This is a genomic window from Yoonia tamlensis (assembly GCF_900115105.1).
GTDB classification, from domain to species: domain Bacteria; phylum Pseudomonadota; class Alphaproteobacteria; order Rhodobacterales; family Rhodobacteraceae; genus Yoonia; species Yoonia tamlensis.
The window spans coordinates 1,262,058-1,377,400 of sequence record NZ_FOYP01000001.1; the positions used below are offsets into that span (position 1 = coordinate 1,262,058).

112 protein-coding genes and 1 tRNA gene (2 of these 113 cut by a window edge) are annotated in these 115,343 nt (G+C 56.6%); 60 read left to right on the forward strand and 53 right to left on the reverse strand.

Annotated features, from left to right (window positions below; translation table 11 throughout):
* A protein-coding gene (gene olsA / locus BM320_RS06540) for a lyso-ornithine lipid O-acyltransferase (protein ID WP_090197914.1) crosses the window boundary here: on the forward strand, positions 1 to 285 show its 3' end. It extends 546 nt beyond the left edge of the window; 285 of the gene's 831 nt are visible here — the last part of the coding sequence; its start codon lies off the left edge, out of view; it ends in the stop codon at positions 283 to 285.
* Here the strand turns inward: olsA and BM320_RS06545 are convergent.
* Positions 262 to 888, reverse strand: coding sequence for a thiamine phosphate synthase (locus tag BM320_RS06545; RefSeq protein ID WP_090197917.1), 627 nt, complete (start codon positions 886 to 888; stop codon positions 262 to 264). The genes olsA and BM320_RS06545 overlap by 24 nt on opposite strands.
* A gap of 62 nt (positions 889 to 950) precedes the next feature.
* A complete protein-coding gene (locus BM320_RS06550) occupies positions 951 to 1,283 on the reverse strand; it encodes a TfoX/Sxy family protein (RefSeq protein WP_090200427.1) in 333 nt (110 codons plus the stop codon).
* A gap of 64 nt (positions 1,284 to 1,347) precedes the next feature.
* Between BM320_RS06550 and BM320_RS06555 the strand changes: the two genes are divergently transcribed.
* From BM320_RS06555 to BM320_RS06565, 3 genes are all read left to right on the forward strand, one after another.
* Positions 1,348 to 2,088 carry an RNA methyltransferase gene (locus BM320_RS06555; protein ID WP_090197920.1) on the forward strand — a complete coding sequence of 247 codons (741 nt, stop codon included), beginning with the start codon at positions 1,348 to 1,350 and terminating at the stop codon, positions 2,086 to 2,088.
* A gap of 85 nt (positions 2,089 to 2,173) precedes the next feature.
* On the forward strand, positions 2,174 to 3,307 hold the full coding sequence (ctaA, locus tag BM320_RS06560) for a heme A synthase (RefSeq protein WP_090200429.1): 1,134 nt from the start codon (positions 2,174 to 2,176) through the stop codon (positions 3,305 to 3,307).
* Positions 3,308 to 3,311: 4 nt separating this feature from the next.
* Positions 3,312 to 4,781: a carboxypeptidase M32 gene (locus BM320_RS06565; RefSeq protein ID WP_090197923.1), complete on the forward strand. Its 1,470-nt coding sequence runs from the start codon at positions 3,312 to 3,314 to the stop codon at positions 4,779 to 4,781.
* A gap of 55 nt (positions 4,782 to 4,836) precedes the next feature.
* On the opposite strand, the gene BM320_RS06570 is transcribed toward BM320_RS06565, so the two are convergent.
* Positions 4,837 to 5,064, reverse strand: a complete 228-nt coding sequence (locus BM320_RS06570) for a DUF1127 domain-containing protein (RefSeq protein ID WP_090197926.1) — start codon at positions 5,062 to 5,064, stop codon at positions 4,837 to 4,839.
* Between the two features lie 86 nt (positions 5,065 to 5,150).
* Between BM320_RS06570 and BM320_RS06575 the strand changes: the two genes are divergently transcribed.
* From BM320_RS06575 to BM320_RS06605, 7 genes are all read left to right on the forward strand, one after another.
* Positions 5,151 to 6,575, forward strand: a complete 1,425-nt coding sequence (locus tag BM320_RS06575) for an aminotransferase-like domain-containing protein (RefSeq protein ID WP_090197929.1) — start codon at positions 5,151 to 5,153, stop codon at positions 6,573 to 6,575.
* Positions 6,576 to 6,719: 144 nt separating this feature from the next.
* Positions 6,720 to 7,181 carry a 50S ribosomal protein L13 gene (rplM, locus tag BM320_RS06580; protein ID WP_090197932.1) on the forward strand — a complete coding sequence of 154 codons (462 nt, stop codon included), beginning with the start codon at positions 6,720 to 6,722 and terminating at the stop codon, positions 7,179 to 7,181.
* Positions 7,181 to 7,669, forward strand: coding sequence for a 30S ribosomal protein S9 (gene rpsI / locus BM320_RS06585; RefSeq protein WP_090197935.1), 489 nt, complete (start codon positions 7,181 to 7,183; stop codon positions 7,667 to 7,669). Before rplM ends, rpsI begins: the two co-directional genes overlap by 1 nt.
* Positions 7,670 to 7,749: 80 nt before the next feature.
* Positions 7,750 to 8,376, forward strand: coding sequence for an FMN-binding negative transcriptional regulator (locus tag BM320_RS06590; RefSeq protein WP_090197938.1), 627 nt, complete (start codon positions 7,750 to 7,752; stop codon positions 8,374 to 8,376).
* Positions 8,377 to 8,435: 59 nt separating this feature from the next.
* Entirely contained in the window at positions 8,436 to 9,308 is an 873-nt protein-coding gene (locus BM320_RS06595; protein ID WP_090197941.1) for an ABC transporter permease, read from the forward strand.
* A complete protein-coding gene (locus BM320_RS06600; protein WP_090197944.1) occupies positions 9,305 to 10,105 on the forward strand; it encodes an ABC transporter permease in 801 nt (266 codons plus the stop codon). The genes BM320_RS06595 and BM320_RS06600 overlap by 4 nt, the downstream gene beginning before the upstream one ends.
* Positions 10,102 to 11,187, forward strand: coding sequence for an ABC transporter ATP-binding protein (locus tag BM320_RS06605; RefSeq protein ID WP_090197946.1), 1,086 nt, complete (start codon positions 10,102 to 10,104; stop codon positions 11,185 to 11,187). The genes BM320_RS06600 and BM320_RS06605 overlap by 4 nt, the downstream gene beginning before the upstream one ends.
* On the opposite strand, the gene BM320_RS06610 is transcribed toward BM320_RS06605, so the two are convergent.
* The 6 genes from BM320_RS06610 to BM320_RS06635 form a co-directional block, all read right to left on the reverse strand.
* Complete coding sequence (locus BM320_RS06610; RefSeq protein WP_090197949.1) at positions 11,184 to 11,702, reverse strand: acyloxyacyl hydrolase; 519 nt, start codon at positions 11,700 to 11,702, stop codon at positions 11,184 to 11,186. The two genes, BM320_RS06605 and BM320_RS06610, sit on opposite strands and share 4 nt — an antisense overlap.
* Positions 11,703 to 11,711: 9 nt before the next feature.
* Positions 11,712 to 12,329 (reverse strand): TetR/AcrR family transcriptional regulator, encoded by a 618-nt coding sequence (locus tag BM320_RS06615; protein WP_090197953.1) that lies wholly within the window; start codon positions 12,327 to 12,329, stop codon positions 11,712 to 11,714.
* Complete coding sequence (ppk2, locus tag BM320_RS06620; protein WP_090197955.1) at positions 12,322 to 13,191, reverse strand: polyphosphate kinase 2; 870 nt, start codon at positions 13,189 to 13,191, stop codon at positions 12,322 to 12,324. Before ppk2 ends, BM320_RS06615 begins: the two co-directional genes overlap by 8 nt.
* Positions 13,192 to 13,268: 77 nt before the next feature.
* On the reverse strand, positions 13,269 to 14,252 hold the full coding sequence (locus tag BM320_RS06625) for an alpha/beta fold hydrolase (RefSeq protein ID WP_090197957.1): 984 nt from the start codon (positions 14,250 to 14,252) through the stop codon (positions 13,269 to 13,271).
* Positions 14,236 to 15,153, reverse strand: a complete 918-nt coding sequence (gene metA / locus BM320_RS06630) for a homoserine O-acetyltransferase MetA (protein WP_090197960.1) — start codon at positions 15,151 to 15,153, stop codon at positions 14,236 to 14,238. The genes BM320_RS06625 and metA overlap by 17 nt, the downstream gene beginning before the upstream one ends.
* Positions 15,154 to 15,193: 40 nt before the next feature.
* Complete coding sequence (locus tag BM320_RS06635; protein WP_090197963.1) at positions 15,194 to 16,057, reverse strand: ATPase; 864 nt, start codon at positions 16,055 to 16,057, stop codon at positions 15,194 to 15,196.
* Positions 16,058 to 16,191: 134 nt separating this feature from the next.
* Here BM320_RS06635 and BM320_RS06640 point away from each other — a divergent pair, with 134 nt between their 5' ends.
* Positions 16,192 to 17,172: a zinc-binding dehydrogenase gene (locus tag BM320_RS06640; RefSeq protein ID WP_090197967.1), complete on the forward strand. Its 981-nt coding sequence runs from the start codon at positions 16,192 to 16,194 to the stop codon at positions 17,170 to 17,172.
* Positions 17,173 to 17,187: 15 nt separating this feature from the next.
* Here BM320_RS06640 and mnmA read toward each other — a convergent pair whose 3' ends face one another.
* Positions 17,188 to 18,327 carry a tRNA 2-thiouridine(34) synthase MnmA gene (mnmA, locus tag BM320_RS06645; RefSeq protein ID WP_090197970.1) on the reverse strand — a complete coding sequence of 380 codons (1,140 nt, stop codon included), beginning with the start codon at positions 18,325 to 18,327 and terminating at the stop codon, positions 17,188 to 17,190.
* A 130-nt stretch (positions 18,328 to 18,457) separates the two neighbouring features.
* Between mnmA and sciP the strand changes: the two genes are divergently transcribed.
* From sciP to BM320_RS16555, 5 genes are all read left to right on the forward strand, one after another.
* Positions 18,458 to 18,736, forward strand: a complete 279-nt coding sequence (gene sciP / locus BM320_RS06650) for a CtrA inhibitor SciP (protein WP_090197973.1) — start codon at positions 18,458 to 18,460, stop codon at positions 18,734 to 18,736.
* A 91-nt stretch (positions 18,737 to 18,827) separates the two neighbouring features.
* Complete coding sequence (ctrA, locus tag BM320_RS06655) at positions 18,828 to 19,541, forward strand: response regulator transcription factor CtrA (RefSeq protein WP_090197976.1); 714 nt, start codon at positions 18,828 to 18,830, stop codon at positions 19,539 to 19,541.
* Positions 19,542 to 19,679: 138 nt separating this feature from the next.
* On the forward strand, positions 19,680 to 21,815 hold the full coding sequence (ligA, locus tag BM320_RS06660; protein ID WP_207496859.1) for an NAD-dependent DNA ligase LigA: 2,136 nt from the start codon (positions 19,680 to 19,682) through the stop codon (positions 21,813 to 21,815).
* Positions 21,812 to 23,911 carry an ATP-dependent DNA helicase RecG gene (gene recG / locus BM320_RS06665; protein ID WP_090197979.1) on the forward strand — a complete coding sequence of 700 codons (2,100 nt, stop codon included), beginning with the start codon at positions 21,812 to 21,814 and terminating at the stop codon, positions 23,909 to 23,911. The genes ligA and recG overlap by 4 nt, the downstream gene beginning before the upstream one ends.
* 89 nt (positions 23,912 to 24,000) lie before the next feature.
* The gene (locus tag BM320_RS16555; protein WP_278246418.1) at positions 24,001 to 24,123 is read left to right on the forward strand and encodes a hypothetical protein; all 123 of its coding nucleotides are present in this window, start codon (positions 24,001 to 24,003) and stop codon (positions 24,121 to 24,123) included.
* 166 nt (positions 24,124 to 24,289) lie between these two features.
* Here BM320_RS16555 and BM320_RS06670 read toward each other — a convergent pair whose 3' ends face one another.
* The gene (locus BM320_RS06670; RefSeq protein ID WP_090197981.1) at positions 24,290 to 24,730 is read right to left on the reverse strand and encodes an iron-sulfur cluster assembly scaffold protein; all 441 of its coding nucleotides are present in this window, start codon (positions 24,728 to 24,730) and stop codon (positions 24,290 to 24,292) included.
* A gap of 66 nt (positions 24,731 to 24,796) precedes the next feature.
* Between BM320_RS06670 and hisI the strand changes: the two genes are divergently transcribed.
* Complete coding sequence (gene hisI, locus BM320_RS06675) at positions 24,797 to 25,159, forward strand: phosphoribosyl-AMP cyclohydrolase (RefSeq protein ID WP_090197984.1); 363 nt, start codon at positions 24,797 to 24,799, stop codon at positions 25,157 to 25,159.
* A 25-nt stretch (positions 25,160 to 25,184) separates the two neighbouring features.
* On the opposite strand, the gene gluQRS is transcribed toward hisI, so the two are convergent.
* The 7 genes from gluQRS to rocF all read right to left on the reverse strand — a co-directional run bounded on the left by gluQRS (position 25,185) and on the right by rocF (position 33,407).
* Positions 25,185 to 26,024, reverse strand: a complete 840-nt coding sequence (gene gluQRS, locus BM320_RS06680; protein WP_090197987.1) for a tRNA glutamyl-Q(34) synthetase GluQRS — start codon at positions 26,022 to 26,024, stop codon at positions 25,185 to 25,187.
* Complete coding sequence (trmFO, locus tag BM320_RS06685; protein WP_090200433.1) at positions 26,025 to 27,368, reverse strand: methylenetetrahydrofolate--tRNA-(uracil(54)-C(5))-methyltransferase (FADH(2)-oxidizing) TrmFO; 1,344 nt, start codon at positions 27,366 to 27,368, stop codon at positions 26,025 to 26,027.
* A 310-nt stretch (positions 27,369 to 27,678) separates the two neighbouring features.
* Positions 27,679 to 28,077 carry a hypothetical protein gene (locus BM320_RS06690; RefSeq protein WP_090197991.1) on the reverse strand — a complete coding sequence of 133 codons (399 nt, stop codon included), beginning with the start codon at positions 28,075 to 28,077 and terminating at the stop codon, positions 27,679 to 27,681.
* On the reverse strand, positions 28,049 to 28,402 hold the full coding sequence (locus tag BM320_RS06695; RefSeq protein WP_131802303.1) for a hypothetical protein: 354 nt from the start codon (positions 28,400 to 28,402) through the stop codon (positions 28,049 to 28,051). The genes BM320_RS06690 and BM320_RS06695 overlap by 29 nt, the downstream gene beginning before the upstream one ends.
* A 131-nt stretch (positions 28,403 to 28,533) precedes the next feature.
* Positions 28,534 to 31,272 carry a DNA gyrase subunit A gene (gyrA, locus tag BM320_RS06700; protein ID WP_090197996.1) on the reverse strand — a complete coding sequence of 913 codons (2,739 nt, stop codon included), beginning with the start codon at positions 31,270 to 31,272 and terminating at the stop codon, positions 28,534 to 28,536.
* A gap of 162 nt (positions 31,273 to 31,434) precedes the next feature.
* On the reverse strand, positions 31,435 to 32,481 hold the full coding sequence (gene ocd / locus BM320_RS06705) for an ornithine cyclodeaminase (RefSeq protein WP_090197998.1): 1,047 nt from the start codon (positions 32,479 to 32,481) through the stop codon (positions 31,435 to 31,437).
* Positions 32,478 to 33,407 carry an arginase gene (rocF, locus tag BM320_RS06710; protein WP_090198001.1) on the reverse strand — a complete coding sequence of 310 codons (930 nt, stop codon included), beginning with the start codon at positions 33,405 to 33,407 and terminating at the stop codon, positions 32,478 to 32,480. Before rocF ends, ocd begins: the two co-directional genes overlap by 4 nt.
* An 85-nt stretch (positions 33,408 to 33,492) precedes the next feature.
* Here rocF and BM320_RS06715 point away from each other — a divergent pair, with 85 nt between their 5' ends.
* Positions 33,493 to 33,918 carry an Lrp/AsnC family transcriptional regulator gene (locus BM320_RS06715; protein WP_090200436.1) on the forward strand — a complete coding sequence of 142 codons (426 nt, stop codon included), beginning with the start codon at positions 33,493 to 33,495 and terminating at the stop codon, positions 33,916 to 33,918.
* Here the strand turns inward: BM320_RS06715 and BM320_RS06720 are convergent.
* Positions 33,869 to 34,360, reverse strand: coding sequence for a disulfide bond formation protein B (locus tag BM320_RS06720; RefSeq protein WP_090198004.1), 492 nt, complete (start codon positions 34,358 to 34,360; stop codon positions 33,869 to 33,871). The two genes, BM320_RS06715 and BM320_RS06720, sit on opposite strands and share 50 nt — an antisense overlap.
* The gene (locus BM320_RS06725) at positions 34,357 to 34,935 is read right to left on the reverse strand and encodes a YqaA family protein (RefSeq protein WP_090198006.1); all 579 of its coding nucleotides are present in this window, start codon (positions 34,933 to 34,935) and stop codon (positions 34,357 to 34,359) included. Before BM320_RS06725 ends, BM320_RS06720 begins: the two co-directional genes overlap by 4 nt.
* Before the next feature lie 130 nt (positions 34,936 to 35,065).
* Here BM320_RS06725 and BM320_RS06730 point away from each other — a divergent pair.
* Both BM320_RS06730 and BM320_RS06735 read left to right on the forward strand, forming a co-directional pair.
* Positions 35,066 to 35,151 (forward strand) — tRNA-Leu (locus BM320_RS06730).
* 238 nt (positions 35,152 to 35,389) lie between these two features.
* Positions 35,390 to 36,058, forward strand: coding sequence for a Hint domain-containing protein (locus BM320_RS06735; protein WP_242650967.1), 669 nt, complete (start codon positions 35,390 to 35,392; stop codon positions 36,056 to 36,058).
* On the opposite strand, the gene BM320_RS06740 is transcribed toward BM320_RS06735, so the two are convergent.
* From BM320_RS06740 to hemB, 3 genes are all read right to left on the reverse strand, one after another.
* Complete coding sequence (locus BM320_RS06740; protein ID WP_242650968.1) at positions 36,048 to 36,674, reverse strand: nucleotidyltransferase family protein; 627 nt, start codon at positions 36,672 to 36,674, stop codon at positions 36,048 to 36,050. The two genes, BM320_RS06735 and BM320_RS06740, sit on opposite strands and share 11 nt — an antisense overlap.
* Entirely contained in the window at positions 36,640 to 37,200 is a 561-nt protein-coding gene (locus BM320_RS06745; protein WP_090198012.1) for a lipid-binding SYLF domain-containing protein, read from the reverse strand. The genes BM320_RS06740 and BM320_RS06745 overlap by 35 nt, the downstream gene beginning before the upstream one ends.
* 103 nt (positions 37,201 to 37,303) lie before the next feature.
* Positions 37,304 to 38,302 (reverse strand): porphobilinogen synthase, encoded by a 999-nt coding sequence (gene hemB / locus BM320_RS06750; RefSeq protein WP_090198014.1) that lies wholly within the window; start codon positions 38,300 to 38,302, stop codon positions 37,304 to 37,306.
* Positions 38,303 to 38,425: 123 nt separating this feature from the next.
* Here hemB and BM320_RS06755 point away from each other — a divergent pair, with 123 nt between their 5' ends.
* Positions 38,426 to 38,950, forward strand: coding sequence for a hypothetical protein (locus BM320_RS06755; RefSeq protein ID WP_090198017.1), 525 nt, complete (start codon positions 38,426 to 38,428; stop codon positions 38,948 to 38,950).
* Positions 38,951 to 38,988: 38 nt separating this feature from the next.
* The gene (gene mfd / locus BM320_RS06760; RefSeq protein ID WP_090198019.1) at positions 38,989 to 42,429 is read left to right on the forward strand and encodes a transcription-repair coupling factor; all 3,441 of its coding nucleotides are present in this window, start codon (positions 38,989 to 38,991) and stop codon (positions 42,427 to 42,429) included.
* A gap of 54 nt (positions 42,430 to 42,483) precedes the next feature.
* Here mfd and BM320_RS06765 read toward each other — a convergent pair whose 3' ends face one another.
* Together BM320_RS06765 and BM320_RS06770 are read right to left on the reverse strand one after the other, a co-directional pair.
* Positions 42,484 to 43,680 (reverse strand): multidrug effflux MFS transporter, encoded by a 1,197-nt coding sequence (locus BM320_RS06765; protein WP_090198022.1) that lies wholly within the window; start codon positions 43,678 to 43,680, stop codon positions 42,484 to 42,486.
* A 130-nt stretch (positions 43,681 to 43,810) separates the two neighbouring features.
* Positions 43,811 to 44,455 (reverse strand): DsbA family oxidoreductase, encoded by a 645-nt coding sequence (locus BM320_RS06770; protein ID WP_090198025.1) that lies wholly within the window; start codon positions 44,453 to 44,455, stop codon positions 43,811 to 43,813.
* Between the two features lie 165 nt (positions 44,456 to 44,620).
* On the opposite strand from BM320_RS06770, the gene BM320_RS06775 reads away from it, so the two are divergent.
* Entirely contained in the window at positions 44,621 to 45,244 is a 624-nt protein-coding gene (locus BM320_RS06775) for a helix-turn-helix domain-containing protein (protein ID WP_090198028.1), read from the forward strand.
* Between the two features lie 6 nt (positions 45,245 to 45,250).
* Here BM320_RS06775 and BM320_RS06780 read toward each other — a convergent pair whose 3' ends face one another.
* Positions 45,251 to 47,068, reverse strand: a complete 1,818-nt coding sequence (locus BM320_RS06780; RefSeq protein WP_090198031.1) for an extracellular solute-binding protein — start codon at positions 47,066 to 47,068, stop codon at positions 45,251 to 45,253.
* Positions 47,069 to 47,339: 271 nt separating this feature from the next.
* Here BM320_RS06780 and BM320_RS06785 point away from each other — a divergent pair, with 271 nt between their 5' ends.
* Together BM320_RS06785 and BM320_RS06790 are read left to right on the forward strand one after the other, a co-directional pair.
* A complete protein-coding gene (locus BM320_RS06785) occupies positions 47,340 to 48,113 on the forward strand; it encodes a 3-hydroxybutyrate dehydrogenase (protein WP_090198033.1) in 774 nt (257 codons plus the stop codon).
* Entirely contained in the window at positions 48,110 to 49,141 is a 1,032-nt protein-coding gene (locus BM320_RS06790) for a patatin-like phospholipase family protein (RefSeq protein WP_090198036.1), read from the forward strand. The genes BM320_RS06785 and BM320_RS06790 overlap by 4 nt, the downstream gene beginning before the upstream one ends.
* Here the strand turns inward: BM320_RS06790 and BM320_RS06795 are convergent.
* Genes BM320_RS06795 through BM320_RS06820 form a run of 6 tightly spaced genes read right to left on the reverse strand, consistent with a single transcriptional unit; the run spans position 49,134 to position 53,400 of the window.
* Positions 49,134 to 49,736, reverse strand: a complete 603-nt coding sequence (locus BM320_RS06795; RefSeq protein WP_090198039.1) for a LysE/ArgO family amino acid transporter — start codon at positions 49,734 to 49,736, stop codon at positions 49,134 to 49,136. The two genes, BM320_RS06790 and BM320_RS06795, sit on opposite strands and share 8 nt — an antisense overlap.
* Positions 49,737 to 50,465, reverse strand: a complete 729-nt coding sequence (locus BM320_RS06800; RefSeq protein ID WP_090198042.1) for a DUF502 domain-containing protein — start codon at positions 50,463 to 50,465, stop codon at positions 49,737 to 49,739.
* A gap of 57 nt (positions 50,466 to 50,522) precedes the next feature.
* Complete coding sequence (locus BM320_RS06805) at positions 50,523 to 51,452, reverse strand: pseudouridine-5'-phosphate glycosidase (RefSeq protein WP_090198043.1); 930 nt, start codon at positions 51,450 to 51,452, stop codon at positions 50,523 to 50,525.
* Positions 51,449 to 52,342, reverse strand: coding sequence for a PfkB family carbohydrate kinase (locus BM320_RS06810; protein ID WP_090198046.1), 894 nt, complete (start codon positions 52,340 to 52,342; stop codon positions 51,449 to 51,451). The genes BM320_RS06805 and BM320_RS06810 overlap by 4 nt, the downstream gene beginning before the upstream one ends.
* A 42-nt stretch (positions 52,343 to 52,384) precedes the next feature.
* Positions 52,385 to 52,603 (reverse strand): DUF6500 family protein, encoded by a 219-nt coding sequence (locus BM320_RS06815; RefSeq protein ID WP_090198049.1) that lies wholly within the window; start codon positions 52,601 to 52,603, stop codon positions 52,385 to 52,387.
* On the reverse strand, positions 52,600 to 53,400 hold the full coding sequence (locus BM320_RS06820; protein WP_090198052.1) for a DUF4198 domain-containing protein: 801 nt from the start codon (positions 53,398 to 53,400) through the stop codon (positions 52,600 to 52,602). The genes BM320_RS06815 and BM320_RS06820 overlap by 4 nt, the downstream gene beginning before the upstream one ends.
* Before the next feature lie 55 nt (positions 53,401 to 53,455).
* On the opposite strand from BM320_RS06820, the gene BM320_RS06825 reads away from it, so the two are divergent.
* The 3 genes from BM320_RS06825 (at position 53,456) to tsf (ending at position 56,655) form a co-directional block, all read left to right on the forward strand.
* Positions 53,456 to 54,775 carry a HupE/UreJ family protein gene (locus BM320_RS06825; protein WP_242650969.1) on the forward strand — a complete coding sequence of 440 codons (1,320 nt, stop codon included), beginning with the start codon at positions 53,456 to 53,458 and terminating at the stop codon, positions 54,773 to 54,775.
* Between the two features lie 165 nt (positions 54,776 to 54,940).
* Positions 54,941 to 55,708, forward strand: coding sequence for a 30S ribosomal protein S2 (rpsB, locus tag BM320_RS06830; RefSeq protein ID WP_090198057.1), 768 nt, complete (start codon positions 54,941 to 54,943; stop codon positions 55,706 to 55,708).
* Between the two features lie 74 nt (positions 55,709 to 55,782).
* The gene (gene tsf, locus BM320_RS06835; protein ID WP_090198060.1) at positions 55,783 to 56,655 is read left to right on the forward strand and encodes a translation elongation factor Ts; all 873 of its coding nucleotides are present in this window, start codon (positions 55,783 to 55,785) and stop codon (positions 56,653 to 56,655) included.
* A gap of 431 nt (positions 56,656 to 57,086) precedes the next feature.
* On the opposite strand, the gene BM320_RS06840 is transcribed toward tsf, so the two are convergent.
* From BM320_RS06840 to BM320_RS06855, 4 genes are read right to left on the reverse strand one after another with little or no spacing between them, the layout of a single operon-like run.
* The gene (locus tag BM320_RS06840; RefSeq protein ID WP_090198063.1) at positions 57,087 to 57,848 is read right to left on the reverse strand and encodes an autoinducer binding domain-containing protein; all 762 of its coding nucleotides are present in this window, start codon (positions 57,846 to 57,848) and stop codon (positions 57,087 to 57,089) included.
* Positions 57,845 to 58,291 (reverse strand): type II 3-dehydroquinate dehydratase, encoded by a 447-nt coding sequence (aroQ, locus tag BM320_RS06845; protein ID WP_090200439.1) that lies wholly within the window; start codon positions 58,289 to 58,291, stop codon positions 57,845 to 57,847. Before aroQ ends, BM320_RS06840 begins: the two co-directional genes overlap by 4 nt.
* A gap of 55 nt (positions 58,292 to 58,346) precedes the next feature.
* The gene (locus BM320_RS06850; protein ID WP_131802305.1) at positions 58,347 to 59,306 is read right to left on the reverse strand and encodes a hypothetical protein; all 960 of its coding nucleotides are present in this window, start codon (positions 59,304 to 59,306) and stop codon (positions 58,347 to 58,349) included.
* Positions 59,303 to 60,235: an alpha/beta hydrolase family protein gene (locus BM320_RS06855; RefSeq protein ID WP_090198069.1), complete on the reverse strand. Its 933-nt coding sequence runs from the start codon at positions 60,233 to 60,235 to the stop codon at positions 59,303 to 59,305. The genes BM320_RS06850 and BM320_RS06855 overlap by 4 nt, the downstream gene beginning before the upstream one ends.
* A gap of 138 nt (positions 60,236 to 60,373) precedes the next feature.
* Between BM320_RS06855 and BM320_RS06860 the strand changes: the two genes are divergently transcribed.
* The 21 genes from BM320_RS06860 to gnd all read left to right on the forward strand — a co-directional run bounded on the left by BM320_RS06860 (position 60,374) and on the right by gnd (position 87,812).
* Positions 60,374 to 61,540, forward strand: a complete 1,167-nt coding sequence (locus BM320_RS06860) for a nucleotide sugar dehydrogenase (protein WP_090198072.1) — start codon at positions 60,374 to 60,376, stop codon at positions 61,538 to 61,540.
* Complete coding sequence (locus BM320_RS06865) at positions 61,540 to 62,556, forward strand: SDR family NAD(P)-dependent oxidoreductase (RefSeq protein WP_090198075.1); 1,017 nt, start codon at positions 61,540 to 61,542, stop codon at positions 62,554 to 62,556. Before BM320_RS06860 ends, BM320_RS06865 begins: the two co-directional genes overlap by 1 nt.
* Positions 62,557 to 63,098: 542 nt before the next feature.
* Complete coding sequence (locus BM320_RS06870) at positions 63,099 to 63,689, forward strand: contractile injection system cap protein (protein ID WP_242650970.1); 591 nt, start codon at positions 63,099 to 63,101, stop codon at positions 63,687 to 63,689.
* Positions 63,686 to 64,423 carry a hypothetical protein gene (locus BM320_RS06875; RefSeq protein WP_090198078.1) on the forward strand — a complete coding sequence of 246 codons (738 nt, stop codon included), beginning with the start codon at positions 63,686 to 63,688 and terminating at the stop codon, positions 64,421 to 64,423. The genes BM320_RS06870 and BM320_RS06875 overlap by 4 nt, the downstream gene beginning before the upstream one ends.
* Before the next feature lie 13 nt (positions 64,424 to 64,436).
* A complete protein-coding gene (locus tag BM320_RS06880; protein ID WP_090198081.1) occupies positions 64,437 to 66,632 on the forward strand; it encodes a phage tail sheath C-terminal domain-containing protein in 2,196 nt (731 codons plus the stop codon).
* A 23-nt stretch (positions 66,633 to 66,655) separates the two neighbouring features.
* Positions 66,656 to 67,114 (forward strand): phage tail protein, encoded by a 459-nt coding sequence (locus BM320_RS06885; RefSeq protein ID WP_090198084.1) that lies wholly within the window; start codon positions 66,656 to 66,658, stop codon positions 67,112 to 67,114.
* A gap of 1 nt (position 67,115) precedes the next feature.
* Complete coding sequence (locus BM320_RS06890; protein WP_090198086.1) at positions 67,116 to 67,571, forward strand: phage tail protein; 456 nt, start codon at positions 67,116 to 67,118, stop codon at positions 67,569 to 67,571.
* The gene (locus BM320_RS06895; RefSeq protein ID WP_090198088.1) at positions 67,571 to 67,756 is read left to right on the forward strand and encodes a hypothetical protein; all 186 of its coding nucleotides are present in this window, start codon (positions 67,571 to 67,573) and stop codon (positions 67,754 to 67,756) included. The genes BM320_RS06890 and BM320_RS06895 overlap by 1 nt, the downstream gene beginning before the upstream one ends.
* Positions 67,753 to 68,439, forward strand: coding sequence for a CIS tube protein (locus BM320_RS06900; RefSeq protein WP_090198091.1), 687 nt, complete (start codon positions 67,753 to 67,755; stop codon positions 68,437 to 68,439). Before BM320_RS06895 ends, BM320_RS06900 begins: the two co-directional genes overlap by 4 nt.
* A 4-nt stretch (positions 68,440 to 68,443) precedes the next feature.
* Positions 68,444 to 70,225: a type VI secretion system tip protein VgrG gene (gene vgrG, locus BM320_RS06905; protein WP_090198094.1), complete on the forward strand. Its 1,782-nt coding sequence runs from the start codon at positions 68,444 to 68,446 to the stop codon at positions 70,223 to 70,225.
* Positions 70,226 to 70,237: 12 nt separating this feature from the next.
* Entirely contained in the window at positions 70,238 to 70,528 is a 291-nt protein-coding gene (locus BM320_RS06910; RefSeq protein ID WP_090198097.1) for a PAAR domain-containing contractile injection system baseplate protein, read from the forward strand.
* Positions 70,528 to 70,968 carry a gp25 family contractile injection system sheath assembly initiator gene (locus tag BM320_RS06915; RefSeq protein ID WP_242650971.1) on the forward strand — a complete coding sequence of 147 codons (441 nt, stop codon included), beginning with the start codon at positions 70,528 to 70,530 and terminating at the stop codon, positions 70,966 to 70,968. The genes BM320_RS06910 and BM320_RS06915 overlap by 1 nt, the downstream gene beginning before the upstream one ends.
* 3 nt (positions 70,969 to 70,971) lie before the next feature.
* The gene (locus BM320_RS06920) at positions 70,972 to 71,916 is read left to right on the forward strand and encodes a hypothetical protein (RefSeq protein ID WP_090198100.1); all 945 of its coding nucleotides are present in this window, start codon (positions 70,972 to 70,974) and stop codon (positions 71,914 to 71,916) included.
* 27 nt (positions 71,917 to 71,943) lie between these two features.
* Positions 71,944 to 75,816, forward strand: coding sequence for a baseplate J/gp47 family protein (locus BM320_RS06925; protein ID WP_131802307.1), 3,873 nt, complete (start codon positions 71,944 to 71,946; stop codon positions 75,814 to 75,816).
* Positions 75,813 to 76,625: a contractile injection system tail -fiber like adhesin gene (locus BM320_RS06930; RefSeq protein WP_090198105.1), complete on the forward strand. Its 813-nt coding sequence runs from the start codon at positions 75,813 to 75,815 to the stop codon at positions 76,623 to 76,625. Before BM320_RS06925 ends, BM320_RS06930 begins: the two co-directional genes overlap by 4 nt.
* A complete protein-coding gene (locus BM320_RS06935) occupies positions 76,622 to 78,754 on the forward strand; it encodes a hypothetical protein (RefSeq protein WP_090198108.1) in 2,133 nt (710 codons plus the stop codon). The genes BM320_RS06930 and BM320_RS06935 overlap by 4 nt, the downstream gene beginning before the upstream one ends.
* A complete protein-coding gene (locus BM320_RS06940) occupies positions 78,751 to 80,730 on the forward strand; it encodes a contractile injection system tape measure protein (RefSeq protein ID WP_090198111.1) in 1,980 nt (659 codons plus the stop codon). Before BM320_RS06935 ends, BM320_RS06940 begins: the two co-directional genes overlap by 4 nt.
* Positions 80,723 to 82,078 (forward strand): ATP-binding protein, encoded by a 1,356-nt coding sequence (locus tag BM320_RS06945; RefSeq protein ID WP_090198114.1) that lies wholly within the window; start codon positions 80,723 to 80,725, stop codon positions 82,076 to 82,078. The genes BM320_RS06940 and BM320_RS06945 overlap by 8 nt, the downstream gene beginning before the upstream one ends.
* The gene (locus BM320_RS16375) at positions 82,075 to 85,227 is read left to right on the forward strand and encodes a hypothetical protein (protein WP_090198117.1); all 3,153 of its coding nucleotides are present in this window, start codon (positions 82,075 to 82,077) and stop codon (positions 85,225 to 85,227) included. The genes BM320_RS06945 and BM320_RS16375 overlap by 4 nt, the downstream gene beginning before the upstream one ends.
* Before the next feature lie 108 nt (positions 85,228 to 85,335).
* Complete coding sequence (locus BM320_RS06955; protein ID WP_090198120.1) at positions 85,336 to 86,313, forward strand: calcium/sodium antiporter; 978 nt, start codon at positions 85,336 to 85,338, stop codon at positions 86,311 to 86,313.
* Between the two features lie 95 nt (positions 86,314 to 86,408).
* Positions 86,409 to 87,812, forward strand: coding sequence for an NADP-dependent phosphogluconate dehydrogenase (gene gnd, locus BM320_RS06960; protein WP_090198122.1), 1,404 nt, complete (start codon positions 86,409 to 86,411; stop codon positions 87,810 to 87,812).
* A 28-nt stretch (positions 87,813 to 87,840) separates the two neighbouring features.
* Here the strand turns inward: gnd and phoB are convergent, their stop codons facing one another.
* From phoB to BM320_RS06995, 7 genes are all read right to left on the reverse strand, one after another.
* Positions 87,841 to 88,527: a phosphate regulon transcriptional regulator PhoB gene (phoB, locus tag BM320_RS06965; RefSeq protein WP_090198125.1), complete on the reverse strand. Its 687-nt coding sequence runs from the start codon at positions 88,525 to 88,527 to the stop codon at positions 87,841 to 87,843.
* Positions 88,528 to 88,532: 5 nt separating this feature from the next.
* On the reverse strand, positions 88,533 to 89,240 hold the full coding sequence (phoU, locus tag BM320_RS06970; protein ID WP_090198128.1) for a phosphate signaling complex protein PhoU: 708 nt from the start codon (positions 89,238 to 89,240) through the stop codon (positions 88,533 to 88,535).
* Positions 89,241 to 89,252: 12 nt separating this feature from the next.
* A complete protein-coding gene (gene pstB, locus BM320_RS06975; protein ID WP_090200445.1) occupies positions 89,253 to 90,014 on the reverse strand; it encodes a phosphate ABC transporter ATP-binding protein PstB in 762 nt (253 codons plus the stop codon).
* A gap of 51 nt (positions 90,015 to 90,065) precedes the next feature.
* Positions 90,066 to 91,412 carry a phosphate ABC transporter permease PstA gene (pstA, locus tag BM320_RS06980; protein WP_090198130.1) on the reverse strand — a complete coding sequence of 449 codons (1,347 nt, stop codon included), beginning with the start codon at positions 91,410 to 91,412 and terminating at the stop codon, positions 90,066 to 90,068.
* A complete protein-coding gene (gene pstC, locus BM320_RS06985; RefSeq protein WP_090198135.1) occupies positions 91,409 to 92,890 on the reverse strand; it encodes a phosphate ABC transporter permease subunit PstC in 1,482 nt (493 codons plus the stop codon). Before pstC ends, pstA begins: the two co-directional genes overlap by 4 nt.
* A 114-nt stretch (positions 92,891 to 93,004) precedes the next feature.
* Positions 93,005 to 94,033 carry a substrate-binding domain-containing protein gene (locus tag BM320_RS06990; protein WP_090198138.1) on the reverse strand — a complete coding sequence of 343 codons (1,029 nt, stop codon included), beginning with the start codon at positions 94,031 to 94,033 and terminating at the stop codon, positions 93,005 to 93,007.
* A gap of 115 nt (positions 94,034 to 94,148) precedes the next feature.
* Positions 94,149 to 95,177 (reverse strand): sensor histidine kinase, encoded by a 1,029-nt coding sequence (locus BM320_RS06995; protein ID WP_090198141.1) that lies wholly within the window; start codon positions 95,175 to 95,177, stop codon positions 94,149 to 94,151.
* Positions 95,178 to 95,313: 136 nt separating this feature from the next.
* On the opposite strand from BM320_RS06995, the gene BM320_RS07000 reads away from it, so the two are divergent.
* A complete protein-coding gene (locus tag BM320_RS07000) occupies positions 95,314 to 95,697 on the forward strand; it encodes a hypothetical protein (protein ID WP_090198143.1) in 384 nt (127 codons plus the stop codon).
* Here the strand turns inward: BM320_RS07000 and BM320_RS07005 are convergent.
* From BM320_RS07005 to BM320_RS07015, 3 genes are read right to left on the reverse strand one after another with little or no spacing between them, the layout of a single operon-like run.
* Complete coding sequence (locus BM320_RS07005; RefSeq protein ID WP_090198145.1) at positions 95,694 to 96,215, reverse strand: gamma carbonic anhydrase family protein; 522 nt, start codon at positions 96,213 to 96,215, stop codon at positions 95,694 to 95,696. The genes BM320_RS07000 and BM320_RS07005 overlap by 4 nt on opposite strands.
* Positions 96,212 to 96,850, reverse strand: coding sequence for a guanylate kinase (gmk, locus tag BM320_RS07010; RefSeq protein ID WP_090198148.1), 639 nt, complete (start codon positions 96,848 to 96,850; stop codon positions 96,212 to 96,214). The genes BM320_RS07005 and gmk overlap by 4 nt, the downstream gene beginning before the upstream one ends.
* Before the next feature lie 3 nt (positions 96,851 to 96,853).
* Positions 96,854 to 97,744, reverse strand: coding sequence for a YicC/YloC family endoribonuclease (locus tag BM320_RS07015; RefSeq protein WP_090198151.1), 891 nt, complete (start codon positions 97,742 to 97,744; stop codon positions 96,854 to 96,856).
* Positions 97,745 to 97,931: 187 nt separating this feature from the next.
* Here BM320_RS07015 and BM320_RS07020 point away from each other — a divergent pair, with 187 nt between their 5' ends.
* The gene (locus tag BM320_RS07020; protein WP_090198154.1) at positions 97,932 to 98,573 is read left to right on the forward strand and encodes a PAS domain-containing protein; all 642 of its coding nucleotides are present in this window, start codon (positions 97,932 to 97,934) and stop codon (positions 98,571 to 98,573) included.
* On the opposite strand, the gene BM320_RS07025 is transcribed toward BM320_RS07020, so the two are convergent.
* Positions 98,574 to 99,944, reverse strand: coding sequence for a class II 3-deoxy-7-phosphoheptulonate synthase (locus BM320_RS07025; protein ID WP_090198157.1), 1,371 nt, complete (start codon positions 99,942 to 99,944; stop codon positions 98,574 to 98,576).
* A 179-nt stretch (positions 99,945 to 100,123) separates the two neighbouring features.
* Between BM320_RS07025 and BM320_RS07030 the strand changes: the two genes are divergently transcribed.
* From BM320_RS07030 to BM320_RS07060, 8 genes are all read left to right on the forward strand, one after another.
* On the forward strand, positions 100,124 to 101,122 hold the full coding sequence (locus tag BM320_RS07030; RefSeq protein ID WP_090198159.1) for a GlxA family transcriptional regulator: 999 nt from the start codon (positions 100,124 to 100,126) through the stop codon (positions 101,120 to 101,122).
* A gap of 125 nt (positions 101,123 to 101,247) precedes the next feature.
* Complete coding sequence (locus BM320_RS07035) at positions 101,248 to 102,432, forward strand: ABC transporter substrate-binding protein (RefSeq protein ID WP_090198162.1); 1,185 nt, start codon at positions 101,248 to 101,250, stop codon at positions 102,430 to 102,432.
* An 84-nt stretch (positions 102,433 to 102,516) separates the two neighbouring features.
* Entirely contained in the window at positions 102,517 to 103,299 is a 783-nt protein-coding gene (locus tag BM320_RS07040) for an ABC transporter ATP-binding protein (RefSeq protein ID WP_090198165.1), read from the forward strand.
* Positions 103,296 to 103,454: a hypothetical protein gene (locus BM320_RS16380; protein WP_165615003.1), complete on the forward strand. Its 159-nt coding sequence runs from the start codon at positions 103,296 to 103,298 to the stop codon at positions 103,452 to 103,454. Before BM320_RS07040 ends, BM320_RS16380 begins: the two co-directional genes overlap by 4 nt.
* Complete coding sequence (locus BM320_RS07045; protein ID WP_090198168.1) at positions 103,451 to 104,164, forward strand: ABC transporter ATP-binding protein; 714 nt, start codon at positions 103,451 to 103,453, stop codon at positions 104,162 to 104,164. Before BM320_RS16380 ends, BM320_RS07045 begins: the two co-directional genes overlap by 4 nt.
* A gap of 2 nt (positions 104,165 to 104,166) precedes the next feature.
* Complete coding sequence (locus BM320_RS07050) at positions 104,167 to 105,177, forward strand: branched-chain amino acid ABC transporter permease (protein WP_090198171.1); 1,011 nt, start codon at positions 104,167 to 104,169, stop codon at positions 105,175 to 105,177.
* On the forward strand, positions 105,174 to 106,520 hold the full coding sequence (locus BM320_RS07055; RefSeq protein ID WP_090198174.1) for a branched-chain amino acid ABC transporter permease: 1,347 nt from the start codon (positions 105,174 to 105,176) through the stop codon (positions 106,518 to 106,520). Before BM320_RS07050 ends, BM320_RS07055 begins: the two co-directional genes overlap by 4 nt.
* A gap of 57 nt (positions 106,521 to 106,577) precedes the next feature.
* Positions 106,578 to 109,040 carry a penicillin acylase family protein gene (locus BM320_RS07060; protein ID WP_090198177.1) on the forward strand — a complete coding sequence of 821 codons (2,463 nt, stop codon included), beginning with the start codon at positions 106,578 to 106,580 and terminating at the stop codon, positions 109,038 to 109,040.
* 7 nt (positions 109,041 to 109,047) lie between these two features.
* Here BM320_RS07060 and BM320_RS07065 read toward each other — a convergent pair whose 3' ends face one another.
* From BM320_RS07065 to ntrX, 6 genes are all read right to left on the reverse strand, one after another.
* A complete protein-coding gene (locus BM320_RS07065) occupies positions 109,048 to 109,428 on the reverse strand; it encodes a DUF7674 family protein (protein WP_090198180.1) in 381 nt (126 codons plus the stop codon).
* Between the two features lie 30 nt (positions 109,429 to 109,458).
* Positions 109,459 to 110,733, reverse strand: a complete 1,275-nt coding sequence (gene hflX / locus BM320_RS07070) for a GTPase HflX (RefSeq protein ID WP_090198183.1) — start codon at positions 110,731 to 110,733, stop codon at positions 109,459 to 109,461.
* A 2-nt stretch (positions 110,734 to 110,735) separates the two neighbouring features.
* Entirely contained in the window at positions 110,736 to 110,969 is a 234-nt protein-coding gene (gene hfq / locus BM320_RS07075; protein WP_090198185.1) for an RNA chaperone Hfq, read from the reverse strand.
* A 115-nt stretch (positions 110,970 to 111,084) separates the two neighbouring features.
* Positions 111,085 to 112,605 carry a TrkH family potassium uptake protein gene (locus tag BM320_RS07080; protein ID WP_090198187.1) on the reverse strand — a complete coding sequence of 507 codons (1,521 nt, stop codon included), beginning with the start codon at positions 112,603 to 112,605 and terminating at the stop codon, positions 111,085 to 111,087.
* Positions 112,605 to 113,981, reverse strand: a complete 1,377-nt coding sequence (gene trkA, locus BM320_RS07085; protein ID WP_090198190.1) for a Trk system potassium transporter TrkA — start codon at positions 113,979 to 113,981, stop codon at positions 112,605 to 112,607. Before trkA ends, BM320_RS07080 begins: the two co-directional genes overlap by 1 nt.
* A protein-coding gene (ntrX, locus tag BM320_RS07090) for a nitrogen assimilation response regulator NtrX (protein WP_090198193.1) crosses the window boundary here: on the reverse strand, positions 113,978 to 115,343 show its 3' portion. 41 nt of this gene lie beyond the right edge of the window; 1,366 of the gene's 1,407 nt are visible here — the last part of the coding sequence; the start codon falls outside the window, past its right edge; the stop codon is at positions 113,978 to 113,980. The genes trkA and ntrX overlap by 4 nt, the downstream gene beginning before the upstream one ends.

Genomic DNA, 115,343 nt, shown 5'->3' on the forward strand with positions numbered 1-115,343 from the left:
TTCGCGGCGTTCTTTGATCACGCACTGCGCGATGAATTGGCCGTTCAACCTGTCACAGTGATTTACCGCGCGCCCAAAGGTGCCGACCCGCGGTTTTACGGCTGGTGGGGCGATATGGAGTTTGGCACGCATCTGTTAACGACACTGGCCGCAAAACGGCAAGGCGGGGTCACAGTCGTGTATCACCCGCCTGTGCAATTGTCCGATTTTGCGGATCGCAAGGCGCTGGCAAAAGCGCTTGAGACCACGGTGCGCGCAGGGCTAGACAGCCATCGCGGCGCGTAGAACGGCAAGGGCTTTGGCCGGATCATCGCTGCGCCAGATTTCATCACCGATGCCAAAGAAATCCGTATGCGGCGCGAATGCGCGGATCAGCTCAGCGTCCAGCACGCCTTCGGCGACGACGGGGACTTCGATCATCATTGACCACCATTCGAACAGGTCCAGCCCCGCCTGTTCACCGTCGCCCAAAGGCGATTTGCCGATCGGACCAAAGCTGACATAATCCGCGCCCATCTCGCCCGCTGACATGCCTTCATGGCTCGATGTGCCGCAAAACGCGCCAACAATGGCGTCTTCGCCCAGTTCTTTGCGGGTTTTGATCACGGATTTGGCAGCATCAAGCAGATGCACACCATCAAGCCCCAAGCGTTCGACCATCAGAATATGGTTTTCAATCACCAGCGCCACATCGCGGGCATGGGTGACAACACGCAGCGCGTCGGCGGCTTTGGCGATACGGGTTTCGTCTTTGGTCCCAAGTGCAAGCCGGACACAAGCCACATCGGCGCTGTCCAGACAGGCGGCCAGCTGATCGGGGTAGGTCGAAAGATCAAATTCTGACGGGGTGACCAGATAGATCTGTGGCTGCTCTGGGGTGTCTGACATGGGGCGTTTTTCCGAAAATAAAGCTGTGTTGAGGGCGTTCTAGCGGGGAATGTGCGGCTTGGCTATGGTTTCGGCGGCAGGCTGCGCGCATATTCGAGCGCAAGCCCGACAATTTGCGCGCGCCTCGCGTCATCACCAAACACATCTTCGGCGACATCCACCATGCCGCCCATCTTGCGCCCTGTAAATGACAGCGGGGTAATGCCATCAATTTCAAGCGCTTGTGCTTCGGCTGCCTTGCCCACGCGGGCCATGCCGCCGCCTTGATGCACACCGCAAACCATATGGCCAAGGCGCATGAAACACAGGCCACCGAACATTTTGCGTTCTGTGATCCCCGGTTCGTCCCTCAGGTCTTCGCGCAGCATTTGCGCATGTCCATCATCATAAGCCATCGGGGTTTCCTTGCGTTGCGCTGACACCCAGCGTATCACGCCAGCCGATACCAAAGGAACCCCCATGCCAAGCCCTGATCCACAGCCCGCATTTGTCTTGATCCGCCCACAGATGGGCGAAAACATCGGTGCCGCCGCGCGCGCGATGTGGAATTTCGGGCTTGACCGGATGCGGATCGTGGACCCGCGCGATGGTTGGCCCAATCAAAAGGCCGTCGTGATGGCCAGCGGCGCAGGACGATTGCTGGACGAGGCGCAATTGTTTGACGACACCGCCGGCGCGATTGGCGATTGCGATTTTGTCTATGCGACCACCGCGCGCCCACGTGATCTGACCAAGCCCGTGTTCACGCCTGAGGCCGCGATGAAAGACGCGCGCGCGCGGATTGCGGCGGGCGGTAAGGTGGCAGTGATGTTTGGCCCTGAACGGTCGGGGATGGAAAACGACGATATCGCCCGTGCCAACGCGATTATTTCCGTGCCGGTAAACCCCGAATTTGCGTCACTGAACCTTGCGCAATGTGTTTTGCTGACCGGCTATGAATGGCGGCGCGAGGCCGTGCCAGCGGTTGATATGACTGTGGCCGCCGTGGCCGCTTGGGCCGAACAGATCGAGGTTGAAAAGCTGGGCGCGCATTTTGAAGAACGGCTGGATGAGGCGGGTTTCTTTTTCCCCGAACATAAGGCCGCAAATATGAAACTGAACCTGCGCAACCTTTGGTCACGTATGCCGCTGACCCGCGCGGATGTGCAGATGCTGCATGGTATCCTGCGGCAAATGGTGCGCTGGAAAGATCAGGGGTAGGTGGATCAAGATCCACCCTACGGGTGCTTGCACCGCCCCAACAGCCCACCTAGGTTCCACCTATTACAACCCGTTGGAGATCATCATGGCAACAAAACGGTCCATTTTCGAAGAGGTCGGCGATAGCCCCAAACAGGCCGCAGCCCCCGGCGCGATTAACCGCGCAGGCCAAGGCGCGCGCGGCGCGATCCGCGGTTGGCTGCTGGCGCTTTTGGCCATGGTGATGGTGATGATCGTCGTGGGCGGACTGACGCGGCTGACAGATAGCGGGCTTGCAATTACCGAATGGAAGCCTGTGACGGGCGCCATCCCGCCGGTAGGCGCGCAAGCTTGGGAGTCCGAGTTTGCGAAATATCAAGAGATCCCCGAATACCAGTTGCAAAACAAGGGGATGACCCTGTCCGAGTTCAAAACCATCTATTGGTGGGAGTGGGGGCACCGGCAATTGGGCCGCCTGATCGGGCTGGTCTGGGCTGTCGGGTTTTTGGGTTTTGTCGCCGCACGCAAGGTGCCGACAGGCTGGACCGGGCGCCTTTTCGGGATCGGTGCGCTGATTGGCGTGCAGGGTGCGATTGGCTGGTGGATGGTATCTTCGGGATTGGGCGATGGGATGCTTGATGTGGCATCCTACCGCTTGGCCACGCATCTTGGGCTGGCCTTTGTGATCCTTGGGCTTTTGGTGGTTTACGCCTTGCGGCTCGGGCGGGCGCAGGCGGATCTGATGCAGGCGCGGCGCAGCGCAAACACGGGGCTTGTACGTCTTTCCACGGTTCTGATCGGATTGGCTTTTGTGCAGATCATCCTCGGGGCGCTGGTTGCGGGTATTGACGCGGGGCGCGGTTACCCTGATTGGCCGCTGATGGCGGGGGGATTTCTGCCGCCCAACCCGCTTGATATTGAACCTATGTGGCGCAATTTCTTTGAAAATGACGGGCTGGTGCAATTCATGCACCGGATGGCGGGTTACACGCTGTTTGCCTACGGCATCTTTGTGTTCCTGCGCGCCCGTAGATCCGCCAACCGCAAAATCCGCGCAGCGTTTCACGGCGTCATCGGCATGATGTTTTTGCAGATGGTGCTGGGCGTCTTTACGGTACTTTATTCCGCGCCCTGGCACATCGCAATTGTGCATCAGATCGGCGCGATTGTGCTGTGGATGCTGATCTTGCGTGCGCGCAATCTGTCACAATATCCAATTTCCCAATCTGTCCGAGGCTAAATAAATGACCGCATATGACGCATTGATGCAGTTCCAACGCGAAACCGAAGCCCTCGGCCAGATTGCGGGTCGTCTTGGCTGGGACCAAGAAACCATGATGCCCGAAGGCGCCACGCCGCAGCGCGCCGAGGAACATGGCGCGATGGCCAATATTTTGCACGCGCGCCGGATTGATCCGCGTGTCGGCGAATGGCTGGCAAAGGCGGAACCGGCGGATGATGTCGCCGCCGCCAACCTGCGCCATATAGGGCGCAGCTTTGAACGCACGGCCAAAGTGCCTGCTGCAATTGCCGCAGAGCTGGCCAAAACCACATCACTGGCCCACCGGATCTGGGCGCAGTCCCGCGCGGATGAGGATGTCGCGAGCTTCCTGCCGATCCTGCAAAAGGTTGTTGATCTGCGCAAAGAGGAGGCGGCCGCAGTCGCAGGTGACGCCGATCCTTATGATGCGCTGCTGGATGATTACGAACCAGGCGCGACAGGTGCCAGCCTTGGCGCGATGTTCGATGCATTGCGCCCGCGGCTGGTCGCGCTGCGCGCCGCGATATTGGATCGGCCCGCGCCTGCGCAATTATCAGGTAGTTTTGATGAAGCAGCGCAGCTGAAGCTGTCCGAGAAGCTCGCGCTTGCCTTTGGCTACAACACCAACCACGGGCGCATTGATAAGGCCGTGCATCCGTTTTCATCGGGCTCCGGGCTTGATGTGCGGATCACAACGCGGACCAACCCGACCGATCCGTTCAATTGTTTTTATTCGACAATTCACGAGGTTGGCCATGCTGCATACGAGCAGGGGATAGACCCGCAACACCTGCTGACCCCGCTTGGCGCGGGCGTGTCGATGGGCGTGCATGAAAGCCAAAGCCGGATCTATGAAAACCAGCTGGGCCGCAGCCGCGCCTTTACCGGCTGGCTTTACGGGCAGATGCGCGATGCGTTTGGCGATTTCGGTATTGCGGATGAGGATGCGTTTTATGCCACCGTTAACCGCGTGAGCGACGGGTTTATCCGCACAGAGGCCGACGAGGTCCAATATAACCTGCATGTTTTGTTGCGCTTCGATCTTGAACGCGCATTGATCGCGGGTGATTTGGCCGTGAATGATCTAGAGGCCGCGTGGAACGACCGTTTCAAGGCTGATTTCGGCTATGCGGTTGATCGTCCGTCCAACGGCGTGTTGCAGGATGTGCATTGGTCCGAAGGGCTGTTCGGTTATTTCCCAACCTATACGTTGGGCAATGTCTATGCGGGGTGCCTACATACGGCGCTGCGCGACGCTGTGCCGGGACTGGATGCTGATCTGGCGCGCGGGGATACATCGGCAGCAACGGGTTGGCTGCGTGAAAACCTGCAACAATTTGGCGGATTGCGTACGCCGATTGATACAATTACCCATGCAACGGGTACAAAGCCAAGCGAAGGCCCGCTTTTGGATTATCTTGAGGATAAGTTCAGCAGTATCTACGGGCTGTAGTAACCTGAAAAAAGGGCCGGATTTAATCCGGCCCAGTCAGGAAGATGCAAACGTATCAGGCTTGCCAGAAAGGTTTGGCGATTTCTTCACGTGCAGTCGTCGGATCCAAACCAATGTCTTTTAACAGGTGCGGTGGCATTGAACGAAGGTGCCGCCGCGTCTTGCGGCGTTTGTCCCATGCGGTCACGGCCACTGCAAAGCGAACCGCAAGACGTGCCGCGAGCGGCATGTTTGATGGTGAACTTGGTGCGGCGATCTGCGCCGCTGAGAGCGCGTATGACATGGGAACATTCCTTTAATTGTATTGACACAATGGTGTGCCTTCTGGTAATTGAATTGATACAAAGTGTTTTGTGATAGGTCTAGAAAATGATTGTATCGGGTACAATATGGCAGCCAAATCTTGCTGATGGTGGACGCGCGAAATATCAGGCGCTGGCCAAGGCAATTCGTGACGGCATTGCATCGGGCCAATTGTCACCCGGTGAAAAGCTGCCGCCGGTGCGTGATCTGGCCTACCGCGTTAGTGTCACACCAGGCACGGTTGCGCGCGCCTATAAGATATTGATCGACGAATCCCTGCTTGAGGCGGGGGTCGGGCGCGGCACCTTTGTGGCGCAGCCCAAACCGGCGCCGGTGCGCAGTCTTCCTGCGGCGGACAGGTTTTTTGATCCGGCGCTGGATCGGGACGGGCAGGCGCATCTGCTAAGCCCGAAAATGCCCGATGTCGGACAGACCGCAATCATCCGCGAGGCGATGCACCAGCTGGCAGATAGCACCGCATCCGATATGCTGCTGCGCTATCCGACACGCAACACCGATCTGCCGGCGCGCGAAGCCTTTGCCGCAACGCTCGATCCGGTGCATCTGGGGCCGTTCGATATACATAACATCGTCACAAGCCATGGTGGCCAGAATGCAATTGTCATGATTTTGCAAAGCATTCTGACAGGTACAAACCCCGCCATCGCGGTGGATGAGCTTAGCTATGGCGGGTTTCGCTCGGCCGGGGTGCTATGCAGGGCCGATGTTGTCGGGATTGCATGGGATGATGATGGCCCGCTTGTTTCCGCATTGGAAGCCGCAATTCTGGATCATAATGTGCAGGCCTTTTGCACCTCGGCAGAGGTAAGCAACCCAACTGCCCGACAGACCACGCCCGCGCGACGGGTTGAAATCGCCGCACTTGCAAAGGCGCATGGCGTGCATATCATTGACGATGACTGTTATCGTTTGATGAATACGGATCGCATCGGGCCTAGCTACCGCGCGCTTTTGCCGGGGCTTGGCTGGTATCTGACATCGCCCTCCAAATCGATCACCGCATCCTTGCGGATCGGCTTTACCGTCGCGCCAAAAGGCTGGAGCAAAGCCCTGACCCGCACGGCAACATTTTCGTCCTTCGGGGTGACGCGGCTGGTCACGGATCTTTATGCGGCCATCATGCAGCACCCGCAGATTGATGCGGTCGTCGCGCGGGTCAAATCACGGATCGGCGCGGATATTGACGCGGCCCAGCGGATTCTGGCGGGTTATGACATGCGCGCGGCACCCACTGTGCCATTTCTATGGCTTGAATTACCTATCGGCTGGCGGGCAGGCGAGTTCTGCCAAGCCGCTGAATCTGCAGGCGTTTTGATCAAATCTGCGGATGATTTTGCGCTGCGCGAAAGCAGATCGGTCCATGCGGTACGGATTGCTGTGAACGGACTGGTGCCACACGCGCATTTTGTGCAAGCGATGGAATGCCTGCGGGATTTGCTGGATCATCCGCCGGAAAGAATAGCGATTTGATGGGGTAAAATAATACCTAATTTACAACCCATTGATTTTGCATTGTAAATTCAGAACTTACCCGCTTGACTGCTACTTGAACCTCTCTATAACACCCCAATCCGAATGACGTGGCTATGCGCCACCCCAAACTTCTGGTGAGATATGAAAACCTTTACCGCTACCCCAGCGGATATCGACAAGAAATGGATCCTGATCGACGCTGAAGGCGTTGTTCTGGGTCGTCTTGCGTCGATTATCGCTATGCGCTTGCGCGGCAAGCATAAACCATCCTTCACGCCGCACATGGATATGGGCGACAACGTGATTGTCATCAACGCTGAAAAAGTCCAGATGACTGGCAACAAGCGCGATGAAAAATACTACTGGCACACTGGCCATCCCGGCGGGATCAAAGAAAAGACCAAAGCCGAGATTCTTGAAGGCAAGCACCCAGAGCGCGTTGTCATGAAAGCTGTCCAGCGCATGCTGCCCGGTGGCAAACTGTCCCGTCAGCAAATGACTCACCTGCGCGTTTTCGCAGGCACAGAGCATGGCATGGAAGCCCAAAAGCCGGAAGTTCTGGACGTTAAGTCCATGAACAAAAAGAACACGAGGACTGCATAATGTCTGATCAAGTGAATTCACTCGAAGAGCTGGGCCAAGTCGCTGCATCTGCCGAAGTTGTTGTCGAAGTTGCTGCCCCGCGCGAGCCCGTCCGTGACGAGCTGGGCCGTTCGTACGCAACCGGCAAACGTAAAGATGCGGTTGCCCGCGTCTGGATCAAGCCAGGTTCTGGCAAGGTCACCGTGAACGGCAAAGACATGAACACCTATTTTGCGCGCCCTGTGCTGCAAATGATCCTTGCGCAGCCGTTTTCGGTTGCCGGTGTGACAGGTCAGTTTGACGTTGTTGCAACTGTAAAAGGTGGCGGTCTGTCTGGTCAGGCTGGTGCGGTAAAGCACGGCGTATCAAAAGCGCTGCAACTTTACGATCCAACCCTGCGTGCTGCATTGAAAGCAGCCGGCTTCCTCACACGCGACAGCCGCGTTGTTGAGCGTAAGAAATACGGTAAAGCCAAAGCCCGTAAGAGCTTCCAGTTCTCCAAGCGTTAATCGCGAAGGAAGAATTCTTTTGGAAAAGGGCAGTTTCACGACTGCCCTTTTTTGTGTTCAGACCAATGGGAAGGACAGACATGTATATTCCGGCAGATTTCGAAATGCGCGACCCTGCGGCAGTTGCGGCCTTTATTGCGGCGCACCCATTGGCGCAATTGGTTGCACATGGCGCGCAGGGGCTTGTCGCTAACCCGTTTCCATTGCTTGCCGTTGATGACGACACATTGATCGGACATATGGCGCTGGCCAATGATATGCACCGCATCGTGCCGGATGGGGCGGATGTTTTGGCGATATTTCAAGGCGATAGCGCCTATATTTCACCCAATTGGTATCCGTCGAAACGCGCGGATCACAAGGTGGTCCCGACATGGAATTACGCCTGTGTGCAGTTTCACGGGCGCATCACATTCCAACACGACGCGAAATCAAAAATCGCTGCGGTCGGCCGGCTGACGCAAAATCATGAAAGGGAAACTAACGGCGCGCAGGCGTGGAAAATGGCTGATGCGCCCAAGGATTACATGGCGCAGATGCTGGCAGAAATCGTCGCTTTCAGGATCGACGTCACACGTACATACGCCAAATCCAAGCTGAGCCAGAACAAGACGGCCGATGATGCGATGGGCGCAGTTGAAAACCTGCGTAAAAACGGGGCCGATGCAATTGCGGACAGTATGCAAGCGGCACAAAAGACAAGATAAATTCGTGCGAATGCGATTTGCGTATTGATCTTTGCGCGGGCGCAGTGAAATCATCGCATATGTGGCAGAAATTAACTTCAACTGAATCGGGTCGCGGGCTTCTTATGGTGGGCCCGCCGTTTCTTTATGCGTTGATTTTGATGGCTTTCCCATTGATTGCGATCTTCTTGTTCAGCTTCTGGACACAGGATTTCATGAATTTGGACATGACGTTTACGCTTAATAACTACCGCGAAATTATCGAAAAACCGATCTATGGCGCGCTTTTGCAGCGATCGCTGATGGTGTCGGGGGCTGTGACGGTTGTGACCGTGCTGCTTGCCTTTCCGGTTGCCTATTTCATTTCGTTCCATGTGCGCCCCGACCGCAAATCGCTTTGGCTGTTTTTGATTACTATCCCTTTCTGGACCTCCTATTTGATCCGCGTTTTCCTGTGGAAAGTAATTTTGGGTTATAATGGTGTAATCAACACGGGGCTGTTGAATATCGGTCTTATCGACGAGCCGTTGACGTTTATCTTGTATAACGTGAATGCGGTGATCATCACATTGGCACATGCGTTTGCGCCCTTTGCGATCCTGCCGATCTTTGTCGCGCTGGAAAAAATCGACCGTTCCTTGCTCGAAGCCTCGCAGGATCTGGGCGAAAGCAAATTCATGACATTCATCCGGATCACGCTGCCGCTTGCGATGCCGGGGGTTGTTGGTGCGGTCTTGATCGTCTTTATTCCGACAATCGGCGATTACGTAACGCCCGAATTGATGGGCGGCGCGGGCGGCAAGCTAATTGCAAATATGATCCAGACGCAATTTCTCGCGCTTAATAATGCGCCGTTGGGGGCGGCATTGGCGATTGTTGCCATGCTTTGCGTGACCGCGATCAGCCTTGTTTTTGTGCTTCTTAACCGCCGCTGGCTGAAGGGGCGCTCATGAGCCTGCGCATCTACGCGATTTGCTATCTAATATTTCTTTATGCGCCGATTGTTTTGCTGCCGTTGTTTGCGTTCAACGATGCGACGGTCATCGCCTTTCCGCTAAGCGGGTTTACGACCGATTGGTTTGCTGAACTGGCCACAAACAAATCACTTCACGCAGCGGTAAAGAACTCTTTGTTTATTGCCTTCACCTCGGCGTTGACCTCGACACTTTTGGGGATTTGCGCCGCGCGGGCAGGGGCGATGCACCGGTTTCCGCTCAAGGCGGGGATCATGGGGTTCATCATGTTGCCGCTTGTCCTTCCCGAGATCATCGTCGCCGTGTCGCTTCTGGTCGTGGTTGTGCAGATTTTCGACTGGGGCCTGTCAAACTGGACCATCATCGCCGCGCATGTGTTGATTTGTACGCCATTTTGCATCGCCATCCTGAATGGCGCTTTTCAAAACCTCGATCCTTCAATGGAGGAGGCCGCGATGGACCTCGGCGAAAGCCGCTTTGCCGCGTTTCGTCTGGTGACCTTGCCGCTGGTGATGCCAGGGATCATTTCGTCAATGCTGATCGCATTTACCATTTCGCTAGATGAATTCATTATCGCGTTCTTCCTTTCTGGGGCAAGCCCGACAATGCCGGTCTATATCTGGGGGCTTTTGCGCTTTCCTGCGTCCTTGCCCGTCGTCATGGCCTTGGGCACGATTCTGGTGACGCTCTCTATCATTCTTCTTACAATCGCAGAGCTTTTGCGCCGTCGCGGGATGGCCCGCGCAGGGGTAAAAGACAAAGGGGGGTTCTTGTGACCGCTTTGATCACACTGACGGGCGTTAATAAATATTACGCCGACTATCACGCATTGCGCGACATCAACCTTACCATCAATGCCGGTGAATTCTTTTCATTGCTGGGTCCGTCGGGCTGCGGGAAAACAACGTTGCTGCGCACCATTGCGGGGTTTGAACAGGTCACAGACGGTGTGGTGATGATCGGCGGCGCCGACATGGCCGCAGTGCCCGCGAACCTGCGCCCGACCAATATGGTGTTCCAATCCTATGCGATTTTCCCGCATCTGAGCGTTGCGGAAAACGTGGCCTTTGGTCTGCGTAAATCCAAAGATATCGACAAGCAAACCAAGGCGGAAATGGTCGAAGAAGCGCTGACAATGGTCGGGCTGGCAGGCTATGGCAAACGTGCCGCACATGCGCTTTCGGGGGGGCAGCGGCAACGTGTGGCGCTGGCGCGTGCGCTGATCCTCAAACCCAAGGTGCTGCTGCTCGACGAGCCGCTTTCCGCGCTTGACAAGAAGATGCGCGAACAAATGCAGGTGGAATTGATCCGGCTCCAGCGTCAGGTTGGTATTACCTTTATTCTGGTGACGCATGATCAGGAAGAAGCGCTGGTCATGTCCGACCGGATCGCCGTGATGTTCGAAGGCGAGATCGGGCAACTGGCGGATCCTGAAACGCTATACCGACGGCCAAATTCACGCCGTGTTGCAAGTTTTATCGGTAAAATGAACTTTTTAGAGGCTGAAGTTAATGCAGTTTCCGACGTCATCGCCATTGATGTCGAGGGGCTAGGCCCGTTGCAGGTATCACTCGAACAAGCGCCGGAACCGGTGAAACAAGGCCCAGCGGTTGTTGGTATCCGTCCGGAAACATTGGGTATTTTGTTCGAGGGTGAAACCACCGATCGCAAACTGATTGACGGTGTGGTTGATGAGGTCGTCTATTACGGCGATATGACCTATTACGACATCCGCATTAAAGGCATTTCGCAAGCTATTAATATTGCAATGAAAAACCTTATTGGCCGTCCGGTTCTCGAGGTTGGCGAAGCCGCGCAGGTCATCTGGGATGAACGCGCGCTGGTCGTGCTGAACTAGCGCAGCGCAATCGCATAGCGCAGGGCGATGGTTTCCAGACCGGGGTTCAGGTCCTGCGTATCGCCGTTTGAACGGTGATCATAGTGAACCGAAATTGTCGCCCCGTTATCAAAGGCATAGCCGATCCCAAAGGCAGACCGAAAATGCAGGTTGCCGCCCAGGTCAGGCCCGTCACCCGCGTCGTAATACCCCGGCATCAATGATGTCTCGACGAAAAACGGGCTGTCAAAGACGCCTGTGCTTGACCATTTGACGCCGGCCCCAACCCATGATGCGCCATTGGCCGCAACCGATACCCCGAAAGTCGGCTGAAACGGGCCATAGCGGCGCCCCATGTCATAGCCGACATAGATTTCTTCACTGATGATGGCCTCTTGGAATTCGACATCGGCAAGCTGCAATGACACCCGCGCCGTTGCGCTTTCACTGGCCAGACAGCCATCGTTGCGGCAATCATTAAACCCCATATCCGTAAGGCTGGTGATCAGAAATATTATTGCAAGTGTGCCGTCCATTGTGAAATCCTATTTGTCTGGGTCAATCAGCCCGAGGCCGCGTAAATAGATGCCGATCCCGCTTTCCAGCAGGTCTTCGGGTGAAAAGGGGCTTTTGGTGCCGGGATTGCCCCGCGCAAACAGTTCGACAACCCCGTGCGAAAGCGCCCAGATATGCGCGCTAAACATCTGCGGCGGCGGGCGGCGGTCTGCGGGAATATGCTGGCCCAGCTCTTCGGCGGCTTTTTCCAGAACGCCCATCGCGCGGGTGGCCGCCGCGTGCAGTTCCGGCGAGCGGTGCATCGAAATACCCGATTCAAACATCGCGATATAGTAACCCGGATGGTCACGCGCAAAGGTCAGATAGGCGCGGCCCGTGCGTTCAAATGCGGCCAGATCAGAGGGCGCACCATTGCGATACGCGTCCTCCATCGCATCGCCGAACATCTCGTAGCCTTGTTGGGCTGCGGCAGCGATTAGGTCTTCGCGCCCGTCAAAATGGCGGTACACGGCGGCGGGGGTCACGCCTGCCTCGCGCGCGGCCTCTGACAGGGTAAACCCTGTCGGGCCGCGTTTCTCGATCAGCGTCAGACAGCCTGTTATCAGGGCCTTGCGCAGATTGCCATGATGATACCCGCGTTTAGACATGCCAGAGATCAGGCCCCCCGACGATTTTTGGATCAAGCGCTCCCAGCGCGTTTGTGTCTTTGCCCGCATAGTCAAGCTGGTGCAGAATGTGGCGAATGGTCTGCACGCGTGTGCGCCGCTTGTCATCGGATCGCACAATCGTCCAAGGCGCGGTGTCTGTATGGGTGCGTGTGAAGGTTTCAAAAATTGCGGCGCTATATGCATCCCATTTGTGCAGGCCCTTGACGTCGATACTGCTGAGCTTCCACTGCTTGAGCGGGTCTTTCTCGCGGTCCAAGAACCGTTTCAATTGCGTGGCTTGCCCGACATTGAGCCAGATTTTGATCAACGTGATGCCTTCGTCGACCAGCATTTGTTCAAAGGCGGGCACCTGTCCGAACCAGCGGTCGCGCTGCTGTGGGGTGCAAAAACCGAACACATGTTCGACAACGCCGCGATTATACCAGCTACGATCAAAAATGGTGATTTGGCCCTGATGGGGCAGATGCGCGATATAGCGTTGGAAGTACCATTGCGCGGCTTCAACATCCGTAGGCTTTGACAGGGCCACAACATTGGCCACGCGCGGGTTCAGGTTTTCACGCAACCGTTTGATTGTGCCACCTTTTCCGGCTGCATCGCGCCCTTCGAACACAATCGCAACCCGCTGGCCCGTGTCACGCACCCAAGCCTGCATGCGTACCAGTTGCACCTGAAGCGCGGCAAGTTCTGCCTCGTACTCATCTTTGTCCCAGCGCGTATCATAGGGGTAATTGCTGTTGAGTATACCGGATTTCTTGGCGGATTTGATTGCGGCTTTGACGGCATCGGGGGCTTGATCACGGTAAAACGCGCTAATACCCCCATCAAATGGCAGATCCATGAAAACTCTCCCGATACTCACTTGTTTATATATGGAGATTTCTGCGCCCAAGCGCAATTCGCGCCGCAAAATAAACGCTAGTGTCCGGTCCGGCTTGCCGCGCGGTCAATTGCTGCGATCACGCTATCGGCGTTGGTGTGATGCGGCATATGCCCGACGCCATCCAGCCGCACCAAATTCGCCGAAGGCACAATTTTGATAAATTCATCCGCATGAATATGGATCGGCACGGTCGTATCTGCGGTGCCATGTACAATTTCGATCGGGAGCGTCAGCCCTGCATAGTGCTGCGACAGGGTCACCACATGCGGGCGCAGGGAATTCACCTGCCGCACATTCTCGCGAAAACTATCTGGGCGCAGCGTCAGACCTGCACCGATATAATTGGCATAACCGACAGGCGCGGATTGCGGTGCAAATGTCGCGGCGATCCGGCCATTGACCACGCTGCGCGGCACTAGCGCCGATATCAGCGGCACTGTGACAGCCCCCCCGATGGCGCTGGCATTCACAGTGTAATAGGGATCAAGCTTGCCGGGCCAAGGCAATGTAACCCCTGCGATGGACACAATTGCAGATGCGTTTACGGGGTTAGCCTCTTGCAGTCCTTCAACGCCCCACGCATAGGACACGATCCCGCCAAAGCTGTGGCCTGCAACAATGGGCGCGCTTATCCCCAGTTGTGCTGCGGCCGCCCGTAAAACGCGGGCTTGGTCTTGGGGGCTGGCGCCATCAGTCAGGTTTTGCTGCGCAATAGGGTCCGAATAGCCAAGCCCGGGACGATCAAACGCCGTTACCCGATAACGGTCCGACAGTTGATCCATCAGCGCAAAGGTGAAGTCGCGCAAATTCCCGCCCGCCCCATGCAGCAAGATCAGGTCGGGCCCTTGGCCTTCTTGCACATAATGGACTTGCAGCCCGTCAACGGTGACAAAATTTCCCAAAGGCGGGAAGTCAGCCATGGCGCGTGCGGCGCGTTGCTGCGCGCCAACACCCGCGACCAAGGCCCCAAGACCCAGTGCCAGAACCGCGCGTTTCAACCGCCTAGGTCCCAATATCATTCAGATCATAATGCGTGGTTTGATAGATCTGGTTGATCCAATTGCCATACAAAAGATGCCCGTGGCTTTTCCAGCGGTTCAGCGGCTTTCGTGTAGGGTCATCATTTGGGTAGTAGTTCGCAGGCACGTTTATCGGCGTGCCTGCCGCAACATCGCGGTCATATTCCTGCTTGAGCGTCTCGCTGTCATATTCAAAGTGGTTAAAGATATATAGCGCGCGGTGGGCCGGATCTTCGACCAGACAGGGGCCGGTTTGATCGCTGGTGATCAATGTGTTCAAACCGTTTGCCGCGTCGATTTCATCTTGGCGCATTTCTGTCCAACGGCTGACAGGGATCACACAATCGTCAGAAAACCCTTGCAAATAGGGGGATGTCATTTCGGTCAGGTGATGCCGGAAACAGCCAAACAGCTTGTGATCCAGAATATGTTTTTTGACCCCGTGGAAGTGATTGATCATCGCCATGCCGCCCCAGCAGACCCCAAATGTCGAATGCACATTGGTCTGGGTCCATTCAAAGACCTGCTTTAGCTCGTCCCAATAGGTCACGTCGGTAAAAGGCAAATGTTCAATCGGCGCGCCGGTAATGATCAGCCCGTCGAATTTCTGATCCAGGACTGCGCTGAAGGGCAGATAGAATTCTGCCATATGTTCGGCGGCAGTGTTTTTGGTTTCATGCTCGGACATCCGCAAAAGTGTCAGTTCGATTTGCAATGGTGTCGCCCCGATCAACCGCGCGAACTGGTTCTCGGTCTGGATTTTCTTGGGCATCAGGTTAAGCAATGCGATCCGCAGCGGGCGGATATCCTGACGGGCAGCTTGTTCTTCGGCCATGACGCTCACACCTTCGCGCGACAGAATGTCAAAGGCGGGCAGGGCAGAGGGGAGTTTGATCGGCATAATGGTCGTCCTAAAGCAGCAGGGTTAAGAAATAGGGCTCTTACCCGCGCATCTCAAGTGCGTCAGCGATCATGCTAACAAAACCCTCCGCGTCTTTGACCCGTGCGACAGCATCCATCGGCACGGTGATCCCCCATTTATCAGCCATCGCGCGGTAACGCGGCTGGCGATGCGCCAAAGCCTTGGCAAAGGCCCAGCGAATGAAATCATCCGGGTTTACCTTGTCCGGGGCCACGCCAAATTCATCCAAATAGGCGTTCCATGTCTTTAGCAAAAATACGGGATCATAGGACATCGGTTTGGGTTCGCGGTCAAACCGGCGCACCAGTTCGGCAGTATGCGCGTCCGACCCTTCGATCCAGACCATTAGCGTTTTGGACGCAAGGTCGGTCATGATCGGATCATCAGGGTTGTTGGTGTCCACCCATTCGCAGATGGAACCGCCTGTGTCGCAAATGAAATGCGGGTACTGGTACAGATCATGCGAGCGTTCAATAAAATGCCCCGTATCATGCAGCGCCGCAATTTCCGCGCGCTGGAACTGGTCTTGGCGGCGGGTGTATTCATCCCACGGCAAACCGCCCAGTTCCGGATCACCCGGTTTGCCCAGATAGGATGACATCGGCTTGAGATCGTTGAACGAGATATTCGAGCCGATATAAATACTGTCTGACCGCAAAAGGTCCCGCAAGAACGGCACTTTCATCGCTTCGCGCTTGGCATTATCGGCGATCAATTCACCCATGTAGCGGGTGCCAATTCGGTAATCGATCGAATAGTGGAACCAGTCACCCTGCTGGCGCAGCATCGACGACAAATAGGTCTTGCCCAAGCCCGACATCGCGAACAAAAGGACACGTTTTTGCGGCGCATTACGCCATTCAGAGGCAGAATTGTAAATCATGCCCATTGCCTAGCGGGATGCAGGGTATTCTGCCAGCGATAAATTGACGCGAAGTCCAATTTGCAAGCGCTTGAATGACCTAGTGATGCACCCTACCTGCCAAGTAATCAATTATGACAGTTAAGGAAAACACCATGCGCGCTGCTATTCACGACACATTCGGCGATCCTGCCGCAGTTCTAAAACCCGCCGAAGTGCCTATGCCAACTCCTGCCGCAGGTGCGGTATTGGTGAAAACCATCCTGTCGCCAATCCACAACCATGATCTTTGGACTGTGCGCGGCGAATATGGGTATAAACCCGATCTGCCCGCCGCGATTGGCGGCTCGGAGGCTGTGGGCGTGATTGAAGCCGTGGGCGAAGGCGTCGACGCCGCGCTGATCGGTACGCGCGTCGCGGTGGCTGGCGTGCATGGCACATGGGCCGAATATTTTACCGCCCCCGCAGGTGGTTTGCTGCCTTTGCCTGATGTGATTTCCGATAGCCTTGGCGCGCAATTGATCGCGATGCCCTTTAGCGCGATTTCGTTGTTGGAAACTTTGCAGGCCAAGAAAGGCGACTGGATCATCCAGACCGCTGCCAATGGCGCCGTTGGTAAAATTTTGGCCGTGTTGGCCAAGGCACGGGGCATCAACCTGTTGAACCTCGTGCGCCGTGCCGAGGCCGCCAAGGAGCTGGCCGATCTGGGTATTGGAAACGTGCTTGTGACAACAGATGCCGGTTGGCAAGACGCGGCGCGTACGATCATCGGCAAATCCGGTGCGGTATCAGCGGTCGATTCCGTTGGTGGCGAAATGGCCGAAGACCTGTGCGAATTGCTAGGCGTGAACGGTGAACTGGTGGTCTTTGGCACGGCAACGGGGGCGCCTTTGACCCTGTCGTCGGGTGCGCTGATTTTTAAACATATCACCGTCAAAGGGTTCTGGGGATCACGGGTCAGCAACGATATGCCCGCAGATGACCGCAAGCGTCTGATCACCGAACTTGTGACATTGGCCGCTACCGGCCAGCTGGTGCTGAAAGATGGTGGCACTTACGGGCTGGACGATGTGACCGCTGCAATGCAGGCCGCCGTGACGCCGGGCCGTGCCGGTAAGGTGATGATCAAACCGTAAAAGGGTGGGCGGCGTTTATGCGCCGCGCCATATCCACCCGCCGCCCAAGACCCGCGTGCTGTCAGGGTCGTAGAACACACAAGCCTGCCCCGGTGACACGCCCTGTTCTGCGACCAGCAGTTCAACTTCGGCCTCTGTCGCGGAAATCGGGCGCAGGATGGCATCTGTCGGCGGGCGGGTGGACCGCACACGCACCATGATGTTGCGCTCTTTCATATCGGCAAAGCCGCCGTCACCCAGCCAGTTGATCTCGCGGATCGGCACGCGGCGGGTCGCCAGCATTTCACGCGGGCCGACGATGACATGTTTTTTGTCGACATCGAGTTTTACCACATAAAGCGGATCAGCAAGCCCCCCGATGCCAAGCCCGCGACGCTGCCCGATAGTATAATGGATCACGCCGTTATGCTGGCCCAGCACATTGCCGTTCGTATCCACAATATCGCCCGCTTCCGCGGATCCAGGGCGCAGCTTTTCGATCAGCTTGGCGTAATCTCCATCAGGCACAAAACAAATGTCTTGGCTGTCGGGCTTGTCCGCCACGCTTAGCCCGTATTTTGTGGCCAGTGCGCGTGTTTCATCCTTGGATTTCAGATGGCCCAAGGGAAAGCGCAGGTAATCCAGTTGCTCTTGGGTCGTTGAAAACAGGAAATAGCTTTGGTCGCGATTGCTGTCAGCGGCGGAATGCAGTTCGGCCTTTTGGTCACCCATCATGCGTTGGATATAATGGCCGGTGGCCATGCAATCGGCGTCCAGATCCTTGGCCGTTTCCAGCAGGTCCTTGAATTTCACCCGCTCGTTACACCGGATACAGGGCACAGGTGTCGCGCCCGCCAGATAGCTATCGGCGAATTCGTCAATCACCGCCTCGCGGAATGTGTTTTCATAATCCAGTACATAATGCGGAAAACCCATTTCCTCTGCCACACGACGGGCATCATGAATATCGCGGCCCGCACAGCATGCGCCTTTTTTGGCCAGCGCCGCACCATGATCATAAAGCTGCAGCGTCACGCCAACGACATCATAGCCTTCTTCGGCCAGTTGGGCGGCAACGACAGAACTATCCACGCCGCCCGACATGGCCACAACCACCCGCGTTTCAGACGGGGGCTTGGCGAATCCAAGCGAATTGAGCGGCGAATCAAGGGGCATAGCGTGTCCAGTTAGTTAAACTTCGATATGAAATATAGGAAAATGCGCCGTACTCTCAAGGGGTGGCTATACGGATCATTAAGTCCTTGGCGTCATACCTCGTGTCGGGAGTAACCGAAAGGGGTGCAATATGTATCTAAGAAAAGTTGAGGGACCAAGGTCGATCACATTGCCTGACGGCACAATCATGACGCGCGCAGACCTGCCACCCGAAAACACGCGGCGCTGGGTCGCCTCGCGCAAGGCGGCTGTGGTGCGCGCTGTTGGCGGCGGATTGATTCCGCGCAAGGACGCGCTGGAACGCTACGGGCTTTCTGACGAAGAATTTTCGGAATGGGAAAACGCCGTCGCCGTCCACGGCGAAGCCGCATTAAAGACAACCGCGCTGCAACAGTATAGACAACCGTAGATTGAAATGAAATAAGCGTAGCACTGGTAACGGGTAGTTAACCTTTGGCTGTTTAGGTTAACGCTGTAAACGAGAAAGCGGAGAATCCCGAATGCGTGTTTTGCTGGTAGAAGATGACCCAACAACATCCAAAAGCATTGAATTGATGCTGACCCATGCCAATCTAAATGTCTATGCGACCGATTTGGGGGAGGAAGGGATCGATCTTGCGAAACTGTATGATTACGATTTGATCCTTCTCGACCTGAACTTGCCCGACATGAACGGGCACGAGGTCTTGCGCCAGCTGCGGCTTAGCCGGATTGATACACCGATCCTGATACTTTCTGGCGATGACGGCACCGAAAGCAAGCTCAAAGGATTTGGATTCGGGGCAGATGACTATCTGACAAAACCGTTTCACCGCGAAGAACTGGTTGCGCGTATTCATGCGATCATCCGCCGGTCCAAAGGGCATGCGCAATCCATCATCAAAACCGGTCAAATTGCCGTGAATCTGGATGCAAAAACCGTCAGCGTTGGCAACACAACCGTGCATCTGACCGGCAAGGAATACCAGATGCTTGAACTGCTCAGCCTGCGCAAGGGGACGACCCTGACCAAAGAAATGTTCCTTAACCATCTTTACGGCGGCATGGATGAACCCGAACTCAAGATTATCGATGTGTTTATCTGCAAGCTGCGCAAAAAGCTGAGCGAAGCAACCGAAGGCGACAATTATATCGAAACGGTTTGGGGGCGCGGCTATGTCTTGCGCGATCCTGATCCGGTTGCCCAGGCTGAACCGATTGCTGTCAGCGCCTGACGGACACGGTAACGGCACATCACGCGCGCATTGAACGATGTTAGGTCTGGCGGATAGGCACTGGACGTTTTTGGCAAGCTTCCCTAAGAATTGGAGCGGTTACCAGCAGATGCTGGACGTGAAATTCCGGGGGACCGCGTGACCAAGATCACACCAACCACGCTGCAATTGCCAGTCAATGACCTGACATCGACCCAAGCCAAAGCCGAACTGGCGTGGCTTGCGCAACAGTTGCAAGCGGCGAACACCGCCTATCATGGCGCCGATGCGCCAGAGCTGACTGACGCGCAATATGATGACTACAAAAGACGCAATACAGCGATTGAAACAGCGTTCCCCGCTCTCAAACGTGCGGACAGCCCAAGCGACCAGATCGGCGCAGCGCCTGCTGACGGCTTTGGCAAAATCCACCATGCTGTGCGGATGCTGTCGCTTGGCAATGCCTTTGACGACGCAGAAGTTTCCGATTTTGATACACGCGTCCGCAAATTTCTGGGCCGCGAGGATGACAGCGCACTTGCCTATACCGCGGAGCCGAAAATTGACGGGCTTTCGCTTTCGCTGCGCTATGAAAACGGCAAGCTGACGCAGGCCGCTACCCGCGGTGACGGAGAAACCGGCGAAAATGTCACCGCAAATGCACGCACAATTGCCGATATTCCACATGAAATCAGCGGCGCACCCGCTATTCTTGAGGTGCGCGGCGAAGTCTATATGAGCCACGCCGATTTTGCCGAACTCAACGCGCGCCAAACCGAAACGGGGGGCAAAACATTTGCAAATCCGCGCAATGCCGCCGCCGGATCATTGCGCCAATTGGACGCAAAAATCACCAAAGCGCGACCGCTGCGCTTTTTCGCCTATGCTTGGGGCGATCTCTCGGCACCCTTGGCGCAAACGCAGGCGGCGGCCATTTCGCGGTTACAAGAATTTGGCTTTGCGACCAATCCGTTAACCCACGTGTGCAACGGCCCGGACGCGCTGATTACGCATTACCGCGCGATCGAACAGCAACGCGCGACGCTCGGCTATGATATTGATGGCGTCGTCTATAAGGTGAATGATCTTGCGCTACAGCAGCGGCTTGGCTTTCGCGCCACCACGCCCCGCTGGGCCATCGCACATAAATTCCCCGCAGAATTGGCCTGGACAACTTTGGAACGTATCGACATCCAAGTGGGCCGGACCGGCGCCTTGTCACCGGTTGCGCGGCTGACCCCGGTCACAGTCGGCGGGGTGGTTGTGTCTAATGCGACTTTACACAACGAAGATTACATCGCAGGTCGCGGCGGCGATGGCCAACCGATCCGCGAAGGGCGCGATATTCGGCCCGGCGATTGGGTGCAGATTTACCGCGCGGGCGATGTGATCCCCAAGATTAAGGATGTTGACCTATCGCGACGCGCCAATGATGCGCCCGCGTTCATATTTCCCGATCAATGCCCGGAATGCGGATCTGTCGCGATCCGCGAAGAAGGTGACGCCGTACGCCGCTGTACTGGTGGCATGATTTGCCCGGCGCAAGCCATTGAAAAACTTCGTCATTTTGTGTCGCGCGGGGCGTTTGATATTGACGGGCTGGGTGCCAAACAGGTGGAACAGTTTTATGCTGACGGCTGGGTGCAGACGCCCGCAGATATTTTTACATTGCGCGCGCGGTTTGGCAGCGGCCTTCAACAGCTTAAGAACCGCGATGGCTGGGGCGAGGTCAGCGCGAATAAACTCTTTGATGCGATTGATAACAAACGACAAATTCCACTTGGTAAGCTGATATTCTCGCTCGGTATCCGCCATGTGGGCGACAGTTCCGCGAACCTTCTGGCCAATCACTATGGCAGCTGGGACGCGTTTGAGACCGCAATGACGCAGGCCGAGGTCGGCGCAGGCGCGGCCTGGGAGGCGTTAACCAGTATTGACGGCGTCGGCGCGGTCATGGCGACATCGCTGATCACCGCCATGCAGCAAGCCGCAGAGCGGGCATCAATCGACGCGCTTGTCGCGCAATTGGACGTGCAGGATGCGGCTGCCGTCAGCAGCGACAGCCCCGTCGCGGGCAAGATCGTGGTATTCACCGGTACGCTTGAAAAAATGTCACGGGCCGAAGCCAAAGCCCGCGCAGAGGCTTTGGGCGCTAAAGTATCAGGGTCCGTCAGCGCCAAGACCGATATTCTGGTCGCGGGCCCCGGCGCCGGGTCAAAGGCCAAAAAGGCGGCAGATCTTGGCGTGGAAGCGATGAATGAGGATGCCTGGTTAACCCTGATCGGTACCAAATGACGGGGCGGCCCGAAGTTCTTTTTCCACTGTTTGGCGCGTTGACCAAGCTTGATGGTGTGGGCCCAAAAACGGTGCAGATACTCGAAGGTGCGGGTATCACAAAGCCGCGTGACCTTTTGTTTACCTTACCTTTATCGGGGGTTGACCGGCATCGTCGCGGATCAATTCGCGAGGTGGTTGCGCCCGCTGTTGCGACCGTTGCCGTCACGATCGGTGAACATTACCCGCCAAACCCGCCAAAATCGCGCGGCCGTCCATACCGTGTGAATGTCTCGGATGAACAGACCGCATTTCAGCTGGTCTATTTTCATGTGCGCGGTGATTACCTGCAAAAACTGTTGCCAACCGGCCAAAAACGCGTGGTTTCGGGCAAGATCGAAGTCTTCGACAGTATCGCGCAGATGGTCCACCCCGACCATGTGGTCACGCTCGATGAGGCCGAGGAAATCCCTGCGTTTGAACCGGTTTATGCATTGCATGCAGGGATCAGCCAGAAACTGATGTACCGCGCGACGCAGGCCGCATTGGCAATGACCACACCTTTGCCGGAATGGATTGATCCCGCGCTCAAATCCCGCGAAAAATGGCCGGACTGGCAGGCGGCACTGGCGCGGGCGCATCGCCCGAAATCCCCCACTGATTTGTCACCCCATGATCCGGCGCGTCACAGGCTTGCTTATGATGAATTGCTTGCCCATCAGCTGACGCTTGCACTGGCGCGGTCAGTGCAGCGCCGCGCAAAGGGGATCAAATCGCAAGCCACGGGGCAATTATCGGCAAAGGTTCTTGCCGCACTTCCATATATGCCAACATCCGCGCAAACCCGTGCAATCGCCGAAATTTGTGCTGATCTGGGGTCGGAATTCCGGATGAACCGCCTGTTGCAAGGTGATGTCGGATCCGGAAAAACGCTTGTGGCGCTGATGGCGTTGCTTGCGGTTGTCGAAGCGGGCGGGCAGGGCGTTATGATGGCGCCAACCGAAATTCTGGCGCGTCAGCACCTTGACGGATTGCAGCCGTTGGCAGCCACAGCGGGGATCCGGCTTGAGATTTTGACAGGGCGCGACAAGGGGCAGGCGCGTGCGCAAAAGCTTGCGTCGCTGGAAAACGGCGACATTTCAATTCTTGTCGGCACCCATGCAGTGTTTCAAAAAGACATTGTTTTCAATGATCTAAGGCTTGCCATTATTGATGAACAACACCGGTTTGGCGTGTCCCAGCGGATGGAACTGGGCGCAAAGGGTGGCTTTACGGATGTTCTGGTAATGACGGCAACGCCGATCCCGCGCTCGCTTGCGTTGGCGCAATATGGCGATCTCGATGTGTCGGTATTGGATGAAAAACCGGCCGGGCGCAGCCCTGTGCAAACGGCGCTTGTGTCGACCGCGCGCATGGACGAGGTGGTTGAGAAGCTGCAGCATGCCGTGACCGAGGGACGGCAGGCCTATTGGGTTTGCCCGCTGGTCGAAGAAAGCGAAATCGTCGATATGACGGCCGCGCAAGAGAGGTTCAAACAGCTGCGCGCGCGTTTGGGTGAAGGCGTTGTCGGTCTGGTGCACGGGCAAATGCCGCCCGCCGAAAAAGACGCCGCGATGGCACGTTTTGTTGCCGGCGAAACCAAGGTTCTGGTCGCAACAACCGTGATCGAGGTTGGCGTGAATGTCCCCAATGCATCGATCATGGTGATTGAACGTGCCGAAAGCTTTGGCCTTGCGCAGTTGCACCAGCTGCGCGGGCGGGTCGGGCGCGGGGCTGCGGCATCAACCTGTTTATTATTGTACCAAGCACCGCTGAGCGAGACCGGCAAGCGGCGGCTGGAAATCTTGCGGGAAACGGAAGACGGATTCAAAATTTCCGAAGAAGATCTGGCGATGCGCGGCGCAGGCGATGTCATCGGCACGGCGCAATCGGGCCTGCCAAGGTTCCGCATAGCCGACATCGAGCGCCAGTCAGATCTGATGGCAATCGCGCAATCGGATGCGCGCGCCCTGATCAATACAGATCCAAAGCTTGAGACAACGCGTGGTAAGGCCGCCCGGACGCTGTTGTGGCTGATGGAACAGGACAAAGCTATTCGTTTGATATCAGTTGGTTAACTATTTTGTTCGCAAATGTTCTCAAAAAGTTCTTTACAGGTGGTTAATCATATGAGAACAAAGGAGCAACATAACAAAGGAGCAACACTATGGCCAAGGAAATCAAAGACGTTCTAGTGCGGTCGCGCGACACGATCCTTTCGGATGCGCTTGGTGTTGTTGCTTTGATGGTGATGTTGTTTGTCGGATTATCCCTGCCCGGATTGATCTGACCGCCTGTGTAACGCGGGCATCGAAATTGCGCTGTCCCACCGATGCAATTTTTATGACCTGCCTGTCAATGATCCTGAACGGGGTTTTGCCTCTCCCGATGGAAACGATCGCTTTGCGTTACAATACTATGCCGCCGCCATCCTGTCCCGGATGTGCGGCGGTTTTTTATGTGTGCAGAGTACCTAGCGCATCCAAAGTCGCGTCAAATGCCAGCAAAATGGATGCATGGCGGTTTTTGTAATCTTTTGCGGGAAGCAGGACAGATAGATCATCGAAAGGCGCGGCAGGCGGTGGCCCGTCATGTTTGAGCATCGCAATAAGCTGGTCGCGCCCTGTCCGTATCTGTGCGGCGGACAGCCCCACAATATTGGACCCCAGAACCGCCGCTGCCGCCTGTCCCAAGGCGCAGGCTTTTACGTCTTGCCCGTAGTCCGTTACGATCCCATCTATCAATTGTACATCAACCGTGACCGTTGATCCGCAAAGTGGTGCTCGCCGGTTTGCCGTGGCAGTCGGTGCCGCCAGCCGCGCCGTGCGTGGCATATCCGCCGCAAGTGCCAAAATCCGGCCGGAATAGAGTTTGATCATATCTGTTTCTGCTGACACGTGTTTGCCCTTTTGTCCGGTCCTGCCTAGATAGTATCCAAACCACCAGAAGCAAAGAGGCCGATCATGTCATTTGACCCAAGCACCCTGAAATATAATGACGCCGGGTTGATCCCCGCAATTGCCCAAGATGCCACATCGGGCGAGGTGCTGATGATGGCCTGGATGAACGCCGATGCCGTTGCAAAAACCCTTGCGACTGGGCAGGTGACCTATTGGTCGCGGTCGCGCCAGTCCTTCTGGATCAAGGGAGAAACCAGCGGCCACCGGCAGGAACTTGTGGATTTCAGCATTGACTGCGACCGTGATTGTCTTTTGGTCAGGGTGAACCAAACCGGTGCCGCCTGTCATACGGGGCGCCGCACCTGTTTTTACACCGATGTTGTGGACGGCGTTGAAATTGTGACCCAAGCGCCGCTTGCGGGGTAGGGATGCGCTCCGCGCGGGAGTATTTTTAGCAAGATGATATGGGAAGGCCGATCATTGCGCGGATGTCGGCGGGGCTTGCCCCTTCGGCACGGTATTTGGACAGGGCTTTGGATTTGTCGATTTTGGCAAGCCGTTTCCCGCTTGCGTCTGTGATCAGCTCGTGATGCCAATACTGCGGCGTATTCCACCCCATAAGCTGTTGTAATAGCACCTGATAGGGGGTCAGCCCCCATAGATCCACGCCACGCACCACATGTGTGATTTCTTGGTGCGCGTCGTCATAAGGGCAGGCGAGATGATAGGCGATATCGCCGCTGTCTTTGCGTTTGAGCACCGGATCGCCAAGTTGACCCAAGAGCCAATCGGGTGAAATTTCATGAATGACCGGTTGGCCGCGGCCCAATTCGGTAAAGCTGCGCAGCGCGCCAGTTTCTGCAAGACAGGCCGCGAGGTTGAGCCGCAACGCGTCACCTTGCTGTGCATCCGCCATCGTCCGGTGCCGGCATGTGCCGGGGTAGACCAGCCCTTCGGCACCGGCTATTGCGCCCGCATCAAGAATTTCGCGTCGGCTACAGCTGCAAGGGTAAAGCAAACCGCGCGTGGCAAGCGTAGTCAGCGCGGTTTCATAATCTGCAATTTGGTCAGACTGCCGCCGCACGGGCGTTGGCCATTGCAGCCCGAGCCAAGCAAGGTCATTAAAAATGCCCTGCTCAAAGGCTGGACGCGCCCGCGCGCGGTCGGTGTCTTCAATCCGCAAAAGGGCGGTGCCGCCCAGTTTTTTCGCTACATCCCAGACAGTTAGCGCGGAAAACGCATGCCCCAGGTGCAGCGGGCCTGTCGGCGAAGGGGCAAACCGTGTGCGCATTCAGGCCAGCTGGTCCAGCCATGCCTGCCAATCGGCTTTGGCGCGGTCGGTATAGGCCTTGTAGCGGGTCTTGCGGTTGCGCCGCCCGTTCTTGGTGCCTTCGACAGGCGGGAACAGCCCGAAATTCACGTTCATTGGCTGGAAAGTCTTGGCTTCGGCGCCGCCGGTAATATGGGTGACCAATGCTCCCATGGCCGTAGTATCAGGAACGCTTGGCAGGCTGCGCCCTGCAAGCTCTGCCACAGCCATACGCCCCGCAAGCAGGCCCATCGCGGCGCTTTCGACATAGCCTTCGACGCCGGTGATTTGCCCTGCAAAGCGGATATTGGGTTTTGATCGCAGGCGCATTTGATCGTCAAGCAACGTGGGCGAGTTGATGAATGTGTTGCGGTGAATACCGCCAAGCCGCGCAAATTCGGCATCTTCAAGCGCAGGAATTGTTTTGAAAACATCCTTTTGCGCGCCGTACTTCATCTTTGTCTGGAAGCCGACGATATTGTAAAGCGTGCCAAGCGCATTGTCGCGCCGGAGCTGCACCACCGCATAGGGTTTGTTGTCCGGATCATGAGCATTGGTCAGTCCTACGGGCTTCATCGGGCCAAAGCGCAGGGTTTCGCGGCCCCGTTCGGCCATGACCTCGATCGGCAGACAGCCATCAAAATAGCCAGCGGTTTCACCTTCTTTGAACGCGGTTTTTTCGGCAGCGAGAAGCGCGTCGATGAACGCCTCATATTGCGCTTTGGTCATCGGGCAGTTCAGATAGGCGGTCTGTTCCTCGATCGTTTCGCCTTTGTCATAGCGTGACTGCATCCATGCGATATCCATATTGATGCTGTCGTGGTAGACAATTGGGGCAATTGCGTCAAAAAACGCGAGCGCTTCGGCGCCGGTTTCGGTTTGGATTGCCTGCGCCAGCGCGCCCGATGTCAACGGGCCCGTCGCAATGATCCAATGGCCATCATCGGGCAGGGCTGTAATTTCATCGTAGGAAACTGTGATATTCGGGTGGGATTTGAGAGCGGCCGTCACGCTTTCGGCGAAAGGATCGCGGTCAACGGCCAATGCGCCACCAGCAGGCAGGCGGTGTTTTTCGGCCATTTGCATAATGAGCCCGCCCGCTGCCCGCATTTCCCAATGCAAAAGCCCTACGGCGTTCTGTTCATGATCATCCGAGCGGAACGAATTCGAACAAACCATTTCGCCCAAGTTCCCTGTGCGGTGCGCAAAGGTTTCCACCTTGGGGCGCATTTCGTGGATCACCACGTTTACGCCCGCATTCGCAGCCTGCCAGGCCGCCTCTGATCCGGCCATACCGCCGCCGATGATGTTCAATGTGTGTTTCATAATCGTCATTTAGTGCGCGGACCCGAAAATGAAAAGCCCCGAGGTTTTCCCGGGGCGAATGGTGCGGCGTTTCGATATTTCGTCGCTTGGCAACGTTAGGCCGGACCGAATAGGAACAGGCTTGAACCGTCGCGTGCTTTGAGGTTGTTCCACTGTCTGGACCAAACGAGAACGACGTTCCAATCGTAGTGAAGGTCTCGCCATTTGTGCTGGCATCCGCTTTGGCTGACGCAAGAATTGCTTTTCCATAGAATACTATGCAGAACAGAAAAGGCCCCGCATAACTGCGAGGCCCCATGGAAACTACGCTTTAAAACGGTAGTGGCAGCTCGAGATAGGTCGGCTGCGCAAAGGTTATTCCGCCATCTGGGCCAAAGCTAAATGTCGCGCCGATGGAATAGTAAATCTCATCAAAGCCGGTGCCGTCATCGCTTCCAAGGTTCCCAAGAGTTGCATAGACGGATGCGCCTGCAACGGTTTCGTATGAGCCGCCAAGTTCGATGGTGTTGTATGTTTCGCCACAGTCTGCAATGTCAAGGAAGTCCATTTCGCCAATAGCAGCGATACCGTTACCAAACCCATAAGCACCGGATGCGCCAAATATTGTGATCTCTTGCGTTCCAGTATCGCCATGCCCAAGATAGCCCTGTGCCGAAATTTCACCCGCAGAATAGGCGGCTTCAACACCGTAGTAATCGATATGATCCACGGAAAAAACCTTCAGCGACATCGCGACCAACCCATGCGCCAAGGCTCACATGATCGTTAAGCTTGTAAATCCCGTGCAGCGTATAGTTGCTCAGGCTAGTGTCGCTCAGCGCACCTTCGAAATCGTAGAATGCAGCATCAAGCGCGACCGCGATCATCGGGTCAATCGCATATTCGACAGAGCCGCCAAGTGTCTTTTGGGAATCGTCAAAGTCGGCAAAATTCCCGTATTCGATCCCGATTGAACCGCCAGTGAAACCCTGCGCAATTGCGCCCGATGTTCCTGCGGTAACCAGTGCTGTTGTGAGAATAAGTTTGTGAAGCATAATAATCTCCATGTCATCGTCATGTTGATAATGCGTCGCATTTTTATCGGCAAGGGTGAGAAATTTGAAGTAATGAATTCCTTGCCTAAGGTGCCAGACCGCAAAAAGCCCCCCAAAAGGGGGGCTTTTGCTTAATTTTCGACCGCTTCATCATCGCCTTGATCGGCAATCCAGGCGACGCTGACGACCGTTTCGCCTTTGCCGGTGTCGAACACTTTGACCCCGCCAGCGCCGCGGGATCGGAAGGAAATACCTTCGATAGGCACGCGGATCGATTGGCCTGTGGATGTCACCAGCATGATCTGGTCCGACGCATCGACAGGGAAGGATGTGACCAGCGGCCCGCCGCGCATTGCCTTATCCATCGCCGCGACGCCCATGCCGCCCCGACCACGTACGGGGTAATCATGGCTGGATGACAATTTGCCAGAGCCTTTGGAGGTGATCGTCAGGATCAGGTTTTCTGCCGCCGACATTTCAGCATAGCGTTCCTGGCTGATTGCGCCTGGTGCTGCGTCTTCTTCATCATCTGTTTCGGCATCATCGGCCAATCCGGCCATTGCACGGCGCATTTTCAGATAGGCAGCACGCTCAGGCGCTTCGGCGTCAAAATGGCTGATGATCGACATGGAAACGACCGTGTCATTGCCCTGCAATTTGATCCCGCGCACACCGACAGAGGCGCGCGAGTTGAACACGCGCACATCAGTTGCAGGGAAGCGGATCGCACGGCCCGAATCCGTGACCAGCATCACATCATCATCATTGGACGCAATGCGCGCATTGATCAGCGTTGTTTCGGCGTGTTCGTCTTCGAATTTCATCGCAATCTTGCCGTTACGCATGACATTGGTGAAATCCGACAATTTGTTGCGCCGCACGGTGCCCGCCGATGTCGCAAAGACCACTTGCAGGTCGTCCCATTCTTCTTCGGGGCGATCAACCGGCATGATGGCGGCGATGGAAACACCTTGTGGAATCGGCAGGATGTTCACGATTGCCTTGCCTTTGGCGGTCCGGCTTCCCAGCGGCAAGCGCCATGTTTTCAGCTTGTAAACCATGCCGTCTGTCGTAAAGAACAACAATTGCGTATGGGTATTGGCAACAAATAGCGTTGTGACCACGTCTTCTTCTTTGGTGGCCATGGACGACAGGCCTTTTCCGCCACGGCGCTGCGCACGGAAATCGGCAAGCGCGGTGCGTTTGATATAGCCGCCAGAGGTCACGGTCACGACCATTTCCTCGCGCTCGATCAGGTCTTCGTCATCCATATCGCCGGCCCAATCGACGATTTCGGTGCGACGCGGTACGGCAAACAGGTCGCGCACCTCGATCAGCTCATCACGGATGATTTGCATGATCCGGTCGCGTGATCCCAGAATTTCAAGACATTCACGGATCTTACCGGCAAGCTCTTGCAGCTCGTCCGTGACTTCCTTGACACCGATCTGGGTCAGGCGCTGCAACCTCAGTTCCAGAATGGCGCGGGCTTGGGTTTCGGACAGGTTATAGGTGCCATCATCGTTTGCTGTATGGGTCGGATCATCGATCAACGCGATATATTCAAGGATCGTTTCCGCAGGCCAGCGGCGTGTCATCAGCTTTTCACGCGCAGTGGCGGCATCCGCAGACGACCGGATCGTGGCAACGATTTCATCGATATTGGTGACCGCAACCGCCAATCCGCACAGAATATGTGCGCGTTCGCGGGCCTTGCGCAAGTCAAACGCCGTGCGCCGTGCGACCACTTCTTCGCGGAAATCGATAAAGGCCGTCAGGAACGCACGCAGCGTCAGCTGTTCGGGCTTGCCGCCATTCAGCGCCAGCATGTTGCACCCGAAATAGGTTTGCATCGGCGTAAAGCGGAAAAGCTGGTTCAGCACGACCTCGGCAGTGGCGTCACGTTTGAGTTCGACAACAACACGCACGCCGTTGCGATCGGATTCGTCTTGGACATGCGCGATGCCTTCGATCCGTTTTTCGCGCGCGGCCTCGGCAATCTTGTCGATCATCGCGGATTTATTCACCTGATAGGGAATTTCATCGATGACAATCGCGTAGCGGTCTTTGCGGATTTCCTCGGTGTGGGTTTTGGACCGCACAACAACCGATCCGCGCCCTTCAAGATAGGCTTTGCGTGCACCGGCGCGGCCCAGAATGATCCCGCCTGTGGGGAAATCGGGGGCAGGGATATAATCGATCAATTGCTCTGACGACAGGTCGGGCTCGTCAATCAGCGCAAGCGTGGCGTTGATCACCTCGCCCAGATTATGCGGCGGGATATTGGTTGCCATACCCACGGCAATACCGCCCGCACCATTGACCAGCATATTCGGAAAACGTGCTGGCAAAACAGTGGGTTCGCGGTCTTTACCGTCATAGTTATCCTGAAAATCGACGGTGTCTTTGTCGATATCGGCCAGCAGGAATGCGGCGGGTTTATCCATGCGAACTTCGGTGTAACGCATGGCCGCGGCGCGGTCGCCATCCATCGAGCCAAAGTTGCCTTGACCGTCCAGCAGTTTAAGCGACATCGAGAAATTCTGCGCCATCCGCACCAGCGCGTCATAAATCGCGCTATCGCCGTGCGGGTGGTATTTCCCCATAACATCGCCGACAGGGCGCGCCGATTTGCGGTAGGATTTGTCCGGCGTGTTGCCGCTTTCGTTCATTCCGTAAAGAATGCGGCGGTGTACCGGTTTCAGCCCGTCACGCAGGTCAGGAATAGCCCGTGAAACGATCACGCTCATCGCGTAATCAAGATAGCTGGTTTTCAGCTCGTGTTCGATGGTGACATGCGGGCCACCGTACACATAGGCCGCCGGCTTGTTTTCGTCTTCGTTTTCAGGGGTTTGAGGGGTATCGTTCACGTGGACCGCCTGTTGTTATGCTAACTGCTATATCTCGTTCTCGGCATCCTATCAGACACTTGATATAGGGTGCAATGGGCGATCCAGACCCAATCGGCCAGCCCGCAGAACTGCGGGCTAACCTGTTGTCATTTATCGATTATTTAAAGCGCGATATGGGCTTTATCCCGCCCGTTTGATCATCCCGAACAAATCGCGCGGATCATCGGGGTCCGCAACTAGGTCGATATCGACGTAAAACGGCGTGTCCTTGATCTTTGCATGGACATAGCGCAGGGCGCTGAAATCCTCGATCGCAAAGCCGACGCCATCAAAAAGCGTGACCTCATCCGCCGAAGCGCGCCCTTTTTGCGCGCCTGTAATCACCTGCCACAGTTCGGTGACAGGGTGGTCGGCGGGCATTTGCTGGATCTCGCCTTCGATCCGTGTCTGGGGCGGGTATTCAACGAATATATTTGCGCGCGCCACGATATCGCGGTGCAGTTCTGTCTTGCCGGGGCAATCGCCGCCGATGGCATTGATATGCACGCCTGCGCCGACCATGTTGTCGGTCAGGATGGTCTGCACATCCTTGTCCGCCGTTGCAACCGTGATCACATCCGCGCCTTCGATCGCATCTTCGGGGGTGGTGCATTTGGTGATGCTAAACCCGTGGCCAGCAAGGTTTTTCGCGCATTTTTCAGTCGCTGCGGGGTCAATGTCATAAAGCCGGATGTCGCTGATGCCACAGACCGCCTTGATCGCGAGGCACTGGAATTCGGACTGCGCACCATTGCCGATCATCGCCATGGTTTTTGCGTCCTTGCGCGCCAGATATTTGGTCGCAACCGCAGACATCGCCCCTGTGCGCAGCGCCGTCAGCACCGTCATCTCGGAAAACAGGACCGGATAGCCTGTGTAGACATTCGAAAGCACACCAAACGCGGTGACGGTTTGCAGCCCTTCCTTCATGTTTTTGGGGTGGCCGTTGACGTATTTGAACCCGTAGAATGTCCCGTCAGACGTTGGCATCAACTCAATAACGCCCACGTCAGAATGGCTGCCGACGCGCGGTGTTTTGTCGAACAGTTCCCAACGGGCAAAATCCGCTTCGATTTCGCGCGCAAGATCGGCCATGAACACATCAATGCCGATGTTGCGCACAAGGCGCATCATATCGTCGACGCTCACAAAAGGAACAAGAGCAAGGTTTGAGGCTTTGAGTGTCATGCGTGGCTCCGGGTTGGGCGGTCAAAAACGCGGCGGCCAAGCAATGACGCTGTCAGGTCCACCATCAGGTTTGCGGTCTGGCCGCGGTCATCAAGAAACGGATTCAGTTCGACCAGATCAAGCGATGTGACCAGCCCCGAATCCGACAGCATTTCCATCACCAGATGGCCTTCGCGCACTGTCGCGCCACCAGGCACGGTGGTGCCCACGGCGGGGGCAACGGACGGGTCAAGAAAATCAACATCCAAAGACACGTGCAGCATGCCGTTGACAGCCGCCACACGATCCAGAAAGCTTTGCAATGGCGCGCGGATGCCTTGTTCATCAATCATGCGCATATCAACAAGCGTCACAGCGCCGTCATCCAGCACCGCATGTTCGGCCGCATCCACGGACCGCAACCCGATCATGCAGATATTAGCCGGATCAACACGGATGGGCAGGGATGGAAAGGCATCAAACCCGTCGCGCCCTATGACATAACCTACAGGTGTTCCGTGCAGATTGCCGCTGTCGGTGGTGTCGGGGGTATGGATATCGCTATGGGCATCCAGCCAAAGCGCAAAGAACGGACGGTTTAATGCGGCCGCATGGGCCGCCATTCCGGCCACGGTGCCCGCAGCAAGCGCATGGTCACCGCCCATAAAAATCGGCATGCCGCGCGATGCGTTTTCGCGTGCGGCGTCCATCAGTGTCTGCGTCCAGCCGACATTTTCCGCAAGCTTATAAACCTGCGGATTTTTCGCAGGCGCGACATCCACCTTGGCAGGCGCGAGATTACCCATATCCTCAACGCTATGGCCTAGCGCTGTGATGGCGTCATGAATACCGGCAGTGCGGTAAGCGTCGGGGCCCATGAGGCACCCGCGTGTGCGTTTACCGCAATCCACAGGGGCCCCAATCAATATGCAATGTTTTTGTGTCATAACAGATCATTACCCAAAAAAGCGGGTGTAAACAGACGGCATTTTGTGCAAAATGGCGGCAAACCTACCAAAATGGGAAATCACTATGGACGAAATGGATAATCGACTGATCGGGGCGCTGCGCCGCAATGGTCGCGCGTCGCTGTCAGAACTGGCGGCAGAACTGGGCGTGACGCGCAGCACCGTGCGCACAAGGCTTGACCGGCTTGTCGCGGGGGGTGAAATCGTGGGCTTTACGGTTGTGACCCGTTCTGACATGCGCCCTGATCCGGTGCGCGGATTGATGATGGTTGAAATCGCCGGACGCGGCACCGAAAAAATCTGGAGAAGCCTGACCCGCATGCCGCAGGTCCAAATGGTGCATTCAACCAATGGCACATGGGATCTGATCGCCGAGATCAGCACTGCCACGCTTGAAGAATTCGATCAGGTGCTTTTTGCGATCCGCAGGCTGGAAGGGGTCACACGTTCCGAGACGAGCCTGCTTTTGTCGACACGCCGTTCAGCCTGATCGCTGCAATCCAGAAACCAACAAGGACAAACGAGAAAATGCCGTTCCAAGTGGGCATGGATAGGGACAAGAACGCCCAAGACACCTGATCGCACATGATCACTTTGGGGCCAGTGACCGCCAGCAAATCGGCGCCACCCAAACCGTCAAGCCCGCCATTTCCGGTGCAGCTTGTCGGGCCTTCCCACCAGTCGCGTTCAACCCCCATGTGGAAAAACCCGATGCTGCCGGTTATCGCCGCTGCCAGCGCCCCCAATGCGGGTAATAGCACACCGCGGATTTTCCACGCCAAAACACCGATCAGAATTGCCGCAACATGTGGCCAGCGCTGCCAAATGCACATCGCACAAGGCGGGTAGCCAAGTGCCTGAAATGCGAACGCGCCGGCCATCAGGGCCGCAGATCCGCCTGCCGCAAAAAGCACCATCAAATTACGTGTCATACCAGCCCCACAATCGCGAACCCGCCCAGCAGGAGCACGCAAAAAAGAATAAACATCAGCCCCAAGCGGCGTTCGATAAAGTCGCGGATCGGTTCCCCGAATTTCCACAACAATGCAGCGACCAAAAAGAACCGCAGCGCACGTGCGACAATGGCGGAAATCACAAAGACGGGGAATGACAATTGCGTCACGCCTGACGCGATCGTGATCACTTTGAACGGGAAGGGGGTCACACCTGCGGTCAACACGGCCCATGCGCCCCATTCATTATACTTCATCGCGAATTCTTCGAAATAATGACCCTTGCCATAGAAATCGAGGATCGGCTGGCCGACGCTCTCCATCAGGGCAAACCCGATGTAATAGCCAAACATCCCGCCCAAAACCGATGCCACGGTCGCAACCGCCGCGATCAGAAACGCGCGTGACGGGCGTGCAATGATCATCGGGATCATCAACACATCCGGCGGGATCGGAAAGAACGATGATTCCACAAAAGCCACAATCGCCAGCGCCCAAAGCGCATAGCGCGATTGCGCCAGTGACAATGTCCATTGATAAAGGCTGCGCAGCATGTCCCACCCGTTCGTTTTCACATGCGTTAGGCCACGACGGGCGCGCCGGGTCAAGCGCGCGGAATAATTACACGATTTTGCATTCGACCAATTGACGCCGCCCGCGCACCGCATTAGGAGGTCCGCACTGGCCGATGTGGCGGAATGGTAGACGCAGGGGATTCAAAATCCCCCGATGGTAACATCGTGAGAGTTCGAGTCTCTCCATCGGCACCAGTATTACCTAATAGCTTTCCGATCCATCCAATCGCGGCATGGGCGCGGCATTTTTGCGGTCCAAAACAGGTAATAATGCGTCAAATTGAAGGTTTTGTGCCTATTTCATATACTTACGCATTATTAAGCAGCGGCTGATATTGATTGCAGCGTTCATCAGGTGTTATCGACATTAATGTTCGTTCTGGGTTTGAACGGCTTTTTTTACGAGTTATATGTACAAAATGGGATGTTTGAAATGACCATGCCAACCGACAATCGCCCATCCGCGAGCGGCGCGCTGCCGCATGATGCGGACGACCGGCCAAATACAATTGTGCCTTGCTTTACGCCCGGAACCGCCATCGCCACACCGCGCGGTGAAGTTCTGGTTGAAAACCTGACCGTCGGGTCCCGCGTTTTGACGCGCGACAATGGTATCCAGCATATTTCCTGGGTCGGGCACAAGGTTGTCAGCGCCAACGACATGTCAATCACCCAATCCATCCGCCCGATTACATTTAAGGCCGGATCATTGGGCGGCGGCCTGCCCGAACGGGATATGATGGTATCGCCCTTCCATCGCATGTTGGTCGTGTCGGAAATGGCACAAATGTATTTCGAACAAAACGAGGTGCTCGTCTACGCCAAGGACCTGCTGCGCTTGCAAGGGGTCGGCATTGGTCCGATTCAGGAAACAAAATATATCCATTTCATGTGCGAACATCATGAAATCGTGCTCTCGAACGGGTCATGGACCGAAACATTCCAACCCGGTGACCATTCGCTCAAGGGGGTAGATGCCCCGCAACGCGAAGAATTGTTCCGCCTGTTTCCGCAGCTTGCGACAATCGAAGGGCGTCGGAAATACCGCGCCGCACGCAAGACCCTGCAACAAAAAGAAGCCAAGCTGCTGCTTAGGTCCTAGCGCGCCATTTGGCCCAGTCTACGGGGCTATCCAGATCCAGCAGGGCTTGATCGCCGATCGGCACCAAATGCACAGGCTGCGTTGCAATGATCGCTGCCGCCCCCTGATCGCCGCGAAGCTGCGCAAATGCGGGACGCAGGCTTGCATCAAAAATCACCGGGTGACCGGGCTTTTTTGCCCGTGTCGATGCGCGCCAGACTTTGGCCGCGGGGTTTTCGCTGCGGGCGCGCAATACCGCGTTCAGATCGGCGGTTTGAACTGCGACCAGATCGGCAAGCATGACCATAAACGCGTCAACCTGCGGCAGGGCGCAAACCCCTGCGCGCAGGCTTGCGCTGATACCTGTCGCGCCATCGGGCAGGGGCACCATTTGCGAATCCAGATCGGCAATAACGCGCGCACGCGGATGGTCCATTGCCGGCAGCGTCACAAAAACAGCCTGACCTGTAGCAAGCGCACGGCAAACCTGCGTGCGGATCAATGGCTGGCCATCAACAGTTTCCAATAGTTTGTCACGCCCGCCCATACGGGTTGATCCACCCGCTGCCAAAATCACAATCGGGCAGGGTGTCGCGGTCACGTCAAGGAATGATGCGCGTGTATTTGGTGCCTTCAAGCGTTGCGCCAAGCCGCAATCCCGTTTGCCCGAACACCACCGCAATCACCGGTGACAGCGATGTTGTTGTTTCGGCGCGCAGCATTTCGCCTTGGTTGCTGACGGCATATTCGATGTCGGCACCAGCCGCCCAGCCCGGAGACTGGCGGAATTCCATCAGCGCGTCTTGGGTCATGAAAAACAGGACATGGCTATATTGTTGTGCCCCGATTTGCAGGCCCGCGCTACCCGAGGCCGCGGAATAGTAATCGACGGTGGATTCGCCAATGCGCAACGCCCCGCGTCCGAACGATCCGCCAAGCCCAAGTCCGACTTCGGTGATCAAAGGCATGACCAGCATGCCGTTTGCACGGCTCGCCAAATCGCGCACGCCCGGGTAGGATGTGTAAAGCGCGTTCAGCGTGGTATCGACACGTGCATCAATTGTGCTCGCGCCTCCGCTGCCAATTCCGTTACTACAAGCGCCCAAAGTAGTCGTTGCTAATGCACCAAGCGCAAAGCTGCGTCGTGTGAAAGTGCTCTTCATAATTTCCGCCTTATCTGCCTAGATTGAAACGTTTCCCGTTTCTTATGGTGTGAATTATAGGCAAATCTTCGCAGACTGTCACCCATTGGTTTAAGAATTGGCGCTAGGCGTTCAACAATCGCGCAGCTTCTGGCGCAAAATATGTCAGCACGCCGTCACAACCTGCGCGTTTGAACGCCAGCAGGCTTTCAAGCATCACAGCTTCGCCGTCGAGCCAGCCGTTTTGCGCCGCTGCCTGCAACATCGCGTATTCGCCGCTGACCTGATAGGCAAATGTCGGCACGCCAAAGCCGTCTTTGACGCGGCGACAAATGTCCAGATAGGGCATGCCGGGTTTGACCATGACCATATCCGCGCCCTCTGACAGATCGCGTTCGACAAGTCGCAATGCCTCATCCGCGTTGCCGGGGTCCATTTGGTAGGTTTTCTTGTCGCCTGTCAGCGCGGCCGATGCGCCCACCGCATCGCGAAACGGGCCATAAAACGCTGATGCATATTTCGCCGTATAGCTCAGGATTGCGACATCCTGATGCCCTGCCGATTCAAGCCCTGAACGGATCGCGGCGATGCGCCCGTCCATCATATCGGAAGGGCCAAGAATATCGGCGCCCGCATCTGCCTGCGCCAGCGCCATCTTGACCAGCGCGTCAACCGTGCGGTCGTTCACGATCTTGCCGTTTTCGACAAATCCGTCGTGACCGTTGATATTATACGGATCAAGCGCAATATCCGTCATCACAGCGATTTCGGGGGCGGCTGATTTGATCGCGCGGATCGCCTGATTGGTCAGGTTGTCAGGATCCCACGCCATGGCACAATCTTCGGTGCGTTCCGCCATGCCGGTATAGGGAAAAATGCACATCGCGCGTATACCAAGCGCCTGTGCCTCAATCGCGGCCTTAGCCACGCGGTCAACCGTTTTGCGGGTCACGCCGGGCATTGAAGCGATCGGCGTTTCGGCATCCGTGCCTGCCATCACAAATACCGGCCAAATCAGATCATCCACGCTTAGCGAATTCTGGCGCACAAGTGCACGGATACTGGCCGATTTGCGGTTGCGGCGCAGGCGGGTGGCCGGAAAGGGGGCGATCGTCGGTTTCATGTCAAAGCCTTTGTCAAATGCTGCTGCCTTGGTCGCACGGTTTTTTGCGCGCTACAAGTCTGGGCATCCGCGCGACAGGTCGCTAAGCTGCGGCATAAGAACTGAAATGATTGGGACAATTCCTTGGATCCAAACGACATATTTTCGCAGATACTCAGCTTTCGGACATTTTCGAACCTTTGGTATTGGCTTGCTGTCGGCGTGTCTTGGATGACTGCCTGCTACTGGGTCGCTGGCGTGCCGCTTGACATGATCCATCGCGCGCGCCGGCAAGGCGGTGAAGCGATGCAGGATCTTGAAACGCTGGTCGCGGTCAATGTGCAGCGTTTGAAGATGTTTTCACAAAGCGACAGGATGGCATCTGTCGGATTTGCCGCCTTTATCCTGACAGCGATCACGGTTTGCGCATTTTTCTATGAACTGGAAGTCGCAAAGGGGCTGTTTTTCCTTGTCGTGCCGATTTCTGTCGCGATGGTGGTCAATCTCTATGCGACGATGCGTCTGGATGGTGACCCGCCCAAAGGGCGCGATTTGATCAAATATTTGCAGCGTCTGCGGCTGCTTGTACAGGTGATCGCGATGCTGGCAATTTTTGTCACGATCATCTACGGCATATTCTTTAGCCTCAACCAACCGCTTGGCTACTAGGCGGTTGACACGCGGGCCGGGCAGGGTAGGTCATCGCCATGGCAAATAGCAATCATATCACTGTTTCCGGCGCCCCCGAAGGGCATGATGCGCAGCTTATTCTGGCCGAAGCTGCCAAGGGCGTGCCGGTTGTGCATGTCGCGCGCGATGACAAACGGCTGGCAGCGATGCAGGCCGCGCTTGCGTTTTTTGCACCTGATATACCGGTGTTTACGTTCCCCGCGTGGGACTGTGTGCCCTATGATCGCAGTTCGCCAAATGCCGATGTTTCTGCCGCGCGGATGGCCACGCTTGCGGGGCTAGTGCATGGGATGCCCGAAAGGTTTGTCTTGTTGACATCGCTTGCTGCGGCAACCCAGCGTGTGCCCGCACGCGCCATCCTGCGCGAGGCCGCATTCAAGGCCACCGTCGGCAACCGTATTGACGAAGACGCGTTGCGCAGCTTTTTGGTCCGCATGGGGTTCACGCAAAGCCCGACAGTGATGGAACCTGGCGATTACGCGGTGCGCGGCGGCATCATCGATATTTTCCCACCTGGCCAGTCCGGCCCTGTGCGGCTGGACCTGTTTGGCGACGTGCTGGACGGCGCGCGCCGCTTTGATCCCGCAACCCAGCGCACCACCGAAACGCTTACCGAGGTTGAACTTGCCCCTGTGTCCGAAGTCATTCTGGACGAGGCGGCAATCACACGTTTCCGACAGAATTACCGGATCGAATTCGGGGCGGCCGGCACCGATGATCCGCTTTACGAGGCTGTCAGTGCAGGGCGCAAACACGCGGGGTTTGAACATTGGCTCGGCTTTTTCCAAGAAGACCTTGAAACCCTGTTCGATTATCTGCCGCGCGCAACCGTAACGCTTGACGACCAGACCGGACCGATGCGCCTTGCGCGTTGGGACAGCGTAAAAGACCAATATGGCACCCGTATGCACGCGCTGACCCAAAAGGGCCGTATGGATAGCGTCTATAAACCTGCGCCGCCTGCGCTTTTGTATCTTGATGATGCGGCTTGGGATGCGGCTGTTGCAGGGCACAGGGTACTGCAGTTTTCGCCGCTCAAGCAGGCAACGGGCGTGGGCGTCATTGACGCGGGCGCACGTATCGGCCGCAATTTCGCGCCCGAACGGCAGCAAGAAGATATCAATCTTTTCAGTGCTTTGACAGATCATGTTCGGGCGCGCATGGCGCAAGGGCCGGTGGTCATTGCTTCTTATTCCGAAGGCGCGCGCGAGCGGTTGGAAGGGTTGATCGCCGACGAAGGTATTCCCGAAACCGTGCTGGTCAAGGATTTCAGCCGTGTTGGCAAATCGGGCGTACATCTGGCGGTTTGGCCGCTTGATCACGGATTTGAGGCCCCCGGCCTGACCGTGATTTCCGAACAAGACGTGCTTGGCGACCGGCTGATCCGCCAGACCAAGCGTAAACGCCGCGCCGAAAATTTCCTGTCCGAGGCCAATAGCCTCACCCCTGGCGATTTGGTGGTCCATGTCGATCACGGTGTCGGGCGGTTTATGGGCATGGAAGTTGTCACCGCATTGGGCGCCGCCCATGAATGTCTGCTGATCGAATACGCCGAAGAATCAAAGCTTTACCTGCCCGTTGAAAATATCGAACTGTTGTCGAAATACGGGCATGACACAGGGCTTTTGGACAAGCTTGGTGGCGGTGCGTGGCAGGCGAAAAAGGCCAAGCTCAAGGAACGTATCCGACAGATTGCCGAACGTCTGATCCGCGTTGCGGCGGAACGGGCGTTGCGCACAGCGCCCGCGATGGACCCGCCCGATGGGCTGTGGGACCAGTTTTTGGCGCGCTTTCCCTATGTGGAAACCGATGACCAACTTGCCGCGATTGCCGATGTGCTGGACGATCTGGCCTCTGGCAAACCGATGGACCGCCTGATTTGCGGCGATGTGGGTTTTGGCAAGACCGAAGTCGCCATTCGCGCGGCCTTTGTTGCGGCGCTTGCGGGTATTCAGGTGGCCATTATCGCGCCGACGACATTGCTTGCGCGGCAACATTACCAAAGCTTTGCCGAAAGGTTCCGCGGCTTTCCGGTTAACGTGCGGCCCTTGTCGCGGTTTGTGTCCGCCAAAGATGCGGCGCTGACCCGCGACGGGATCACCAAGGGCACTGTTGATATTGTGGTGGGCACCCATGCGCTTTTGGCTAAGGGGGTGCGTTTCAAGAACTTGGGTCTGTTAGTCATTGATGAGGAACAGAAATTCGGGGTTCAGCACAAAGAGCGGCTCAAACAATTGCGCACCGATGTGCATGTGTTGACGCTGACCGCGACCCCGATCCCGCGCACCTTGCAGCTATCATTGTCGGGCGTGCGTGACCTGTCGATCATCGGCACGCCACCGATCGACCGGCTGGCGATCCGCACCTATGTCAGCGAATTCGACAGCGTCACCATCCGCGAAGCATTGCTGCGCGAACATTATCGCGGCGGGCAGTCGTTTATCGTGGTCCCGCGCATCGCCGATATGCCCGAAATGGAAGAATTCCTGAAAACGCAAATGCCCGAAATCAGCTATATCACCGCGACAGGCCAGATGGCGGCGGGTGAGCTCGACGACCGGATGAACGCGTTTTATGACGGCAAATATGATGTCCTGCTGGCCACAACGATTGTTGAAAGCGGGCTCGATATTCCGACGGCAAACACGATGATTGTCTGGCGTTCCGATATGTTCGGCCTGTCGCAGCTTTACCAAATTCGGGGACGTGTCGGGCGGTCAAAAACCCGCGCCTATGCATATCTGACAACAAAACCGCGCCAGAAGCTGACCGATACCGCGCAAAAACGTCTGCGTGTGCTGGGGTCCATTGATAGCCTTGGGGCAGGGTTCACACTGGCCAGTCAGGATCTGGATATTCGCGGGGCGGGGAACCTTTTGGGCGAAGAACAATCCGGACAAATGCGTGAAGTCGGCTATGAGCTGTACCAACAGATGCTGGAAGACCAGATTGCCGCGATCAAATCGGGTGACGCCGAAGGCATTATCGACGACAGTCAATGGGCGCCGCAGATTAACCTGGGCGTGCCGGTGCTGATCCCCGAAGATTACGTGCCTGATCTGGATGTGCGGCTGGGGCTTTACCGGCGTCTGTCCGATCTGACCACCAAGGTCGAACTCGAAGGGTTTGCCGCCGAGATGATCGACCGCTTTGGCAAATTGCCGCGCGAGGTCAACACATTGATGCTAGTCGTGCGGATCAAGGCCATGTGCAAACGCGCAGGCATCGCCAAGCTGGATGCGGGGCCTAAAGGGGCCACTATCCAGTTCCATAACGATAAATTCGCATCACCTGCGGGGCTGGTTGAATTTGTCCATGCCCAAAAAGGGCAGGCCAAAGTCAAAGATAACAAGATCGTCGTGCTGCAAGACTGGTCCAAGGAACGTGACAAGATTCAAGGTGCGTTCAATATTGCCCGCGAGCTGGCGCAAAAGCTTGCTGATGAGAAAAAGAAATAGGCCGGGTAAACCCGGCCTGATTTTTTGAGTATTTTTGGCAAGATGATATGGGGGTCAGGCTTCACCGGGGCGTTTGATCTTGGTGGTGAGCCAAAGCGCAAGGCCCGCACAGACCAGCGCGGCATAGGCCATTGGCATGGGCGTTCCGTCAAACATCAGCGCCACGGGTGCCGCGATGATGACTGCCCCAACGGTGGCCACAGCAGCGATGACAGAGGCGGCAAGCCCTGCAATATGGCCCATTTCTTCCATGGCGAGCGCATTGAGATTGCCGATTGATAATCCTGCCTGAAAGAAATTGCCAAGCACCCAAATGACATAGGCCCCAAAGCTTAGCCAATAAGGGCCGTCAAACAGGGTCACCGCGATCAGCATCAGGGTCAAGAAAATTTGCGCTGTATACATCGCCTTGATTATCGCGCGCATCCCCAGACGTACCACCAGTCGCGCGTTGATCACGCTGGCGCTTGATGCGCAGATGGCGATGCCGCCAAACCACAGGTGGAATTGCTCGCCCTTGCCGAATGTCTGGTCAAACACCTGCTGTGTCGAAGAAATCACCGTGAACAACATCCCAAACGTAAGGGTTTGCACAAGGATCGACAGGCGCGCGGTGTGGTGCATGAACATCTCGCGCACGGCGGCAATGATGGAAGTGACCCGCATTGGCCGCCGATTTTCCGGTGTCAGCGTTTCGGGCTGACGTGCAAGCAGCCACGTAAGCACTGCTGCGGCAAAGACCACAAAGGCCCCAAATATTCCGCGCCATCCAAAGCCCAGAATGATGTAATGCCCGACCGTCGGCGCAAGTGCCGGAACGATAGAAAAAACCAGCATCACAAAGGACATGATCCGCGCCATTTCGCGACCGCTATAAAGGTCACGCACAAGCGCCATCGCAACCACGCGCGGGCCTGCAGCACCAAGCCCCTGAACCACCCGCGCAAATAGCATCACCTCAAGGCTTTGCGCACGCCATGCGATCACACAGGCCAGAATATAGACAATAGCGCCGCCAACCATCACAGGTTTGCGCCCGAACGCATCGGATAGCGGGCCGGTAAACAAGGTGCCAACCCCCATGCCAAAGACAAAGCTGGTGATAATCAGCTGTGCGCGGTTCAGGTTCAGGGGCGTCAGGTCAAGCCCGATCTGGGGCAGGGCGGGCAGCATCGCGTCGATCGAGAATGCAACCGTGGCGGCTAGCATTGCCATGAGTGCAATAAATTCGGTCTGGGGGAGTCGTTTCATCAGGCAGGTCCATCAATAGGCAAAGGAACGCAGCCGGTCTGGCTGCGGGTCAATGAGATCAACCCGATTACCTATGGGGCCGCTGAAATGCGGTGGTGGTCATTGGTGTGCCAAGCTGGCCGTGGAACTGTCATGCCTCGTCCGCGATGTTTTCCATGATCTCTTTGATCACGTTGACCCAGACTTCGGGTGGTTGCGCACCCGGAACGGCGTGTTTTTGCGCCACGATGAATGTCGGCACGGAATTCACGCCCATATCGCGGCTGTGTTTGTCACGCGCGCGGATATCGGCGGTATCGGCATCAGCGGCCAGAAGTTTCGTCACTGTTGCCGCATCCATTTCGGCGGTATCGGCGATGTCGGCCAGCACTTCGTGGTTGGAAATATCGCGCCCTTCGACAAAATAGGCCTTGAACAGCAGGTCCACGACAAATGTCTGGCGCTGTTCAATCCCCGCCCAGTGGATCAGGCGGTGTGCGTCAATCGTATTAGGGGTGATCTTGATGCCGTCGAAATTGATCTTGGCACCGGTTTTTTCGGCATGTTGCACCACGGGCGCATAGGCGCGCACAGCGCCCTCTTTGCCGCCGAATTTGGTTTCAAGATATTCGCGCCGGTCCATGCCGCCCGCAGGCATATCCGGATTCAGCTGAAACGGATGCCATTCCATCACAAACGGATGGTCGGGAAATTGCAGAAGCGCCTTATCAAGATTGGTCTTGCCGATATAGCACCAGGGGCAGATCGGATCGGAAATAATATCAAGCTTGACCATTATGGCCTCCTGGCGTGTCGTATTTGGCGGGTTTGCATCAGGGTCGTGATACCATGCTGACACCAAAGAACCAGACCCAATTCCTGTGCAGCACAGCACAGTGGCATTGCGCTTGGGCGCGGCACATAGTTGCAAGCGCTTGGCGGGCCAAATAAAAGAACGGTCATGAACGAAAATGACCCGACAAACCTGATCCGTGTGGCGCATGAAAACGGCGATAGCACAATTGCGCAACCGCTTGATCTTGGGGCGCGCGTGCGCGAATTGCGCAAGGCCCGTGACTGGACGCTCGAACAGGCTGCCAAACAGGCCGGTCTGGCCCGTTCAACCCTGTCAAAGATCGAAAACGGGCAGATGTCGCCGACCTATGATGCGTTAAAAAAGCTGGCGGTTGGATTGGAAATTTCGGTGCCGCAGCTATTTACCCCGCCGTCAAAGGGGCAGGTCAACGGGCGTATGGCCGTGACCCGTCTTGGCGCGGAAGGGTCTAAGATTACAACGACTTACGAACATGCGTTGCTTGCCGAGACATTGACCAACAAGAAAATGCTGCCCTACCGCGCCCGTGTGCGCGCGCGGTCGATGGATGATTTTGACGGCTGGGTGCGCCATGACGGCGAAGAGTTTCTATATGTGCTGACCGGCAAGGTGCGGCTTTATACAGAATTTTATGAACCCATTGATCTAGGTCGCGGCGATAACGCCTATTACGATGCATCAATGGGCCATAATGTCGTGTCGATCAGCCAGGACGACGCGACCATTCTTTGGGTCACGTCGCTTGGCTAGGCAGATCTAGTTTTCGGAATACCACCAGACGTCCGGCTGCCAGCCCGGCCAGTCACCAAACACCGGCATATATGCGGGATGGTGCAGGTTCTTGTCATGCGCAATGCGTGACACATTCCATTCGTAGAACGGGATCACATAGCGACCCGCCGTCAGGATCCGGTCCAATGCGCGCACAGAGGCGACAAAATCATCCTGACTGGCCGAATTCAGCATCGCCCCGATCATCGCATCCACCGCTGGCGATTTGACCCCCATCAGGTTGCGCCCGCCCGGCGTGTCGGCATTTTCCAGACCGTAGTAAAAGTATTGTTCGTTGCCCGGTGATAGCGACACACCCCGACGGTAATAGGTCATGTCAAAATCAAAGGCGTCGGTGCGTTCTTTATATTGCGCGGAATCGGCTTGGGCGATTGTCATCGTGATCCCCATGGATTCAAGCGTTTGCGCATAAATATCCGCCATAGCCACATGTTCGGAACTGCCTTGCGACAACAGCAGTTCAAACGCCAGCGGCGTGCCGTCTACATTGGTCATCACGCCGTCCTGAATGGTCCAGCCTGCAGCTTCGAGCTGTGCAAGGGCCACGCCCATATCGGCACGGTTCCGCGGGTTCGCATCCCCTGCGGGCAGCGTATAGCCTTCGATCGTGCCGGGCAGCAGCTCATCAGCAAAGGGCGCCAGCAATTCGGCGACTTTGCCGGTTGCGGGGCCGTCGCGCATCCCCAGTGGCGAATTGCCCCAATAGGATTGAATGCGCGGTTGCGCCATGCCGGTGGCCGCGTCATTGATGATCTGGAAGTTGAACGCATGCAGCAGCGCGTCACGCACACGCCAATCCGCGAAAATCGGGTTGCGCGTATTCATCACAAAACCCGTCATCCCTGTCGGGCGACCATGCGGCAGTTCCGACTTGACCACATCGCCGGCCTGCACAGCGGGAAAATCATAGCGGCTTTCCCAGCGCGAAATGCTGAATTCACGGGTGAAATTCACTTCGCCTGCGGTAAAGGCTTCGAATGCAGGCGTTTCATCGCCGAAGAATTCCAGCCGGATTTCATCAAGATTGAACGTGCCGCGCCGGAATGGCACATCGGCCCCCCAATAATCGGGGTTTCGTTGCAAGGAAATATAACGCCCTGGTTCATAATCCGCGATCACCATCGGTGCAGAGGTGATCGGCACGATATCAAGACTGCTTTCGGCGAAATCGACACCTTCCCATTGGGCCTTTTTCAGGATCGGGCGCAGACCGGCCAACAGGGCCAGTTCGCGGTCTTCGGTGTTAAAGGTGAAACGCACGGTACCAGGACGGATTTCTTCAAGGCTTTCGACCTTATCCCAGAACCCGCGATACCTGCCATGTCCTTGGGTTCCCAGCGTTTCAAATGACCAGATCACGTCTTCGACGGTCACGGGGCTTCCGTCACTGAACGCGGCAGCGGGGTTAAGCGTAAATTCCACCCATTCGCGATTCGGTCCGGTCTCGACCGATTCGGCCAAAACACCGTAAAGCGTGAAAGGTTCGTCCAAAGTGCGCCCCATCAGGCTTTCGCCGATCAGATAGCGCAACTGCCATGGCACGCTGCCTTTGGTGATGTAAGGGTTGAGGCTGTCAAAGCTGCCGACCTCGGCGGTGACCATGCGGCCACCTGTTGGCGCATCGGGGTTTGCATAGGGCAGGGACACAAAATCATGTGGCAATGCAGGAACCCCATACATAGCTATGCCGTGCTGGGGTTCGGCTGCCGCAAATGTGCCCGCTGCCATCAGCGCGACCCCCGCGCCCAAAGCCCGCCATTTACGGTGGAAATTAACTGTCATGATTATGCTACCCCATTGGATTGAATCGCTTTTCAACTGTGACCGTAATGCGGCTTTTGTGAGTATTCAAACTTTTAGCTTGGACCCGCGCGGGGGATTGCTTATAAAGAGATCACTGCTCGATAGGTTTCTTGCCTGTATGAAACCTGCCTCAATAACTTCACGCCCGCCTTGTGCGGGCGTTTTTTTATTAGCGATCCTTGCTTGGGCTGGCCTTTGCAGTTGCAGCATGTAGAGTGAGTCGCAAAGCATTGTTACGGAGCAAAAAATCATGTCATTGACCGGAAAAACGGCCGTTATCACGGGTTCGAATTCAGGCATCGGGCTGGGCGTGGCCCGCGAACTGGCCAAAGCGGGCATCAATGTGGTGCTCAATTCCTTTACCGACCGCCCCGAAGATCACGCAATTGCTGCGCAGATCGCGGATCAGACCGGCGTGAATGCCCGCTATATTCAGGCCGATATGTCCAATGGCGACGATTGCCGCCGCCTGATCGCCGATGCGGGGGCCTGCGATATTCTGATCAATAACGCGGGCATTCAGCACGTCGCCCCGATCGAAGACTTCCCCGGTGCCAAATGGGACGCGATTATCGCGATTAACCTGACATCCGCGTTTCACACAACTGCCGCCGCAATCACCGGCATGCGCGCAAACGGCTGGGGGCGGATCATCAATATTGCTTCGGCACACGGGTTGACCGCATCGCCTTATAAATCGGCCTATGTTGCTGCCAAACACGGCATTGTCGGCCTGACCAAAACCATCGGTTTGGAAACCGCCCAAGAGCCCATCACCTGCAACGCGATCTGTCCGGGCTATGTGCTGACCCCATTGGTCGAAGCGCAAATCCCCGATACGATGAAAGAATACGACATGTCGCGCGAGGACGTGATCAAGAACGTCATGTTGGCGCGCCAACCCTCCAAAGCTTTTGCAACCACCGAACAATTGGGCGGCACAGCGCTTTATCTGTGTTCGGACGCCGCAGAACAGGTGACTGGCACCACAATCAGCGTTGATGGCGGCTGGACCGCGCTGTGATACGGATCAACCTCGCGCTTCAGGGCGGCGGGGCGCATGGCGCGTTCACATGGGGCGTGCTGTCGCGACTTCTGGCCGAAGAAGATATCGAGATCGCCGCGATTTCGGGCACCTCGGCGGGGGCGCTTAATGCGGTTGCGCTGAAATCGGGCTGGGTCACGGGCGGGCGGCAAGGGGCGATTGATAACCTTGACTGGCTGTGGCGCAAGGTCGGGGCCATCACCGACCCGCACCTGTCGGCTTGGGTGTCATCATTTGCGCCAACCGCGCATCTTTGGGCCAAGTCGCTGGAATATTCGCCGCTTTATGCCGCGTTTGATTTCACGACGCGCATGATGTCGCCCTATAGTTTTGGTGCGTTCAACGAAAACCCGCTGGCCGCGGTTGTCGATCAGTTCCACTATGACACCGTCTGCGAAAACATCGGCCCCGAGCTGCACATCTGCGCCACCAATGTCAGATCAGGCAAGATCAGAGTGTTTACCGGCGACGAGATTTCCGCAAATGCGATTATGGCATCCGCCTGTCTGCCCAGTATTTTTCAGGCCGTCGAATTTACCGACCCTGCCACCGGAAAATCAGAGGCATTCTGGGATGGCGGCTATACCGGAAACCCCGCGCTGTTTCCGCTTTTTGAAAAACACCTGCCCGACGATATTCTGATCGTCAACATCAACCCGCTTTACCGCAATACATTGCCCACGGATGTGCAATCCATCCAAAACAGGGTCAATGAAATCAGCTTTAATTCCTCGCTTTTGCGCGAATTGCGCGCAATTGATTTTGTCAAACGGCTGATCACCGAAGGGTCCGTTCCCCAAGGCGCGATGAAAGACGTGCTTGTGCATATGATCGCCGATGACGGCCTGATGAATGATTTGAACGTTGCGACCAAAACCATCGCCACACCGGTTATTCTGGAACGGCTGCGATCGGCAGGGGCGGCGGCGGCAGATGCGTTTTTGGCCAACCACAAGGCCGATCTGAACTCCAGAAGCACGGTCGACCTGACGGATATGTTCAGCTAATCAGCTTGAACGCCAGGACCCACATCACCAAGGCAATCAAAACATCCAGAACCTGCCATGCTCTGGCAGATTGCATCACTGGTGCTAACAGACGTGCGCCGTAGCCAAGCCCGAAGAAAAACACAAATGACGATGTCACCGCCCCGATTGCAAAGGCCATCTTGAGGCTTGCTGTCGTGAACTGCACCGAAATGGCGCCGATCAACCCCAGCGTATCAAGATAGACATGCGGGTTTAGCCATGTCAGCGCCGCGGCCGTTCCCAATGTTGCCCAAAGCCCCGCAGACTTTCCGGCGATCTGCATCGCATATGCGCCTTTATAAGCCGCCCAAAGCCGCATCGTGCCGTAAACGATCAAGAACGCGGCACCGCCCCATGCCATCATCTGCGGCAGTTGCGGATATTTTTCGGTAATGGCCCCGAAACCCAAAACGCCTGCAACGATTAAAACCGCGTCGGACGCTGCGCATAAAAGACACAGCGCAAAGACATGGCTACGGGTCAGACCCTGCCGCAAGACAAATGCATTTTGCGCGCCAATCGCAAGGATCAGGCTAAAGGCAGTCGCAAAGCCGGTAAGCGCGGCACCAATCACCTAAGAGGCGTCCGCAATTTCGGCTTCGGCATCTTTCTTGTTCGGATAGACAAGCCCCGCTGAAATCACGAGCTTGGCCGCGTCTTCGACTGTCATATCAAGAATTTTGACATCGCTGCGCGGCAAGAAAAGCAAAAAACCGGACGTCGGGTTGGGTGTCGTCGGCAAAAAGACGGTTACTGTGGGTTCGCCATCGGACAATTGCGCATCAATTTCACCTTTTGCATTGGTCGAAATAAACGCAATCGCCCAGATACCCTTGCGCGGGTATTCCACCAGACAGGCCTTGTCAAAAGACGTGTCGCGCTGCGAAAACACAGTCTCTGCCAGCTGTTTGGCCGCATTATAGATTGACCGCACCACAGGCATACGGTCGACAAACCGTTCGCCAATACGCAAGAACGACCGCCCGATCAGCCCTTTCCCGACCCAGCCAACAAGCATGGTAAACAGCAAAAAGATGACAACGCCGATTCCGCGCACATTAACCGTGATTTGGTCACCCGCCTCGCGGCCCAACAGCCGGTTAACCAGTTCTTCGGGTTGATAGGCATTGGGCACAAACGGCCAGACCCAGCTGTCGATCCAGCCGACAACCGTCCAGATCAGCCAAAGCGTCAGCCCGATGGGCGCCACAATAATCAGACCAGCAAGAAAATTACCCCGCATACGTGCGAAAAGATGCAACTTTGCGCGCGGCTTGTGGGGGTCGTGGATCGGGTCAATCATCTTGGGAACTCAAATATGTTTGGTCACATCTAGGCACTGCGGCGCAGCACCACAAGCCTAACGCCCATCCTTGCCAGCCAGTTTCACCATTTCGCTGGCAATTTGTGCAGCAAGCCGCGCGTTATTGCGCACAAGTGCGATATTTGCGGTCAATGACCGCCCTTCGGTCAATTCAAAGATGCGCCCCAACAGAAACGGGGTGACGGATTTGGCGCTGATCTTTTGCGCTTCGGCCTCGGACAGCGCCTGGGCGATAATCGGGGCCAGAATTTCGGCGCCAATTTCATCGGCCTGCGGGATCGGATTTGCAACAAGTTGCCCGCCCTTGAGCCCCATCGCGCTGCGCGTGATTTGGGCGCGTGCAATATCTGCGGCAGTATCCATGCGCAAAGGGGCCGGCAGGTCAGACGTGGCCGACCAAAACGCAGGCAGATAATCCTGACCAAATGCAATCACCGGCACACCCAGCGTTTCCAGCACTTCGAATGTTTTGGGCAGATCAAGGATCGCTTTCGCGCCGGCACCCACCACCGTTACCGGCGTTTGTGCCAGTTCCTGCAGATCGGCGGAGATATCAAAACTTGTCTCCGCGCCGCGGTGCACGCCGCCAATGCCGCCCGTGGCAAAGACATGGATGCCCGCCAGATGTGCCGCAATCATCGTGGCCGCCACGGTCGTGGCACCGGTGCCACCTGTCGCGATACAGGCCGCAATATCGGCGCGCGACAGTTTGGCAACGTTTTGGGCCTGCCCCAATGCATCAAGCTGCGCAGGTTCAAGCCCCACATGCAACAGCCCGTCGATCACAGCAATCGTCGCGGGCACAGCGCCGGCATTGCGCACATCATCTTCGACCAGCCGCGCGGTTTCCACGTTTTGCGGAAACGGCATGCCGTGGGTGATGATGGTGCTTTCAAGCGCCACAATGGGTAGACCCTCGGCACGGGCATGGGCCACTTCGGCGCTGTAATGGATCGCAATGGTCATAGGGGTGTCTCTCCGGAAACGTAGGTGGCCGCGGCGTTCAGCGCACGGGTAAGGGCGGCGGCGCGGTCCATGCCTGCGGCTTCGGACGCGATATGCGCCGCCATGAATGTATCGCCCGCGCCAGTCACGCGGGTGACCATAACGGCGGGGGGTGTCTGGGTGATGATATCGCCTGCGGTGCCCTCAGACGCTGATTTGCCGCCATCGGTCACCAACACGCGGTGGGCACCGCGCGCCATCAGCGCAGCGCAAGCACTGGCGCTGTCGTCAAATGTTGTTTGGCACAGCAATCCGGCTTCTTCGAGGTTCACGTAAAGCGTGGCGGACGGGTGGCCAAGCAATGCAAGCAATCGTTCTGCCTTGCCCGGGGACGCAGGTGCAACCCGAAAATCGGCGTTTTGAAACAACGGGGATCGGGCGATTGTTTGCAGCAGTTCAGTGGTCAAATTCCCGTCAAGCGCGATGGTGCCCGCATAAGGTGACTGTGCCGTGCCAAGTGCGCCGTTGGCCAATGGCCGCAAGATCTTGTCGCCTGCGGCCTCCAGAGAATGCGCGTCGGCAATCGCCGCTATCAACCCGTTTGCGCCCTCGATGGCCATATAGACATCGGTGGGCAGATCGTCCGAACGGTAGATATGGTCGCAATTCATGCCCATGCGGGTGGCTTCGGCGATCAGCTCTTCGCCTTCGGGGTCACGCCCGATGGTGGTCAGCAGGGCAGGGGCCATGCCAAAGCGGCGCAGCGTCATCGCGATATTCATCGCAACCCCGCCCGGCAGGCGCGTGATACGCCCCGGCACGTCAGAGCCTACGCGCATCGAACTGGCCGTGCGCCCGATCACATCCCAAAGGACCGATCCAATACAAAGAATGTCAGAAGTCTGTGTCATACCCCCGTTCTGACCGAGCCTTGCGCGATGCGCAAGCACCCGTCAAAGCCCGTCTACAACCATTTGGCGGATTTTGATCGCCTTTTCAAAATGATCCAGCTTGTGGGTTTCGATCCACCATGTTGCGGCCAGCATCAATGTTGCCGGATCATCATTGCGATTGGCAAAGAACGCATAAAACGAAAGACCCACGTTTTCGCCTTTTTGCGCGATTTTCCGGTCGCAGACCGTCACGATCTTTTTGCGCAAATCCGCGTTCATTCCGGCACGCCAAATGTCAGATTGGCCCAAAGCGTTTCCCACACCGCACCTGTCTGCGCGTTCAACGCAGCATCCGGTTCGCGCAGCACAACCGCATCCACCATATAGCTATGCCCCGCAGTGACGGGGAATGTCGCGATGCCGCTTGCATCGGTCCGGTAAAATGTAACTGTGACCTCGCCTGTGCCGTATTTTTCAAACACCTCGACCTGCACGTTGGCGCGCGGATCGTCGCGGTAGAACAATTGCACCGAAAACCCGTCTGACAGATCATCGGTATAGGGGTTGGTAAGTGCGACAATTTCGGTTTCTAGCCCTGTACGGCGGTCAGCCCCGATACTATTGCCGACACCGATCAAGGTTTTTGAATAGCGCGAGTAGACCTCATCAAATCCGGCTTCTGGCAAACCGCGGGCCTGATGGCGGGGCAACACATCGCCCAGGTCTTTGTGGTCCACAAAGCTTTGGAACTTTTCCCATGTTTCATAGCTGACAGTCGCGTTGCGCGCCTGATAGGCAACGATATTTAACCCTTCGGCTACGGGTGCGCGGTTCAACGCGGGCCGGTCGCCAGCACGGCCCGCGACGTTTTCGGTCAGATCACCGGCAAATGCCGCAAAGATTTCAAACCGGCCAGGGAAATACACCTGTTTGGCCCCGTCAAAATCCTGCCCATTGACAATATCGGCTTGCAGGGTACCGTCCGGCGCAATCTGATAGGCCGACGGTTCAAGCCAGAATTCATGGGCCGCTGCGGGCAACGCCAATAACGAAAAGAGAAGTGAGAAAATGCGCATCAAAGTATCCTTATCCAACATCGCAAGGGTTGCGTTTCAGACACTGATGTCAAGCATGATCACGCTGATTGTGATGACAGCCCCCTTGCGCGCGCATGAGGTCATGCCAAGCGTTCTGAACCTGAGCGCCAGCAATGGTGAAATGACAATCGTTATCGACATCAACGCCGAGGCGATGCTTGCAAGTATAAACCTAAGCGAAATCGCGGATACCGATGCGGCCGAAAATGCCCAAGATTACGATGCTTTGCGCGCGCTTTCCGGTCAGGAAATTGCTGACAGGTTCGGTGCCTATTGGCCCACATTCGCAGAAAATTTCACGGTCCTTGCAGACGGTGTTCCGGTTGCGATGGAGCAAAGCGGTGTGATCGTCTTGCCGACCGAGAACATCAACGTTGTGCGCCAATCGCAGATCCGTATGACCGGCACATATCCCGTTGACGCGGACAGTTTCCAGATCGGTTGGGCGCCAAGCTATGGCACGTTGATCGTGCGCCAGAATGACGTTGCCCAAGCACCCTATACAGGGACGCTGACAAACGGCGAATTATCCGCGCCGTTTCTGGTCAATGGCGGATCAGCACAATCGGGCGCGCAGGTTTTTGCCAGCTATATCCCGATCGGGTTTGATCACATCGTGCCCAAGGGGCTGGATCATATCCTGTTTGTGCTGGGGCTGTTTTTCCTTGCTGCGCGGATGAAGCCGCTTTTGGTGCAGGTATCACTATTTACGGTTGCGCATACGATCACGCTGGCACTGGCAGCGCTGGGGTACACGGCGTTTATCGATGATTTCTTTTTGGGCACATTCGGCATTGAATTTATCGCCGTGGTCGAGCCGCTGATCGCCTTATCCATCACCTATGTCGCTGTCGAAAACATCTATATGAAGGGTCTAAGCCCTTGGCGCCCCTATGTGATCTTTGGTTTTGGCCTGCTGCACGGTCTTGGCTTTGCCTCGGTGCTTGCGGAATTTGGTCTGCCTGAAAATGCATTCATTCCGGCGCTGATCGGTTTCAATATCGGGGTCGAGGTCGGACAGTTGGCGGTGATTGCGGTCATGTTCCTTTGTGTCTGGCAGGCGCTGCGCATTGATCGCGGCAAGAACGAGGTCACCCAAGGCTTCGCGCTTTATGTGGTGCTGTTTATCGCGGCGATTGCGCTCATGGCGCTGAACCCCGCGCCGCTGCAAACATTGACCGAAGGGCCTGTCTGGGTCTTTGCCGGACCGCTTGCTGCGGTATTTGCGCTATGCGCGGTATCAATCCGGCTACGCGACCGTGTGGATGCCTACCGCCATCTTGTTGCGGTTCCTGCATCTGTGGCGATTGCGACCGTCGGGGCCTATTGGTTTGTGGAACGGGTATTTTTATAGGTTTTCGCGCCAAATGGGTTGCGCCGGGGGCAAACCCCGGCTAAAGGGCAGCTACTTAATCCCGCAGGCGGGGGCGGGTCCAATGGGGAGAAATCCCAAAGGATCCACCGGTTGGGCATTTGCCTAATCCCCCGCTGAGGTAGAAACCGGAAAAGGAAAAAAGACATGGCTCTTCCCGAGTTCTCCATGCGCCAACTGCTTGAAGCAGGCGTACACTTTGGTCACCAGACCGCCCGCTGGAACCCTAAAATGGGTCAGTACATCTACGGTTCGCGCAACGGCATCCACATCATGGACCTGACACAGACTGTTCCAATGCTGGATCAGGCGCTGCAAGTCATCCGTGACACCGTCGCCAAAGGCGGCCGCGTTCTGTTCGTTGGCACCAAGCGCCAAGCGGCAAAACCAATCATGGAAGCCGCTGAAAAATCAGCGCAATTCTACATGAACCACCGTTGGTTGGGTGGCACGCTCACCAACTGGCAAACCGTTTCTAAATCCATCAACCGCCTGAAAGCGATTGACGAAGCATCAGCAACCGGTTTCGCGGGCCTGACCAAGAAAGAACGTCTTGGCATGGAACGCGAGCAAGGCAAACTCGAAGCATCTTTGGGCGGCATCCGCGAAATGGGCGGCGTGCCTGACCTGATTTTCGTCATCGACGTTAACAAAGAAGATCTGGCCATCGCAGAAGCTAAAAAACTGGGCATTCCGGTTGTGGCTATTGTTGATACCAACTGTTCACCTGACGGCGTTGACTATGTGATTCCAGGCAACGACGACGCGGCACGCGCCATCGCGCTTTACACCGATCTGGCTGCACGTGCAGCGCTTGACGGTATGTCCGCACAGCTGGGTGCAGCTGGCGTTGACATGGGCGCAATGGAAGAATTCGCAGAAGAAATCGTTGCAGAAGAAGCAGCGGCTGAATAAGCGTCACAAAACAGCGGGGTAGGGCGCAAAACCCTGCCCCCGAATTATTTTGAATTCCGCTAAGGAGAAGTAACATGGCAATCACCGCTGCAATGGTGAAAGAACTGCGCGACAGCACGGGCGCAGGCATGATGGACGCGAAAAAAGCGCTGACAGAAACAGATGGCGACATGGAAGCCGCGGTTGACTGGCTGCGCACCAAAGGTCTCGCAAAAGCTGCGAAAAAATCGGGCCGCACCGCGGCTGAGGGTCTTGTCGCTGTGGCTGTCAAAGACGGCAAAGGCGTCGCTGTTGAAGTGAACTCTGAAACCGACTTTGTTGCGAAAAACGCTGACTTCCAGAAAATGGTTGCAGGGATCGCACAAGCCGCGCTTGGCGTTTCCGACATTGACGCGCTTAAAGCGGCCGCAATGGGCGCAAAAACCGTCGAGCAAACAGTAACCGATGCTGTTGCCGTGATCGGTGAAAACATGTCCGTGCGCCGTATGGCCGCGCTCGAAGGTCAGCAAGTTGTGAACTACGTGCACAATGCTGCGGCACCTGGCATGGGTAACATCGGTGTTCTGGTTGCGCTGACTGGCGATAACGAAGCATTCGGCCGTCAGGTTGCAATGCACATCGCTGCAGCGAACCCTGCGTCTCTGTCCGAAGCTGATCTTGATCCGGCAGTTGTCGAAAAAGAAAAGCAGGTCCAGATGGACATCGCCCGCGAATCCGGCAAACCCGAAGCCGTGATCGAAAAGATGATTGTTGGCCGTATGAAAAAATATATGGCCGAAGTCACATTGCTGAACCAGCAATTTGTGGTGAACCCTGATGTGACAGTTGCGCAAGCTGCCAAAGAAGCTGGCGTTGAAATCACAGGTTATTCCCGCGTTGAAGTTGGCGAAGGCATCGAGAAAGTCGAAGAAGACTTTGCTGCCGAAGTTGCAAAACTCAAAGGCTAAGGTTTCGCGCGCAGGCGCAAGCAACAAAAGGCCCCGTTGGATATTCCAGCGGGGCCTTTTTGTTTGCCCATAAACGGGACGCGGCACCATGCTCGGGAAAAGACATGGTGCCGCTATGATGAAGTGCGCCCTAATTTCGGGACGAGAACGCACAATATCAAATGTGTTGATATCAGCGGGCAAACCCGTAACACCAACGTCCGGTAGACCGGCACGAATTGGCTGGCCTTGAAATCGCAAGGGGTCCAATTCGCCGTTCCCAGGCCCAAGGCCACCACTCACGGAACTTCTTTAGTTTGGCAAATGCGGCGACAGCATGAAAGTCAGGTAAACCTGACCTCGCGCAGGTTTATGACATGTCACGTGGCGCCAAATATTCTAAAATTTCAACACAGACAGATGCCGCGCAATATGGCGGATCGCCTAGCCAATCAGACCTCTGCGTCGATGACAAACATCTGGTTGTAAAACGCAGCCTTCAGCACCGCTTGGGCCGTTGTTTCCACATCCAGCGCCTCGCGGGCAAGGCGCAGGTGTTTTTCAACCGTGGCAGGGGTAAGCCCAAGCAAGATAGCAATATCCTGCGTCGTTTTCCCGTCACCGACCCATTGCAAAACCTCGCGCTGGCGCTTGGTCAGGTGGCGGTCACCGGTATAGGGCAGGGTCAGCAATTTAAGGTGCATCACATTGTTCATCACAATGATTTCTTCGCCGTGCTTTGCCCAAACCTGTTCCACAGCGTCTTGTGTCATGCCGGGGCGGGCTGTCAGGGCGATGGCGCCTTTTGTCCGTTCAGAAATCGACCGGAAGCTGATCGTATAGCCCGCGGTGACATTCATACTGCGGTTGAATTCCATCACCCGCTTTTCACTGGCGGTCAGGTTGTCGATCCGCTTCATATCCATCATCCAGCGCCAGCTACAGGCACCGTTATTCGCCAATGCCCATTTGAGCATAGGCGCGTGGTAATAATAGGCTTCGTCAAAGAACACTTGCATATATTCGGGTGTCTGGTTTGACAAAAGCACCCAATCTTGCGGATCACCAAGCGAGCTGGAGGTGCGATAGCGCGTATAGCCATACATCACCCGATCAAAGCCATAAGCGTTCATCTGTTCGGTATGCAGGTTCCACAAGGTTTCAACGCTGCGCGCGCTGGTCAACAGCGAGAGTTGTTCAACAAGCGTTCTCATGCGGGATTGCCCAGATACTCGGCCAGCGCCTGCATCGCCAGCGGATAGCCTGCCGCGCCAAACCCGCAGATCTGGCCGATACAAACCTTTGAAATATAGGAAGTCTGGCGAAATGCCTCGCGGGCATGGATATTCGACAGGTGCAATTCGATCACCGGCAGCATAATGCTTGAAATCGCATCCATCAGCGCGATCGACGTATGGGTATAGGCCCCCGCATTCAGGATCACCCCCGCATGGGTGCCGCGCGCACCGTGCAGCAGGTCAATCATCTCGCCCTCGTGATTGGTTTGCATAAACACGATATCAAGTCCAAGCGCCTTTGCCTTGGCTGCGCAGATAAGTTCAATATCGCGCAGCGTTGTCGGCCCGTAAACTTCGGGCTGGCGGGTCCCGAGCAGGTTGAGGTTGGGGCCATTCAGGATGAGGATAGATTGTGTCATGGCCATCCTTTAACATCTTTAACTTGTTGGTCAAAAGAGAAAATTGATGCAGGTCTTATTGCTGCACAACTGTGTCCGGTCGCACCATCGTGATGCGCGGATTTTTGGCAAGCCGTGCAAGATCTTGATGGTAAAGATTGGTCAGATGCTGGCGTTCCCAGTCGGACCAGGGATCAAAACCGGGGTTTTGCGCATCTCGCGGGAACTCCTCTTGAATGCTACGAATTTGGCCAGCAGCTTGTGCAATGCCAACAGATAGGATCAGTTTCTGGATTTCATCCATCGCGCGTGCAGATGCAGATGGCCGGCGTCGGTCATCCTTTGGGGTTTTGAATTTGGTTATGTCGATGTTCGGGCCCGCAAGATTCCTGATAATTTGATTGGTCATGCTGGGGTCATCACGAAAATCTTCAAATTTCCACATGTAAATTCTGGCATTAGGAAAGCACTTTTGGACCTGTTTGATCACACCGTTCCATCCCAAAAGGTTATTCATAACCCGATCAACCATTACATTTGCAGAGACAACAAATGGGCTCATTGCGCGCAAAGACCTGATATATTCGACATAGGCAGCGGCGAAAAAATCGGGATAGTTTCTTACCGCAAGATGGACCTCACGCACGGTAAATGGAATTTCTTTTGCTGTGACGCTCATGAATTCGTCGCGGAAACGATATAGCGTGCCGCGTTTTGCGCAATGTCCGCAATGCCCCGCCAGGTTTTCATCGCTAAGGATAAGCCTTTCGCAATTGCGTTCCCTGAGAGGTTCAAAAAACGCCGTGGTCAGACGGCGAAGCTCTGCATCATCGATGATGTCATTGCGCTGAATACCAAGATGCAGATAGCCGTTTTCTTGGCAGGGAACAGTGAATTGTTTTCGCATATCGCGGTGATGCACATAGTGCACCCCGCGCTTGTCCATAAAGTTCTTATTCCGTCTCAATATGCGCTGCAAATAGGTCGACGCGGTTTTGTGAAACCCGCCATGTAGCACCGTATAGGGGTCAGTCACGATGCCGCTCGCTTCAGTCTGCGATATTGCATCCGCGCACGTTTGCCCATTTGGTCGCGGCCTTTTTGTGTGAAATACTTTTGCAAAGACCCGACATACCAAGGCAGGGCGCGCCGGCCGCGATACAATTTGTAGAATTCCTGCTCGGTTATCTCGCCGAAAAGACCGGCATGCATTAGCGGCTTGAGCGCGTCGATCTTGCGCAGGAATACAGCTGATTTATGGCTTGAAAACCAGCATTTATAGGGCGTTACATTCGCATCGGTCAGGCGCAGGAAATGTTGGTGGTCGGGCGCGTGATAGGGATCATAGAACACACTGACAGGCCCGCAATTGCCCAAGATTCCTTGCGCATCACTTAGTGGCAACGTCCAGTCCTGCCGCTGGCCGATCCAGTAACGGTCTTCCCACGGCACCAATTCGGGATTCAGTGTGGATTGCGGATTGAATGCCATGACATGCGCGCCGGGCACCAAGGACGCGAACACAAGTGCTGCAAACGCGCCCATGGACGCACCAGCAAAAACAACCCTCTCATAATCCGCAAAAAAGCCGCTATCCGACAGCTGTTGCATGCGGTCGATCAATTGCGGATCGCGGTACCAAAGTTTCCCGTGCGCCAGCACGCCAAGATGCGAAACATGTTGATCACGCGCAAATTTGAACGCCCAAGGCACCCGTTCGGGGCTTTGATCACCAACATTGGAAAGATTGTCGAAAGTCACAAGAAGAACGGGCTGCAAGCGTTTGACAAACATCAATGAATGTCGACTGTTCTTTTCTATGAACCCGGTACCGTCGCCACCTGGTGCCAGCTCTGGAAACCAGAGCGGCAAGGCACCCGCCGTCAGGTCATCATCGCCACCCACGTCATCATTTTCATCTTTATTCGTATCGTCTTGCGTGTCGTCTTGCATATTGTCTTGCATTGCGGCCCTATGATCCATTTTCATCAAGCTAAGCGGTTCTTGGGTCCAAGAAAACCGAATTTTGTTAGCCGGGGCTATGATTTGCTAAAGTTTCCCTGCATATACTGAACGCAACGCGAATTAAGAGAAGTCATTTTCATGAAAATTGCCGTTGCAGGTCTTGGATATGTCGGGCTTTCGAATGCGGTGCTTTTGGCGCAGCATCACGAGGTTGTTGCCGTTGACGTTGATGCGACCCGCGTGGGGCTGGTCAATGCAGGCAAATCCGCAATCGAAGACGATGATATTGCACAATATCTGGCGCGCGGTGATCTGAACCTGACAGCAACGACCGATGCGCAGGTTGCCTTTGAAAATGCCGATTTTGTCATTATCGCAACGCCGACAAACTATGACCCGCGCAGCAATCACTTTGACACATCATCAGTCGAAGCCGTTGCCGCGCAGGCACATGCCATCGCGCCGCATGCTGTGATTGTGATTAAATCGACTGTGCCGGTGAAATTTACAACCGGTTTGCGCGCCGATATCGGCTATGACAACATCATTTTCTCGCCTGAATTCTTGCGCGAGGGTAGGGCGCTTTATGACAATTTGCACCCGTCAAGAATTGTAGTTGGCGCACATACAGATGATGCGCGGCGCTTTGCGGCGCTGCTGGTCGAAGGGGCGATCAAGAAAGACATGCCCGTCCTTTTCACCGATACAACAGAAGCAGAAGCGATCAAGTTGTTTTCAAACACGTTTTTGGCGATGCGCGTTGCCTATTTCAACGAACTTGACAGTTATGCGATTGCGCATGGGCTGAACACACGCGAAGTGATTGAAGGTGTCAGCTTTGATCCGCGCGTTGGCAGCCATTACAACAACCCGTCCTTTGGCTATGGCGGCTATTGTTTGCCCAAAGATACCAAGCAGTTACTGGCCAATTATGACAGTGTGCCACAAGACTTGATCAGCGCAATTGTGCAATCCAACCGCACCCGCAAGGATTTTATTGCCGATCAGATTATCGCAAGAAATCCCAAGACTGTCGGGGTTTACAGGCTGGTGATGAAAGCCGGCTCAAGCAATTTCCGTGACAGTTCGGTTCAGGGCATTATGAAACGGATCAAGGCCAAGGGTATTCAATGCATTGTCTATGAACCCGTGCTTGAATCCGATCAGTTTTTTAACAGTAAAGTCGTGTCGGATCTTGCTGAATTTAAAGAACAATCCGATTTGATCCTTGCCAACCGGCTGACCGATGAATTGGCCGATGTCACGGCAAAAATCTATACACGTGATTTGTTCGAGGTCGATTGATGTCCGTTCAGACTGTACTTGTTACCGGTGCTGCCGGATTTATCGGCTTTCATTTGTCGCAGCTTTTACTGGCCGAAGGGCACCGCGTTGTCGGGCTGGATAGCCACAATAATTATTATGATCCGGCGTTGAAATCCGCCCGCGAGGCGCAGCTGATCGCCCATGACAATTACACCGCAGTAAAGGGCAGGGTCGAAGAACCCGGTCTTCTCATGGGACTTTTTGCGGACCACCACTTTGATGCGGTTGTGCACTTGGCCGCCCAAGCCGGAGTCCGCTATTCGATCGAAAACCCGCGCGCCTATACAGAGGCCAATCTTCTGGGCACGTTCGAGCTGTTAGAGGCGGCGCGCGCGCATCCGCCCAAACATCTATTGCTGGCGTCAACCAGTTCGGCCTATGGCGCAAACACCAAGATGCCATACCGCGAAACCGATCAGGCCGATCATCAAATGTCCTATTATGCAGCCACAAAAAAGGCTTCTGAATCAATGGCGCACAGCTATGCGCATCTTTATGATCTGCCTGTTACAATGTTCCGGTTCTTTACGGTCTACGGGCCGTGGGGCCGACCTGATATGGCGCCATATCTGTTCACCAGCGCGATCTTGGCGGGCAAACCGATCAAGGTCTTTAATCACGGCGAAATGCGCCGCGACTTTACCTTTGTCACGGATCTGGTGCGCGGGATCCGGCTGCTGATTGACGCGGTGCCAATGCGGTCCGCAGACGGGATCGTGCCAGAAGGCGACAGCCTGTCGCCAGTTGCGCCGTGGCGCGTTGTGAATGTCGGCAATGGCGACAGCGTGCCGCTGATGGATTTCATCAGCGCGATTGAACGCGCGTCGAACCACAAAGCGCAAAAGCAAATGCTGCCCATGCAGCCAGGTGACGTGCCTGCGACATGGGCCGACAATAGCCTGCTGAAATCGCTGACAGGCTATGCGCCACAAACCAGCGTGGCAGACGGTATTACACAATACGTCGATTGGCACCGTATGTATTATGGGGTCTAACAGGCTGATAAATATATGGTTTCGCATTTCTATATATTACATAATACCAATTATGCGCCAAATGGATTGTCGAATTTAGACGTCAGACAGCGGCTGCCGCGCGCATAGAAAATTGCGCGATTTTCGCCATAAACGCCGCCCTTTTTACACACGCGCTACGCGCAAAACTGAGCTGCATGATTCTGGGTGCTGAAATGAAAACCTTTATGAAAATTACACCTTTAGGATGTGTAATTGGTATTTGATTTGCCCTTTCGACTTAAAAGAGAATCAATATTTTCTGTTGCTTTGTGCGCTTTAACACATTGAAACCAAATATATATTGCAATTATTTGACTCAGGGATTGCCAGATTGACGGAACCTATGCTCTGCTTAACGTAAGGGCAATTAATTGTTTACCGGATATTTTCTTTTCGCCCTTAGGTAAGCATTACGTTCGCGCACCGCATGTAAATGACACAAATATAAGGGGGCCAAATGGTCTCTTCTGGACGGCTAAACATACCCTGCTCGCAGGCCCAAAAAAGATGGATAATCATCCGTGATTGATGCGGCGCTTTCTTTGACCGTGTCCAAGCTGAATGGGCATCTTTCGGGGCGTTTTGGTGCGCCCGAGGATATTGCCGTTCTGGCACCTTTGACGGATCCTGACGGCAAAGTATCCGAATTGGCGCGCAATCGGTTGGCGATTTTTGTCACGAATATTTCTGAAGATAGCGTGCCGCGCCGCGGACAAGGGCGCGGCGCCCCGCTGGCAGGTTTCACCGCGGGCGAAGAGCCGCTGCATCTGGATGTCTATGCGATGCTGGCTGCATCATATGACGCAAATATCTATGGCGAAGGGCTCAAAATGCTGTCGGCGGCTTTGATGTTTTTCCAAAGCTATCCGTTAATGACCCCGCAAAACACGCCCAATATGCCCAAAGGAATGCAGCAATTATCGTTTGAAATAAGCAATCTGCGGGTCGAAGAAATGGGCCAGATGTGGGGTAATCTTGGCGGGCGCTATGTGCCTTCGGTAATGTTCAAAATCCGCACAATCACGCTGACATCGGGCGCGATTACGTCGCTCAAACCAGCGGTGCGCAAACCACGGCGCAGCCTGTTCCCTCTGCGGGAGGCACAATCATGAGCTTTCACATCGCGCTATCTTTGCGGGTCACGCATGAATATTGGGGCGATGAAACCCCGCCGTTGCGGATACTTCCTTCCGATATGCGCGCATTCACGCGGGCGGGTCTTTTGGCCAAACCAGCCCCCGCCCGGTTGGATGTTGTCGCCGAAACCGCTTTGCTTACCGAACCAACACAGATTGCCTGCGATGTCTACACAACCAGCCCCGACACATATGCGCTAACCCAAGGGCTGCGCGCTGATACGCTGCCGATTTATGATTTGGGGTCGGCGACCGAAATGCACCTCGCCGATGCTGTGCCGCTTGAAAATGTACCGCGCCTGCCTGGTGATCCGCTTTTGCGGCTGCTCATCACGCTTGATGAAACCGGCACCCGCAATCTGCGCCTGCATCTGCAAACGGTCAGCGCGCTTTGGGCCTATCATTTTACCGGAGACGCAGCACCCGAGGGGCTGCAAATCACGGATCCGACGGGCGCCGCATCTTTTGACGATCTTGGCACAGCGCCGATCGCTGAAGGCCATAGTGCGCGCATCTTGCGTTCCGACGCGCCGATCAAACTGCGCTACCGCTCTGACGCGCGATTTACCCTTGAGGCGCGCCAAGACCCGCCCTTTGACCCTATTACCCTGATCCCGGTGCTTCCTGCGGCCGGTGTCAATCTGCGCCCAACAGATGACCCTGCGGCCGCAGCCCCACTTCAATCCGACATTTTTGTCAGCTTATGGTAAAGGAGAATTCCCAATGGTCATGAAGACCCCCGGCGTCTACATCGTCGAGAAAAGCGCCTTCCCCAATTCGGTCGTCCAAGTCGCAACGGCCGTGCCTGCGTTCATTGGCTATACCGAACGGGCGGCAAACGGCAACGTATCGCTGTTTGATACGCCGTTCCGGATCACGTCGTTTTCGGAATATATGAACTATTTCGGCGGCCCGCCAAAACCGCAATATGAACTGGTTCCCTACAAGGCATTCGAAGGCGCATCGCCGCTATCAGCAGATGGTGCTGCCAAGAAAGACGCCCTGCCCCGCGCGGTGTTTTCGGTTGGCGATGCCAAATTTGAATTTGTGCAAAAGAACCCCGCATTTGCATTATTTGGTGCGATGCGGCTGTTTTTCCAGAACGGCGGCGGTGCTTGCTATGTGACTTCTATCGGCGGTTACGAGGTCAAGAATGACGCCGGCCAGATCGAAGACAATGTGATCGACGCCGACCGCATGCTGGCCGCGATTAACGGGCTGAAAAAAGAACCGGAACCAACTATGCTGGTAATCCCCGAGGCGACCCGCCTTGCCCGCCAGAACGCTGTCAAAGTCCAGCAGGCGATGCTGAAACATTGCGGCAACGACATGAAAAACCGCTTTGCAATCTTGGATATTTTTGCAGGCCACCTTGACCAAAAAGACCCGCTTGGCAATCCGGTTGCGACCTTCCGCAATGATGTGGGGATCAACAATCTTGATTTTGGCGCGGCCTATTACCCGTGGCTCGATACATCCATTTTCCAGTCGCGCGATTTTACCTATGAAAATATTGTCGGGTCCAGCCATCCCAAAATGATGTCGCTGATGCGTCAGGCGATGAAAGCAGGCAAGGAACTCGCGACCGAGATCAACCGCATCTCTGCTCCGACCGTTACAGGTGATTTCACGATCTCGGTGCCCAAGGGCGGCACCGTCAAGGTCACGCCACATGATCTGACCGCCGAAGATGACGAAAGCGACAAAACCGGCCTGAAATACAAGATCGCCAAAACCGATCTGATGGGCGGCACATTTGTAAATGCCGATGGCGCTGAGGTGTGGGAATTCACCCAAGACATGCTTGGCGATGATGAAACCGCCAGCGTGATCAGTTTTGTGCATGATGGCACGTCGCCGAAAGGCAAGATCGAACTGGTCGTCAGCGACGAGGCCGATATGGCCACCGATACATTGACCATGCAGATGGAAATGATTGGTGCGATCCTTCTGCCCGCCGCGATCAAGGAACAAACGGCAACCGCGACAATTGATGTTGCTTCGGATCATCCTGACGCCGATGCAGGGTCTATTGTATTGGCCGATGCCACCAGCCCGGATGGCAAGGTCAAAGCCGTTGAAGGTGTCGGCAAATGGTCTGTCGCGGATGCGGGCACAGTGACATTCGCCCCCGACCCTGCCTTTGCGGGCCCCGAAGCCAAGGCAACCTATACGATCTTCAAAGACGACGTAATGGTCGCCAAGCAAGAGCTGCGCGTCTTGGTCGATGGCACCAGCCCAATTGTGGCGCAAGGCCCCTCGCCCGCAATGATCGACAAGACATTGCGGTCGCTCGTCCCGCTATACGGCACAATGATGGACACTATCGCCAAACGTGAAAACAGCATGGCGCCGGGTGCAGGCATGGCCGGGCTTTACACAATGGTCGATAACAGCCGCGGCGTGTGGAAAGCGCCGGCAAACGTGTCCATGAACGCGGTTGTGGCGCCCAAGGTGAACATCAACCACGAAGAACAGGAAAACCTAAACGTCTCGACCACCGGTAAATCGATCAACGCGATCCGGCCCTTTGTTGGCGAAGGCACGCTGGTCTGGGGTGCGCGGACATTGGACGGCAACAGCCTCGATTGGCGCTATATCAACGTGCGCCGCACGATGATCATGATCGAGGAATCGCTGCGACTGGCGTCCAAGGCCTATGTCTTTGAGCCAAACACCGCCAACACATGGATCACGATGAAATCCATGACCGAAAACTTCCTGACATCCGTTTGGAAGCAAGGCGGGCTTGCGGGCGCTGTGCCGTCGGACGCGTTCAGCGTGCATGTGGGCTTGGGCGATACAATGACCCCTGTCGATATTCTGGAAGGGATTTTGCGGATCACTGTTCTGGTCGCCGTCGTGCGCCCTGCGGAATTCATCGAAATCACCTTCCAGCAGCAAATGCAGAAATCTTAAGAGTTTCAGAAAGGATCTAACCCATGGCAGATGATGGCTCCGCCCAAACACAGGCGATCTGGCCGCTTCCAAAGTTCCATTTTCAGGTAAAATGGGACGATACGGAACTGGCTTTCCAAGAGGTCTCGGGCCTCGATATCGAAACGCAGCCGCTGGAATACCGCGCGGGCAACAACCCTGTGTTTTCCACGATCAAGATGCCCGGAATGCTCAAAACAGGCAATATCACCATGAAAAAGGGCGTCTTTGTCAAAGACAACGCCATTTGGGATTGGTTCGCGGAAATCAAGATGAACACGATCACCCGCAAGGCGTTGACGATTTCATTGCTGGACGAGGCTGGCGCGCCAACGATGGTGTGGAAAGTGCAAAACGCCTTTCCGGTCAAGGTCAGCGGCACCGATCTGAAGGCCGAAGGCAACGAGGTCGCCGTCGAAAGCATCGAGATCGCCCATGAAGGGTTCGTGATCGAGAACGCCTAAGATGGACGATTTCAGCGCACCAACCGCGTTCCATTTCGACGTGGCTTTTCAAGGCAGTGATCCGGATATTTCGGACACTGCATTTCAGGAAGTCACGGGGCTCGAGACGGAACTGGTCACAGAGCCGCTGCATGAAGGCGGCGAAAACAGGTTTGTACATAACCTGCCAAAACAGGTGAAACACAAGAACCTGACGCTCAAACGCGCGCTGACAGGTGATGACAGCGGCCTTGTGACATGGTGCCAGAACACGCTTGAACGGGGGTTTGGCGTGGCGATCAAACCGCATGACCTGTTGATTTCGCTGCTTAATGATGCGGCGGAACCGGTGGCAAGCTGGGCGGTGACAAATGCGTTTCCTGTTAAATGGAGCACGGGAAATTTCGACGCGATGAAAAACGAACTGGCGATTGAAACCATAGAGTTGAGCTACCTCACGCTGGAAAGGAAAAGCTGATGGCGATCGAGATTGGCAAACTGGTCGTGCGCGGGACATTTGGTGATGTGGCCCGCAATGATGCGACCATCAGCGAAGATGAATTGCGCGCGCTTACGCAGCGCTTGCGCAAAGAATTTCGCGAAATTATTTCCAAGGAAATCGCCGCGAGTGAACAACGCATCAAAGAAGGTATGTTGTCATGACCAAGCTTACGATCACCCGATGCGACACATCCGTTTCGCAGATCACGCCAAAATCGGGCGCGGCCAATATATTTACCACAACGATCAACCCCTCTGCATTCAACCGCAAATACGGAACAAAATTTTCCGGCACGGGCGGCGGGTCGGATGACGCAATTGGCAAGGCGGCGCCGGTCCCGAAATTCTCGGGCTCTGATCCCGAAGAAGTGTCGTTTACACTCACGTTGGATGGCACCGGCGTTGTCCCCGCGGCCGCCGATACCACAGTGGCGGCCCAGATCGACAAGCTGCGCAATATTGCCTATACCTATTCCGGCGATGACCATGAGCCCGACGCGGTCCAGATCGACTGGGGCACCGAGCTGAAGGGGTTTCAGGGGCGCCTGACGAGCCTTGATATCGACTACACCCTGTTTGACCCTGACGGCGCACCGCTGCGCGCGACGATGAAACTGAAATTCATCGAAGCGCTGACAGACGCGCAAGTTGCGCTCGAGGCCAATAACCAATCCCCCGATTTGACCCATCTGGTGCGTGTGGTCGAAGGCGACACCCTGCCCCTTTTGTGCGAACGCATCTATAAAGATGTCGGAAAATACCTTGAAATCGCGCGGTTTAACGATCTTGACGGTTTCGCGCGCCTGAAGCCGGACACGCTGCTGCGTTTTCCGCCGATGAGGTAATACCATGGCCACGTCACCCATTGCAGATGTCAGCGGCCCGCTTGGGGTTATTGTCAAGATCGCGGGCAATCCGATTGCCGAGGATATCGCGATCAACGGCGCGACTGTCACGCTGGATTTGAACCGCGTGCCCCAGGCGATCCTGCGGTTGGCGGACGGCTCTGTTGCGACCAATGAATTTCCGCTGATTGACGGCGAAGATTTCAAGCCCGGTGCAACCGTTGAAATCGCCGCATTTTTTGGCGCGGGGAGTGAACAAACCCTGTTCAAAGGCATCATCACGGCAACCCGTCTGCGGATCAGCGGCGGCGGCGCAGGTGAATTGGAACTGACCTGCCGTGACAAGGCAATCGCCCTGATGGAGATCCGCAAAACCACCAGCTATGCGCAGATGAAAGACAGTGACGCGATGCAAAAAATCATCGCTGACGCGGGGATGACTGCGGATGTCACGGCCACCAATGCGGACCCTGCGGATCTGGTGCAATATGATTGCACAGATTGGGATTTTCTACGCCTACTGGCAGATCGCAACGGGCAGGTCATCGTTGTGGATGACGGCAAGATCACCACTGCCGCCCCCGATCCCGCCGCCGCAGCAACAATGGGCCTTTCGCTGGGCGTTGATATTCTGGATTTCGATTGCAAAATTGACGCAAGCACCCTGATCAAGGACAGCGCCGTGACAGGTTGGGATCCGGCATCGCAGGCTGTGACCACCGAAACTTCTGATAGCACTGACGCCGGATCATGGGGCAATACGACCTATGCCGACCTGAGTAAAATTACTGGCGATCGCACCCATACGGCCACCACCCCCTATGCCAGCGGGCAGGTAGCACTTGCGGACATTGCCAAAGCCCGCGCGCTACGCGCGCCGCTTGGTGCCATTTCCGGTCGCTGCAAATACCCCGGATCCAGCCTTGCAGTACCTGGTAAGGCAATTGAACTCAAAGGCGTCGGCGACAGATTGGGCGGCACGGCCTTTGTCAGCGGCATCACTCATGAAATTTCGGCAGGGACGTGGGAAACCACAGCGCGGCTGGGGCTGCCTGCGGGCTGGCGCTCTGACAGTTTTGGTCTGTCTACGCCGGGTGCAAGCGGGCTGGGCGCGCCGGTGCAAGGCCTACATGTTGGTACAGTGCTTGCGATTGTTGACAGTGGCGGTGCCAATCCGATGGCGGACGCAACCATGATGCAGATCAGCTTGCCCCTGTTCGGCGACACCCCCGCTGAACTATGGGCGCGCTACGCGCAACCCTATGCCACCAGCGGCGCCGGCATCCAGTTTCTGCCCGAGATTGGCGATGAGGTGGTTTTAGGATTTTTGTCTGCCGATCCGGGTGCGCCAGTGGTGTTGGGGTCGCTTCACAGTGGCAAGAATGCCCGCACCAATGACGCCACTGAAGAAAACGAACGCAAGACCATCACGAGCAAATCCGGCATCCACATCAGCTTTGACGACGACAAGAAAATTCTGACCGCCGAAACCCCTGCAGGCCAATCCATCGTGATTGATGATGACGCAAGCACCATCACGCTTAGCGATGTAACCGGCAATACAATCACCATGTCCGACAGTGGCATGGCAATGGCAGCACAAGGCACATTTGATCTGACCGCCACCGATACGATCACCATCGCCAGCGATATGGATGTAGAAATCACCGGCATGAATATCAGCGCTACGGCAGACGTGGACCTGACCGCTGAAGGCTCTGCCAGTGCAAAGTTTAGCGCCTCTGGCCAATGTACGATCGAAGGGTCGATCGTCATGATTAACTAGAAAGGATCGCAGATGCCACCTGCCGCACGTCTGACAGATATGCACAGCTGCCCCGCGGCCAACGGTCCGGTTCCGCATGTCGGTGGCCCAATCGTGGGCCCGGGCGAGGCCACTGTTTTAATCGGGAAACTTCCCGCGGCCGTGCAGGGCGACAATTGCGTCTGCGTCGGACCACCGGCAACAATATCCAAAGGCTCGGCCACCGTTATGATCGGTGGATCACCGGCCGCGCGCATGGGCGACACAACCGCGCATGGCGGATCAATTGTTGCGGGCTGCGCGACCGTGATGATCGGGGGCTGATGATGGGGCATGATGATCCGGGGTTCTTGGGGCGCGGCTGGGCATTTCCGCCGCAGTTCGACCTTTTTACCGGAGAAGCGCGGCTCGTCACCGCTGAGGAAGATATCCATCAAAGCCTGCGCATCCTGTTTGAGACCCGCCCAGGTGAACGGGTCATGCACCCGACCTATGGCTGCCGGATTTACGACTATATCTTTGACCCGCTAAATGCAGCGACCCTACGCAAGATGGAGGCTGCAATCGCCCGCGCGATCCTGTTTTTTGAACCGCGCATTGACGTGGACCAGACCAAAGTTTCGGTGGCCGACGCCGCCGAGGGCAAGCTGCTGATTGATCTTGTCTACCGTATTCGCCAGACCAATTCGCGCGCGAATGTCGTGTTTCCGTTTTACATCCGCGAAGGCACATTGGTCACCGCCCCACCTGTGGTGGAAGGCTAACAGATGCACCTGCGCGCGATCATATCTGGCATTGCTTGCATCACGGCCTTGCAGGGTTGCGATGCGGTCACAACGGTGGTGGACGCGGCACGGGACACGACCGTTGCCGAAGTCATCGGTCTTGGCCCCGATCTGCCCTGCGATGTCGACCGGTTTGAGGCGCGACGCATGGCAGGCTCCTATCTGCGCACCGCCAATGGCACAGCGGGTGGGACGATCCTTGCGGTTTCGGGGCGGGTTCGCGGCGGCGATGCGCCATTGCCGCGTAATCTGGCCGTCGATGACCGCAAGATCCGCGGGCTTAGCGCTGATGAGCAAGGCGATTTGAGCGGGCGCAAACAGTCGCACGCGACACCGATTGCCGCACTTAACAGCCGCGACAGCCTGCCGCTCGCCTATCAGCTAGGCTACCGCGCGGACGGGGTAGATTACGGCGGCCCGCTGGTTGTGGGCATACCGCCTTTGCAGGATAATATTCCGGCTTCGGGTCAGGCGCTTCACGCGGGTGCTGTGGCGCTGACCTATACCTTTGTGGATGATGATGGCAGCGCGCAAACCACACAGGCGATTGGTGATTTTGCCATGCGTCTTGGTTTTGGTAGCGGGCGGGCCATTTTTTCCATCGACAATCTACAAATTGAAAGCGGCCCCACCCTGCCCTTTGCGCGATTGCGATGGACCCGTTTGGGGCTTTGCGGTGCGCGTGTTGTCAGTTCTGGTCAGGGGGTGGTCAGCATGTATGACCACGCTGGCGGGCGCATCCCGACATTTGGGCCAAATGCAGACCCGAGCGCGGGTGTATTGGTGTTTCAAGCCACCCAATTTGCTGCCAGCGAAACCACGCTTGGCCCAACGGAATTGGGCGGCGTGTTTGCGATCCAAGGCGATGCATCAAGCCTGACCGCCGTATTCTTGTCGCGTGGCGGCGGCAGTGCCCCGATCCCGTAACCTCAAACCATGCATAAGAAAAAACAATTGCAGAAAGCAACAGTCACACAAAAATGGTCGGACATCAGCGTCACCAACGGCGCGCAGGGCGACCGGCGTCTGCCCGTTCCGCTGCGCGGTGGCGGCCCGTTGATCAGGCCCGATGCTTTGGCTGAGAACCTTGTGCGTCTCGCCGCGGATGCAGTGCCGCCATGGGACAAGATGCTCAAGGCAGAACCGCTCTGTGTTGCCGCGCAAGTGGCCCGTTTCCGTATCGACGACGAAATCACACGGTTTGATCTGGCCCTTGAACAAGACGTTGACATAGCGGCGCGCGAAATCCGCAACCTTGCGCAATTGCTTGATGACTGGATCACGCGGTTGCGCGCGCAATGGGCCGATGCATTCGGACCGGTTCTGCAAGGGTTGGATCAACAAATGGACCTGACCGCGCGCACCCATGCTTTGGCGCGCTGTTCTGGTGCGCGTATGGTTACAGCGTTGCAAAACCACGGCTTTATCCCAAATGCCGCGGGCGATAGTATCGCACAGGCACGGGCACTGCAGGCCGGACTTAGCGCTGCGCACCGCCAGTTTGTGCATGCGGTGTCGTCGCTACGACCCGCAGCCCGACTGGCATTTGATCAACGCCTGAAATCGGGGATAGTTGATCCTGCGATCGGGCTGATCATCGCCGAACTATCTGCAGCGCAATTGGTCGACACGCGGCTAAACCGGTTCACCCAACGCCACAGCGATTTTTATTATGGCGAAATTATCGGTCAGCCGCGGCGCGGTGCGGCCCCCGAACGCGCATTGCTGCATCTGCCATCGGGGGCGGTGCCAAAGTTGCTGCCCAAGGGGACACCACTATCAGCGCAGCTGACAGATGGGACCAAGCTGCGCTTCGAGACCGAAACCGACGTGCCGATCACCCCTGCCAAGGTTGCGGCAACGGCGGTGCTTAGCTATGACACCGACCCGCAGGTTTCACTGTTTTCGACGCTTGGCTGCATTACAGGTGTGCGCGGCGGGATCGAACCGGCCGACACGCAACCGCTCGGGCGCGGGGTCTTTTTGGGTCGGGCCGCACAGAATATCGATATGGGGCTCGATATTGCTTCTGATATGTTCCAACTGGCCGAAGGGCAGCGCCAGATCGATGTGACATTTCATATGCGCCGCGCCACAGATTTACCCGCCGCATCAACGCCCTGCACGGCAGCCCAAGATGCCGCCCCCGATCCGGATGTCGCGCTTGAACTGCGTTCGGATCCTGCATTGATCCGTGCGCTGGGCTTTGACAATTTGAACGCAGGCGTTGCCGCCATCGCAGATCAGGTCCATCAGGCGGCAGTTGCGCGCGGCTGCACCGCGTCGATGGATCTCATCTACGAGGTGATCGCCGACAAGATCCTCACGCCCTCCGCGCTGCGCGTCCTATTGGGGCGGATTGTGACCCTTGGCCTGATTGAAAACCACCCTTGGCCCAGCGGCACCTATTGGGACAAGCTCGCGACCCGTATATTGGCTTGCGAAACCGCATTGACCGGCCAGCATAACCCCGCGGCCGCAACCGGCGATATCGGCCAGATCGTCGAGGCATTCGGTCAGGAAAACGGCCGGTTCATCTATACGCCAGCAGACATGTTCGAAAAGCTTCTGGGTGACGCGTTTGAGATCCGCCTGTCGACCGACCAAGGCCCGCTCGCGGCCAAACTGACCCAAATCATCCCAAAAAACGACGGCGCGGGATTTGTGGTCAGGCTTGGCTTTGCACCCGATATGCCGCCGATCACTGCGGTCAAAGGGGGCACGCCTGTGCTTTGCTTGCGGTGGAACCAGCAGGCGCGCATTTGCCCGATCACATTCTTTGAACGCTATGCGATTGATCAGGTTGCGATTGCGGTGCAGGTGACGGGAATATCCCAATTTGCCGGCTTTAGCGATGACGGGCCGGTGGCGACCGCGCAATCGTTCCTGCCCTTTGGCGCACGTCCCAATGAGGGTGCGACATTTACGCTGGCCTGCGCGGAACTTGCGGCAAAACCGGTGACATCTGTGCAATTGGACCTGCGCTGGGCAGATGTCCCAGATTTGCCCGGCGGGTTCGATGCCTATTATCGTGGCTATCCCGACAGCGTCAAACGCCCCGATCCGACATTGCAGGCCGAATATCTGGTCGACGCGCATTGGAAGCCGATCACCGATGCGCCCTGCCCCATGATCCGGACAAATGCCTATGATGGCACATTGATTGCCGATTGGTCGCTGCGTGCCGCCGTGCAAGGTTCCGAAAGTCCGAATTTGAAGGATGGTCACAGCCCATTGCCCAAAAACCGCGCAAAACTGCGCGATGGCGCAATACGGCTGACGCTGCGTGGCGGCGGAGACTTCGGGCAGGCGCAGCATCCGCTTGCCTTGGTCAAGGCCATGCGCCCCAACCCGAACCCTTTGCGCCCGCGCGTGCCGCCAAATCCGCCATGGATCCCGCGTATCGACCAACTAAGCCTTGGTTACACCGCATCGCGCGTGATGAGCCTTGCCGCCCCTGATACGGCCCATCAAGGCGACCGGATTACGCAGGTCACCCCGTTTGGCGCGCGCGCAGCCTATCCTGACCGGATACGGCGTGATTTAGGGCTGTTTGCGCCACGTTTGGGGCTTGGGACGCTTTATATTCAGCTCTCCGGCGCAGGGGCACTGCGGCAATTGGGGGTCCTGTTTGACATCGCCGATAGCGGGCATTTGCGGCTGGTGCCGCCTGCGGTGCCGCTCAACTGGCATTATCTGACGGCTGACGGTTGGGTTGATCTGCCGCCCACCGCAATTTCATCGGATACAACGGACGGGCTGCTGCGGTCGGGTGTCGTCACGCTTGATCTGCCGGATGACGCGCAGACCCCTGCCGGCGAAATGCCCGAAGGCGGGGTTTGGGTTGCGGTTTCTGCGCCCTGGCGCGGGTTTGAAACCCACCCTACGCTGTCCTATGTGCGCACAAATGGCGTCTGGGCCGTCAGCACCGATCCCGATAGCGCGCGCACGGGCGGTGACAGGCACTGGCGTTTTCAACTGCCCCAACCCGGATTTGCCCCGCCACAAGAAACCGAAAGACGCGCCCCGCCACCACCGCCAGAGGCCCGTCCGGATTACCTCGCGCGGATGGGTGAGCGGCTGCGCCACCGGCAGCGCGCGGTCACCCCCTATGACATCGAGCGTCTGGTGCTTGACGCTTTCCCTGATATCTGGCGCTGCAAATGCCTGCCGCATTTGTCGCGCAAATCACCAACCCCCTGTGCAGGCACGGCCACAGTGGTGATCGTGCGCCATCCGCCGGAATTTGGCCAAGGGCGCCTGCCCCACGCGCAAGAAAGGTATTTTGACGTTGGCACGCTTGAACGGGTGCGCGCATTTCTACACCGCCACGCGAGCCCTGACGCCAATTATGAAGTGGTCAATCCGGCGTTTGACCGGCTTCATGTCCGTGCGGCCCTGCGGTTTGTGCCATTTCAGGATGACGGCGCCCTGACCCATAAGTTGCAACATTATGTGTCGAAATGTCTGTCAGTCTGGACGGGGGCGGATGATATCGCGCGCTTTGGCTGGCAGTTGAACGTGTCCATGCTCAAGGCGCAGATCGCGGCACATCCGGATGTCGTTGATATCACAGAATTTTCAGTGCTCCACTTTGTCACCGATGACGCAAGGCACTATGCGCTTGGTGATACGGCGCAGATTGACCAGCGTGGTCCGCTCGGGTCCGTTATCAGGCCGTCGCGGCCATGGGCACTGCCGCTTTCAGCCGCGGATCATGCCATTTCAACCTCCGAACGCAAACAACCCGTCACCCCCACCCAAAGCGGGATCGGGCGGTTGCGTATTGGTGATATGCTTATTGTAGGTCAGGAGGGTCATCCATGACCAAAAAAGATCGCACCACGCTCAAGGCGTTTTTCCGCGACGGGGCGCTGCCCACAGCGGAACATTACCGCGACCTGATCGACAGCGGCGTCAACCAGATCGAAGATGGTTATTCCAAAACGGCGGCAGACGGGTTGCGGCTCACTTCGGTTGGCGGCTCGCAACGGGTGCTAAGCCTTTATGAAAACCTGAGCGCGCAATACCCCGCATGGGTCATTGATCACGGCACCGAAAGCAGCAGCTTGCATTTCCGGCGCGGCGCGGATGCGGGCGGTGAAAACCACGGGGTAAGCTTTTCTGCCGAAGGGCGGCTGGGGCTGCGCAATGATGCGCCGGAATGGCAGCTTGATGTCAACGGGGTGCAGCGCGCACGCGGGCGGATCGGCTTTGCCAGTGATGATATCCCGCATGTGCCTGCCGATGGCAAATGGCACGATATCACACGCGAATTGACCGGCTGCCAAGCCTTTGAAATCATGGCCGGCGCTGGCGCCGAATTGACCCAAGGACGCTATTCCATGGTGCATGCCACCGCACTGAACGCGTTTCATCCGCGCAACTGGGTGCTAAACTGGCTGTTCGGACGCCGCCGGATCAAGGCGCAAACCGCCGTCTATGGCAGCTATGCGGATCGTATCCGGCTGCGCTGGGTGGCAACCAAAAACAGCCACCACTACAAATTGCAAATGCGCACCAATGCAAATTTCGGGCGCGATAAGGTGATCCGCTATTATCTGACACGGCTTTGGTTTGATCCGACAATGGCCGGATCACGCGGCGGACCCACCCGCGAGGCAGATTTGTCATGACGGACGCCCCGCTTTCATTCGATATCTTGCGCGCAAGCGCAATCGCCGCGGCGCAAGATGCCTCTGGCAAGGTCTGGACCGATTTCAACCTGCATGATCCAGGTGTGACATTGTTGGAACAAACGGTCTTTGCCCTGTCGGAAATTGCCTATCAGGGCGATCATAGCGTGCGTGATCTTTTGACCGACAAGACCGGGCTGGATCTACAGGCGCGCGCGGTTTTTGCCCCCCAAGACGTGCTGCCAGGGCGCCCTGTCACCCATGCCGATCTGGCAGGCCGGCTTTCACAGCTTGACGGGATCGCGAGGGTATTTGTGACACGCGGACCTGCCGCGGGGTTGGTCGATCTGCTGCTCATTCCGCAAAAACAGAACGCCGATGCCACCCTGATCGCGCAGACCCGCGCATGTTTTGAGGATAACCGGATACTGGCAACCGCGATTAACCGCATTGATATCGCGACGCCGCAACCAGTTGTCATCACGGGTGAAATCGCCATCAGCCCGCTTGCGCAGCCCGACCGTATTGTCGCCGAAATCATCTATCAATTGCAGCTTTTGTTCAAGGGCATGCCCGTGACAAAGGCGGGCAAAGACGCGGCAACGGGTGCCACCCGCGTTGATCTATTTGCCGACCCTGCGGGTTTATGGCCGCAACTGCCAGCCGACGCGCGCAATACCACAAGGCTTGAACAAGCGCTGGCCGGATTTCGCGATATTGCGGGCGTTGTGCAAGTTGGTGACTTTGGTCTATTTGACCCAATAACACAGCGGCCTATCGCGGACATCCCGCATGACCCGCGCAGCTATTTTGCGCCTGTTTTGCCGCAAATCGGCCAGCCCGTTACCATCACTGTAACCCGTGACGGCGGGCCTGTGGTGCTAAACCCGCACACCATCCAAGAAGAGCTGGGCCGGATCACCGCCGCAGCCATCGCACAGCAAGGCAACCATCGCGACAAATCCGACTGGGATACCGGCTTTGCGGGCAAACAGCGCAGGATTACCGGCCCCAATGTCAATTCCACGCTGCCAACGGCCTACCGTATTGCCTCTGACCAGCCTAAAAATGCGGGGCTGAGCGACTACCGCACAATGATTGACCATCATTTGCAGGCCATGCGCGCGGGGCTTGGGGATATTCCGGCGCAATATGCACAAGACGGTGATTGCGACCTGCGCGATCCGGCGGCTGTGCGCGCGCGCGTTGAAATGCTGGACTATTTGATTGCGTTGCAAGGCGAAGAAATGCCCTTGTGTGATCCCGCCAGCCTACACGCCTACCGCTCGGTGGCAGAGCGTCTGCAATGGGATGTGGTATGGCGCGCGCAATATCTTGCCCGGCTGCCTGCCTTTAACTATTTTTCGGGAACCATGCATCCGCAATTCGGTCTTGCCGCGCGGCTTGCACATCTGGCCGATCTTGCGGTGGCCAGCCATCAGGGTGTCGACGCGATTACAGTTGACCCGCAGATGGAGCCGCCGGCCCCGCCGATCAAGGCGGCGGATGTCATATTACCCGTGCGGCCGATGGATGCATTTGTCCAACGCGACGATACGGTCGCGCCGCTGACGCTCGCAAAACTTGCCATGAGCTGCCCTTGGGTTGTCGATGCCCGCACGACGCCCGCGCTTTTTGCCCGCGCGGCACAGGTGGACGCCTATATCGTCGCACGCAATCGCAAAAGCGATTGGGAGGTCATGTTTCAACCCGTCGCGGGCGGTGATCTTTACCCTTGCGGCAGCAGCCACAACCGCCAGACCACAGTGGAATGGGCCAACCGCCTGCGCAACAGCTTTGTTGAAATGCACCGCAACGCGGAAAAATTCTGGCTTTTTGAAGATATCGCCCTGCGCCAGAAGCAAACTGATTTCGCGCCCGCACAAGCAACAATCATGTTGCCCGGATGGACCGCGCGGACCAGCCGCCCAAGTTTTCGGCTTTTTGTTGCGGATCTGGTCACGCGGCTTGCGCCTGCGCATGTTTTTGTCAGGCTCTTGTGGTTAACGCCGCAAGAAACGCGAACCTTGCGTCCTATGCTTGCGGATTGGTACCGCGACCCGCAACAACATGCCGCCAATATACGCCAAGCAATACAAACATTTAGCCATGCGGCGCGCGACCCATGACCCAGACCGCAGTGCTGACCCCCAACGCAATTGGCAGCCTCGAATTTGATCTGCAAGTGACACCTGCGGCCAACAGCATCGACAGCCCCGACCGCCTGCTATTGGCGGTCAGGCAAGAACTGTTGCAGGTCCTTGACCAAGTGCTGGATGATGCCGGCAATAATCATGCGCCCCTGCGCATCGCCGCGCTGACGCTTGATATCGGGGAATTCGACAGCCCCGTTGATTGGGATCTGGTGCGTAATACCCTGCGCGACCGGCTCGTTTCCGCGATCCGTCCCTATCTGACGCCGCAACAACCGGACACCGCTAATGCCCCATTTGCCAGACAAACGCAGGCGCAATTGCGCGCAATGGCTGCCGCGCGCGGTTTGCCCGTTTCAGGGCGCAAATCCGAACTGGTCGCGCGGCTTGTGGCCCATGCACAAAGACCGTGGGAACACACTGCAAAAGCGCTGAAACGCGCGCAAACGGATGCCAATCTTGCACTGATACTTACGGGGCAGGAAAACCCGTCTAAATCCACTGCACGCCATATCATCGGGCAAATGGCAACGCCTGACATTCACAACGCATTGCGCGTCGTCCATGGAGAAAATATCGATATTTCAGGTGATTACAGCGCGCAATTACTAAATGCAATCTGTGATCTAGAAAGCGCGGAACCGCGTGCCAACCCGGTAATCACGCAAACACCACTGACACGTGCGCACGCGCGCTATCTGGTGTTCATGCAAGATGCATCGACAGAAGACGTCGAAAAAATAGCCTCAAAGAACGAAATTTATTCACATATTATTAGCTATTTACAAAGCGAAACTCAGGTCAACGCAGCGATCGAGCAACGCATCCCCGCGACAGCGACCCATCTGAAAAAGGCGGTCGCTGCGCTGGACATGGCACCCGAACCGCTTGCGGCCAAACGACATGTGCTTGCCGCGCTCATTGCAAAAAAATCGATTGATATCAACGCGGCACAGGCCAAAACCCATGACCCCGCCATCGCGGCGCGCGCAGCATTGACGCGCGGGCTGAGCGCCTTGGGTGAGGATCCCGCGCAGGCAATTGATCGCCCCGCACCTTCTGATCAGACCTGCAAACAAATGCTGGTCGATACAATCGGACCATCCGCGCAAGGACTGATTGCGATGGTCGAACTGATCTATTCCGCGCTTTTGCCCGCTTTGCCCAGCCAGAGCAGTTCTTCGGTGCTGTTTTGGGGGCATCTTATTGAAACAATCGTGGCAAGGAATGAGACGCAAACCGTTGAAACTGTGAAAAATTTCATTGAACGCCTAATCCCTGACCCGCAAAAGCGAGACATCGCCTTGCGCGCGACAATTGCGCGGCTGAATTATCCTGCTGTTGCCTCTGCCACGGCCCGTGCAGAGGCACGCGCTGTGCTTGAAAACGTGCTTTCACCCGAAACGGCCGCAGCGCGGCCCGCCAAGCAAGAGACACCGCGCAGCGCCACCCAAGTCGCTGGGCTTGTCTTGTTTCATCCCTATCTTGCGATGCTGTTTGACCGGCTTGAAATCAGGCGGGACAGCGGAAAAATAGTACCGCAGGACCTGCCCGTCGCGCTGGCCGCATTGGCGCGTCTTGCATTGGGTGACATGCGCACAACGGTTGCGTCTGATCCGCTTTTTGATTGCCTTTTAGGGCGTCCGAACGATGGGGCACCCTTGCCTGCAAAGGGGCTTGCGCCCGCGGGTTGTGCGCTGATCGACGGGTTGGTGCAATCCGTAATTGCGCAATGGGGGCGGCTTGGAAGTACGTCCGCAGACGGGTTGCGTGCGGCGTTCATCCAGCGCGGTGGCCTGCTTGATCTTGATGACCCAAAGCAGCCGAAATTGACGGTCAACAAGGGCGCATATGACATGCTTCTTGACGGGTTGCCATGGTCGTTCAACCTGATTGCCCTGCCCTGGATGCCCGCGCCGCTGCATATAGACTGGAGACAGCGAGATGACTAACCAGCCCCCCGCAAACTGCCCGCACGCAATTGCCATATCGGCCGAACTGGATTGGCTGGGTACTGTTATCGCCGCGCGGCTGGCACATTTTTTCGCAGGCGAAACCGCGCCTTTTGCCCCCCCGAATGCACCGCAGCATGCGCGCGGATCGGCGCTGGGGGATCTGATTGCGCGCGCGCAGCTTGATGCATCGGCGCGGATTGTTTTTGCGCTTGCGCTTGCGGTACAGGTTAATCCGGCCGTGCTTGACCCGTTTTTTGTGCGCAACAAGGCCATTGATCGTCCTTTTTCCGAATTCGGGGGGCTGCGCACAGAAACCAGCAGCTTTATTCCCACTGCAATTACGGCGTTGTTTTTGCTGGGCGGCGGCGATACTGCCATGCGGATCGCGATGATGGCGCTTTTTGCGCCCGATCATGCGCTGCGCAAGCTTGCGGGGCTTGAACTTGGCGCATTGCCTGCGACGGGCGCAACGGCTGGCACGTTTTTTGGCGGGCCGCTCTTGATCGCACCGCACAGGGTGTCAGAGCTTTGCGCAGGCCAGAAACCCGCCCCTGATTTTTCACCGCAGTTTCCGGCAAAACGGCTGCAAAGCGGGCTGACGTGGGCCGATCTAATTTTGCCGCGCGAGGTAAAGCACCATCTGGATCATATTGCTGCTTGGCTCGCCAATCGCGATAAAATTCTGGATGAATGGGGTTTGAAAGCTCGGCTGGGTCACGGATTTAAGGCCTTGTTTTACGGCCCCCCCGGCACAGGCAAGACGCTGACCGCGACGCTTTTGGGTCAGCGCACGGGGCTGGATGTCTACCGCATTGATCTGTCGATGATCGTGTCGAAATACATCGGAGAGACTGAAAAGAACCTCGCGCAGGTCTTTGATATGGCAGAAGAAAACAACTGGATCCTGTTTTTTGACGAGGCGGACGCGCTGTTTGGGGCGCGCGGCGCGGCCAGTTCTGCCAATGACCGCCACGCCAATCAAGAGGTCGCCTATCTGCTGCAAAGGATCGAGGAATGTCCGGCCTTGGTGATTTTGGCAACCAATCTGCGCAGCAATATTGATGAGGCGTTTTTCCGCCGTTTCCAAATGGCGGTCGGGTTCCCCAAACCTGACGCGGCCCTGCGCACGGCGCTGTGGCATAGCGTTTTGGGAAAAATGCCGCTGGCACCCGATGTCGATCTTGCCGCGCTTGCGCGTGATACGCCGCTTGCCGGTGGGCCAATCACAAATGTCGCCCGACATGCCGCAATTTCGGCGCTACGGCGCGACGCAACTCATGTCAGCACCGCAGATTTGCAGCAAGCAATTGCAGGCGAATTACGCAAAGAAGGACGCACCCGATGAACAGAATTTTTGTCGCAATCCTCGTGTTCCTGCCTGCAATGGCGCAGGCCGATTGCCGCGATTTGCGCAGCATTGCGGATGATCCGCCCAGCATTACCCAAGTGGACGACATCCAACTTGGCCTGCGCAGCGCTTTGGATGACGACAATATCCTTCTGTCCGACAGCAGGCTGGGTGCCTATACCAAACAGGCTTTGGTACGGCTGTGCCAGCAGGTGCCGTTGCAAACAAATGCGGCACTGACCGACGCAACGCTCGAACTTGCCGATGCTTACGGGCAATTGGCCGCGCTTGTGCCCGATTGGAAACAGCTGTCGGCGGATACGGCATTTGCAAACGCGCTTTTGCCTGCGGATGATAATGCGTTTAATATCAACGTTATGGCGGTCGTCGGGGCGCCTGCTGGCACCGCAAACCGGATGCTTGACCAGACGGGGGCCACGGACTGCGCAGATCTGACCGACACGGGCCTGCCTGCGCTGGCGCGCGCGGGCCAGTTGGCGCTGGGTGCGCTTGATCCCGATATCTGGCCCAATGCCGCACAAACCTGTACCGCGCTTGATCTTGCCGGCGGCGCGCAGGCCACAACGGATGTGTTAACAAGCTTGGGCCGGATCGAAACCGCCCTGCCTGCCGGTGTGGCGCAGGTGCTGTCACCTGATTTTGCGCTTTGGCTCGGCGAGGATATAACCACACGCGGGCCGCGGCTTGTCGGGAGCGACGCGGCGGTGATCGCGCTGATTTCGGATTACCGCGCGGCCAACCGCGCCGCCGCACCGCGCGACTATGCAGGCCTATATGCCACCCTGCCCGCCAGTTGCCAGCCCGCGACTGGTGCGCTGATCACCGATTATATCAGCTTTGACCAAACCGCGCTGGACGGGCTGGTTGATCCCGTCGACATCAGCGGGTTACTGGCCGATATTGCAGGGCAAACCTTTGATTCCGCTGCGGATTTATCCAAAGCGATTGATACCGCCCTGACCGGACAGGTCAGCACCTGCACCCGTGATCAAATCATGCGCGCGGTCAACAGCCCCGACAATCTTGGGCGTGCCTTCCAGCTTAACCCCGAACGGGCAGCGAACCTCGCGCTTGTGCCTGAATTTGCGCCAAGCGCGCCAATTATCGCCGAATATATCGGTCTGACAGCACAAAGCCGCGCCGCACTTTTGACGGGACTGCGTGCCAATCTACAAACCGCTACAAGCGCGCGCATCCAAGCGCAGGTCGAAGCCGCCGCCGAAGTGCTGGCCGCTGCCGCCGAGCCGATGTCGGATACGTTTGACACATTGCCCGAAGGCGTGCCCGCGTTCGAACCGCTTGAGGTGAGCCCGACCATTGGCGTCACGGATGCAACCGATAGCGCGGTTGCCGCCACTGTCACAGATGCGGATTTTCGCGCCGCACTGCTGGGGGCTACCTATGTGCCTGCTCCGAATGTCGAAGTTCTTAGATCTGATGCGCGCAAATTGCTGGCCCCGATTGCCCAAGACAAAATCGCCACGTCCGTCAACCGAGATATGATCCAGCTATCGGGCGCGGTCGAGGCGCGCTGGGGGCTGACCGACAGCCTGACCCAAGCCATTGCCGCCGCCCCCGCCGCCACAGCAATTCAAGAGGTGATCACCGATCCCGCCGCCGCCGCCGAGTTGACAGCGCTTTTGGGCGTCGAATACCCGAATGCGCGCCTGCTGGACACGGCGCTGGCACAGCTTTCGCCCGCGCTTTCTGCGGTTTCAATCGCTGACATCCGCGCCAATGCCAGCCGCAATATCGCCGACACGGGCGCCGCCTACGACACGGCAATTGCCCTGCCCGACTGCGGCTGTGTCAGCACCCGTAGCGCAAGCGCGCAAATCTACAGTTTTTACCCCTACTGGTTTGCGCCGCAGCAAGATGCACCCCAAGACGCCGCGCCAGGCCGGATGGTTGATTTCAGCATTGTCAGCCGCGCGGCGTTCTACGGGCTGGAATTTGCGCTCAGCGACGAAGGCACATTGGTGCTGCACAACGAGGCCCAGTGGACAACCGGCCAGCGCGATTTTGTGAATGCCTCGCACCGGCATCGCGCACAGGCGGATCTTGCGTTGAAACTTGCGGGGTGGGATCAATGGTCGGATGTGCAAATTGCCACAGCCGTGCAAAAAATTGTTACATTGTCAGAACCTTACGCGCGCACCGATCGCAACGATCTAGCCGCGTGGCGCGCCGCATTCCCGTATATTCTGGACCGCCCGCAAGTGGACGGGGTGACGCTTATTATCGACGGCTATGATGGCACGGCGCAGCATCAGCCCAATATCGAACGGCTTGTTTCTCTGGTGACCTTGCTTGCGGCTGAACTCGGGCCGCGCGACCAGACCATAAATCTGGCGTTTGATCTGTCACTTGCAGATTCGCCTGCAAGCGCGCCGATCTTCACCGACATCAAATCGCTGCTGACCGGCAGCACGCCTGTCGTCGATTATGTGCTGCTATTTCTTGAACGCCCGACAACCGACAGCAAAAAGATGCTGCGCGCACGGATGGAAAACGGGGCGTTTCGCGGCATTGATCGTGCGCGGGTCCTGCGCCGCATTATCCCCGTTCTGCCGCCGTCCGGCCATGAACATGTCTTGCAAAGCCCTGCCGCCGGTGCCGCAGCCGATGCGCCCGACCCTGGACCGTTCAGCCAGTTGGCCGATGATCTTGTCTATTTCCACGACAATTTTGCAGGCGTCGGGTTCTGGCCTGCGCCGGACCCGACCGCCCCCGAGACTCCGACTATAAACGCCATGTTTACACAAAACTGGTTCACCCCCCGCATGCCCGGTTTTTTGGCGCATTATCAGTCCGATATGGACCGTGCCTGCACCATTATCTGCCCCAACCGCAGCTATGTGGCCGCCGGTGCGGCATTGATTTTCCTTGCGACGGCGTTGCTTGTCTGGCGGTCATTTTATAGCGGGTTTGTCGACCGGCTTGCCTTTGGGCTCGGCTTTGCGTGGCTTGGCGGGGGGCTCGTGTTTGCGGCCATTCTGGCGCTGACGATCTGTGACGCGGTGGCAATCTGGCCGCCGGTTCTTTTGTTCATGATCGTCTTGGGGGTCGGGTTCCTGATTGCGTTCCATATCTATCAAGGCGCGCGCAATGGTCCTAAGCCCTGAACCCAACAGCAACACAGCGCGCGATAATTTCCGCATGAGGGCTATTCACGCAATCCGCGGCCATGCATAAGTGCGCAAACGACCCCAAGCGAGACGGAGCAAACGCCGGTGATTCTTCCTAACTACGATCTCTTTGTACTTTCTGCCGGCGCGATTCTCTTTGGTCTTTTTCTGCTGATTAAAGGCGGCGACTGGACAATCGACGCCGCGGTTTTCATCGCAGAGCGCACAGGGCTGTCACCGCTGTTTATCGGGGCTACGATCATTTCATTCGGCACGTCGGTGCCTGAATTGTTCACGTCGGTGAACGCAAACCTGCAAGGTTTCCCCGGGATCGCGCTGGGCAATGTGCTGGGGTCGAATATTGCCAATATCCTGCTGGTACTGGGCGCCACGGCGATTGTGTTCCAGATCGAAGGCAAGGCGAAAGATCTAGCCAAAGATCTCTTTATGATGTTGCTGGCGACCGCGATTTTGACTTACGGCATGTATCAGGGCGTGTTTTCGATGCTCTTGGGTCTGGTGATGTTCGGGATCCTTGTCTGTTTTGTCTTTTATCAGTTCAAAACCGACAGTCTGGAGATCGAGATCGACGATGTTGATGATGACGCCGATTGTGCCATTTCATCGATGGGCATGGCGCTTGTGATCTTGTTGGCAGGGCTTTGCGCCTTGGCTTTGGGCGCTGAAATGCTGGTCAAAGGTGCGGTTGTCACCGGCACGTTGATTGGCGTACCAGAGGCGATTATCGGCATGACAGTCGTGGCCTTCGGGACCTCTTTGCCTGAACTATCGACATGTATTGCGGCCGCGCGCAAACAATCCGTCGGGTTGATTTTGGGCAATATCATTGGTTCGAACACCTTTAATATCCTGTCAATTGTTGCGCTGACCGCAATTATCAAACCGCTTGATGTGACACCGGTTCTGATGGGCATGCAGCTTTGGGCGACGGTTGGCATTGCCGTCGGCTTTAGCATCTGGATGCTTGTTGTCGGCAAGATCACCAAACCCGTTGGCATCACGATGGTCACTGCATATGCTGCCTTTATGGCCTTGCAATACATCTTGCCAAACGGCGCCTGACCGCCGCTGCGCAGTTTTTCCGCAAGCCCCGTTTCCATCCCCCTGCTGACAGCCTATACCAACGCAAGTTTCGGCAAATCTTGGGGATTCATACGATGAGCAAAGCAGAAATCGGCCTGATCGGCTTGGGGACAATGGGGGCCGCACTGGCCTCGAATATTGCGGACAACGGGTTTGATATTGCCGTTTGGAACCGCACCAGCAGCGTCACAGATGCGTTTCATGCTAACGCCGGTGATCTGGCCGCTAGGATCACACCGACGCAGACACTTGTCGATTTTGTCGCCGCCATCGCCGAGCCACGTGCGATCATCCTGATGGTGCCTGCAGGTCAGCCAGTCGACGATCAAATCGCTGCGTTGCGCCCCTTGCTGGGCGATAATGACCTGATCATCGACGCAGGCAATGCCAATTTCCACGACACCAACCGCCGCGCGGTTGAGGCTGGCGATCTGCCGTTCTTGGGCATCGGTGTGTCCGGCGGCGAAGAAGGCGCGCGTTTTGGTCCGTCAATCATGGGTGGCGGCAAACGTGAATATTGGGACCGTGTGGCCCATATCCTTAGCGCGATTTCCGCCAAGCATGAAACCACCGCCTGCGCTACATGGATGGGCCAAGCGGGCGCCGGACATTTTGTCAAAGCCGTGCATAACGGAATTGAATACGCCGATATGCAGATGATCGCCGAAGTTTACGGCATCATGCGTGACGGGATGGGTATGGATAACGCGGCCATCGCGGCGACATTCGCCAAATGGGATCAGGGCCCGCTAAAATCCTACCTGATTGAAATTTCTGGCAAAGTTGCCGCTGCCATTGATCCGGCGACGGGTCAGCCGATGCTTGACGTGATCGTGGACGCCGCCGGCCAGAAAGGCACCGGTCGCTGGACCGCCATCGAGGCACAGCATCTTGCAGCACCCATCCCCGCGATCGAGGCTGCCGTTGTCGCACGCAACCTGTCGTCGCAGCTTGAAACCCGCGCCGCCGGTGAAGCACTGTTTGGCACGGGGCCGCGCAAGCTACCGCATGACGCCCTGGGCTTGGACACATTGGAACAGGCGCTGATGGTCGGCAAAATCCTGTGCTACGCGCAAGGCTTTGACATGATCAGCAAGGCATCGGTTGAATTCGGCTGGGATCTACCCCTGCCCGAGATCGCCAAAGTCTGGCGCGCCGGCTGTATTATCCGCTCGGATATGCTGGATGATATGGCACAGGCCCTTGGCGAAGACGCGAACCGCAACCTTTTGTTTGCACCGCGTTTTGCCGATATCGTCAAGGCCAACCATGATGCGCTGCGCCAGACGGTGGCCATGGGTGCGCTGCACGGTGTCGCCCTGCCCGCCTTGTCGTCCGGGCTTGCCTATTTCGACGCTTTGCGGACTGCGCGCGGCACCGCCAATATGATCCAGGGCCAGCGTGATTTCTTTGGCGCGCACGGGTTTGCGCGCACCGATGGCGGATCAGGCCACCATGGCCCATGGGGCAATAGCTGATAAAACGTAGGGTGGGTTTTAACCCACCTTACCCCAACGCATAACCTGCACCACGCACCGTGCGCACCGGATCAGCGCCGCCGTGCTGCGTCAGCACTTTGCGCAAGCGCCCGACATGTACATCTACGGTGCGCGTATCGACATAGATGTCGCGCCCCCAAACACGGTCCAGCAGCATATCGCGCGACCAGACCCGACCGGGTTTTTCCATAAACGTGGTCAGCAGCCGAAATTCTGTCGGCCCCAGTTTGAGCGGCGCATCATTGCGGGTGACGCGGTGCGTTTCCGCATCCAGCACGATATCGTCATAGGTCAGCGTCTGCCCGACAGTGCCCGGACGCACGCGGCGCAGCTGGCTGCGCACACGCGCCATCAATTCGGACACGGAATACGGTTTGACAACATAATCGTCCGCGCCCGTTTCCAGCCCGCGCACCTTGTCGACCTCTTCCGAGCGTGCAGACAGCATAATCACGGGAATGCCACTTGTATCGGGTCTAACCTTTAACCGGCGACAGACCTCGATGCCCGAAAGATGCGGCATCATCCAGTCAAGAATGATCACATCGGGGGTGTCTTCATCCACGCAAATCAGCCCTTCCTCGCCGTTTTCGGCGCGCGTGACGCGGATCCCTTCGGCCTCGAGATTATAGGCCAGAACTTCGCGTTGGGCTGCTTCGTCCTCGACGACCAGAACATGCGGTTGCTGTGCCATTTGACTTACCCAGTTTCGACCACAAAGGCGGTTTTGTCACCCTTGGGGCGCGCTTCTTCGGGCATTTCGCCGGTGACAAGATAGATCACCTGCTCGGCCATATTGGTGGTCAAATCGCCCATGCGTTCGATGTTTTTTGCCATGAAATGCAGGTGCATGCAGGCTGTAATATTGCGCGGGTCTTCCATCATGAATGTCAGGAATTCGCGGAACAGGGCGTTATACATCTGGTCAACTTCTTGGTCGCGCTGGCGCACCACCTCGGCCAGTTCCGCATCACCGCGCACATAGGCGTCCAACGTGTCCTTGAGCATCTGTTCCACTTCACGCGCCATCCGGCGCAGCGCCGTATCCGCGCCGGGCACAGGGTTCATTTCAACCAGCACGCTTGTGCGTTTGGCGATGTTTTTTGCGTAATCCCCGATCCGTTCCAAGGATGCAGACAGACGCAGCACAGACAGAATTGTGCGCAGATCCTTGGACACCGGCGCGCGCAGTGCAATTGTGCGGGCGGCTTCTTCGTTGATCTGCTCTTCGAGCGCGTCAATTGCCTCGTCAGCCTTGCGGACGGCTTCGGCCATTTCCACATCGCGGTTGGCAAGCGAATTTGCCGCGCGCAAGATTGCTTCTTCGACCAGCCCGCCCATTTGCATGATCAGCGTGGTGATCCCTTCAAGGTCACGGTCATAAGCGGATGAAATATGTGCGTTCATCGGTCTGGCTCCTTACCCGATCCGGCCGGAAATATAGCTTTCCGTGCGCGGGTCTTGGGGGTTGGTGAAAATCTTGTCTGTGTCGTCAAATTCAACGAGGTTACCTAGGTGAAAAAACGCTGTTTTCTGGCTGACGCGCGCGGCCTGCTGCATCGAATGGGTCACGATGACAACCGAAAAGCTTTGGCGCAATTCATCGATCAGTTCTTCGACCTGCGCCGTCGCAATCGGATCAAGCGCCGAGCAAGGCTCGTCCATCAACAAGACTTCGGGCGCGGTTGCAATGGCGCGTGCGATGCACAGCCGCTGCTGTTGCCCGCCCGACATGCCGGTGCCTGCCTCATGGAGCCGGTCCTTGGCCTCGTTCCAAAGTGCGGCCTTGCTCAAAGAGCTTTCGACGATTTCGTCCAGATCGGACTTGGTCTTGGCCAGCCCGTGGATTTTCGGTCCATAAGCCACATTGTCATAAATCGATTTCGGGAAGGGATTGGGTTTTTGGAACACCATCCCCACCTTGGCACGCAGTTGCACCGGATCAACCCGCGGGTCATAGATATCTTCGCCGTCGATATGGATATCGCCCGTCACGCGGCAGATATCAATCGTGTCGTTCATCCGGTTCAGGCAGCGCAGAAACGTGGATTTGCCGCAGCCTGACGGCCCGATAAAGGCGGTCACGGTCTTATCCGAGATCGCGACGTTTACGTCTTTGATCGCATGGGTTTCGCCATAAAAAACCTGGACGTTTTTGGCTGTGATTTTATTGTCTTGCATGGTGCCTACCGCCCGATCTACGTGATATTTGTCGTCTAACATGATCTTTCCTTACCACCGGCGTTCAAAACGGCGGCGCAAAATGATCGCTATGATGTTCATCGTCATGAGAAACACCAGCAGGATGATGATACCGCCCCAAGCGCGCTCGTAATATGCAGGGTCGGCGCGTTTCGCCCATTCGAAAATCTGGGCGGGCATGGCCGAGTTCGGATCAAGAAACCCAGAGGCAATTCCGTCAGGATAGTTTGACGCAATGTAACCCACCATCCCGATCAAAAGCAGTGGCGCGGTTTCACCCAAGGCCTGTGCCAACCCGATGATTGTGCCGGTCAAAATTCCAGGCATCGCCAATGGCAGCACGTGGTGGAACACGGTTTGCATTTCGGATGCACCCACCCCCAATGCCGCAGCGCGGATCGATGGCGGCACAGCTTTAAGCGATGCGCGCGTTGAAATCACGATTGTCGGCAGGGTCATCAGCGTCAGCGTCAGCCCCCCCACAAGCGGCGCCGATTGCGGCAGATGCGCGAACTGGATGAATACAGCCAGCCCCAGAATACCAAACACAATGGACGGCACCGCAGCAAGGTTGGAAATATTCACCTCGATCAGATCGGTGATCCAGTTTTGCGGCGCAAATTCTTCAAGATAGATCGACGCGGCAACCCCGATGGGCAGCGACAGCAGCAAAACGACCAGCATCATAAACACCGATCCCAGCATCGCGACCCCCATGCCCGCCTGTTCGGGGCGGCTTTCGGATGCGTCGGACCCCAGAATAAAGTCCCAGTTGAACTTGCGCGCAACCCCACCGGTTTCAATCAGCGCATCGACCAAATCCAGATGCGCCGCATCAAGGTTCTTGTCACGCGCCAGATCTTCGCGGGTCACACGGCCTTTTAAATAGCCGTCCACCCGCGAGGAGGCCAAAAGCTCGAATGCTATGGTTTGCCCGATCAAATCGGGGTTTGCGATCACCGCGTCACGCACGGCCGCACCGGCCGATGATGACAACATCTTTTTAAGATCACCGTCTTCGACTTCGGTCTCGATCCCAGCAACTGCAGCGACAAGCGCATCCTCGATCAACGGGTTATAGCCAAAGGTCGAGACCTTCTTGATATCTTCGATATCGCGGTTGCCGTTTTTATCCAGCACATCTGCGGGCAATGCGATTTCGATGGTTACAAATGTCTGCGTGAATGCAGGCACCCCGTTGCGGATGATCGCAAAAAGCAGCACCGCAAGAAACAGGATACTAAACCCGAGCGCGGCAATACCGTAGGCCTTGAACCTTGTTTCTGCTGCATTACGTTTGCGGGTCCGCGCGTCTTGGGTCAGCAGGGATTTTCCCTGTTGCGCAGGCGCAGCCATATCAGCGGTGTCTTGGGTCATTCGTACTGTTCCCGATATTTGCGCACGATATAAAGTGCGAGGATATTCAGCGCCAAGGTGATCACAAACAGCGTCATCCCCAGCGCAAAAGCCACAAGCGTTTCAGGGCTGTTGAATTCACCGTCGCCAGTTAGTTGGCTGACGATTTTGGCGGTGACCGTGGTCATCGCGTCAAAGGGGTTCATTGACAGGGCGGCTGCAGCCCCTGCCCCCATGACAACAATCATGGTTTCGCCAATCGCGCGGGATGCCGCCAGCAGCACCGCGCCAACAATCCCCGGAAGCGCCGCGGGCAAGATCACCTGCCGCACGGTTTCAGAATGGGTTGCCCCAAGCCCGAGCGATCCGTCACGCATGGATTGCGGCACTGCATTGATAATATCGTCCGACAGCGATGATACAAACGGGATCAACATAAACCCCATCACGAGACCCGCCGTAATTGCCGCTGTTCCGCCCGACATCCAGCCAAGCTGAAACACGCCGTTGGCGCCAAAGGCGTTCAGCAAAAGCGGCCCGACTGTCAGCAGCGCAAACAAACCGTAAACAATTGTTGGCACCCCAGCGAGCACTTCGACCATTGGTTTGGCAAAGGCGCGCACGCGCGGTGACGCATATTCCGACAGGTAGATTGCCGCAAACAGCCCGACCGGCACCGCAACAATCAACGCAATCAGCGAAATAAACAGCGTCCCCCAGATCAGCGGCAAGAACCCCAGATCAGAATGCCCGCCGCGCCCAGAGAAGCTCGGCTCCCAGCGGGTACCAAAAAAGAAATCTTTTGCGGGAAAGGCTTTGAAAAACTCGATCGTGTTGAAAACAAGCGACAAAACAATGCCCACCGTCGTCAACACAGCAACAGAAGCTGCGGCAATCAACATCAGCTTGATCGCGCCTTCGACATAGCGGCGGGCGCGGAAATCCTTGTTGGTCAATTTGTATGCAATTGCTGCCCCAACAAGGGCCAGACCGACAATGGTGACGACCCGCAACATGTTCCCGAATGCGGTGGCGGCGCGGTAGCGTTGCGCCAATGCCAATGTCTGCGCGTCAACATCCGCCCCGAGCGCCACACCAACCGAGGCCAGCATGGCGCGGACATCAGTTGTTTCAACGTTCAGCGTTTGCGCATCGTTTTCGGTCATCGCGCCCTGGGCCACGGCGGCATCCAGCCCCCCTGCGATCCGGTTTACATCAGCCATCGCAAGCGAACGTGCACCCTCATCGGCGGCAATATCGGCGGGCAGATATTGTGTCAGCGCGCTGTTAACCAGCAACGGTTGCGCAATCGCCCATACCAAAAGCACAAGCAGCGCAGGCCCCGCTGCGGCAATTGCCGCATTTGCACCGTAATAGACCGGCAGCGAATGCAATTGCCGCGGATCCGACCCTGCGGATGCAAACGCGCGTCTGCGTGCGAAAAAGTAACCTGCAGAGGCGATCACCAGTACAATCGCGATAATCCAAATTGCCGGCATGGCAGCGCAACCCCTTTTAGGTCAGTAATCTACTTGGGCCGCCTATACCAAAGACAGCGCCAAGAACAAAGTCAGGGCACCCCAAAAGGGATGCCCCGTGTCTCAATACTTTGATTACAGTGTTTCTTCGTTTGCAACAGCTGCTTGGGTCGCAGCCAGTTCAGGATCGGAAACCAGACCGTAATCGGACAGCGGGCCAGATGGACCAGCAATTTCGTCAGCGATAAAGAATTCTGCGAATTCTTTCAGGCCCGGGATCACGCCGATGTGGGCTTTCTTGATGAAGAAGAACAATGGGCGCGACACAGGGTATTCGCCTGACGCAATGGTTTCGGTGCGTGGCTCAACACCGCCGATTGTCGCAACTTTGAGCGAATCTGTGTTGTTCTCATAAAATGCCAGACCAAACACACCGATACCGTTGGGGTTTGTGTCCACGCGGGCCAGCGTTTCTGTATAGTCGCCGTCGATATCAACGGTGATACCGTTGCCGCGTACTGCGATACATGCATCTTCTGCGTCATCTTCGGACATGCCGCCTGCGATCATCGCGGCAAGTGCGCCAGTGTCTTCACAGCCCTGCATCAGAACCTTGTCTTCAAAGACTTCGCGTGTGCCGTGCTTGGTGCCAGGGATGAACGCCAGAATGTCAGCCGCCGGCAATTCAGCGTTGAATTCAGACCATTGTGTGTAAGGGTTGGCAACAACTTCGCCGTTTACCAGAACAGTTGCACCCAATGCGTTGAAAATGTCGCTTGGCTCGAACGCGGTGAATGCAGGACCGTCGATTTGCGACGCAAAAACGATGCCGTCATAACCGATGCGGACTTCGATGATGTCTGTCACGCCGTTTTCAGTGCAAAGCGCGATGTCGCTTTCGCGGATCGGGCGCGATGAATTTGCGATGTCGATTGTGTTTTCGCCAACGCCTTCGCAGAAACGTTTCAGACCAGCAGAAGAACCACCGGATTCAACAACGGGTGTCGGGAAGTCAAAGTTTTCGCCAAAGGCTTCGGCCACGATGGACGCATAAGGCAAAACAGTCGAAGAACCGGCAATTTGCACGTTGTCACGGGCAGAAGCAGCGGTTGCGGTAAGGGCGGCAAGAACTGCGGTTGTCGCAGTCAGTTTCATGATCGACATCTCATTACTCCAGTCAGTCAAACATCAGCTACGCGCGAACCGCGCAACCATTGCGGCCCGTTTAGGCGCCGGTTTCAAACCTTTTGTGACAGTTATGTAAAAGTTTTATGACAGGCTAGGAAATCGGCAAGAAAATAGAAAAAACTGTGCCTTTGCCGATTTCGCTTTCGATTTGCAGTCGCCCGCGGTGCCGGTTGACGATATGTTTGACGATCGCAAGCCCCAATCCGGTGCCGCCAACGGCGCGCGATCTGTGGCTGTCAACGCGGTAGAATCGTTCGGTAAGTCGCGCAATATGGTGGCTTTCGATGCCTTCGCCGTAATCCGCGACCGCGATTTGTATCGCAGTGCAGCGCAGCCGTAGGTCATCGGCGGGCGCATAAATAGTGACATCGACCTTACCACCGGCGGCCCCGTATTTGATCGCGTTTTCAACCAGATTGGTAAAGACTTGCACCAATTGCCCCGCGTCACCGGGAACCAAATCGCCCGCGCTGCGATTGTGCAGTGCCACCGTCACATTTGCGGCGGCAACTTGCGGCTCGAGCGCCTTGATCACCGAGCCAAGCAAAGCGGCAACGTCCAGCGGCGCACGCGGGCGCACGCGTTCGTCCTCTTCGACGCGCGAAAGCGACAACAGATCATCCACCAGTCGCGTCATGCGTGCGGCTTCTTTTTCCATGATCTGCAAAAACCGGTCACGCGCGTTGGGGTCATTGCGTGCGGCCCCCCCCAGTGTTTCGATAAAACCCATCAAGGCCGTTAACGGCGTGCGCAATTCATGGCTGACATTGGCCACAAAATCGCGGCGCATTTTGCCGGCTTCTTCTGCCGCGGTCTGGTCTTCGAAGCTAAGCACGATATCCTGATCTGCCGGCGCGACAGTCACGCGGTAAACGGTATCGCGATCCCCGTCTCGGCTGATAAAGCGGACTGTGCTACCGCCGCCACCTGCCCGCAAGGTTGTGATCGCAGCCACAACGCCCGGCTGGCGCAACGCCGAGATATAATGTTTGCCAACCAGATTTGGCCCCAATATCGCCTCGAGCGCCGGATTGGTCGCCCGCACACGGTCTTCGGCGCTGATCACAAGGACCGCAATAGGGAGCGCCGAAATAACATCGGCAATGTGATGATAGACCACGGATCATTTCCACAAATAGAGCTAGGGACTGTTTAACCGCGAAAAACACATTGCGCCAACCCGTGATTTCCGCAAACAATAACACACGCTTATATTGTTTTCGGGTTTACCGGCCTCCAATTTTCAGGGTGAATAAATGGCATCTTCCACAACAGCGGCGCAGGTTGTCAACTTTGATAGCCCCGCACGCGCGCCCAAGCCGAAAACGCTTGTGATCGGGGATGTGATGCGTTGGCAGGCGCAGGGCAGGAATATCGCGCCTTTTGACGGGCTTGAATTCCACGCATTTGACGCTTTGGGCGTGGAATTGCTGGCGGAAACCGCGCCGGAAACTATCTTTTCACCGCTGATCGCAGACACGTTTGACGCCTATGACCTAGCGCAGTTTCTGGGGGATTGCGGTTTTTCGGGCCGCTATTGCGCGATTTCAAACCCGCTTCCCGATCGCGACGCCGTAATTGCAGAGGTCAAACGGCGCGCGCCCGCGCTCTGGTTCGATATATTTATTGTGCCTGCCTAAAGCGGGGTCAGATCCCGCGCAAAACGTGCGGCATTGGCTTGGTAGTTTTCGGCGGATTTGCGCAGCATCGCCAGCGCCGCCGCATCAAGTGTCCGGATCACCTTGCCTGGCGCGCCCATTACCAGCGATCCGTCGGGGATAACCTTGCCTTCGGTGATCAAGGCACCCGCGCCGATCAGACAGCCTTTGCCGATCACCGCACCGTTCAACACGGTCGCGCCCATGCCGATCAGGCTGCCGTCACCGATTGTGCACCCGTGCAGCATCGCCTTATGGCCAATGGTGCAATCCGCGCCGACCACAAGCGGATAGCCCATATCTGTGTGCAAAACGCAGTTTTCCTGCACATTACTGCCCGCACCAACGGTGATCATCTCGTTATCGCCGCGCAGGGTTGTGCCAAACCAGACCGATGATTTTGCAGCCAATGTGACCTTGCCAATCACATGGCAGCCCGGTGCGACCCATGCGTCTGCGGCAATTTCTGGGCGATCTGCACCCAATGCATAAAGGCTCATGTGCGGTCTCCGAATTCGGATTGCAGTTTGCGAACGTGATCAACCAGATCGGGTTGCTGCGCGCGGCGCATGCGTTCGGCGCTGATGATGGTTTTCAACTGTTGTTCGGTAGCGTCCAGATCGTCATTCACAAGCACATAGTCATAGCCGTCCCAATGGCTGATCTCGTCCCAGCTTTTTTGCATACGCTGGTCGATGACTTCGGCGCTATCCTGGCCGCGGCTGACCAGACGGCGGTGCAATTCGGTGATGGATGGCGGGAGGATAAATATCGACAGCACATGTTCTTGCAGTGCCGAATTGCTGATCTGCTGCGCACCCTGCCAGTCGATATCAAACAAGACATCGCGCCCCGCCTCGATCGCGGCCTGCACGGGGGCTTTGGGTGATCCGTAGTAATTGCCAAAAACCCGCGCATGTTCGAGCATATCACCGCTTGCGACCTGATCCTGAAAATCGGGCACCGAGACAAAATAATAGTCTTTGCCGTCTTGTTCGCCTGTGCGTGGCGCGCGGGTTGTGGCCGAAACCGAAAATTGCAGTGTCGCGTCCCATGTGCGCAGACGACCGGTCAGGGTTGATTTCCCCGCCCCCGAAGGCGAGGACAAAACGATCAAAAGGCCACGACGAGACATATCTTACTCCACATTCTGGATTTGTTCGCGCATCTGGTCGATCGCGGCTTTCAGGTCAAGCCCAATCGCGGTCAGCGCGGTTGACTGCGCTTTTGCACAAAGCGTGTTGGCCTCGCGGTTGAACTCTTGCGCCAGAAAATCAAATTTGCGCCCCGCAGGCGCATCTTGGGCCAAAAGATCACGCGCGGCCTGTACATGCGCCTTAAGCCTGTCGATTTCTTCGGTGATATCGGCCTTCATCGCGACGACGGCCAGCTCTTGCGCGACGCGGCCTTCTTCGATCAGGCCCGCATCTTCGGTGATCCGCATAAGGGCGGCTTTCATGGTTTCGCGCATCTGCGGCAGCCGTGCGGCGGCAGCTTTTTCTGCGGCTGCGGTCAGCGCTGCAATCTGGTCCAACTGGGCGGTCAGCACATCATGCAAGAACGCACCTTCGCTGCGGCGCATGGCGCAAAAATCCGCAACCAAAGGCGCAATATCGGCAATGAGTGCCGTGGCAAGCGTGGCGTCATCGTCTTGCGCCTGCGCAGCAACCAGAACACCGCGCTGGTTCAGAACATCTGCCGCCGTGGGCTGGCCAAGCGTCACACCTTTGGCAAAGGCGCGTTCCTGGATCGCATCAAGCGCGCCAAGCACGGCGTCTAGCCGCGGCTCGTCAATTGTCAGCTGTCCAGCGGTTTCTTCGCGGGTTAGCCGCAGGTTTACCGTCACATTCCCGCGCGTTACCGCATCGCCCACGGCTTTGCGCAGGGCGGGTTCCAGCCCAGTGATGCTTTCGGGCATGCGCAGGCGCAGGTCATACCCGCGCGCATTCACGCTGCGCATTTCCCATGCCCAAGCAACTGTTTCATGCGCGCCCGCGCGGCTGGCAAAAGCTGTCATGGATTGGGTCATTGGGATCACCTGCGCTGCTGTCTGCCAATGGTCCTATTGGATAAAGGGGGGCATGGGCAAGCCTTGGCGCATTAACCGATTAATACTTTGTTAAGTGAAACTATGCGTAAACTGTGTTAAATTTGATTTAAGGGATCGGATGTTTCTGGCCCCCGATTAACGAAATATGCATTGGTGCGAGGTTCAGATGACTGTTGTTAACGATTTTTCCTTTTCGCGTGGTGACGCCATGCCGGGCGCCGACAATCCGGTCTTGATGCAACTCGAATCCTATTGGCGCGCCTTGCGCCACGCCCGACATATCCCCGCACGCAATGATATCCGCCCGCATGAAATCGATAGCGCCCTGCCCCATGCATTTATCCTGCAACGGGTCGCACCGGGCGTGGCGAGGATGCGCGTCGCTGGTCAACAATTGCATGATCTGCTGAAAATGGATGCGCGCGGCATGCCGGTATCCAGCTTTTTTCACGCCGATGCGCGCGCACAGATCGCCGATCTTGTGGAATTGGCGTTTTCGGAACCCGCAATCGTAGCGGTCCCGTTGGTTTCACAGGGTAATGTCGTGCGCGCGCCATTGACCGGCACCATGCTGTTGCTGCCATTGCGCGATGATAACGGGCAAACCAGCCGTGTTCTTGGCGCGCTGATGACGCAAGGCCATCGCGGCAACCGCCAACGTCGGTTCGAAATTGATCGCAGCATGGGCATTCGCGTGGACCGGCTCGGGATCAAGCTTGCCGCGACGCAAAGCCTGCCGCGCCGTGTCAATGAAAAAGGGCCAGACGCGCAACGCCCGGCCCTTCAACTTGTGGTCAATAACGCCTGATTAACCGGCTTTGGCCTGTAGCAATTTGTTGCGGCGGGCCGACAGCTCTTCGGAGACCAGGAACGCAAGTTCCAGCGACTGCGACGCGTTCAGACGCGGATCGCAGGCTGTGTGGTAACGGCTGGACAGGTCTTCGTCGGTCACTGCCCGCACGCCGCCGGTGCATTCGGTCACGTCTTTGCCGGTCATTTCGAAATGCACACCACCTGGCACGGTGCCTTCGGCATTGTGGATGCCAAAGAACTCTTTGACTTCGCGCAGCACGCTGTCGAATGGCCGGGTTTTATAGCCGGTTGTCGATTTGATCGTGTTGCCGTGCATCGCGTCACAGGTCCAGACAACATTTGCGCCTTCTTCTTCGACGGCTTTGATCAGACGTGGCAGATGGTCACCCACTGCTCCCGCGCCAAAGCGCGCGATCAATGTCAAACGGCCCGCTTCGTTGTTGGGGTTCAAAGACGCCATCAGCGATTTCAGGTGACCAGAGGTCATAGAAGGCCCGCATTTCAACCCGATCGGGTTCAGAACACCCTTGCAGAATTCAACATGCGCGCCGTCAGGCTGACGGGTACGGTCACCGATCCAGATCATATGGCCGGAACCGGCCAACCATTTGCCAGATGTGGAATCAAGACGGCACAGCGCCTCTTCGTATTCCAGCAAAAGCGCCTCGTGGCTGGTGTAGAAATCAACCGTCTGCAATTCGTGATTGGTTTCGGTGGTCAGGCCCGCAGCCTCCATGAAATCAAGCGTGTCAGAGATACGGGCGGCCATATCACTGTATTTCTTGACCTCATTGGCATCGGTAAAGCCCAAGGTCCATTTGTGAACCTCGTGGACATTGGCAAAACCACCGGTCGAAAACGCGCGCAACAGGTTCAGGGTCGCTGCGGCCTGCATATAGGCCTGTGACATGCGCTCTGGGTCTGGAATGCGCGATTCCGGGGTGAAATCGAAACCGTTGATGATGTCACCACGGTAGCTGGGCAATTCCACGCCGTTTACGGTTTCGGTGGGCGCCGAACGCGGTTTCGCCATTTGGCCGGCCATACGGCCAACTTTGACCACGGGCACTTTGGCACCATAGGTCAAAACCATCGCCATTTGCAGCATGACCTTGAACGTGTCGCGGATGCTGTCGGCACCGAATTCGGCAAAGCTTTCGGCGCAATCGCCGCCTTGCAGCAAAAACGCCTCGCCGCGGCTGACCGCGCCCAGCTGTTTTTTCAACTTGCGTGCTTCGCCTGCAAAAACCAAGGGTGGATAACTGGCAAGACGACCTTCTACAGCGCTAAGCGCGGCTGCGTCGGTATAGTCGGGCATCTGAACCCGGAGCTTATTGCGCCAGTCAGATTTTTGCCAGTTAGTCATTTTCTTGCTCCAATTGCAGTATATGTGAACGAAATTTAGGTGGACCGTATAGCGCTATCAGTCGCAAGGGCCAATACGAAAGTGCGCGCGCAGCTTGAAACGTCGTTTTCGGCGCATTCGGGCTTGATTGCGCGGGTTAAAGCTGGTTCCGTCGATGAATAGTTTTTTGGAAAGCCCGCATGACCTCACAGCCTCAGATCGTCGATGTAGATCACAGCGGCAAGCCAAGGCATTTTGTCTTTGTTTTGTTAGACGCGTTCACGATGCTTAGCTTTGCGGCGGCGCTGGAATGCCTGCGCATTGCCAATCGCACCTCTGGCAAGACCCTGTATTCATGGACAATCGTGAATGAAACAGGCGCAGATACGGTCTGTTCAAATGGCTGCGCATTTCGGGTGGCGCATCCGCTGGCAGAAACCGCGCGCGACGACACGATCATGCTGTGCGGCGGGGTTAACATCCAGAACGCCACAACCAAACCCCTGCTGAACTGGCTACGCCGCGAGGCGAGGCGCGGCGCAACCATCGCTGGGCTGTGCACGGCGGGCTATGTGATCGCCAAAGCCGGCCTGCTGGACGGTCGCACCGCCGCGATCCACTGGGAGAATCACGACAGCTTTCTTGAAGAATTCGAAAATGTGACCTTGACCAAATCGGTGTTTGTCGTGGACGGCAACCGGATCACGGCCGCAGGTGGCACAGCGGCGATTGATCTGATGATCAAATTGATCGCGGATGACCACGGCGAAGATCTGGCCAATGCGGTGGCCGATCTTATGATCTATTCCGCGATCCGCACGAGCAAGGACACACAGCGCCTGTCGATCCCCACAAGGATCGGCGTGCGGCACCCGAAACTGTCGCAGGTGATCAAGATGATGGAAGCCAATATCGAGGATCCGATCAGCCCTGCAACGCTGGCCAGCGATGTCGGCATGTCCACGCGCCAGCTCGAACGGTTGTTCCGCCGCTATTTGGCGCGCAGTCCGAAACGCTATTACATGGAACTGCGGCTGCAAAAGGCACGCAACCTGTTGATGCAAACAGATATGACAGTGATCAACGTGGCACTTGCCTGCGGTTTTGCATCACCATCGCATTTCTCGAAATGCTACCGGTCGCATTACGACACTACACCTTACCGCGAACGCGGCAGTCAGGGTGCGCGTCCCGCCTGATAACAGGTAAATAACCTGAAATTCCGCCATGATTCAGTGAAATTTACCTTTGGTTCCGACTTTCCTTTTGGAAACACGCTGATAAGCTGGCGCGCAGGACAAAAGATCCAATTGGGAGACTAAAAATGAAAAAACTACTGATGGCGACATCTGCCATGACAATGATCGCGGGCGCCGCAATTGCGGAAGACGTGAAAATCGGGGTGATCCTTGGTTTCACTGGACCGCTCGAATCGATCACACCGGCAATGGGTGCCGGCGCAGAAATGGCGATGGCCGAAGTGACCGCATCAGGCGCGCTTTTGGACGGATCAACCGTCACGTCCGTGCGCGGCGACAGCACATGTATTGACGCAGGTGCGGCGACCGCAGCGGCCGAACGTCTGGTCACATCCGACGCCGTCAACGCAATCATGGGTGCCGATTGTTCCGGCGTTACCGGCGCGATCTTGCAAAACGTGGCACGCGCCAACGGTGTTGTGATGATTTCCCCATCTGCCACATCCCCTGGCCTGTCATCTGCCGAAGACGATGGTCTGTTCTTCCGCACAGCCCCATCTGATGCGCGCCAAGGCGTGATCATCACCGAAATCCTGCAATCACGTGGCGTTGAACAGGTCGCGCTGACCTATACGAACAACGACTATGGCAAAGGTCTGGCCGACGCGTTCCAAGCTGCATTCGAAGCAGCAGGCGGTTCGGTCACTATTTCCGCAGCCCATGAAGACGGCAAGGCCGATTATTCGGCTGAAGTCGGTGCATTGGCATCCGCAGGCGGCGAAGTGCTTGTTGTTGCAGGCTACGTTGACCAAGGTGGTTCGGGCATCGTGCGTTCATCGCTTGATTCCGGTGCATTTGATACGTTCTACTTCCCTGACGGGATGGTTGGCACAAAGCTGAACGATAACTTTGGTGCTGAATTGAACGGTTCATACGGCGCATATCCGGGCACAGACAGTGCAGGTGCGGCGAAATTCGTTGAACTGGCCGAAGCAGCCGGTTTTGACGGCACAGGCGCGTTTGCCCCTGAATCATATGACGCTGCGGCGCTGATCATGCTGGCAATGCAAGCAGCCGGTTCCAGCAATTCGGCCGATTTCAAAGACCACGTGTTTGACGTTGCTAACGCACCAGGCGTTGAAATCTTCCCGGGCGAATTGGCGAAGGGCCTTGAGCTGATCGCAGCAGGCACAGACATCGATTATGTCGGCGCATCCGCCGTGGAACTGATTGGACCCGGTGAATCTGCGGGTAACTATCAGGAAATCGAATTCGCCGATGGCGTCTATTCGACAATTGGTTACCGCTAATCCAGCGATTTAAGAACGGGGCGGCGCGGGATACCTGCGCCGCCTTAACAATAGACATGCCGCAAAGGCGTGCGAGGGGAAGATATGATCGTTGTTGAAAATCTGGTGAAAACCTTTGGTGGTTTTCACGCCGTTGACGGTGCGTCACTACGCATTGAGCAGGGATCAATCACCGGATTGATCGGGCCAAATGGCGCTGGAAAAACCACACTTTTCAACGTGATCGCGGGCGTTCTTAAGCCAACCTCCGGCCGCGTGACCATGATGGGCGAAGACATCACCGGCCTGCCGCCCCACGAACTTTTCCACAAAGGTCTGCTGCGCACCTTCCAGATTGCGCATGAATTTTCATCAATGACGGTCCGCGAAAACCTGATGATGGTGCCGGGCGCGCAATCAGGTGAAACGCTGTGGAACGCATGGTTTGGCCGCAAGGGCATCGCGCAAGAAGAACGCGCGCTGATGGCGAAGGCCGACGAGGTTCTGGAATTTCTGACCATCGACCACCTGAAAGACGAAAAAGCAGGCAATCTTTCTGGCGGACAGAAAAAGCTGCTGGAACTGGGGCGCACCATGATGGTCGACGCCAAGATCGTGTTTCTGGACGAGGTCGGTGCAGGTGTGAACCGCACCCTTCTCAATACCATTGGCGATGCAATTATTCGCCTCAACAAAGAACGCAACTACACCTTTGTCGTGATCGAACACGATATGGATTTTATCGGCCGTCTTTGTGACCCTGTTATTTGTATGGCCGAAGGTCATGTTCTGGCCGAGGGCACCTTGGCCGAGATCAAGGCCAACGAGCAGGTGATCGAGGCTTACCTCGGCACCGGATTGAAAAACAAAGATAAGGTCATGTCATGAAATTTCTCTTCACAGTGTTGCTGGGCGCCATTCTGGGCGCTGCCGGCGCATTCTACTACATCTACCTTTACCACGCAGATGCGGGTGAACAGGCGCTGATGCGCGACACGATCACCACCTATCTGCCTTTCCTGTCGGAGTATATTAACCCGTGAGCGATCCGTTTCTGATCGGCGATGCCATGACCGGTGGTTATGGCAAAGGCCCTGATATTCTACATGGCTGCACCATTGCCGCCGAAAAAGGCGAGATCGCCGTGATTGTCGGCCCCAACGGGGCTGGCAAATCCACCGCGATGAAGGCCGTGTTTGGCATGTTAAATGTGAATTCAGGCTCTGTCCGGTTGGACGGCGAAGACATCACCCGCCTGACCCCGCAAGAACGCGTCGTCAAAGGCATGGGGTTTGTGCCGCAAACGTCGAACATTTTCACCTCGATGACGGTGGAAGAAAACCTTGAAATGGGTGCGTTCATCCGCCGCGATGATTTTCGCGATACGATGACGCAGATCTATGATCTGTTCCCGATTCTGAAAGAAAAGCGCAACCAAGCGGCTGGCGAACTATCCGGCGGGCAACGCCAACAAGTCGCCGTGGGCCGCGCACTGATGACAAAACCCAAAGTGCTGATGCTAGATGAGCCGACCGCAGGCGTGTCACCCATCGTTATGGACGAACTTTTTGACCGCATTATCGAGGTCGCGCGCACCGGCATCCCGATCCTGATGGTCGAACAAAACGCACGGCAAGCCCTTGAAATTGCAGATAAAGCCTATGTTTTGGTGCAAGGCCGCAACGCGCATACTGGGACGGGGAAAGAACTATTGGCGGACGAAGAAGTCCGCAGATCGTTCCTAGGGGGTTAATCATGGACTATCTTAACGCCCTCGTGGCCTTCTTGAATTTTGTGTTTGTACCGGGCCTTGCTTACGGTGCGCAGCTGGCCATTGGGGCGCTGGGTGTCACGCTGATTTACGGCATCTTGCGGTTTTCCAACTTTGCCCATGGCGACACGATGGCCTTTGGTACCGCGATGACAATCATTGGGACAAATGCGCTTTTGGCGCTGGGGATCACCTTTGGCCCCTTGCCGACTGCGCTGCTCGCCCTGCCCTTTGGCATTGGTGCGACGATTCTGTTGGTGCTGTTCATCGATTGGCTGGTCTATAAATTCTACCGTGATCAAAAGGCCAAGCCCGTGATCCTTGTGATCGTGTCGATGGGCGTGATGTTTGTGATGAACGGCGTTGTGCGCTTTATCATCGGGGTGCGTGATATCCAGTTTGCGGATGGTGAACGGTTCTTGATTACCGCGCGTGATTTCAAGGAAATGACCGGCCTTGACGAAGGGCTGGCCATTAAGACGACCCAAGCGATTACCGTGGTTGTCGCGCTGATTGCAATGGCGCTGCTGTTTTGGTTCCTCAACAAAACCCGCACAGGCAAATCGATGCGCGCGTTTTCGGATAACGAAGATCTGGCGCTGCTATCAGGCATCAACCCTGACTGGGTGGTCAAGGTCACATGGATGATTGTTGCCGCATTGGCCACAACGGCTGGCGTGCTGTACGGGCTGGATAAGTCATTCAAAGCATTCACCTATTTCCAACTCCTGCTGCCGATTTTTGCTGCCGCCATCGTCGGCGGTTTGGGCAACCCATTGGGCGCAATTGCAGGCGGGTTTGTCATCGCATTTAGCGAGGTCACAATCACCTATGCTTGGAAAAAGGTGCTGGTCTATCTGTTGCCCGAAAACCTAGAGCCTGACGGGCTCGTGCAGCTGATGTCGACCGACTATAAATTCGCGGTCAGTTTTGCGATCCTGATTATCGTGCTGCTGTTCAAACCCACCGGCCTATTCAAGGGGCAATCCGTATGAACCCTGCATTGAAAAACACACTTCTGTTTTGTTTTGTCGGCTTTTTGCTGCTGATCACGGGGATTTTGCAGGGCTGGAACTCTGCCCTGTTTATTCTGAACATGGGGCTGGTATCGTCGATTCTTGCGCTTGGCGTGAATCTGCAATGGGGCTTTGCGGGGCTGTTTAATATCGGGGTCATGGGGTTTGTGGCGCTGGGCGGGCTTGCGACTGTTCTGGTCGGCATGCCGCCTGTGGGCGAGGCATGGTCAGCAGGCGCATTGCAGGTCTTTGCCGGTCTGGCGCTGGGGGCTGGCACGGTTGTCGGGGCTGTCGTTATCCGCAAGAAACTGGTGGGACGAGCCAGAACATTTGGCACCCTAGCCATTCTGGTCATTGGGTTTTTCGTCTTTCGCGCCGTATTTGACGCGGGCGTTGTCGCAATCGAGGCCGTTGATCCGGCGCTGACCGGCAACTTGGGCGGCATCAACATCTTTGGCCCGCACCGCGATGCCAATGACATGCTTTTGCCTGACTATTTTATCCTGCTTGCATGGCCGATGGGCGGGCTTTTGGCGGCGGGTGCTGCATGGATTATCGGCAAAACCGCGCTTGGGCTGCGGTCGGATTATCTGGCGATTGCGACGCTGGGCATTGCCGAGATTATCATCGCCGTGATGAAAAACGAAGACTGGCTGGCGCGTGGCGTCAAGAACGTGAACGGCCTGCCGCGCCCCGTGCCATACGAGGTCACGTTGCAAAGCGATCCGGGCTTTATCGCGCGGGCTGCAAGCTGGGGTCTGGATCCGGTTACGGCCTCAACGATCTATACAAAACTGTGCTACACGGTTCTTTTTGCCGCTGTCCTGCTAATCTTGTTGTGGCTCGCACAAAAGGCGCTCAATAGCCCTTGGGGCCGGATGATGCGCGCGATCCGCGACAATGAGACTGCTGCCGAAGCCATGGGCAAAGACGTGACCGCGCGGCATTTGCAGATTTTCATTCTGGGGTCGGCCATCTGCGGGATTGCGGGGGCAATGATGACCACGCTTGACGGACAGTTGACGCCGACGTCATACCAGCCGCTGCGCTTTACCTTCCTGATCTGGGTGATGGTAATTGTCGGCGGATCGGGCAACAACTTTGGCTCGGTGCTTGGTGGATTGCTGATCTGGTGGCTGTGGGTGCAGGTTGAACCGATGGGGCTTTGGGTGATGAACCTTTTGACCAGCGGTCTGGCGGATGGCAGCGCGCTAAAAGACCACATGATCGAATCCGCCGCCCATATGCGGCTGTTGACGATGGGTGTTGTCCTGCTTTTGGTGCTGCGGTTCAGCCCGCGCGGGTTGATCCCCGAACGCTAGCTTGTTCTTTGGCGCAGCATTGATACAACGGGTGAAAATGAACACCCCGAGGACCCCATGGCGCTGATTTTCCGCTGGCTCATCCGGCTTGCCACTGCATTGGTTTTCCTGTGCGTTGCGGCTATTTCACTGGCGTATTACTTCGCCGCGCGGTCCCTGCCCGATTATAACGCGCAGACCGATGTTGCCGGAATCAGTGCGACTGTCGAAATCGTGCGCGATAATGCCAATGTGCCGCATATTTTTGCTGCCAATGACAATGACGCGTTTTTCGCGCTGGGTTACGCCCATGCCCAAGACCGGCTTTGGCAGATGACGATGCTGCGCCGCACGGTGCAGGGGCGGCTGTCGGAACTATTTGGCACCCGCACGGTCGAAATCGACAAGGTCATGCGCCGCTATGATCTTTATAACCTTTCAGTCGCTTCCGTGGCGGCGCAAGACGCACAGACTTTGGACGCGCTGACGGCCTATTCGGCGGGTGTAAATGCGTGGCTGGCAGAGGTGAACAGCGGCGCGCGCGGGCGTGGCGCGCCCGAAATGTGGTTGTTCAGCCATCCGGTGTCACCATGGCAACCCGCTGATTCCATTGCGATTATGAAACTGATGGCCCTGCAACTGTCGCCGCATCTGGAAAACGAAGTCTTGCGTGCGCGCACCTCGCTTTTGATTGATCCTGACCGTCTGGCCGACATTATGCCCGACGATCCGACCAGCGGTATTGCCGCCCTGCCCGCCTATGCCGCGCTGGTGCCCGATGTTGCCCCCAATAGCACGGGCACCCGCATGGCGGCTGATCCTTTGTCGCCGTTTCATCCGCCGGAACTGGCGGGCGCGTCCAATGCATGGGCGGCAAATGAAACGCGCTCGGCGACCGGATCAACATTGCTGGCAAATGACCCGCATCTGGGTTTGACCGCGCCGACCATCTGGTATCTGGCACGGCTAGAACTGGAAACAGGCGGCGTGATCGGCGCGACCATACCAGGCATGCCGATTGTGCTTTCTGGGCGCGGCGACAGTCTTGGCTGGGGGATTACGGCCGCCTATGTCGATGACGTCGATATCCTGATCGAAGAAGTGAACCCCGACGATCCCACCCAATACCGCAGCCCCGACGGTTGGGCGCCGTTTCGCAGCCGCGACAGTATAATCAATATCAAAGACGCGCCTGCGATCACGCTGCGCCTGCGCTGGACAGCCAACGGGCCGGTTATGCCCGGCACACAGTTCAACCTTGGCACCATCACCCCACCCGGCCATGTCACAGCGATTGCATGGAGCGCGCTTTCGGACCGCGATACATCCATTTCGGCTGCAATGGGGATCATGCGCGCGCGCACCGTGAACGCGGCCATCCGCGCCGGAGAAACATTTATCGCGCCTGCGCTGAACCTCACGCTTGCCGATCGCAACCGGATTGCAATGAAAACCATCGGTGCACTACCCGCGCGTAATGCCAACCACCAAAGTCAGGGGCGGTTCCCGTCGTTTGGCTACTTGCCTGAAAACCGCTGGCAAGGGCGGTTTCCCTATGCTGAAAACCCGATTTTCCTGAACCCCGAAGGCGGCATTATCGGCAATACCAACAATAAGACGGTCGACCGCGATTTCCCGCATCACCTGTCGTTCTTGTGGGGTGATACGCAGCGGATCAACCGTTGGCGGCTTTTGATGCAAGCCCGCGAAGTCCACACCCGTGACAGCTTTATCGAAGCGCAGCAAGACACGGTCAGCTTTACCGCGCGCACGCTCTCGGCGCTGATGGGGGCCGATCTGTGGTTCACCGGCGATGCCGCCCCCGAAGGCACGCCCGCCCGTAAACGCCAGATCGCGCTTGATCTTTTGTCCGCTTGGAACGGTGAAATGAACGAACACCTGCCAGAGCCGCTGATCTACGCGGCTTGGGTGCGTGCGGTGCAACAACGCCTGATCCGCGACGAACTGGGCCCGCTGGCGGCAGAATTCACCCATGTCGATCCGGTGTTTATTGAACGGGTGTTTCGCGATATCGACGGGGCCAGCATCTGGTGCGATGTGATCCAATCCGCACCTGTTGAGACCTGCACCGATATCGCGCGGCAGGCGCTTGATGATGCGATTATCTGGGTGACCGAAAACCACGGCGCCGCGATCGAGGCCGTGCGCTGGGGCGATGCCCATGTCGCCACGCATGACCACCCTGTGCTGGGCAAGACCCCGCTTTTGCATTGGTTTGTGAATATTCAACAATCCACCAGTGGCGGTGACAACACGTTGCAGCGTGGCAAAACATCCGGTGTCGGCCCCGCGCCATTCCAGAATGTGCATGCGGCAGGCTATCGCGGCGTTTACGACTTTGCCGATCCCGACAGTTCGGTGTTTGTGACCAGCACAGGCCAATCGGGGCACCCGCTGTCGCGCTATTATGACAATCTGGGCGAACTATGGCGGCGCGGCGAATACATCCCGATGTCGCTTGATCCGGCATTGGCACGCGCCGCAGCGGTTGGGGTTACGGTGCTGACGCCCGCACCCTAAGTTCAAATTATGGCAAGTTGGGCGGTTTGCCGTGAAAATCAATGTATAGATTCTGCAACCGTGGTGGCATGATACGCCATGTAGGTTCGGCGCGATGCGGGGGAACTTGCCAGAACAAGTTTTCGACGAAAGACGTATCAATGCACGCCCGCACCTCGGCGCTGCCGGCGCCCCAATGACCATCTATGAACGTCAATACACGACTGATCTGTGCCTCAAAATCTGAAATGCCCATGCGTGCATTCAAAACGCTGGCGAGATCCTCAAACCACAGGTAAACGAGCGGATCAGCTTCTGCGCGAATTGCTTCACCATGCAATTCATCTGTTGCATCGGCCAATTCGGCAAAGCTTGCGCGAAAGCTGGCATAGAGCTTTAGAACTGTCATCACACCCACTTGGCGCCCATTTGCGCCGTGCTACAACCGCGCAAACCGGGTTCGCTGCAGTTCTGTCCAGAACACAGTCAGGTCATAGCCCGTTTCTGTCTGCGTCTCTGCCGTGACGATGCCCGCGTCAAACAGCCATGCCCGTTTGCGCCCTTCCGCGAAACCGAGTGAAAGCTGCGCTTCGCTGCGCGGATCCTTGAGCTTGTCGGGGATGGCCGCCAAAAGCGCTTCCAACCCTTCGCCCGTAACCGCAGAAAGCGCAAAAAGATCATCAGTGCGCGCCGCTTGAGTGACCATTGCGTCGTGGTCTTCGGGCGCAAGCAGATCAATCTTGTTCCAGATTTCGATGATCGGGGCCTCTTCGGCGACACCAAGACTTTGCAGGATTGTCATCACGTCTTGGGATTGTTCTTCGGTCTGCGCGTGGCTGATGTCGCGCACATGCACGATCAGATCAGCGTCAAGCACCTCTTCGAGGGTCGCGCGAAATGCCGCAACCAGTTCGGTTGGCAAATCACTGATGAAACCCACCGTGTCGGACATGATTATTTCATCACCGGTAGGCAGAACGATCTTGCGCATGGTCGGGTCAAGCGTCGCGAACAGCATGTCCTTGGCAAACACTTCGGCACCGGTCAGGTGGTTGAACAGCGTGGATTTTCCGGCGTTGGTATAGCCCACAAGCGCCACAATCGGATAGGGTACCTTGGCGCGGGATGCGCGGTGCAATTCGCGGGTTTTCACGACTTTGGCCAGCTGGCGGCGCAAACGCCCCAGTTGATCGTCAATCGCGCGGCGGTCGGCCTCGATCTGGGTTTCACCCGGACCGCCGACAAAACCCAGCCCGCCACGCTGGCGTTCAAGGTGGGTCCACGCGCGCACAAGACGGGTGCGCTGATACGAAAGCGCCGCCATTTCGACCTGCAACACACCCTCAGAGGTGCGCGCGCGGTCGCTGAAAATTTCAAGGATCAATCCGGTGCGATCCAGCAGTTTCACGCCCCAGTCTTTTTCAAGATTGCGCTGCTGCACAGGGGTCACAGGCCCGTCAATCAAGACCAGTTCAACCTTATTGGTTTCGAATACGGCCTTGAGCTCTGCGATCTTGCCTTTGCCAAACAGTTTACCAGGATGGATTTTGGGCAGGCGCACGATATCGGCCCCGACAACCTCCAGATCCGGCAAAGCCGCGGCAAGCGCCACGCCTTCTTGGAGCGCGGGGCCAGCGGCACGGCGCCCGTAATCCGTTTTCAAATCAGGGTGCAAGACCCAAGCCCGAGTGACCGGACGATCATGTTCTAGCAAGGTTATTCTTCGCCTTCATAAAGGCTGATCGGCTGCGATGGCATAATTGTCGAAATTGCGCTTTTGTAGACAAGCTGGGCCTGCCCGTCGCGGCGCAATAGCACGCAAAAACTGTCAAACCAAGTGATCACGCCCTGAAGTTTGACGCCGTTCACCAAAAAGATCGTGACCGGAATCTTGGCCTTACGCACATGATTTAAAAACGCATCTTGCAAATTTGCTTTGTCGGCGGCCATTTTGACACCCTTTTTTTTGTTATTGTGGCCTCGCTTCGGCCCTCGCTGTTTGGGTCAGTATGTCGCGCCAAATCCCAAGTTTCCAGCCCCAAAACAAAATCGCAAAATGCCTGTGTCACCTGCGCCAGATTTCGGGATTTAGCAGTGCAATGATCGCCAATGTCTCGAGCCGGCCCAAAACCATCGCAGCAGCCAGAATGATCTTGGCCGGATCGGGAATGCCCGAATAGGCAATCGGGTATTCAGCGGCGACAGACGCCAACGGACCGGTTGTCGACAGCGCCGAAACCGCAAGCACCATAGAGGTTTCGAACTGCACGCCTGTCAGTGACATCAGCGTCATCACCGCCGCGATACTGAGCGCGAAAAGCATAAAGAACACCCACGAAATATAGGCACCTTGTTTGCGGATACGCCGTGCCTCGCGTCCACCGCCACCAACGGACGACGGGTGCAGCAGCCGTTCCTGTTCGCGTTCACTGTGCCGGAACAGCGCGTAGATGCGCAGCAATTTGACCCCGCCTGCGGTGGTCGCAACCCCGCCCCCGATAAGCGCCATCCCAGCAAGAAACAGCCCCGGCGTTTGCAGCCCCGACCAACGTGTCGCGCCACCCCAATAGTGGGATTCAAACCCTGTCGTCGTCAAAAACGACGTCACCGTGAATAATGTCCCCCAGAATGCGGCCGCCGTTTGCTGCAGTGTCACAATGGTCTGGCGGTCCGCAGCGCCGACAAAATGCCGCAAGAACAGCACAGCGGTGACAAGACCGATCAGCACCAGCGCGGTGCGAAATTCGGGGTCGCGGCGCAGCCCTTGACCGCCCTCGCCAATCAAGCCGCGACTAAAGGTCAGCCTTGAAAACGCAAATATAAAAAAGCCGAAGATCAGCAATTCACCCCAGAACCGCGGGGCTGCGTAATACAAGCCGTTGATCGGTGAAATCCCCGAGGTCGCAAGCGTCGACATCGCATGGCACAGCGCGACATAGGGCACTTCGCCCGTGATCACGAGCCCGAGCCACAAAAGGAAGGTCAGCCCAAGATAAAGTGGCGCAAGCGACAACGTATAGCGCACCAGACGTTCGGACGGGTCGGCAATGCGCGCGATCTGCGACAGCCCACCCCCTGCGCCATTGCCGATATTGGTGGTTGCGCGCACTTCGAACCCGCCAAGGTTCATGGGCGCAAATATCGACACAGCCGTGACCCACACCAGCAAACCGCCCAGCCAGCCAACCAAGGCACGCCATAAATGCAGCGAAGGCGTGAGCCGCCCGTAAGTGTCATAAAGCGTGGCACCTGTTGTCGTAAAGCTCGACACCATTTCAAACCACGCATCAAGAAATCTTGTATTGCCAACCGCTTCGTAGAACGGCACCGCAAAGATCAGCGGCAACACCGTAAATGCGGACAAAAGCCCGATCAACTGGCTGCGCGCCACATTCAGCGGCGCGTAACCGGCGGTCGCAAGCCCGACCACCAATGTCAGGATCGAAAACAGGATAAACCCGTAAAAGAATACGCGCATCGCCACAAAATCTTCGACAACCGCGCCATGGGCGGCAGGCACAAGCATTGCCAGCGCGCCCAGCCCCATAAGGGCCACAAAAAACGGAAGCTTCAGGATCCAGTTCATCAGAAGAAATCAATCGAAACCTGAAGCAGGCGTTCAACTTCCGGCACATCCGGACTCATTGCGAAAATCGCAATGACATCGCCTTCTTCGATCCGCGTATCGCCGACAGGTTTGACAAATTTGCCCTGTTTCATAAGCCCGCCGATCATCGTGCCTTCGGGAAAGCTGATATCCTTGATCTGCTGGCCCGCAATGGGTGACGTGCCAAGCACTTGCGCTTCGATCACTTCGGCCTCGGCGTCACCGATCGAATAGACGCCGCGCACGCGCCCGTGGCGGATATGCCGCAAGATCGAACTCACGGTTGTTGCGCGCGGGTTGATATAGGCGTCGATGTGCAGCGGCGCCATCAAGGGCACAAGCGTTGGATCATTGACCAGACAGATCGCCATCGGGCAGCCCAGTTCTTTTGCGCGCACAGAGACCAGAATATTGGTCTTATCGTCGTCCGTGACCGCCAGAACCGCGTCGGCGTTCCCGATGTTCGCTTCTTCCAGCAGTGCCGAATCAAGCCCGTCGCCATGCAATACAATCGTGCGGTCCAATGAATCGGCCGCGTTTTCGGCGATGCTGCGGTTCTTTTCGATGACCTTAACACGGACCCGTTCGGTGCGCGTTTCAAGCGCTTTTGCCACGCCCAAACCCACGTTCCCGCCGCCAATAATTACGATACGTTCTTGTTTTGAATTCTTTTTCCCGAAAATCTCGAGCGTGCGTGTCGCGTCTTGGGTGATCGCGAAAATATAACAATCATCACCGGCAAAAATCTGGTCACCGGCCGAAGGCACAAACAACACCCCGTCGCGGCGGATACCAACAACAACGGCGCGCAAAGTCGAAAACAAATCCGTCAACTGGCGCAGCGGCGTGTTAATCACAGGGCAGTCATCGCCAATGGTGATCCCCAAAAGCTGCGCGCGCCCCTCAAGAAAGCTTTCCGTGTCAAAGGCCGCGGGTGCCGCGAGCCGTTGTAGCGCCGCTTCGGCAACTTCTTTTTCCGGCGAAATCACAACGTCAATCGGTAGGTGGTCGCGACGGTAAAGATCGGAATAGATGGCATCAAGATAGCTTTGGGCGCGCAGGCGGGCGATCTTGCGCTGGACGGCAAAAACCGAATGGGCAACCTGACAGGTCACCATATTTACCTCGTCCGAATGGGTTGCGGCGATAATCATATCCGCGTCGCGCGCACCTGCACGGTCCAACACATCCGGATAGCTTGCGTGGCCGGCAATGCCTTGCACGTCCAGCGTATCGGTGGCGCGGCGCACCAGTTCGGGGTTGTTATCGACAACCGTTACATCGTTCTTTTCACCGGACAAATGGCGGGCAATCTGCCAGCCGACCTGACCTGCGCCACAGATGATGACCTTCATTGGGCGTCTTCCTCGATATAGGCAACTCGGCTACCCGCTTTGGTGGATGTGACCACACCCAGCGACTTCAGTTTGCGGTGCAGCGCCGACCGTTCCATGCCGACAAAGGTCGCGGTGCGGCTGATATTGCCCCCAAAACGGTTGATCTGGGTCAGCAAATATTCGCGTTCGAACAGTTCGCGCGCTTCACGCAGCGGCAAGGTTGCCAGACCACCCGCAAGCACGATGCGCCCTTCGTCGCTGCCGCCGTGATCTTCGCCTGACGGCAATTCGCGCGCAGCAATATCACCTGTGTTTTCCCCAAGAATAAGAACGCGTTCCACGACGTTCTTAAGCTGGCGTACATTGCCCGGCCAGATCATCGTTTGCAGCAATGCGCGGGCATCATCGGCCAGCTTGCGCAGCGGCAGACCTTGCGCCTTGTTAAACACTTCGATGAAATGCTCGGCCAAAAGCGGAATATCCTCGCGGCGTTCTTCCAACGAGGGCACAGCAATCGGCACAACATTCAGTCGGTGGAACAGCTCCTCGCGGAATATCCCTGCCTCGATTGCGGCGGGCAGGTCGCGGTTGGTGCTTGAAATTACACGCAGATCGACCTGTATCTTGTCGGTGCCGCCGACACGCTGGAACCGCTGGTCCACAAGAACACGCAAGATTTTCGACTGTGTTCCCAGAGGCATATCAGCAATTTCATCAAAATAGATCACGCCGCCGTTTGCCTCTTCCAATAGGCCCGGCTCGATACCGCGCGGACCATCCTCGCGGCCGAACAGAACTTCTTCCATACGGTCGGGTTCGATCGAGGCCGAATTTACAGTCACAAACGGGGCGCCCGAACGGTTGGAATTTGCGTGGATATAGCGGGCGGATATTTCCTTGCCCGACCCTGCCGGACCCGTCAGCATCACGCGCCCGTTTGATTTTGTCACCTTATCAAGCTGCGATTTCAATGTGCGGAACGCGGCGCTTTCGCCCAGCATATCCGCGCCCGCAACATCCCCGCGCTTAAGAGCGACATTCTCGCGGCGCAGGCGCGAGGTTTCCATCGCGCGCCGGATAACGACCAGCAACTGGTCGATATTAAAGGGTTTTTCAATAAAGTCGTAAGCGCCCTGTTTGATCGCAGCCACCGCAATTTCGATATTGCCATGGCCGGAAATAATGACCACCGGAATATCGGGGTTGTCGCGTTTGACGGTCTTGAGAATATCGATCCCGTCCATGTTGCTATCCTTGAGCCAGATATCAAGGATCATCAGCGCCGGTGGGGTCTTGGCAATTTGCGCCATACATTCGTCGGAACTGCCAGCAAGCCGCGTCGTATAGCCTTCGTCAATCAGAATATCCGAAATAAGTTCG

Coding starts and splice junctions, on each gene's coding strand:
- BM320_RS06940 (WP_090198111.1), top strand. CDS start 78,751: ATGACCCAGACCGCAGTGCTGACCCCCAACGCAATTGGCAGCCTCGAA.
- rpsI (WP_090197935.1), top strand. CDS start 7,181: ATGTCTGATCAAGTGAATTCACTCGAAGAGCTGGGCCAAGTCGCTGCA.
- BM320_RS06590 (WP_090197938.1), top strand. CDS start 7,750: ATGTATATTCCGGCAGATTTCGAAATGCGCGACCCTGCGGCAGTTGCG.
- BM320_RS06600 (WP_090197944.1), top strand. CDS start 9,305: ATGAGCCTGCGCATCTACGCGATTTGCTATCTAATATTTCTTTATGCG.
- BM320_RS07055 (WP_090198174.1), top strand. CDS start 105,174: ATGAACCCTGCATTGAAAAACACACTTCTGTTTTGTTTTGTCGGCTTT.
- BM320_RS06765 (WP_090198022.1), bottom strand. CDS start 43,680: ATGAAACGACTCCCCCAGACCGAATTTATTGCACTCATGGCAATGCTA.
- BM320_RS16555 (WP_278246418.1), top strand. CDS start 24,001: ATGGCCAAGGAAATCAAAGACGTTCTAGTGCGGTCGCGCGACACGATC.
- hisI (WP_090197984.1), top strand. CDS start 24,797: ATGTCATTTGACCCAAGCACCCTGAAATATAATGACGCCGGGTTGATC.
- mnmA (WP_090197970.1), bottom strand. CDS start 18,327: ATGCCCCTTGATTCGCCGCTCAATTCGCTTGGATTCGCCAAGCCCCCG.
- BM320_RS06770 (WP_090198025.1), bottom strand. CDS start 44,455: ATGGTCAAGCTTGATATTATTTCCGATCCGATCTGCCCCTGGTGCTAT.
- ocd (WP_090197998.1), bottom strand. CDS start 32,481: ATGACACTCAAAGCCTCAAACCTTGCTCTTGTTCCTTTTGTGAGCGTC.
- BM320_RS06775 (WP_090198028.1), top strand. CDS start 44,621: ATGAACGAAAATGACCCGACAAACCTGATCCGTGTGGCGCATGAAAAC.
- BM320_RS06800 (WP_090198042.1), bottom strand. CDS start 50,465: ATGATTGACCCGATCCACGACCCCCACAAGCCGCGCGCAAAGTTGCAT.
- BM320_RS06865 (WP_090198075.1), top strand. CDS start 61,540: ATGTCCGTTCAGACTGTACTTGTTACCGGTGCTGCCGGATTTATCGGC.
- BM320_RS07005 (WP_090198145.1), bottom strand. CDS start 96,215: ATGAGCCTTTATGCATTGGGTGCAGATCGCCCAGAAATTGCCGCAGAC.
- BM320_RS06890 (WP_090198086.1), top strand. CDS start 67,116: ATGGACGATTTCAGCGCACCAACCGCGTTCCATTTCGACGTGGCTTTT.
- BM320_RS07060 (WP_090198177.1), top strand. CDS start 106,578: ATGGCGCTGATTTTCCGCTGGCTCATCCGGCTTGCCACTGCATTGGTT.
- BM320_RS06920 (WP_090198100.1), top strand. CDS start 70,972: ATGCACCTGCGCGCGATCATATCTGGCATTGCTTGCATCACGGCCTTG.
- BM320_RS06820 (WP_090198052.1), bottom strand. CDS start 53,400: ATGCGCATTTTCTCACTTCTCTTTTCGTTATTGGCGTTGCCCGCAGCG.
- trkA (WP_090198190.1), bottom strand. CDS start 113,981: ATGAAGGTCATCATCTGTGGCGCAGGTCAGGTCGGCTGGCAGATTGCC.
- BM320_RS06575 (WP_090197929.1), top strand. CDS start 5,151: ATGATTGTATCGGGTACAATATGGCAGCCAAATCTTGCTGATGGTGGA.
- BM320_RS06930 (WP_090198105.1), top strand. CDS start 75,813: ATGACCAAAAAAGATCGCACCACGCTCAAGGCGTTTTTCCGCGACGGG.
- BM320_RS06635 (WP_090197963.1), bottom strand. CDS start 16,057: ATGATTTACAATTCTGCCTCTGAATGGCGTAATGCGCCGCAAAAACGT.
- trmFO (WP_090200433.1), bottom strand. CDS start 27,368: ATGAAACACACATTGAACATCATCGGCGGCGGTATGGCCGGATCAGAG.
- BM320_RS06900 (WP_090198091.1), top strand. CDS start 67,753: ATGACCAAGCTTACGATCACCCGATGCGACACATCCGTTTCGCAGATC.
- BM320_RS06625 (WP_090197957.1), bottom strand. CDS start 14,252: ATGATATTGGGACCTAGGCGGTTGAAACGCGCGGTTCTGGCACTGGGT.
- pstC (WP_090198135.1), bottom strand. CDS start 92,890: ATGCCGGCAATTTGGATTATCGCGATTGTACTGGTGATCGCCTCTGCA.
- BM320_RS06615 (WP_090197953.1), bottom strand. CDS start 12,329: ATGTCTAAACGCGGGTATCATCATGGCAATCTGCGCAAGGCCCTGATA.
- BM320_RS06860 (WP_090198072.1), top strand. CDS start 60,374: ATGAAAATTGCCGTTGCAGGTCTTGGATATGTCGGGCTTTCGAATGCG.
- BM320_RS06825 (WP_242650969.1), top strand. CDS start 53,456: ATGATCACGCTGATTGTGATGACAGCCCCCTTGCGCGCGCATGAGGTC.
- BM320_RS06915 (WP_242650971.1), top strand. CDS start 70,528: ATGATGGGGCATGATGATCCGGGGTTCTTGGGGCGCGGCTGGGCATTT.
- BM320_RS07020 (WP_090198154.1), top strand. CDS start 97,932: ATGACTGTTGTTAACGATTTTTCCTTTTCGCGTGGTGACGCCATGCCG.
- BM320_RS06945 (WP_090198114.1), top strand. CDS start 80,723: ATGACTAACCAGCCCCCCGCAAACTGCCCGCACGCAATTGCCATATCG.
- metA (WP_090197960.1), bottom strand. CDS start 15,153: ATGCCGATCAAACTCCCCTCTGCCCTGCCCGCCTTTGACATTCTGTCG.
- hfq (WP_090198185.1), bottom strand. CDS start 110,969: ATGGCCGCCGACAAAGCAAATTTGCAAGATGCGTTTTTAAATCATGTG.
- gnd (WP_090198122.1), top strand. CDS start 86,409: ATGAGCAAAGCAGAAATCGGCCTGATCGGCTTGGGGACAATGGGGGCC.
- phoB (WP_090198125.1), bottom strand. CDS start 88,527: ATGGCACAGCAACCGCATGTTCTGGTCGTCGAGGACGAAGCAGCCCAA.
- BM320_RS06805 (WP_090198043.1), bottom strand. CDS start 51,452: ATGACCATTGCGATCCATTACAGCGCCGAAGTGGCCCATGCCCGTGCC.
- BM320_RS07050 (WP_090198171.1), top strand. CDS start 104,167: ATGGACTATCTTAACGCCCTCGTGGCCTTCTTGAATTTTGTGTTTGTA.
- BM320_RS06880 (WP_090198081.1), top strand. CDS start 64,437: ATGGTCATGAAGACCCCCGGCGTCTACATCGTCGAGAAAAGCGCCTTC.
- BM320_RS06595 (WP_090197941.1), top strand. CDS start 8,436: ATGTGGCAGAAATTAACTTCAACTGAATCGGGTCGCGGGCTTCTTATG.
- vgrG (WP_090198094.1), top strand. CDS start 68,444: ATGGCCACGTCACCCATTGCAGATGTCAGCGGCCCGCTTGGGGTTATT.
- recG (WP_090197979.1), top strand. CDS start 21,812: ATGACGGGGCGGCCCGAAGTTCTTTTTCCACTGTTTGGCGCGTTGACC.
- rpsB (WP_090198057.1), top strand. CDS start 54,941: ATGGCTCTTCCCGAGTTCTCCATGCGCCAACTGCTTGAAGCAGGCGTA.
- rocF (WP_090198001.1), bottom strand. CDS start 33,407: ATGACACAAAAACATTGCATATTGATTGGGGCCCCTGTGGATTGCGGT.
- BM320_RS07040 (WP_090198165.1), top strand. CDS start 102,517: ATGATCGTTGTTGAAAATCTGGTGAAAACCTTTGGTGGTTTTCACGCC.
- BM320_RS06990 (WP_090198138.1), bottom strand. CDS start 94,033: ATGTCGATCATGAAACTGACTGCGACAACCGCAGTTCTTGCCGCCCTT.
- BM320_RS06855 (WP_090198069.1), bottom strand. CDS start 60,235: ATGCAAGACAATATGCAAGACGACACGCAAGACGATACGAATAAAGAT.
- BM320_RS16380 (WP_165615003.1), top strand. CDS start 103,296: ATGAAATTTCTCTTCACAGTGTTGCTGGGCGCCATTCTGGGCGCTGCC.
- BM320_RS06570 (WP_090197926.1), bottom strand. CDS start 5,064: ATGTCATACGCGCTCTCAGCGGCGCAGATCGCCGCACCAAGTTCACCA.
- gluQRS (WP_090197987.1), bottom strand. CDS start 26,024: ATGCGCACACGGTTTGCCCCTTCGCCGACAGGCCCGCTGCACCTGGGG.
- BM320_RS06810 (WP_090198046.1), bottom strand. CDS start 52,342: ATGACACAGACTTCTGACATTCTTTGTATTGGATCGGTCCTTTGGGAT.
- pstB (WP_090200445.1), bottom strand. CDS start 90,014: ATGCAAGACAATAAAATCACAGCCAAAAACGTCCAGGTTTTTTATGGC.
- BM320_RS06610 (WP_090197949.1), bottom strand. CDS start 11,702: ATGGACGGCACACTTGCAATAATATTTCTGATCACCAGCCTTACGGAT.
- BM320_RS06885 (WP_090198084.1), top strand. CDS start 66,656: ATGGCAGATGATGGCTCCGCCCAAACACAGGCGATCTGGCCGCTTCCA.
- tsf (WP_090198060.1), top strand. CDS start 55,783: ATGGCAATCACCGCTGCAATGGTGAAAGAACTGCGCGACAGCACGGGC.
- ctaA (WP_090200429.1), top strand. CDS start 2,174: ATGGCAACAAAACGGTCCATTTTCGAAGAGGTCGGCGATAGCCCCAAA.
- rplM (WP_090197932.1), top strand. CDS start 6,720: ATGAAAACCTTTACCGCTACCCCAGCGGATATCGACAAGAAATGGATC.
- BM320_RS06715 (WP_090200436.1), top strand. CDS start 33,493: ATGGACGAAATGGATAATCGACTGATCGGGGCGCTGCGCCGCAATGGT.
- aroQ (WP_090200439.1), bottom strand. CDS start 58,291: ATGACACAATCTATCCTCATCCTGAATGGCCCCAACCTCAACCTGCTC.
- ppk2 (WP_090197955.1), bottom strand. CDS start 13,191: ATGGATCTGCCATTTGATGGGGGTATTAGCGCGTTTTACCGTGATCAA.
- BM320_RS06935 (WP_090198108.1), top strand. CDS start 76,622: ATGACGGACGCCCCGCTTTCATTCGATATCTTGCGCGCAAGCGCAATC.
- pstA (WP_090198130.1), bottom strand. CDS start 91,412: ATGACCCAAGACACCGCTGATATGGCTGCGCCTGCGCAACAGGGAAAA.
- BM320_RS06780 (WP_090198031.1), bottom strand. CDS start 47,068: ATGACAGTTAATTTCCACCGTAAATGGCGGGCTTTGGGCGCGGGGGTC.
- BM320_RS06565 (WP_090197923.1), top strand. CDS start 3,312: ATGACCGCATATGACGCATTGATGCAGTTCCAACGCGAAACCGAAGCC.
- mfd (WP_090198019.1), top strand. CDS start 38,989: ATGGCAAATAGCAATCATATCACTGTTTCCGGCGCCCCCGAAGGGCAT.
- BM320_RS06815 (WP_090198049.1), bottom strand. CDS start 52,603: ATGAACGCGGATTTGCGCAAAAAGATCGTGACGGTCTGCGACCGGAAA.
- BM320_RS06545 (WP_090197917.1), bottom strand. CDS start 888: ATGTCAGACACCCCAGAGCAGCCACAGATCTATCTGGTCACCCCGTCA.
- BM320_RS06735 (WP_242650967.1), top strand. CDS start 35,390: ATGACCATGCCAACCGACAATCGCCCATCCGCGAGCGGCGCGCTGCCG.
- BM320_RS06720 (WP_090198004.1), bottom strand. CDS start 34,360: ATGACACGTAATTTGATGGTGCTTTTTGCGGCAGGCGGATCTGCGGCC.
- BM320_RS16375 (WP_090198117.1), top strand. CDS start 82,075: ATGAACAGAATTTTTGTCGCAATCCTCGTGTTCCTGCCTGCAATGGCG.
- BM320_RS06640 (WP_090197967.1), top strand. CDS start 16,192: ATGCGCGCTGCTATTCACGACACATTCGGCGATCCTGCCGCAGTTCTA.
- BM320_RS06555 (WP_090197920.1), top strand. CDS start 1,348: ATGCCAAGCCCTGATCCACAGCCCGCATTTGTCTTGATCCGCCCACAG.
- BM320_RS07080 (WP_090198187.1), bottom strand. CDS start 112,605: ATGAACTGGATCCTGAAGCTTCCGTTTTTTGTGGCCCTTATGGGGCTG.
- BM320_RS06745 (WP_090198012.1), bottom strand. CDS start 37,200: ATGAAGAGCACTTTCACACGACGCAGCTTTGCGCTTGGTGCATTAGCA.
- BM320_RS07000 (WP_090198143.1), top strand. CDS start 95,314: ATGGCATCTTCCACAACAGCGGCGCAGGTTGTCAACTTTGATAGCCCC.
- BM320_RS06895 (WP_090198088.1), top strand. CDS start 67,571: ATGGCGATCGAGATTGGCAAACTGGTCGTGCGCGGGACATTTGGTGAT.
- sciP (WP_090197973.1), top strand. CDS start 18,458: ATGTATCTAAGAAAAGTTGAGGGACCAAGGTCGATCACATTGCCTGAC.
- ctrA (WP_090197976.1), top strand. CDS start 18,828: ATGCGTGTTTTGCTGGTAGAAGATGACCCAACAACATCCAAAAGCATT.
- BM320_RS06695 (WP_131802303.1), bottom strand. CDS start 28,402: ATGCTTCACAAACTTATTCTCACAACAGCACTGGTTACCGCAGGAACA.
- BM320_RS06725 (WP_090198006.1), bottom strand. CDS start 34,935: ATGCTGCGCAGCCTTTATCAATGGACATTGTCACTGGCGCAATCGCGC.
- gmk (WP_090198148.1), bottom strand. CDS start 96,850: ATGTCTCGTCGTGGCCTTTTGATCGTTTTGTCCTCGCCTTCGGGGGCG.
- BM320_RS06875 (WP_090198078.1), top strand. CDS start 63,686: ATGAGCTTTCACATCGCGCTATCTTTGCGGGTCACGCATGAATATTGG.
- BM320_RS07030 (WP_090198159.1), top strand. CDS start 100,124: ATGACCTCACAGCCTCAGATCGTCGATGTAGATCACAGCGGCAAGCCA.
- BM320_RS07015 (WP_090198151.1), bottom strand. CDS start 97,744: ATGACCCAATCCATGACAGCTTTTGCCAGCCGCGCGGGCGCGCATGAA.
- BM320_RS06840 (WP_090198063.1), bottom strand. CDS start 57,848: ATGAGAACGCTTGTTGAACAACTCTCGCTGTTGACCAGCGCGCGCAGC.
- BM320_RS06910 (WP_090198097.1), top strand. CDS start 70,238: ATGCCACCTGCCGCACGTCTGACAGATATGCACAGCTGCCCCGCGGCC.
- hemB (WP_090198014.1), bottom strand. CDS start 38,302: ATGAAACCGACGATCGCCCCCTTTCCGGCCACCCGCCTGCGCCGCAAC.
- phoU (WP_090198128.1), bottom strand. CDS start 89,240: ATGAACGCACATATTTCATCCGCTTATGACCGTGACCTTGAAGGGATC.
- BM320_RS06785 (WP_090198033.1), top strand. CDS start 47,340: ATGTCATTGACCGGAAAAACGGCCGTTATCACGGGTTCGAATTCAGGC.
- BM320_RS06550 (WP_090200427.1), bottom strand. CDS start 1,283: ATGGCTTATGATGATGGACATGCGCAAATGCTGCGCGAAGACCTGAGG.
- BM320_RS07025 (WP_090198157.1), bottom strand. CDS start 99,944: ATGACTAACTGGCAAAAATCTGACTGGCGCAATAAGCTCCGGGTTCAG.
- BM320_RS07035 (WP_090198162.1), top strand. CDS start 101,248: ATGAAAAAACTACTGATGGCGACATCTGCCATGACAATGATCGCGGGC.
- BM320_RS07065 (WP_090198180.1), bottom strand. CDS start 109,428: ATGACAGTTCTAAAGCTCTATGCCAGCTTTCGCGCAAGCTTTGCCGAA.